Below are 111331 nucleotides of genomic sequence, written 5' to 3'. Positions count from 1 at the left end.
TGAAACTCACTGACACCAAAGGACATGGTGATAGGTACCCGTTCTTTTTTGAAGTTGAACGGGCTGTTTTCGATTTTGGCGCGCAGCTTCTCGGCGGCAATCATCGCATCGGCGGTATTGGTTTCCGGCATCAGGATGACAAATTCTTCACCGCCGTAGCGGGCGATAAAATCGACATCGCGCAGGTTTTTACGCAATGAGCGGGCGATCAGCTGCAGCACTTTATCACCGGCCAGGTGGCCATAATTATCGTTGATGCGTTTGAAGTGATCGACATCACCCACCACCAAAGCCAGTGAGCCGCCATAGCGGTTGCGGCGCAGCAGTTCATCGGCCAGCCGCGCCTGATAGGCATCACGGTTGGGCAGGCCGGTGAGGTTGTCGTGGGTGGCACGGCGTTTCTGTTCTTCGATGGCAACCCGGCTTTCGGTGACTTCTTTTTCCATTTCGCTCAGTCGCGCCTGCAGCATTTCCAGCCGGGCGGCGAGGCGTTCTTCGCGCTCTTCTTCTTCCTTCTGATATTTTTCCATCGCCTGCACGATCATGGTCAGGTGATCACGCACACTGACGCCCAGCTCGCCCAGATCGCCGGAGCCGGTGACCACTGAGCGGATATCGGCAATCTGGTCGCGCACCATGCTGTCGAGATCAAGGCGGGCGCGCTTGCGTTCCAGTTGTCCCTGGCTGGCTTCACTGACCAGTACCTGAATGGCTTTCAGGCGCTGATCGAGGCTTTGCAGAAACTGCTCAAGTTCGGTCTGGCTGTTGCCCAGACATTCGAGCAGGAAGTCGGTAGTGTCTTCCAGCAGAGGTACCAGTTCGTACCAGTTCAGACCTTCCTGCAGACGGTTTTGCAGATTCAGGGCGGTATGGTTCAGACGGTCAGGAATCACCAGCTGTGACAGCAGGTTGAGCAGGGTTTCGGAAACTTCCTGAGCAATATGAGAAAAGCCCGGCTCAGCTTCCGGCTGGTCGTCATGTTCTGCACTGTCGTCCGCTGTCTCTTCATCGCTTTCGGTGTCGCTGGGCTTAAACCAGCGCTGCCACCACTTGCTGTTACGCTGTTCTTCAAAGCCTTCGAGGGTGGCAATTTCACCGAGGATCTGAATCCAGCTCTGTAGCTGGTTGATATAACCGGACCAGCTCAGCAGCTCGTTGGCGGCACCTTTGCGGATATCTTTAATGCGTTTCAGCAGAGGTTTGGGTAGTGGGCACAGGCTCAGTTTATCGGCGGTGTCACTCAGCTGCCCCAGCAGCACTTCGGCCTGGGCGGTGTTCTGTTCTTCAAAACGTTTGACGGCCCGCTCCAGCTCATCCATTACCCGGTTCATGCCGCTGGCGCCGGGTTTCAGGGCTTCGCGCAGATCGTTCAGGGATTTGTCGACACCGGCTGCCTGACCTTCAGCCAGCAGGGATACCATCACCAGACCACGGCGCATCTGGTCGTGCTGCAGTTCGGAAGAGTTTTTGAGTTTCTCGTGGCTGTCTAACAGGTCGAGATATTTGTCGCGCCAGCGCCGGGCGGAATCCGACCCTGTTCCCTCTGCCATGTTGCGTCCTCGGGTTACTTCTATTGGTGGGCTTTGAAAATAGTCAGGCTAAGTATAGGTAAGGCAACCGAAGTTGCCGCGCCGGATGGCGGAAAAATCATGATCGGCGTCAGCTTATCCGGGCAGGACAATTTCGGCAGCGACCGGCAGGTGGTCTGACTGCGGATGGTCGATGACAGCAATGCGCTTAAGCTCAATATTGTCGCTCAGCAGAATATGATCAAGCCCGCGGCTGGGCTGCCAGCTGGGGTAGGTCGGCAGGTGTTGCTCCAGCCGGTGCAGTGCCAGCTGCTTCAGCGGACTCTGATGCAGCAGGATTTCACTTTCCTGATTGAGGTCGCCCATGATCACCAGCCGTCGTGCATCAGCGACCAGATCGCAGAGAAAATCGAGCTGGCTGAACTGTGTGCGTTTGCCCAGCGCCAGATGAGTGATGGCAACCACCAGTTCATGCTCGCCTTCGCCAAAACGCAGCAGCATTACGCCACGGCCGGGCAGCAGGCCGGGCAGTGCATGTTGCTCCACCCGTGCCGCCGGCAGTCGTGTCAGTAAACCATTGCTGTGTTGCGCCAGCTTGCCCAGGTTGCGGTTGATCTGCTGATACCAGTGCGGGAAGCAGGCTTCCCGTGCCAGACGTTCGACCTGATTTTCCTGGCTGCTGCGCCAGCTGCCACCATCGGCTTCCTGCAGAGCAACAATATCGAAGGGGCTGATTAACTGTGCAATCTGGCTTAATGCCCAGTCGCGTTCACGGCAGGGTAATAAATGCTGCCAGCTGCGTAACAGATAGTGGTGATAGCCGCCGGTCTGAATGCCGACCTGCATATTGAAGGAGAGTAAACGAAGGGTATCAGCGGCACGGGGTGCCGCTGTGAATTCCTGCAGAGTGCAGAAATGGGTCATGTTACTTGCCGGACAGTGCTGCGCGCTCTTTGGCGATCAGGTAGTCAGCAACGTCGAGCATTTTGTCCTGACCGCCCGCTGAAGTGGCGTCGATGATGTATTTGCCCTGTACGATCAGTGCCGGTACGCCGGAGATCTGGAACGCGCGGATACGCTGATCACCCTGCTTCATACGGCTTTTCACGGTGAAAGACTCATAGGCTTTATCGAAATCAGCAGCTTTTACACCGGCTTTGGCAACCAGGAAGTCGCGCTGATCGTCACGATCCAGCAGACGTGCGCGTTCAACGTGAATGGCTTTGAAAATTTCGCCATGAACCTGATCGAGCACGCCCAGAACATCGGCTACATAATAGAACTGGGCGTGGGATACCCAGGCACGGCCAAACATGGCAGGAACGCCTTCAAAGGCTACGTCAGCCGGCAGGTTTTTCTTCCATGGAGTAATGATGTCTTCAAGGTGGAAGCAGTGCGGGCAGCCATACCAGAAGGCTTCTTCAACATGCACTTTGCCATCGGCCAGCACAGGTACCGGCTCGGCCAGCACTTTATATTCTTTGCCGGCTTCGTATTCTGCGGCCTGGGCGCTGGCGCTGATCAGCAATACAGCGGCCGCCATCCATTTTGTTACCTGTGACAACATGGGTTACTCCATTCTTATTAATCAGATTTTTGTTAGACGTATTTTTGCATAAAGGTTCGGTATCGCCCACCGCCAAAGTGCAAAGACGGGTCAAGTTGCAGGCATAAAAAAAGGTGGCCGAGGCCACCTTTTTTTATCTGCGGATTAACGCAGACCCTGAATGTACGAAGACACGGCTTCGATTTCAGTGGTGTGCAGACGATAGGCAATATCGCGCATCATGCGGCTGTCACCATCGTTGGTGCGCTGGTTCATGCTGAAGGCAGTCAGCTGAGCCTGAGTGTAGGCGTCATGCTGGCCAGCCAGGCGTGGGAAGCCAGCAGCTTCGATGCCTTTACCGTCAGGACCGTGGCATGCCAGACAAGCCGGAACGCCCTTGCTTTCGATACCGGCGCGGTAGATACGCTGACCCAGTTCAACCAGCTCTTCTTTAGCACCACCGTTGGTTGGCACCTGAGCACTGAAATAAGCAGCCAGATCGGCGACATCAGCATCACTCAGGCCGGCAACAAAAGGAGCCATTGCCGGAACCGGACGATTACCATCGCGAATGTCCTTGATCTGTTTGATCAGATAACGCTCACCCTGGCCTGCAATTTTCGGGAAAGTTGGTGCAAGACTGTTACCGTCGGCACCGTGACAGGCAGCACAGGTAGCAGATTTTGCTTTACCGGCTTCAGCATCACCGGCGTGAGCAACGGACATCAGTCCGGCAGAAACGATCAGGCTAATCAACAGGTTTTTCATCATCAGGTCCAGGTTATATGTGAATTCGTCTACTACTCAGGGCGCGTTTACTTGGGCGCAGCCATGTAGTTGATCAGTTGTTTGTACTGGTCAGCAGTACAGTCCATGCACAGGCCGCGTGGCGGCATGGCATTCAGGCCGTTGGTGACGCTGGCTACCAGAGCATCCATACCCTTGGCCAGACGAGGCTCCCAGGCGGCCTTATCAAAGGATTTCGGAGCACCGGCAACAGCCATGGCATGACATACGTTACAGGTCTGCTGGTACTTGGCAGCAACGTCGAAGGCCTGAACATTTGCACTCATTGCTGCAGTTACGGCAGCCATCACAGCTAATTTTTTCATCATAGGAGTCTCTCTCTGATTGCTTGTTTTAGATGGTTAAAACAGCTTAGCCCCGGACTCATCGCCCTGTGATAGAATGGGTGCGTCATCCAAAGGCTAAGCATTATATAACATTAATTTCCGGACGGTCATTACGTTTACCCCATGATAGAACAGGAATCATTGACCTATACCAACACTCACTTCGTTAAGAGCGCCGCGAAGCTGAGCCAGTGTCCGATGGATATTTTGCGGGAAGTAGCCTTTGCCGGCCGCTCCAACGCGGGAAAATCCAGTGCACTGAACAGGTTAACAGGTCACAAAAAACTGGCGCGTACGAGTAAAACTCCAGGCCGTACGCAGTTAATTAACTATTTCCAGATTGGTGAATTACCGCTGGCGCTGGTCGATCTGCCCGGTTACGGCTTCGCCAAAGTGCCGCTGGCGGTGAAAAACGAATGGCAGCGCGAGCTGGATAATTATCTGCAGAACCGCGATGCCTTAATTGGTCTGGTGCTGCTGATGGATATCCGCCATCCGCTGAAAGAATTCGACAACGCTATGATTCAGTGGGCTAAGCGTTCTGAAATGCCGCTGCATATTCTGCTGACCAAAGCCGATAAGCTGAAACGCGGCCCGGCGCAGAGTGCCTTACTGCAGGTGCGTAAAGCAGTTTCATCGCTGGGTAAGCTGGTCAGCGTGCAGACCTACTCATCGCTGAACGGTGAAGGAACAGACGAACTGCAAAAGCGCCTGAACAGCTGGTTGCTGCCGCCTGAAGATAGGGCTGCAGAAACAGAAGAAACACCAGAAGCCTGACTCTGGCCGGCGCTATGCCGGCCTCCTGCCTTTTTCTGAGGCCGTTTGCGGCGGCCACAGAGCAACAGATCATCCGGTCTTACCGTCATTGCTGATATTTATCGCACAGCAGTTATCCATAAGAAAATACAACTGAAAAGCGCAGCTGCGACCAGCAAATTACGAATCCGTGGCTATAGTTTAAATATTCCTTCGGGAAGGATGTTAAGACGCATGACATCTCTCCGGATGGTTCGCAGTAGTTCTTTTCAGGTAGATTTTTCTTCGGTACTTCCCCAATGATCCGAAGTTGACCCGGTCGTTTGCCCCCAATGGCGACCGGGTCTTTTTTTGTCCGTTATTTATGTTTGGTGCTGCTGTCAGGCAGGACGTCTGGCGTCGCGCAGACTCTGCAGCACCAGGCTGAACGCGAATAAAGCCGTTGCTGCCACGACCACGCTGGGGCCTGCCGGTGTGTCCCAGTGGAATGATGCCCACAAGCCTAACAGCACTGAGATAACACCGGTCGCACTGGCCAGAAACACCATCTGCTCCGGTGTGCGCGCCAGACTGCGCGCCGCCGCCGGCGGAATAATCAGCAGGGCGCTGACCAGTAAGATCCCCACCACCTTCATGGCCAGAGCGACCAGTAACGCCAGCAACAGAATCAGCATCAGGTTCAGGCGCTGCACCGGATGGCCATCGATCGCAGCCAGTTCCTGACTGACGGTAATGGCAAGCAAGGCGCGCCACTGCCAGAACAGCAGCACGGCAATGAGAATGGCCGCCAGCAGAATCCAGAGCACATCAATACGCTCTACCGCCAGCAGATCACCAAACAGATAACCCATCAGATCGACGCGGATGCCCTGGGCCAGACTCAGTGTCACCAGACCAATCGCCAGCGTACTGTGCGAGACAATGCCCAATAAGGTGTCGGACGATAAGCGCGAGCGGTTCTGCAGCGGCAGCAACAGCAGCGCCAGCAGCACCGAGCCGAGCACCAGTGCCAGCGTCAGGTTGATATCGGTGAGTACACCAAAGGTAATGCCCAGCAGAGCGCCGTGGGCCAGGGTGTCACCAAAAAAGGCCATGCGCCGCCACACTACAAAGCTGCCCAGCGGTCCGGCCACCAGAGCCAGCAGAATGCCCGCCATTAATGGCATCAGCCACCAGTAATCGAACAGATTCACAGAATCTCCTTGCCGGGTGCGTGGTGCTCAACATGGCCGTCGGCACAGTGCTGATGATCATGATGATGGGTGTAGTGAGCAAGAGGAGCCTGTTTTTGTCCTTGCTGCAGGCGGGCACCAAATAAGCGGATATACGCCGGATCAATGGACACTGTATCCGGATGTCCGGAACAGCAGACATGGCCATTCAGGCAGATCACTTCGTCGGTGGCCGCCATCACCAGATGCAGGTCGTGGGATACCATCAGTACCGCACAGCCGAGCTCGTCCCGCAGTTGCGGTATCAGGCTGTACAGCTCCAGCTGACCCTGCACATCGACGCCTTGCACCGGTTCGTCGAGCACCAGCAGATCGGGTTTGATCAGCAGCGCGCGGGCCAGTAAGACCCGCTGCCATTCGCCGCCGGACAAATCATGCACCGACTGTTGCGCCAGCGCAGAGATGCTCAGGCGGTCGAGCCAGTAGCCGATGCGCTCGTTACCGGCGCCGCGCGCCAGCCGCAGAAAACCGGTAACCGTTAACGGCATACGCTGATCAAGGCTCAGGCGCTGCGGCATATAGCCGATACGCAGTCCGGGACGGCGCGTGACTTTGCCGGAATCGGCGCTTTCCAGCCCCAGCAGCACTTTAATCAGCGTCGACTTGCCGCAGCCGTTAGGACCGATCAGGGTAATGATCTGACCGGTTTTAAGGTTCAGACTGATATTGTCCAGGACCGTTTTGTGCTGGCGTGTCAGGCGCAGCTGGCTGGCGCTGAGAATGGTGGCGGCACTGGTGCTGCTCATACGGTGTCCTGACATCTTGGGCACAGACCCATCAGTTCGGTCATTTGTTGTTCGACTTTCACACCCAGCATCTGTTCGGCCTGACGGGCGATTTTATTCACCTGCTCAGCGTCCAGCTCCTGTGCTTCACCACATTCGCGGCAGACAAAAAAGCAGCTGGGATGCGCTTCGCCCGGATGCGTACAGCCAATAAAGGCATTCAGGGAGCTGATGCGGTGCACCAGACCGAGATCGAGCAGGAAATCGAGGGCACGGTAGACGGTTGGTGGTGCAGAGTTAAAACCTTCTTCCGCCAGTTTCGGCAGCAGATCGTAGGCACCAACCGGTTTGTGATTGGCCCAGACCAGCTCCAGTACGCGCTGGCGTACCGGGGTCAGACGTGCGCCCTGTTCTTCGCACAGGGCGCGGGCGCGGGAGACTGCACTGTTGATGCAGGCGTGGTGATCATGGGCTTTATAGACGTTTTGAGCCATCGTCGCGCCTCTGAGATTAGGTTATAATGTTGCAATTCTACGACAGGAACGCCCCGATACAATGAAGAATTTGCCGTTGCTGCTGATTTCACTGTTGCTGAGTCTCAGTCTGAGCAGTCAGGCTGCTCCTATCAGCCATGAACCGCCATACAAAGTGCTGGCCACTGTTCACCCGCTGGCGCTGATGGCTGCCTCTCTGGTAGAGACGGAACAACTCAGCGTATTGCTGCCACCGGGAATGACGCCACACGATTTTTCCCTGCGCCCATCCGATATTGATGTTATCCAGAGCGCCGATGTCATTATCTGGTCTGGTGCTCAGGCTGAGCCTTACCTCAGCGGTTTTGCCCGCCGCTGGCCGGATAAAATCTGGATTGATGTTGCAAAACTGCGCGAAGAAGGCCAGCCGAACGATGGTCACTGGTGGTTTTCGCCGGCCATGATGGTACGCGCCCAGCAGCAGCTGGCCGATGCGCTGGAGCTGCCCGCCGGTAACTTCGCGGCGGATGTTGATGCTGCTTTACAGCGCGCCGAGCAGTTGCTGGCACCGCTGCGCAGCCGTGGTTTCTTTGTTTTCCACCGTGCTTATGATCACTGGGTGCAGGCCATGCAACTCAATCAGGTCGGTGCCTTCACCCTGTCACCGGAGCAGAAACCCGGTATGAAAACCCTGCAACGCATGCGCGACCAGCTGACCTCCGGCGAAGTGGTGTGCGTGTTCAGTGAGCCGGAATTCTCACCGGCGCTGGTGCAATCAGTGGTACGTGGTCTGGATGTTAAACAGGGCGAGCTGGACCCGGTGGCCAGTCATATTTCTGTGACAAAGAGTGGCTACCCTGACTTTATTCAGGATCTGGCCCAGCGTTTTGCCAGCTGTTTAAGTCCGGATTAATCACCCTGATCTGACACCAGGTCCCGATCAGGCCAATTACCGCAACGGACTTGCCATGGCTGACGCTTTGGGTCAGGTTAACACCTGACACCAGTTTGCCACGGAGGTACGGACATGGAGCTTTACCGGCAGGTCCGGACACAGACGCTCGCTCTGTGCCAGCCGCTGAATGCTGCCGATCACGAGTTACAGGCCGCCGAATTCACCAGTCCGCTGAAGTGGCATCTGGCCCACACCAGCTGGTTCTTCGAAACCTTTCTGCTTAAACCCCACCGCCCTGATTATCAGGAATTTCATCCGCTGTTCGGCCATCTGTTTAACAGCTATTACAACGGCATTGGTCAGCCTTATCCGCGTGCTCAGCGCGGTCTGTTATCCCGCCCCTCGCTGGATGAGGTACTGGCCTATCGCGCTCATATTGATCAGGCCATGCAGCCCCTGTTGAATGACGCCGGCCTGCAGCCACTGATTGAACTTGGGCTGAATCATGAACAGCAGCATCAGGAGTTGATGCTCACCGACCTGCTGTATTGCTGGGCAAAGAATCCGCTGGAACCTGTGTATCAGCAGGCTATACCGCATTCTGCAGAACAGACAACGCTGAGCTGGCTGGGCTTGCCGGAAGGCATTGCCGAGGTCGGCTACAGCGGCCCGGCCTTTGCCTTTGATAACGAAACCCCGCGTCACCGCCAGTGGCTGCAGGGTGGAGAAATCGCCAGCCACTTAGTCACCAATGCGGAATACCTGCAGTTTATTGAACAGGGCGGTTATCAGCAGCCGCAATGGTGGCTGGCCGATGGCTGGAGCTGGATCAGCAGTCTGCCGCCACAGGAGCGGCAGCCGCTGTACTGGCGCCGGCACAATAATGAATGGAGTACCTACGGCCTGGCCGGCCGCCAGCCGCTCGACCCGCAGGCGCCGCTTTGCCATGTCAGTTTTTACGAAGCCGATGCCTACGCCCGCTGGGCGGGTGCGCGCCTGCCGAGCGAAGCGGAATGGGAGAGCGCTGCACGGTTGTATCCGCAACAGTTGCAGCAGCTGTTTGGTTGCCGCTGGCAGTGGACTGCAAGCTCTTATCAGGCTTATCCGGGGTACCGTCCTGCTGCTGGCGCAGTGGGCGAATACAACGGCAAATTTATGTGTAATCAGATGGTATTGCGCGGCAGCTCCTGCGCCACACCCGAAGGTCACGGCCGTATTACTTACCGCAACTTTTTCTACCCCCATGAGCGCTGGCAGTTTACCGGCCTGCGTCTGGCCCGCGACACTCACTAACCCTGATCAATCCGGAACACTCACCGCAATAAACGGGAGATAAGGTATGAAACGACAGGCTCTGCAGGTTTTTGATCATCTGCCCGCACCACTGGATCTGCGCGAAGAAGTACTGAAAGGGCTGACGCAACGGCAGAAGACGCTGCCAGCCAAACTGTTTTACGACGAGCGCGGTTCACAGCTGTTCGAGGCCATTACTGCGCTGCCGGAATACTATCTGACCCGTACCGAAATCAGCCTGCTGCGTCAGCATAGTGGTGAGATCGCAGGCATCGTCGGGGCTGGCAGTGTGCTGCTGGAATACGGTGCGGGGGCCAGTCTTAAAATCCGTTTACTGCTCGAAGCGCTGCGCCCGGATTGTTATGTGCCTATGGATATCAGCCGTGAGTTTTTACTGGCCGCCGCCCAGCGTCTGCTGGATGACTACGACTGGCTGAGCATTTATGCCGCCTGTGTGGATTACAGCCAGCCGCTCAGCCTGCCGCGCCAGATTGAGCAGGCGGAACGCAAACTGGGATTTTTTCCCGGCTCCAGTCTGGGGAATTTCACGCCGCCGGAAGCCCGGCAGTTTTTACAGCGCGTACGTCAGACACTGGGGCGTGGCAGTTATTTTCTGCTCGGTGTTGATCTGGAAAAAGATGTTGCAGTGCTGGAAGCCGCTTATAACGATCAGCAGGGCGTCACCGCCGCCTTTAATAAAAACATTCTGCGTCACCTGAACCAGACCTTAAGTGCCGGATTTGACGAACAGCGTTTCCGCCACGAGGCACGTTATAACGCTGAACAATCCAGAATAGAAATGCACCTGATCAGTGAGGTTGACCAGATGATTAATGTCGCCGGTCAGCAGATAGCGCTGCGTAAAGGCGAAAGCATTCACACCGAAAACTCCTGCAAATACCGACCGGACACCCTGCAGAACATGGCCCGCAGCGCAGGATTTGAAACCCGCCAGCTGTGGACCGACGAGCGTGAATATTTCGCACTGCTGTTATTGCAGGCGGTTGGTTGAAACAGGTTGCGGCAATACATCCAACATTGAGTTAAAGCAGGCTTTTATGTTTTTTGTCAGCAAATTACGGACTCAGCCACTATTCTGATAAACAGCAGCGCACTGGCTGCTGTTTATCAGATGTTGATTGACTGTCGTTAAGTGGCAGCTGTTGAGTATTGAGAGAGCCGATGATTACTGTTTCTGATGAAGTAATGGAGCGTATTTCCCGTGGTTTTACCATACCGTCCAAGCCGCAGATCCTGATCGATATCCAGCGCATTATTGATGATCCTGAGGCAGATCTGATGCAGCTGGCGAACTTGTTGTCACGCGATATCGGCCTGTCCTCCCTGATTCTGAAAACCATCAACTCGCCACAATACGGCATGAGCCGCACGATCAGTGATATTCCTCAGGCGGTGATGCTGCTGGGCTCAAAGTCGGTAGGGACACTGGTCAGCGGATTATTACTGCGTAACAGTTTCAGTACGACAGGTGCGATCAGCCTTGAGCGTTTATGGGATAACGCCAGTATGGTGGCTGACACCATGGTGTATGTCGGCAAAACCATCAAAGACAAAATAGCCGCCGAAAACCTGTACGCTACCGGTCTGTTCCATGATTGCGGTATTGCTGCGATGAGCCAGCGTTTTCCGGATTACCGTCAGACTCTGGAACGCGCTAATAAAGATTACAGCCGTAACCCGTTGCTGTTCGAAGATGAGCTTTATCAGTGCAACCACGCCCAGGTTGGTTTTTTTATTGCCAGCGGCTGGTCACTGCCGAAAGACATTTGTCAGGTGGTGCTGAACCATCACGACGAACATTTTCTGAGCGACCACCTGCAGGATGAAATTGCACTGGTCTTCGCCACCCTGAAAATTGCCGACAATATTGTTAACCGCATCCGCCGTGGCCGTGATCTGACCGACTGGGCACCGGTCAGTGAACAATGTTTTGATGCGCTGGGTATTACCGAAATGGATTATCTGGATCTGCTGGAAGACAGCGAGCAGATGATGAGCTGAGCATCATCTGCTCCGGACCGTGATCATTAAAGCGTTTGTGCACTCAGCGCCTGGCGCTGATTTTTCCACTGCGCTTTCAGTGAATTAACGAATAATTTGTCGCGTTTATTATCATTGCTCACATACAGTACGAATTCTTTATCACTCTCAGTGACGATCGTAACCAGAGTATTTTCATCCCAGCGTTCTGAGTATTTAACGCGGATATCTTTAACGTCCGCAAGCTTGGCGCTGTGGAAGTAAAAGTTATCATCGCTGTCATCCTGCCAGTAAGAAAACACCCGCTCGCCGGTAAAGCCGTTACCGTCGGAACGGATGTCGAAGAATGCGTCACTGTAGAAATACAGCAGATTGTCATCCGCGGGTAACACGCCGCGCCGGTCCATAAAGCGGCGGTCGCTCTGACTGATGACATGACCCTCAACCACACCGCCGGCGGGAATCAGGTACATCTCCTGCGTGCAGATCAGAGCCAGCAACGGCAGCATGACAGTGGCCAGCAGCCAGTGGCGCCAGCGCAGCCGCGACGGAACCTGCCCGTTCTGATGATTGATCAGCAGCAGTACTGCCGCCAGCGGTAATATCGGCAGCAGGATATACAACAGGGTATAAGGCAGTGCGCGGTTATTCAGCAGCTCCTGCAGCAGCTGTTCGGAGAACATAGCCAACAGGTAAGTCAGGGCGGCAGCAGCGGCTATCAGAGGGGAGGCAAGCAGGCTGTTTCTGCCCATTGCGCTATAGTCTTTTGCCACCCGGTTGTAGAGCGGGAAAAACCAGATAACTGCAAACAGGCTTCTGAAGGCCGGCATAATGTCGGAATTATCCAGTGTCTTAATGTATTTCCAGTTACGGTAGGCCCAGAACAGGCTGTAGGTTCCCAGAGTAATCAGCATCAGGAAGACGAATTGCCAGAGCGGCAGCGGGTAATACTGCTGCGGTGTATTTTCTTCCCTGCGCATCGCCACAAACCAGCTGATCAGTACGATGCAGAGAACCGCTGCGCAGATACCGAGCAATGTCATCGTTAAGGTGTAGGCGTCGGGCCAGAATCCCTCTTCGCTGCTTGTTGTCGCGGTTTCTTTGTAACGGAAAATACCGTAATTGGTTTCTGCACGCGCCCGTTCAACAGCGGCGATGTAGTCGGCGGTGTCGGCGGCGGGCACGTGATCGGTCAGCGAGGTGTACTGCTGGGTAAGTGTCAGTCGTCGCTCACCTTTGTTGTAGACAACGTCGCGCTGGTAGTGAAAAAAGGCGTTTTGTTCTGCAAAAGCATGATTGTCGAAACTCCAGTCATCGCCTTCGAAGTGAATCGTCATGGTCTGAGACACGGTCACGGGGTGTATCAGAGCAAAAGGCGAAGTACGCTCCCGCTCCTCGGGTAGCACCAGATAGTTGCGGATGGTGCCCGGGTAGAAGGTTTGTTCCAGACGGTCACCGTCCTCTTCCCAGAAGTCAGCAATGCTGTACTGTTCGCGGGTTATCAGGTGCTGCCCTGCGCGTTCATAGCTGAAAGGAGAGCTGGCGCTGGTGCCATTGTAGTAACCCTGATAATAGTTCTGATAAGACTCGCCCAGCTCCTGCATGCTGCTGCGTTCAAGGCGGCTGAGGAAATTCTCAGCAAACCAGCCCTGCATGTCTGAAGAGGTGGTAAATGTTACTGGCTGTGCAGCGTCGGCGTTCAGATAAAAGTCATCGCGGATGGTCAGGTAGCTGTTGTGCTGCGGTTGCATCGGCGTCAGTGCGTTGCGCTGCATACCAACCACCAGAGCATGGCCATAGTCGGGCTGATAAACCCCCTCGATAATCTGTCCCTGATTGCGGCGTGTCGGGTCCAGCCAGTAGCTTTTGCCTGCGTTTTCCACGTAGGTGATCACGTGGTCAAACAGATTATGTGATGGCGGATAGTTGTGCAGATCTTTGCCCGTCTCTGTGCTTACCAGTGCCGGATAGGCGCTGATTCCCAGTCCGCGGAGAAGACTTATCAACAGTACGGTTTTGTCTTTGCAGTCGCCGTAGCGTAATTCCAGTGTTTCGCTTGCAGGGGTTGGCTGGTGGGAGTTGGTGCCCATTTCCAGTCCAAGGTAACGGATATTGTCCTGCACATAGGCAAGGGCCAGAGCAATCTGCCCGGTGCTGGTGGGTGCCTGACGGCGGATATCAGCGACTACTGCTGCAATGCCGTCGCTGCTGCCGATGGCCTGCTGATACATAGGTGCGGCCCAGTGCTCGACATCCTGCCATGCAGAAACCGTCGAGAGGAAAACATAGCCACTGGCATCCGCCCATGAAGGCTTTTCAGAATTGTCTTTGATGACATCGGTATTACGCAGGCGGATTTCATATTCAAAGCGGTCGCCAGTCTGCGCCGATGTTACGCCGACCTCTGTTCTGAGTGATCTGACGTTTAACGGGGCAGGTCCATCCCAGACAACGCGGTAGTAAACCTGCTCAACCGGTACGCCCCAGGAAACCTGCAGGCCGACGGAATAAAGCTGCTGGTAAACCGGATTGCTGCCGGTGGTGGTGTAGCTGTATTCCAGTTCATCGCCGATACGCAGATCATCAATTATCAGATGGGTACGGATAACACCGTCGTAGATCAGACTGCTGGCCCGGTCTTCCGAGCGGAAGCTGTTAATCACCAGTGAATCCAGCTTGTTGATAACCTGACCGTCGCGGATCACGTCGACCTGGTGCAGGGCCAGCTGCTGATATTCCTGATTGTGGTAAAGGTAAAGCTCGGAGGCTTTATCAAGGCCCGCCTGATTCAGAATGCGTTCACGGAAACGGCGGAAGGTTTGCCTTGGTTTGTCCGGGGTGCCGGCGCGCCGTTGTGATTCAACCAGCAGATAATCAATGCCGCCATGGGCGCCTTCACGCTCACTGCCGGGAGTATAGCGGTGCGGCTTTACCCACTCTGGTGCAGGCCCCTGCGAAAAGCCTCTGGCGGCTTCGGCAAAGGTCGGCGGCGAATAGAAAAGGAACAGTGAAATCAGGCCGGACGCCAGAATTGATAAGTAGTGAGAGCGCATATCCATCTGCTGAGCTGCGTATAAGAAAGCGGCCAAGAATAGCACTCTGATTGAATTCGTGTCATGAGGCCCTAGAATAGCCGGCATATTTTTCTCGGGACACACCGCTATGACACTGGCCGTCGTTACTCTGGCTGCGGGCAAAGGCTCGCGTATGAAATCGGACCTGCCGAAGGTACTGCATCGTCTGGCTGGCAAGCCGATGCTGGCGCATGTACTCAACAGCGCTGCAGCACTGCCACAGGCGAAGCAGCATGTGGTGATCGGGCACGGGGCTGATGTGGTCAAAGAACAGATCACGGACTTTCCGCTGACCTGGGCGCTGCAGACGGAGCAGAAAGGTACCGGTCATGCGGTGGCGATGGCGATGCCTGAGGTTGATCCGGCAGCGACCGTGCTGGTGCTGTACGGCGATGTGCCATTAATCCGCACAGAAACCCTGCAGAAGCTGCTCGACGAAACCCACGATGGCCAGGCTCTGGCCCTGCTCACTGTTGAGCTGGCGGACCCGACCGGTTATGGCCGTATTGTGCGTGACGATGCCGGCAATATTCTCTCCATTGTTGAACACAAAGATGCCAGCGACCTGCAGCGTAAAATCCGTGAGGTGAACACCGGCATTCTGGCGGTTTCGGCCGCGTTGCTGAATGAGTGGTTGCCAAAGCTGTCCGCCAATAATGCACAGGGCGAGTACTACCTGACTGATGTGATTGCCATGGCGGTGGAGCAGGGTGTGGCGGTGCGGGCGATTCATCCGCAGGACGAATACGAAGTGCAGGGTGTGAATGACCGTCTGCAACTGGCCGGTCTGGAACGCGTTTATCAGCGCCAGCTGGCGGATCAGCTGTTGCGCGATGGTGTGTCGCTGGCCGATCCGGCGCGTATCGACGTACGCGGTACCCTGACCGTTGGTAACGATGTGCGTATCGACGTGGGCTGTGTGTTTGAAGGTGATGTGGTACTGGAAGACGGCGTACAGATCGGCCCGTACTGCGTGATTAAAAACAGCCGCATCGGGCAGGGCTGCGAGATTGAATGTTATTCCATGATCGATCAGGCGCTGGTAGCCGCTGACTGCCATGTTGGCCCATACGCGCGTTTGCGTCCGGGCGCCGAGCTGCATAACGGCGCTAAGGTCGGTAACTTCTGTGAAGTAAAAAAATCGGTGATCGGCGAAGGTTCCAAGGTCAATCATCTGACCTATATCGGTGATGCTGAGATCGGTAAAGACGTGAACGTTGGCGCGGGCACCATCACCTGCAATTACGATGGCGTAAACAAGTTTAAAACCGAAATTGGCGATAACGCCTTTATCGGCTCCAACTCGTCGCTGGTGGCGCCGGCAAAAATTGGCGCAGGCGCAACGGTCGCCGCGGGTTCGGTGATCACTAAAGAAGTGGCTGAGGGCGAGCTTGCCGTGGCGCGGGGTAAGCAGCGCAACGTGACGGGCTGGGCGCGACCGGTTAAGCAGTAAATACAGACCGCAGGAGCCGTCCGGCTCCTGCTCTTTCAGCGTTTCTCAGCGCGGAACGCGGCGGATACGCCCGGTTTCGTCGATCGCAACATAGACAAACACTGCATCAACCACTTTACGGCGCTCAACCTCATTCGGATTTTGCGTCCACACCTCGATAGCGATGCGGATAGAGGAAGTGCCGATATCCAGCAGGCGGGTGTAAAAGCATACGGCGGCTCCCACGCGGATGGGCGACATAAACACCACCGACTCCAGTGCCACATTGGCAATGCGGCCCTGAGCCAGACGGCTGGCAACACTTTCGGCGGCGTGGTCCATCTGCGCGACGACCCAGCCACCACTGATATCACCGTGCACATTGGTCTCACTGCGGGTCGGAATCAGACGCAGGGTCAGCTCACCTTCCGGGGTGGGTTCACAGTCTTCGCGTGCTTCTTCGAGGGAGTCTCCGCGTGGATGATCGACGGCGTCCTCTTTCGGGTTCATGGGGTTCTACCTGGTTGGAATTATTTTGTGCGGAGTGTACTGGTTTTCTGCCTCCAGCACATCCGCTGCCAATACGACTTTAGCGGCAGGCCGGATCAGCCATAGAGCTGCTCCGGCAACCAGGTCGCCAGTTGTGGAAAGATGGCCAGCAACAGCAGGATCAACAGCTGGATGGCAATAAAAGGCATTACACCGCGATAAATGGTGCGGGTGGCAATTTCCTTCGGTGCCACACCGCGCAGGTAAAACAGGGCAAAGCCAAAGGGCGGCGTGAGGAATGAGGTCTGCAGGTTGATGGCAATCATAATGCCCAGCCAGACCGGATCGACCCCCATCATCAGCAGTACCGGTGCAACAATAGGCACCACCACAAAGGTGATCTCGATAAAGTCGAGAATAAAGCCGAGCAGGAAGATCACCAGCATCACAATCAGCATGGCGCTGAACACGCCGCCGGGCAGGCTGGTAAAGGCCGAATGCACCAGCTCTTCGCCACCAAAACCGCGGAATACCAGCGAGAACAGCGCAGCGCCGATAAAAATCAGGAACACCATACTGGTGACCTGCAGGGTGGCATCCATCACTTCTTTTAAGCGCGCAATATCAAACTCGCGGTAGGCTATGGCCAGCAGCAGGGCGCCACCGGCACCGATACCGGCGGCTTCGGTCGGCGTGGCAATACCGGTCAGAATCGAGCCCAGTACGGCGATGATCAGTGCTAATGGCGGCAGCAGGCCCTTGAGTAATTCGAGCACAAAAGCAGTATCCAGCGGTGGCCGGTCACTGACGGCCGGTGCAGCCTGTGGGCGGAACAGCGCCACCAGACCGATGTACAGCAGGTAAGCGGCAACCAGCATCAGTCCGGGAATCAGCGCACCAACAAACAGATCGGCCACAGAAATGGTTTCCGGGCTGAAAATCCCCATTTTCAGCTGTGCCTGCTGGTATGAGCTGGACAGCACATCGCCCAGAATAATCAGTGCAGTGGATGGCGGAATAATCTGCCCGAGGGTGCCGGTTGCGCAGATATTGCCGGTTGCCAGTGCCGGGCTGTAACCCTGACGCAACATGGTCGGCAGTGAGATCAGGCCCATGGTCACTACGGTGGCACCGATAATGCCGGTGCTGGCCGCCATCAGCATGCCAACAATCACCACCGAGAATCCCAGGCCGCCGCGTACCGGGCCGAACAACAGGCCCATGTTGCGCAGCAGACGTTCGGCGATACGCGATTTCTCCAGCATCACGCCCATAAACACAAACAGCGGTACGGCGATCAGAATCTGGTTGCTGAGAATGCCGAACATACGGTTCGGCAGCGCGTGCAGGAAGGCATCATCCAGCGTACCGGTTAATACACCAATGCCGGCAAACAGCAACGAGGTGCCGGCCAGGGTAAAGGCCACGGGGAAGCCACACATCAGCACGATGCAGACCAGCGCGAATAACAGCAGCGGCATTAACTCAGCCATAGTGTTTTTCCACCTCCGCGTTTTTATCGGCATCCGGATGCGGCACGAAGGTGTTGGCCAGCTCGGCCAGCGCCTGCAGAATAATCAGCAGCGGCAGGGCAACAATCAGGCTCTTGAGCAGGTAAACAAAGGGCAGGCCACCGGCTTCGGGTGACTTCTCGCCAATAGCCCAGGCGCTGGCCACGTAATCCCAGCTGACCCAGAGCATAAACAGACAGACCGGCAGTACCAGCAGCACAATGCCGAGACGGTCGACCCAGGCCTGACGCTGCGCGCTCCAGTTGCGGTAAAACACGTCCACCCGCACATGGCCGCCTTGCTGCCAGGTATAGGCGGCACCGAGCATAAAGAGTGAGGCGTGCAGGTACATCACCGCTTCCTGCAGGGCGATGGACGGAATGCTGAAGCTGTAGCGCAGAACCACCACCAGACAGGAAAAGATAACCATCAGTAGCGACAGCCAGCGTACGGATTCGCCGATAAGCCGGGTTAACCGGTTCAGCTGCAACAGGGAATTCAGCAACATTTGAGTCATCAGGGGCTCTTATTATTGGCGGCGGAACACGGGTCGGGATGACCCGGGCGGCGCATTATACCCACAGAACATGCGGCTTGCAGCCCGATTCCTGTGTCACACAACTGTCATGGTGTTGTAATAAATTGCCTGCATGTCATATTTCTGTAACATTGCGCTCCAATAATCACGTTCATCCAATAGCCAACGCTGTTCCCGGATTGGTAACAACCGGAATACAAAAGGAAGCAACGATGAAAAAAGCTCTGTTAGCCGGCGCCGCACTGCTGGCCTCCGTCGTAAGTGTTACGGCTCACGCTGAACGTGATTACATCAGCATTGTGGGTTCCTCCACTGTTTACCCGTTCTCTACCGTTGTGGCTGAGCGTTTTGGTAAGTCGACCAATTTCCGTACTCCAAAAGTTGAGTCCACCGGCTCTGGTGGTGGTCTGAAGCTGTTCTGTTCCGGTGTGGGTGATGCGACTCCGGATATCACCAACGCTTCCCGCGCGATCAAATCTTCTGAAATTGAACTGTGCGCCAAAAACGGTGTAACTGAGATTGTTGAAGTGATGATTGGCTATGACGGCATTGCATTTGCCAATGCGGCTGTGGCTCCACACATGGAACTGACCCGTAAGGATATGTTCCTGGCACTGGCGAAAATGGTTCCGGCTCAAGACGGCTCCGATACCCTGATTGAGAACCCATACAAAACCTGGAAAGACGTAAACCCTGCGCTGCCAGCGAAGAAAATCGAAGTTCTGGGACCACCACCAACATCCGGTACCCGTGATGCCTTCGTAGAACTGGCAATGGAAGGTGGCTGTAAAGCATTCCCGTTCATCAAAGCGATGAAAGATTCAGACAAGAACAAATACAAAGCGGTATGTCACGGTCTGCGTGAAGACGGCGCTTATGTAGAAGCCGGTGAAAACGATAACCTGATCGTACAGAAACTGGTCGCTAACCCGGACGCATTCGGCATCTTCGGTTTCAGCTTCCTGGAACAGAACGCAGACAAAGTGCAGGGCTCTACCGTTGACGGTAAACTGCCGACCTTTGATGCGATTTCTGATGGTTCTTACCCGGTCAGCCGCTCCCTGTTCTTCTATGTTAAGAAGGCACACGTTGGCGTAATCCCTGGTATTGAAGAGTATCTGGCTGAATTCACCTCTGAGCGTGCGATGGGTGAAGACGGATACCTGGCAGACAAAGGCATGATTCCGATGATGGATGAAGAGCGTGCCCGTATCCTGGACACTGTAAAAAATCTGACTCCGCTGGCCGCGAAGTAAGCAGCAGGCGCGGTCTGAAGACACGCGGCAAAAGCCGAGGCAAAGCCTCGGCTTTTGCATGTCACAACCACTTAAAGATCAATGACCCATGAATTACAGTAGCTTGATCATTGCGGTTCTTATTCTTCTCGGCGGAGCCTATCTGCTGGGACGGAACCGGGCCCGGGCAATTGCCAGCCAAGGTATGCGCCTGCACTCACTGCCAACTCACTACGGTGCATTAATGGCCCTGTGGACGGGCCTGCCGCCACTGTTACTGCTGCTGATCTGGAGTCTGGCGGAAGCGCCGGTTATTGATCATCTGCTGATCGCCCAGTTGCCGGAAGCGATTCAGCAGGGCAGTCCATCGGATATTCAGCTGGCCATCAGCAAGGTGCACAATCTGGCTATTGGTTCAGGTATCAGTGCGGCACCGGAGCTTGAGCCGGCGGTGCGTCATCTGATTGAGCTGCAGGAGCGTACCCTGCTGTTACACAGCGGCATGGTGTTAGCGCTGGCGCTGCTGGGTATTGCCTTAACCTGGCGCCGCATTAAAGCCGATATGCGTGCCCGTACCGAGGTTGAGAGCATTGTCCGCCGCCTGCTGTTTGCCAGCTCCGGTGTGGCAGTACTGACCACCCTCGGTATTCTTGCTTCTGTGCTGTATGAAGCCTGGCAGTTCTTCGGCAAAGTCAGCCCGTTTGAATTCCTGTTTGGCACCACCTGGTCTCCTCAGGTCGCCCTGCGCGCCGACCAGTCCGGCTCGTCCGGCAGTTTCGGTGCGGTACCGCTGTTTGCCGGTACTTTACTGATCTCCCTGATCGCCATGCTGATTGCGGTACCTGTTGGCCTGATGGCGGCGATTTATTTATCGGAATACGCCACTCCGGCTATCCGCCAGTACGCCAAACCGGCGCTGGAAATTCTGGCCGGTATTCCCACTGTGGTGTACGGCTTCTTTGCTGCCTTAACAGTGGCCCCCTTCATTCGCGATAACTGGCTGGTAGCAACCCTGGGGCTTGATGTGTCGTCAGAAAGTGCCCTGGCCGCGGGTCTGGTGATGGGCATTATGATTATTCCTTTTGTTTCCTCGTTGTCCGATGACGTTATCAACGCCGTGCCACAATCGCTGCGTGATGGCAGTTACGGACTGGGCGCAACCAAGAGCGAAACCGTTAAAGAGGTGGTTATTCCGGCAGCCCTGCCCGGTATTGTCGGCGCCATTATGCTGGCGGTATCGCGCGCCATTGGTGAAACCATGATTGTGGCGATGGCAGCCGGTCTGGCCGCTAACCTGACCGCGAATCCGCTGGATTCTGTGACGACGGTAACCGTGCAGATTGTGACCCTGCTGGTGGGTGACCAGGAATTCGATTCACCGAAAACATTGGCGGCCTTCGCGTTGGGACTGGTGCTGTTCCTGGTGACGCTGGCGCTCAACTTCGTTGCCCTGAAAGTAGTACAGAAATATCGGGAACAATATGACTAATACCTCTTTAAGTACCCGCGAAAAAGTTGAAAAAAGCATGGTGCGCCGCCGTGCGGCGGAAAAGCGTTTCCGCACGTACGGTATGGCATCGGTGTTGTTTGGTCTGCTGTGTCTGGTGGGATTGTTTGGCGACATCATCAATAAAGGTGCGTCGGCGTTCCGTCAGACGGTTATTCAGACCGAAATTCTGATCGATGCAGACTTTCTCGGTATTAACAAAAAAGCCGATGACCAGGAAATCCGTAATGCTGATTTCGAAGGTCTGATTAAGCAGCACTTCAAAGCTATGGTGCAGCCGCAGGGGCGCGGTGAGCGCCGCCAGCTGTACAGCATGATCAGTGCCGGTGCAGCCTGGCAGCTGCAGGAAGCGGTGATTGCAGACCCGTCGTTATTGGGCAAGAAGCTGAGTGTTAACCTGATTGCGGATGACGATGTTGATCAGTGGTTCAAACATGACCGTGGAACCGAGCTTCATAATAACCGTATGAGTGAAACTCAGGTGAAATGGCTTGAGCAGTGGATTGATCAGGACATGCTGAAGACCCAGTTCAACACCTTGTTCTTTGTTAACGGTGATTCGCGTGAGCCTGAGCTGGCCGGTATCCGTGGTGCTATTACCGGTACCTTCCTGACCTTGCTGGTTACCTTTCTGCTGTCGTTCCCGATTGGTGTGGCGGCGGCTATTTATCTGGAAGAATTTGCTCCGCGTAACAAAATTACCGAGTTTGTTGAAATTAATATCAATAACCTTGCAGCGGTGCCATCCATTACTTTTGGTCTGCTCGGTCTGGCTATTTTTATTAATATTTTCGGTGTGGCACGTTCCACCCCGCTGGTCGGTGGTCTGGTGCTGACGCTGATGACTTTGCCGACCATTATTATTTCCGGTCGTGCAGCGATTAAAGCCGTACCGCCATCCATCCGCGAAGCGGCCTTTGGTCTGGGTGCTTCGAAAATGCAGGTGGTCTTTCACCACGTATTGCCGCTGGCATTGCCGGGCATGCTGACCGGTACCATTATTGGTATGGCTCAGGCATTGGGTGAAACGGCACCGCTGCTGATGATCGGTATGGTGGCCTTTGTGGTTGATGTGCCAGGTTTTATTAATGACCCGTCCACCGTATTGCCGGTACAGATTTTCCTTTGGTCAGACAGTCCTGAGCGTGCCTTTATGGAGCGTACGTCCGGTGCCATTATGGTGCTGCTGGGCTTCCTGGTGACGATGAATACCGCCGCGGTGATGCTGCGCCGTCGTCTGGAACGCCGCTGGTAAGTGGTCTGACACATTAACGATTTGATTGGATTAAAGAGATTATGAGCATCATCGAAAACCACAAAACCAATGGCGCCGCTTTTTGTGAAAATCCGAAATTAAAGGCCCGTGATGTCGGCGTTTTTTACGGTGAAAAACAGGCCATTTTTGATGTCAGCCTGGATATCGGTGCCAACGAAGTGATTGCCCTGATCGGCCCGTCCGGTTGTGGTAAATCGACCTTCCTGCGTTGTCTGAACCGTATGAATGACACCATCGACATCTGCCGTATCAGTGGTGAAATTCTGCTCGACGGTGAAAATATTTACGATCCGAAAGTGGATGTCGTGCCTTTACGTGCGCGGGTTGGTATGGTGTTCCAGAAGCCAAACCCATTTCCTAAGTCGATTTATGACAACGTTGCTTACGGCCCACGCATTCATGGCCTGGCGCATTCGCGTGTTGATCTGGACGAGATTGTGGAAAAAAGTCTGCAGCGTGCCGGCTTATGGAATGAAGTAAAAGATCGTCTGCACTCACCCGGTACAGGTTTGTCCGGTGGTCAGCAGCAGCGTCTGTGTATCGCCCGCACTATTGCGGTCGATCCGGAAGTGATTCTGATGGATGAACCCTGCTCAGCGCTGGATCCGATTGCAACGGCTAAGATTGAAGAACTGATCGACGAACTGCGTGAGAATTACACCATCGCCATCGTTACCCACTCTATGCAGCAGGCTGCGCGGGTGTCACAGCGTACGGCGTATTTCCACCTTGGTCAGCTGATTGAAGTAAACCCGACCGATCAGGTGTTTACGACGCCTCAGCACACATTAACAGAAGCCTATATCACCGGCCGTTTCGGGTAAGGGGACGCGACAATGGAAATGAATTTTAACCAGCATATTTCCGGACAGTTTAACGCTGATCTGGAAGCGATCCGCAACCATATGATGGGTATGGGTGGTCTGGTCGAGCGTCAGGTAGCAAACGCCATCGAAGCAATCTGCAGTGGTGATACCCGTGTGGCCGATGATGTTATCCGCCGTGAAGACGAAGTGGATAAGATGGAAGTAAACATCGACCACGAGTGCACACAGATTCTGGTGCGTCGCCAGCCGGCCGCTTCTGACCTGCGCATGGTATTGGCCGTATCCCGCGTGGTACGTGATCTTGAGCGTATCGGTGATGAAGCCAGCAAAATTGCCATTCATACACTGGAAGTAGCCGATAACAGCAGCAACCAGCTGTGTCAGCAGGCCTTGCGTTATATGGGCGCCGAAGTTGTGAAAATGATTTCCGGTGCACTGGATGCCTTCGCCCGTCACGACGTGGACGGCGCCATTGACGTTGTGCGCAACGATAAACTGGTCGACCAGCAGTATGCTTCTGCTCTGCGTGAACTGATCACTTATATGATGGAAGATCCGCGCTCTATCGGTCAGGCAATCAACATCCTGTGGATTCTGCGTGCCATTGAACGTATTGGTGACCATGCGCGTAATATTTCAGAACAGGTGATTTATCTGGTGAAGGGTACTGACGTGCGTCACAGCTCGCTGACTGAAATAGAAGAGCAGGCGAACAAAGAGTGATCTTTGTGCGCTGATAAAATACCGAAGCCCGCCTCAGCGCGGGCTTTTTTGTGGGCCAAAGCCAGAATAGTGTGCACCTGAATAAAGCAAAGTGGCGTATCTGGGCTTAACTTAGACAGATAGCCGGGAGGTATATTCATAAAACATTCATGGAGTTGTCATCCGGCTGCAATAAATACTGCCGATGTCATAATTCTGTAATGTAACTGAAACAGAATTGTCACCTATCGGCCAGCCTGTTGCCTGATACGGCACTTACCGGTAATGGGCCATAACACTGTATGACATTATTCAGGTACTCATTATGAAAAAAATCGCCTTATCTCTCGCTATCGCCTCTCCGGTTCTGGTTCAGGCTGAAACCATTAATCTTGAAATTGAAAAGCCGGAGTTCTATGGCAAGCTCAATGTTACTCAGGAATTTGTGCAGCCAGAAAACGCCGGTAACTTCTCTCAGCTGAACTCCAATGCTTCCCGTCTGGGGTTAAAAGGCTCCATTGCGCTGGAGCACGGCCTGAAAGCGGTGTATCAGGTGGAATATGAAGTATTTGCTGATAGCGGTGCAAAAACCCTGAAAGGCGAAGACGATGCCGGGGACAAATATGAGTACGACTCTACGCTGTCTCAGCGCAATACCTTTATTGGTCTTGAGGGTGGCTTTGGTCGTATTCAGGCCGGTATGTTTGATACGCCTTTCAAGAGTGCACAGAACAAAGTCGATCTGTTTAACGATCTGCGTGGTGATATCAAAAACATCATTTCCAAGAGCGAAAACCGTTCAAAGAACAGCGTGCAGTACAGCTCGCCATCTTTCGCCGGTCTGGTGGCAACCGTTGATCACCTGAACTCCGAAGATGAAGATGTGAACAACGGCCTGTCAGCATCTTTGGCCTATACCCGTGGCGATATTTACGTAGCCTATGCCTATGACAACGAAGTGAACGGCGAGAAAGTCGACGCTCAGCGTTTTGTTGGTCAGTACAAAGTGGGCGCGGTGCAGCTGGGTGCCCTGTGGGAAACCCTGGACACCGATGGTAACTCCGAAGAAGGCTGGATGGCATCTGCAGCAATCAAGGCAACCTCTGCTGTGACGGTAAAAGCTCAGTACGGCGCGTCTGATATTAAGAAAGAAGGTGGTGTGAGCTACAGCCTGGGGGCAGATTACAAGCTGGCTAAAAATGCCAAGACTTTTGTTTATGCCACCAGTGAAGAGTCCGATGACGAAAGCGTAAACGCTCAGTACTACGGTGCTGGTCTGGAATACAAATTCTGATTGATAGCTGTATCAATACAGTAATCAGAAACAAAAAAAGCGCCGTTCAGGCGCTTTTTTTATGGTCGCTCTTCACTCAAAGTGAAAAGCATTAAACGCTCAGTCTTTTTCCATCACCCGGCTGCGGTCGGATGAAATAATAAAGCTGAACGTGCTGCCCTTACCCAGCGTTGATTCGATATCCAGCACGGTGTCGTGATGCTCCAGCGCGTGTTTAACGATGGCCAGTCCCAGACCGGAACCGCCAACGGTCGATTCACGCGAATCATCAATACGGTAAAAGCGTTCGGTCAGGCGGCTGATATGCTGTGCCGGGATCCCCGGGCCATGATCACTGATGCTGACTTTAACGCCGTCAAAGCCTGAGCGGATGGTAAATTCGATATTGTCATCACCACCGTATTTAATGGCATTGGTCAGCAGATTGGTCAGTACCGAACTCATCTCATCGCTGAAGCCCTGAATTTCAATCTTCTGCGGGCATTTAAAGACGATACGGTTATTACTGTAAGCCTGCAGCTGATCAACCACCGAGTAACCCAGCTGCTGCAGGTTAAACCAGTCACCCAGCTGTTCTGTGTTGGCGCTTTCCAGCTTGGACAGCTCAATCAGATCGTTGACCAGACTCTTCATCCGCTGGCCCTGACTGTTCATCTGCCCGATGGCTTTTTGCAGGCTGGGGGGCAGCTCCATATCCCCCAACATTTCCAGATAACCATTAATGACGGTTAACGGAGTGCGTAATTCATGTGAAACGTCGGCAATAAAATTCTGCCGCATGGTTTCTACCCGCTTACGTTCGGTGATGTCTTTCACCAGCATAACTTTCTGGTCGAGGCCAAACTGGGTGATCTGAATCTGCAGGCTGAATTGCTTACGATGACTGACATCAAACTGCAGAGAAGAGCTGTAATCGCCTTCGTTAAAATAACGGGTGAAACGTGGATTACGGATTAAGTTGGTGATGTGCTGGCCGCTGTCTTCTTTACGCAGACCGAGCAGGCGGGAAGCCGAACCGTTGAAGTTGGTGATGTAGCCTTCCTGACCGATGATCACAACACCATCATGCAGGGATTCAATACCCTGATTATACCGCTGCAGTTGCACGGCCTGTTGTGCCAGTTTGTTTTTCAGGTTTTTTTCGCGGCGGATCAGTTTATCCACGCTGTAACCAATCAGGCCGCTGTCCTGTGGCGGAGGCCCCTGGCGGTAACTCCAGCGATACAGACTGGCCATCGCGCGGAAGGCCATAACCTGCGCCGTTAACAGGCCGAGGATCAGTCCCCAGATGGCATGGCCCGATGACCAGCCAAGTGCGAAACCCAGTCCAACCACGACCAGAATGCGGAAAAATTCACGTTGCCATGCGGCTTGCTGCACACACTTCCCCTTAGCTTTTTACTTCATCGGACGGAGAAAAACGGTAACCGGCACCGCGTACGGTCTGAATCATCTGTTCCTGATCATCGATCGACAACGCTTTGCGCAGACGACGGATATGCACATCCACCGTGCGGTCATCGATATAGACATTGCCGCCCCAGACCCGATCGAGCAATTGGGCGCGGGAGTATACGCGATTGGGATGCAGCATGAAAAATTCCAGCAGCTTGAATTCCAGCGGTCCCAGAGAGATCGCCTGACCGCTGATGCTGGCATTCTGGGAAGAACGGTCAAGGCTGAGCTTGCCGGCTTTTACCGGTACATCATCAATCAGGGCGTTGGTGCGGCGCAGTACAGCACGGATGCGTGCGACCAGTTCGCGGGTTGAGAAGGGCTTGAGAATATAATCATCGGCGCCACTGTCGAGGCCGCTGATGCGGTCATCTTCATCGGCCCGGGCGGTCAGCATAATGACCGGAATATCGGCGGTCAGCTCATCACGCTTCAACCGGCGGGTCAGCTCAATACCTGACAGCATGGGCATCATCCAGTCGGCAATTACCAGATCCGGACGCTCATTGACGATCATCTGATGGGCCAGGTGGCCATTGGCAGAAAGCTTCACGCGGAAGCCGGCGAGTTCTAGGCAGGTACGGATCATATCGCAAATTGCAGGCTCGTCATCAACAACGAGAATATAGCCACCGCTCATAAAGGTCCCCGATTTTACGGCAAATTTCCGCCACAGATTGTGACAGTTTTATTAAGCGCTGTTCAGCCTAATTTCACATGCAATCGCAGCAGACAGGAGCATTATTTAATGATCCGGCAGCAGTTTCTGCCCTGGTGCCGCTCTTTCAGGGATAAAATGATAATTTTCAGGGGCTTAGCAAAAAAGCGGTTGACGCGGCAGGGTCGGAACATTAATATCCCCGCCCACTTAGCCGGTATAGCTCAGTCGGTAGAGCAACTGACTTGTAATCAGTAGGTCCCGAGTTCGACTCTTGGTGCCGGCACCAAATTAAAAAGCCCGTCCAATGGACGGGCTTTTTTTATGCCTTTCGGGCGTGGCGGAATTCAGAAGCGCATCGATAATTCCAGGCTGTAGCCTTTATTGTTGGTTTGGCTGACGTTATAACGCACTTCGCCGGGCACTGGTTCGCCCTGATAAATATCCCAGGCGGTCAGTGCGACAAACTTCATCAGATCAACCGATGACGAATGTTCAGTTACACGCTCATCATCAACCAGATCCCAGTGACTGGCTTCCAGCCAGTCGCTGCTGAACGCGGCTTCTTTATCTTCATCTGCCCAGGTCATCGAAAAGGGTGCGATCAGCGCAAAGCAGGCGGCGCAAGGCTTCAGCCAGCGCTGGCGACGTAAGACGTTGCGCAGGGTTCGTTCATCAATAAATCCCAGCTGAATTAACGCCTGACCAATCTGGCAGGGATTCTGTGCCTGATAACTCAGAGCCTGTTGCAGCTGTTGTTCTGTTATTTCCTGTCGCTGCAGCAGCAGCTGGCCCAGGCGATGCGGGGATTCATTCATGATCGCAGTTCCTTGTTGTTTCCTTTACTGCACATTTCCAGAATGGCACAACCGTGACAGAACACCATGCTGTTTAGTTAACGTTCAGTTTTTATTCGTAACAGAAATGGAACAGGCTGTTCTTCCGCGCTAAGGTCATGCCTGTCTGCTTTGCTTTCAGCAGACAGATTTATTCACCTGACGGAGAACCTGCATGACCCTGATTCAGACCCTCGCCAGCCATGTCCGGCCACACACGGACGATATCGCGTTGGCGCTGGTAGCAACCCTGTTGGTTATTTTTGGCGATACGATTAACGATCTGGTACGCCGGTTAGTGCGTCCACATCCCATCTGGGTGCGTGTCGGGGTCTTTATTGCGTTGTGTACCTTTGGCTATGGCGCATTGTCGGTGTGGCTGACGCCGGTGCTCGACAGCTATTTACGCACCCTGTCATCGGGGATGTTTCTGAGTGTGGTAGTGGGGGCTTTTGTCGGTGTTGGTTTACTGGCAGAGCGTTATCACAGCCGCTGACTGATAATGCAGAAGAAGTCTGCAATCGGGCTGTACCGGGGATGAGGGAGTGAAGCGGGTACCGCAAAATTTCGCGTGCCCCAAAAAAAATCGGGCGGTCAGGACATCCTGTCCTGACCGCCACAGCACCCTAGCGCCATCCTGGCGTCCTAGTCTTCGTTCATCCCTGCCGCTGTCCATTGCGGTTGCTCATCCCTGACCAGCGATCCTTCGCCGACAACTCTATCCGTGATTGCAATCCCTAGCGGTATCTTCCTGATCACTGCCATCCCGGCAGTGCGTTCGTCCTTGTGGAATTAAAGATAGCAGAATCGACCTTCTGGGATAGCCCAGGTTTTCTATACTGTGGTTAATCAGAGATAGCGTGTTTTTATAAAGTTCTTATAAATCAATGTCTTACATTTTTTCTGTGTCGTTTCTTCCGTCACATCCAGTGCTTTTTACCCAGATGTCGCACTGTCTTGTGAGATATATCGCACAAAGGGGTGGGCGTTTATCTGTCGACGGTTCTTCAGGAGTCATGCGTTTTTATGAGTAATGCTGTTCGTTTGCCGCCGGAACTGGTGTATCTGCCTTTAGGAGAAGAGGCGATTCCGTTGCTGAAGCGTGGATTTATTCCATTATTACCGGCGACAGCCAGTGGACTGCCCTGGTTATTGCCGCCGCCGGCACAGGCTGCACAGGTGCGTATTTCGGCGGAAGATTATCTGTCGCATATGCATGCCGAATATGAACGCCTGCCAGAGAACCTGCGCAGCCTGATCAGCCGCGATGACTTTCTGCGTCAGGCGGAGAGCAAGCGTGCAGATATAGAAGCAGCATTGGTTGCCCAGCGTAAAGCGCGGGCAGAAGAGGATATCGGCAAGCCTGAGGACTGGTTGCTGCAACGTTTTTTCAGTGATCCCTATTGCCCGCTGGCCTGGTCTTACGGAGCCGGTTTCAGTGGTATCTGGTTGGGGATCGACCCACAGTACTGGCCGGATACATTATTCCGCCCGGTCAGTTATCAGCTTCAGCGTGCCCCGCGACTGCCCGACAGTCTGTGCTGTGATCCGCCGCATCAGGCGATACTGGCGGAACAGCGTCTGATCTGCGCGCGCGAGTCTGTGGATAAGTCCATTCAGGTTGGTCAGCAGCGCCAGTGGCTGTTACGACTGCCACCCAAAGCACTGCGCATGGTTTTGCTGGGTGCACAGATTCCGCGCCGTTTTGAGCAGGGCCTGCTGCAGTTCTGGCAGCAGGATTTCCGCTATCAGCGCATCCCTTTGGCGCAGATGCGGTTCAATAACCGTGATCTGAACTGGGAGTATCAGCTGCGGCCGTTGACCAGAGCAGAAAATCCCTGAGGGTCCACCAGTTCTCCGTCCTCTCCCAGCTCCGGGTAGGGCAGCTTATATTTGTGGCAGAGCTTGGTGATAACCGGCTGGCACCATTCAAACAGCAGGCGCTGGTAGGTTTCTTCATCCAGACGGTTTTCGTCAAACAATCCGGCTGCCTGACGCTGGCGCTGGGCTTCGCTGAGGATGATTGCCGCAGCGACTGAAACATTAAAAGACTGCACCATGCCCTGCATCGGAATGATCAGATGCTCGTCGGCCAGTTCGGCGGCTTGTTCGCTTATCCCTTCTTTCTCATTACCGAGCATCAGTGCGGTTGGCCGGGTGAAGTCGTAATCGCGGAAGTCGACGGCGCGGTCGCTGAAGTGGGCGGCGCAGACGGTAAAGCCCTGCTCCTGCAGGTGTTCTATGGCGGTATCAATAGAAGGGTGGGTTTGTACATCGACCCAGGTGCCCGCTCCGGCGGTCTGATTGCGGCGCAGGCGGTACTGATCTCCGGGCCAGACACAATGGACTTCGGGTACCGCAAAGGCATCGCAGGTACGGACGATGGCCGACAGGTTGCGGTCTTTATGCACCTCGTCGGTCAGTACGGTTAAATCGGGTTGGCGCAGGCTCAGGGTTTGATGAATTCTCTCCAGACGTTGCGGCGTCACGGGCACGGTTCTCCGGGTAAATTGGCCGCTTTTAACAGTCAGCAGCACGGGTTGTTGGGTGGTTATTCAAAGGGATGCATTGTATAAAAGCGCCCGGATTGATGCACGGAGCTATCTATGAACGGCAACCCATTTCTTGGCTGGCATTACTTATGGCAGGGCTTCCTCTCGTTACGCGAGCCGGGTCTGCGCCGCTTTGTCGCCTTGCCATTACTGCTGAATATCGTCGTTATGAGTGCCGCCAGCTGGTGGGGCGGACAAAAACTGAATGGCTGGATTGAATCCCTGCTGGCCTGGCTGCCGGGTTGGCTGGAGTGGCTGGAGTGGCTGTACTGGTTACTGATGCCACTGGCACTGCTGACCATGCTGCTGGTGATGGCGTATTTCTTCAGCACTCTGCTGGTAACGCTGGGCAGCCCGCTGAATGGCTTGCTGAGTGAGCAGGTTGAGCGCCGTGCCGGTATCGTACTGCCGGAAGAGCCTGTGCTGAAGATGATCCGCCGCACCTTTGGCCGCGAGCTGACCAAGCTGGGTTATCTGTTGCCGCGTTACCTGCTGTTGCTGGTGCTGAGTTTTATTCCCGGCCTGAATCTGGCCAGCCCGTTACTGTGGTTCTGGTTCGGCAGCTGGGTGGTGGCGCTGCAGTACATCGATTATTCCTTTGATAATCATGGCCGCAGTTTTGCCGAGATGCGTAAAGCCATGGCTGGTGACAACCTCACCGTGCTGAGTTTTGGCGCGGTGGTGGCCTTTCTGATGATGATTCCGCTGGTGAACTGGTTTGTGATGCCGGCGGCGGTGATCGGTGCAACCCGCCTGCGTCTTGAGCGGTTGGGGCAGCCGGGCAATGTCGGCGGATTCGGCTATGCTGAAGGGGATACCCACAGGCAAAGGTTAGCCGATGGCAGCACTGAACATTCTGGTCGTTGATGACGCAGCATTTATCCGCGATCTGGTAAAAAAAGCAGTCCGTGACACTTACCCGGGCTGCGAATTGCATGAAGCTGTCGATGGCCGCAAGGCCATCAGCATCATGAACGGTAAAAGCATCAATCTGGTGTTATGCGACTGGGAAATGCCGGAAGTTTCCGGCATTGAGGTGCTGCAGTGGATGCGCGCCGATGAGCGCTACAAAAAAGTCCCCTTTATGATGATCACCAGCCGTGGCGAACGCGATCACGTGCTGAAAGCCGTGGAGGCCGGTGTATCGGAATATATCGGCAAGCCTTTCACGCGTGAAAATTTCGTCGGCAAGCTGGCCAAGCTGGTCTACAAACATCTGAAAATCCGCCCGAATCAGGGCGAAAGTAAAGCGGCTACCGGTAATGGCTCTGCTGATGTGCTGGGCGCTGCCAGCGTTGGTGGAGCAGCCAAAGTGGCGGGCGGAGATATGGGCGGCGCATCCGTGCTGATGGGCGCAACGCCTAAAGCCATGGCTGAACCGAAAACCGTTGCTGCTGCTGATCTGGGCGGCGCATCGGTATTAATGGGTGAGCAGGCTGCTCCGGCCCGTAAAAGTGCTGCCAAGGCCCGCGGTCTGGCCAGTGTACGTTTTGGCTCGGGTGGCAGCGCCAAGCTGGTGATTAAAGATATCAGCCTGCAGGAGCTGATCGGCGTCTTCCGTCGCGAGGGGCCGTTACCGGCTTTGCTGGAGCAGGTCGTGCTGGATATTGTTGATCAGGACAGCGGCGATGTTGCCCGTATTAACGGTTATGTGCGCATGATGCAGGCGCAGGAGCCGCACCCGGATGCACAGACCATTCAGATGCTGATCCGCTATGTTGATGACGACCCGGAAAAGCTGGCAACACTGTCCCGCTTTATCGCCAAAGTGCGCTGAGCCGTCGGCGTCCCGGTCAGGTCTGCGGGCTGTTTGGCTGGCTCGCAGCTAATCAGCTTTTGTGGTTTGAAATGGCAGGTAAAACAGCTGCCTTTACCCGGCTCGCTTTCGATCAGCAACTCCCCTTCATGGCGTAACAGCACATGTTTGACGATGGCCAGGCCCAGTCCGGTACCGCCGGTGGCTTTGTTGCGGCTTGGGTCGGCGCGATAAAAACGCTCGGTCAGGCGTGGTAAATGATGCGCCTCAATGCCGCTGCCATTATCGCGCACCGCAAAGAAGGCGCCGTCATTGTTGCAGTACCAGCTTAACTCCACTTTGCCGCCATCCGGCGTGTATTTCACCGCGTTGAACACCAGATTAGAGAAAGCACTGCGCAGTTCGTCGGCGTAGCCCAGTAACTGTGCCGGGCAGTCGATGCTGAGACGGATATCGTGGCCGCGCTCATGGCTCAGCGCCCGGGCATCAGCGGCAATGCTGGCCAGCAGCGGTTCAATCGCCACCGCCTGTGGCTGTTCCTGCTGGGTGGTTTCCAGCCGTGACAGCATCAGCAGATCTTTGATTAACGCCTCCATACGCGCGCTCTGCTCGCTCATCTGCGCCAGCATACGTCCCCAGCGTGGCGGCAGCTGATCGCTGACACTGGCCATGGTTTCGACGTAACCGGATACCACGGTCAGTGGCGTACGTAATTCGTGGCTGACGTTGGCAACAAAGTCTTTGCGCATCTGCTCCAGTTGCTTCAGGCGGGTAATGTCATGCACGACCAGCAGCCGGTCTTTACGGCCAAACTGGGTAATGTTGAATTGCAGATGAATGCGGCTGTTAACCGGTGACTTTATCTCCAGCGGCTCGTCATATTCGCCGTGATTAAAGTAGTCGTTAAAAGCCGGGTTGCGGATCAGGTTGGTAATGGGCTGGCCGACATCGACCGGCGCCCGCAGTCCGAGAAATTTGCTGGCGGCATGATTCCACCATTCCAGGTTGCCGTGGCTGTCGACCATCAGTACGGCATCCTGCAGGGCGGCAGTGGAATCCTGAATGCGGTTGATGATGGCCTGCAGTTTCTGCTGATGCTTGCTGCTGCGTTGCTGCAGCCTCTGGGTTTCGCTGAAAACCGCGCCCCAGACACCGACGGTGCGTGGCAGTGGCGTACTCTGGCCCTGTTGCAACCAGTGCTGCAGGCGTGACAGTTGCAGCCATTGCCAGGCGGTATAGCCGCCCAGTGCCAGAGCAATCGCCGCACCTGGCTGGTGAAGGCTGATACCAATGCTCAGTGCGAGCAGCAGCAGATAGCACAGACGGCGCAATTCCCTGCGCCAGACCGGGCTCATCGGCTTCAGGACGCTTTGGTCGAGAAGCGGTAGCCGGTTCCGCGAACGGTCTGAATCAGATGTTCGTGGGATTCACCCAAGGCTTTGCGCAGGCGGCGGATATGCACATCAACCGTACGTTCCTCGACATACACGTTGCCGCCCCACACCTGATCCAGCAGCTGAGCGCGAGAATAGGCACGCTCCTGATGGGTCATAAAGAACTGCAGCAGACGGTATTCAGTCGGGCCGATATCAATCGGGCTGCTGTGTGAGGTTACGCGGTGGCAGACCGGATCGAGCATCAGGCCACCGACATCGATAGGCTCTTCAATGCCCTGTGGTGTGGCGCGGCGCAGCACGGCTTTCAGGCGTGCGACCAGTTCACGCGGGGAAAAGGGTTTGGTGATGTAATCATCCGCACCGGCTTCCAGCCCCTGTACTTTGTTGTCTTCTTCGCCTTTGGCGGTGAGCATAATAATTGGCAGCTCGGCGGTCAGATCATCCCGTTTCAGGCGGCGCGCAAACTCCACGCCGCTGGTGCCGGGCAGCATCCAGTCGAGCAAAATCATATCTGGTTTATTATCGACGATATGAGCATGAGCCTCCTGAACGCTGGCGGCTTCCATACACTCGTAGCCTGCCATTTCCAGGGCGACCGCGATCATCTCGCGGATTGGCGCTTCATCATCGACGATTAATACCGTCTTGCCTGCTTTAGTCATAGTTGTCGTCACGCAAGTGTCACAATCCCGTATTGCGCTGGTATTACACTGGCGCAATGTTACAGGGATGTGACAACTGACTCAGTAACGACTGATTAGCGGAACTTTCTGCACATTCTGTGCGGAGGTGGCCGGAGAATGCCTGAGCAGAACGCGCTTCAGGCGAGCAGGTAATGGCCTGCGAAGCCGGCCCAGATAATCAGGCCAAACCAGTAACTCTGGCGGAAAGCCGTAAAGCAGACGTCACGGCCGCGTGAACGGATCTGCCATAACTGCGAAGCAAAAAATAGCGCCCCGCACAGCAGACCGACATAAAACGGCCAGCTCAGCGCCAGCTGATTTCCGGCCGCCAGCAGGCAGAACAGCGTCATGCCCTGCAGCAGACCGATCATCGCCAGATCCAGTTCGGCGAACAGCACCGCAGTAGATTTGATGCCGATCTTCAGGTCGTCATCGCGGTCGACCATGGCATACATAGTGTCGTAAGCCACGGTCCAGCACAGGTTGGCGATATACAACAGCCAGGCAACGGCCGGAATGTCGTTGCTCTGCGCGGCAAAGGCCATCGGAATGGCACAGGAATAAGCAGCACCGAGAAACACCTGCGGCAGGTGGGTGTAACGCTTCATAAAAGGGTAGAGCGACGCCAGCCCAAGGGCGGCAAACGACAGCATAATGGTGAAGGTATTGGTCAGCAGCACCAGCAGGAAAGCCAGCAGCACCAGTACCGCGAAGCCGGTCAGCGCCTGTTTGCTGGTCATGCGGCCGGTCGCCAGCGGCCGGTCGGCGGTGCGCTTTACGTGGCCGTCGACCTTGCGGTCGGCAAAGTCATTGATGATGCAGCCGGCGGAGCGCATCAGAAACACACCGGCGGTGAAAATCAGCAACAGATTCAGGTCGGGTACGCCAGCCGCGGCAATCCATAACGCCCACAGCGTTGGTCCGAGCAGCAGGTAAGAACCGATCGGGCGGTCGAGACGGGTAATGGCAATCCAGTCCTGCCAGCGTCCCCAGCGGGATGGCCAGTAACGATCAAGCTGTTGGGATAATGCGGACATAACAGTTCTTCTTCTTGCCGGGGGCAGTTCTGCCCTTCAGAGAAATTCGGTCAGGCGGCGGGAAAACGCTTCCGACACCATGAGTGGCTTACCGCGCAGGGTAAATACCGAGCGCCGCGACCATTCTAACCCCAGTGCATTGGCTTTGCAGTGGCTGACCTGCAGTGGCGTACGGCGCAGCGATGGCTGGCTGAACAGATAACTGCCCAGTGAGCGCGAGCCCAGATGCTGTAAGCGGCGCTCATTTCCCGACAATGTCGCTAATGGAATAGCGGTACGGGCGTAAACCAGAGGCACCTCGCCGAGGCGCAGAATCACTTCCCTGATCCATAACCGCTGGCTGCCGTAGAGTTTCAGTGCCTGACGCTCAACCGTGGTTGGTTCGCCGTAATACTGCGCCAGTACCTGTACATTGAAGGTGCCCGGGCGCAGGGCGCTGAGACGTGCCGTCAGCGATTGTTCGTTCAGCAACCAGTCGCGCCAGACGGGCGGCAGGGAGAACGCACGGCGCCGGTTACGGTTGGACCATGACGGAGCAGATGGATGCAGCACAGGTGCCAGAGACGGAATCGCCGGCGTATGCAGGGAGGACAATGCCTTCATGAATGGGCTCGGTGGAGACGCAGACATCCGGTAAACCGGGGATCATTTCAGGCGCGCAGGATGCGCTAAATCGGGGCGTCAGGCAAGTCCGGGCGGGCCTGGCTGGCCAAGCGCGGCTGGCAAATGCCCGGAATTGACCGTTGATTTTCCCCCGGCGGCTGAGTAGTTTTAGCGCCTTTCTGAAAATCGGTATTTTTTAAGGTAATAGTATGAAAAAGTGGCAATGTGTTGTTTGCGGCTGGATTTATGACGAAGAACTGGGCGCACCGGAAGAAGGTCTGGCACCGGGAACCCGCTGGGAAGATGTACCCGCAGACTTTATTTGTCCTGATTGCGGTGTGGGTAAAGAAGACTTTGAGATGGTAGAAATCTGATCCCCCCGTTCAATATCCGGGAAGTGCCTCCGCACTTCCTGTCCTTTTCTCACCTGTCTCCATCCGGATAAAAGTCTATGAATGAGAATACTGCCCCGATTGTAGTGATCGGAACCGGGCTGGCCGGTTATAACCTGGTCAAAGAACTGCGTAAGCTGGCGCCGCAGCAGGATATTCTGATGATTACCGCCGATGATGGCCGTAATTATTCCAAACCGATGTTATCCACAGGCTTCGGCAAGAACAAAACCGCCGATGAGCTGGCGATGGCCAGTGCCGCGGCGATGGCCGAACAGCTGAATATCGTTATCCGCCCGAATACCCGCGTTACCCATATCGACGCGGCGGCGCACAAAGTATTTATCGGCGAAGAGCCGGTTGAATACAGCAAGCTGGTGCTGGCCTGGGGTGCAGAAGTCATCCGTCCGCGCGTCGAAGGTGATGCCGGTGATCGTATTTACTCCATCAATGACCTCGAAGATTACGCCCGTTTCCGTGCCGCTGCCGATGGCAAAAAGCGGGTACTGATCATGGGTGCCGGCCTGATTGGCTGTGAATACGCCAATGACATGGCCAATGGTGGTTTTGATATCGACGTGGTGGCGCCGTGTGAGCAACTGCTGCCGTCACTGTTGCCAACGGAAGCTGCGAATGCCGTTCAGCAGGGTCTGGAAGGCATGGGTGTACGTTTCCATCTTGGCCCGCTGGTCAGCCGTATCGTGCACGATGGCGATGAGCTGAGCGCGACCCTGAGCAATGGCGAGACACTGAAAACCGACGTTGTGGTGTCTGCTATTGGTCTGCGTCCGCGTCTGGATCTGGCGATTAAAGCCGGCCTGCAGGTGAATCACGGTATCGTGGTTAACCGTCAGTTGCAGACCAGCGAGCCGGATATTTACGCGCTGGGCGACTGTGCTGAGGTCGAAGGCCGTGTGCTGCTGTATGTACTGCCGCTGATGGCTTCTGCCCGCGCGCTGGCGAAAACCCTGGCCGGCGAAGCAACCGATGTGAGCTATGGCGTGATGCCGGTCACGGTGAAAACCCCGGTCGTACCTGTGGTGGTTTCTCCGCCGGCTCCGGGCGTTTCCGGCATGTGGCAGGCAGAGTGTGACGGAGCCGATGTTCAGGCCGAGTTCCGCAACGAAAACGGCGAATTGCTCGGCTATGCTTTGACCGGAGCCAGGGTTATGAATAAAGTAGCACTCAACAAAGAGCTGCCGGCTATTCTGCCCTGACCTCTCGTTACTTCACGCTCCCCTGCTATTGGCAGGGGATAACGTACTCCCCGGGGAATCGGGGACCACTACAGCCCAATAAGGATAATCATCCATGCGTAAACCAGAACTGGCTGCGGCCATCGCTGAAAAAGCAGATCTGAGCAAAGAAAAAGCAGCAGAAGTGATCACCGTGATCACCGATCAGATTGCTAAAGCGTTGAGTGAAGGCGACTCTGTCAGCCTGATCGGTTTCGGTACTTTCGAAGTGCGTCAGCGCGCTGAACGTCAGGGTAAAAACCCTCAGACTGGTGCTCCAATCACCATCGCTGCTGCCAAAGTACCGGCATTCAAGCCTGGTAAAGGTCTGAAAGAGGCCGTGCAATAAGCACTGCAAAGCTGCTGACCCGGGAATGGGTTAAGCAGCTGGTTATCGGCGAGGGGCTCTGCCCCTTTGCCGCTCCTGTTTTTGATTCCCTGCGTATCGATGTCTGTGACAGCTCCGACCCGGAGCAGGCCACCCTGCAGTTTATGGAACTGCTGCGTGAGGTTGCCGAGGCCGATGCGGCGCAATTGCCCACCGCGTTATTTGTTGTACCTTCCTGCTTTGACGACTTTGACCTGTATTGGAACTGGCTGCTGATCTGCGACAATCTGCTGGCTCAGATGGGTTATGAAGGCGTACTGCAACTGGCCAGTTTTCATCCGCATTACCTGTTTGAAGGTGAGGATGAAGACGATATGAGCCACTTTACCAACCGCTCCCCCTACCCGATGCTGCATATTATCCGCGAGGCGGATATCGAGCAGGCGCTGGCCAGTGTCAGCCGTCCGGAACGTATTCCTGAACGTAATCGCCAGCATATGCGCCGCTTAGGCAAAGAAGGTCTTTTGCAATGTATGCCGGCTCTGGCACAATCGCGCCTCTTTCAGGATGCAGGCGACATCACCGAACAACCGGAATCCTGAGAGACTCTTTTTCTCTACCATTCCGAGGACGTGTCATGATCAAGTTCCAACTGCTGCTGTGGGCCCTGGGCCTGCTGATGAAAAAAGCGGCGCGTAAAAATCCTGATTTCCGTAAGCAACTTGAAGGCAAAGATTTTGCGTTTCAGCTTCAGACCGAAGATGGCGGTATCGTCCGTCACTATGTCGTTGCCGACAACAGCGTACGCAGCAAGCGTAAGACGCATAAAAATCCGGCCTTTACCATCAGCTTCAAAAACGCTGATACTGGTCTGCGTATCCTGACGTCGAAAGACAAAAATGCTTTTATGAAAGGCATTCAGGATAAAGACATTAAAATTGCCGGTGATCTGTCACTGGTCATGTGGTTCCAGGGTGTGAGCAAATACCTGAAACCGAAAAAAAAATAACAACATAAAAACCGCGGCACCGTCCGCGGTTTTGCTTTACCGTCCGGCTCCGGTCGCGGCGGCCCGGCCAATAGGATATCCGTATGAGCCTTACTCGTCAGATTCTGATAGCCATGACCGCTGCCATTCTGCTGGGCAGTCTGACCCAGCGTTTGCTGCTGATACCTGACCTGCTGAACGACCCTGTGTGGCAGGGGTATCTGCACTATTTCCTTGATGATTTTCTTACCCATGGGCTGTTTCTGCTGGGCGGCAAAATCTTTATTGCCAGCCTGAAGGTGCTGGTGGTGCCGCTGGTGTTTGTATCGCTGGTCTGTGGTGTCTGCCACCTGCGCGATCAGGGTTCTCTCGGTCGTCTGAGTCTGAAAACCATCGTGCTCTATCTGGCGACCACCGGTCTGGCGATTTCGCTGGCGCTGCTGCTGGCTAACTGGTGGCAACCCGGTGCCGGTGTCGATAAGAGCACAGGTGGTGATTATGTGCCGCCGGAGCCAATGGCGCTGATCGACGTGCTGGCCAATATTTTCCCCAGCAATCCGGTGCAGGCGATGGCCGAAGGTACCATGCTGCAGGTGATTGTCTTCGCCCTGCTGATCGGTGTGGCCATTGGCCGGGCCGGTGAATACGGTGAGCGCATTGGTGGGCACTTTAACGACTGGAACGAAGTGCTGATGAAGCTGGTTACGCTGCTGATGAGCTTCGCGCCCTACGGTGTGTTCTGTTTGCTGTTTACCCTGTTTGCCGAGCAGGGAATTGGTAAGGTCGGTGATCTGGCGCTTTATATGCTGACCGTCACCACTGTACTTCTGCTGCATGGCTTTGTGGTTTACCCCTTATTGCTGAAAGGCCTGTCTGGCCTGTCACCGAGAGTTTTTCTGCGTAAAATGCGCAATGTGCAGTTATTTGCCTTCAGCACCGCCTCCAGTACGGCTACGGTACCCGTTACCCTGCGTGCGGTTGAGCAACGGCTCGGGGTTAAAAATCGTGTGGCGGCGTTCTCTGTCCCGCTGGGGGCAACCATCAATATGGATGGCACGGCGATTATGCAGGGCGTGGCGACGGCCTTTATCGCCCAGGCCTATGGTTTTGATCTGACTCTGAGCCAGTATCTGCTGGTGGTACTGACCGCCATGCTGGCCTCAATCGGTACCGCCGGTGTGCCGGGGGTTGGCCTTGTTACTCTGGCGCTGGTGCTGGAACAGGTACAATTACCGGTCGAAGGGATCGCGCTGATTATCGGCGTTGACCGGATTCTCGATATGATGCGCACCGCCGTGAATGTTACCGGTGATGCTATGGTTTCGGTGGTGGTAGCCCGCAGTGAAGGGGCGCTTGACCATGACACTTACAACAACCCCAGAGCGGGAGAACAGAATTGAAGATGCAGCGTTCTATGCTGGCGGTGCTGCTGGCCAGCACAATAGCGATGCCGGCAATCAGTGCGGAGCAGGGTATTAGTGCCATCTCCATGCCGGTGGCAAACAATGCTGAAGCGGATGCTCAGCTGAGTGCCGAGGAGCTGGCAAGGCAACAGGCCGCCGAGCAGGCGCAGCAACAGCTCGAAGCCATTATCGGTGCTTCCGGTCTGCAGGGACTGGGGGAGCAGGCTCGTAATCTGGCGCAGCAGGTGCTGAATGAAACCCAGGCGCCGCTCGGTTTTCAGTACGATGTTGTCGACCGGCTGACGCCGCTGTGGGCGCCGGTTGCACTGCAGAATACTCTGGCCAGTGCACTGGCCTCTCTCGATGATCAGCAGCGTGAACTGCTGCAGAGCACGCTGAACAGCCGTCGTCTGCAGAATGCGCGCAACAAAGAACTCAGTGCCATTGCCGATCAGAACAGCCGTAACTATCAGGACTACATCAGCCGTCTGCGTCAGCAGCCGCCAGCACCTGCGCGGGTCGCGCTGATTAAACAGCTGGACGAAGCCATGCAGTTCTCGGCCTTGCTCAGCGTTACCCGCAGCAGTGTGTATCCGCAACTGCAGGCGGTGCTGCGTGACTGGCAGCCACCGGAAAACTGGCAGGCTGGCCTGCAGCGCGACGTGACGGAGTTTCTGCTTTACGTTCACCGCACCACCCCGAATGACGAACTGCAGCGACTGGCTCAGGCCTACCGTGAACCGGTACTGCAGCAATGGCTGGCGGGTGTGAAACAAAGTCTGAGCGGACAGGCTGGGTAACGCCTGCTTCTGAGCAAAAAAAAAGCCGCAATTGCGGCTTTTTTTTATACCCGGCGGCAGGCACTCAGTGATTCAGCATCTGCACCATTTCGCTCAGATCGTCCATACGTTCCAGCAGATTCACCGTTACTTCATCCACGCTGTCTGCACGCAGGTACAGCGTATCCAGCAGAAAGTCTTCCGGCTGCTCGAACGGGCCGTCACCAAAACCGTGACGGCGCAGGCTGCGGGTGGCGACATACAGCAGGCGGGCATAGTCGGCATGCTCGCCTTCGTAGTAAGGGTTGTGCTGCTGACGCATCGCCGTCACCAGTTCTTCCGGCATACGCCATTGTTGCAGCAGACAGGCGGAAATCTGTTCCCGGGTCAGGCCCAGCAAATGACGCTCAACGTAGAAGCGGTTGATATGCGGGTTCGCTTCGATATGGCGGTTAACCAGCGAAAACTGTGGCGGAAATACATGGCCCAGAATCAGGAAGCCAAAGTTATGCAGCAGGCCGCACAGGTACGCCAGCCCCTGGCTGGGACGATGACGGGCGGGCATCAGCTTGGCCAGCTCGCCGCACAGTGCCGCAGTTACCACCGCCTGCTGCCAGAAAGGAGCATAGCCATGCGGGCCCTCTTTAGGGACTGACAGGGTGCGGCCCAGTGCCAGACCCAGCGCCAGATTGATGACCAGATCGAAGCCCAGCACGCGGATCACCGCTTCTTCCACGGTTTTGATCTCGCCGCGCACGCCGTAATAAGGCGAACGCGCCCAGCTTACCACCTGTGCCGACATGCCCGGATCAAGCTCAACGGCCTGCGCCAGTGAAGTGGTATCGGCATTGGGATCAACCCGCAGTTCGATAATGCGCCGTGCGGTTTCCGGCAGCGGCGGCAGGTCGAGGGTTTCGGCCAGACGCTGTTTGATACGCAGCGGAGTGAACTGGCGGATGGCGGCATGCACATCTTCCAGATCCTGCTGCGGATCGTTGTAGTGAATGTCGGTCATCAGCGGTGCGGTATAGCTGCCGATGCGCGAGCTGGTGGTGAGGTTGCGGAATTGCTCCATCGGCACCTTCAGCCACTCGTGCCCGGCTCCTGAGACGATAAACAGCTCGTTCTGCAGTAACAGGGAATCATCGACCAGACTCTCCAGCTTGGTGACCTGTGGCAGGGCCGGAAACTCATCCAGACCGTGCTGTTTTTTCAGGCGTTCCAGCTCGGTGGCGGACAGCGCGGTAAATTGCCGGCCGAGCTGATGTGCCAGCTGATTCAGGTCGAGCATGCGGTTGCCGGGGATCACAACCTGCACCTTGCCCAGGTCGTCCTTAAGGAAGACAACATTGGCAACTTTGGCAGAGTAGGAGGCCGGTGGATTGCTTTGCATAAGGTGGAACAGCTCCTCGTCGTCGGTCAGGCTGTAATCAATGTGCCAGTCGTCCAGTACTTTCATTACGGTGGCAGGGATGGCCATGGTGAAATCCGTTTGCTGATCGTTTAGGGGTGGAGATAACTATAGACCAGCCTTCTGCATCTGCTGCGGCAGAGAGCGTGATTGAGGTCATGATTCCGACCAGTGGTAAAAGCCGAGAAATCAGACGTTGGCGAAACGTTCGGCGTCACCCAGCCAGCGCTGAATCAGGGGTTCGACCGTGTGCGGGTGCAGTGTCCACAGTTGCTGGGCCATATCGCGTACCTGTGGCAGCAGATCGCCATCGCGCTGCAGATCGGCGACGCGCAGCATCTGCAAGCCGGTCTGGCGTGTACCCAGCAGCTCGCCGGGGCCGCGGATCTGCAGATCCTGTTCGGCGATATAGAATCCGTCCTGGCTGTCGCGCATCACCTGCAGACGCTGTTTGCTGGTGAACGACAGCGGTGCTTTATACAGCAGCACGCAGTGACTCTTGGCACTGCCCCGCCCGACCCGGCCGCGCAACTGGTGCAGCTGTGCCAGACCCAGGCGTTCGGGGTTTTCGATAATCATCAGGCTGGCGTTGGGCACATCGACGCCAACCTCAATTACCGTGGTGGCAACCAGCAGATCGAGTTCGTGGGCTTTAAAGCGCGCCATGATGTCGGCTTTCTCGGCCGCTTTCATGCGCCCGTGTACCAGGCCGATACGCAGGTGCGGTAAGGCTTCGGCCAGTTCCTGTGCGGTGTTCTCCGCCGCCTGACACTGCAATGCCTCGCTCTCTTCAATCAGGGTGCAGACCCAGTAAGCCTGTGCACCTTCTGCACAGGCACCATTGACCCGCTCAATGACTTCCGGGCGGCGCTGCTCGCCGATAGCGACGGTGGTAATCGGGCTGCGGCCGGGAGGCAACTCGTCGATTACCGAGGTGTCCAGATCGGCGTAAGCGCTCATCGCCAGTGTGCGCGGAATCGGTGTGGCGGTCATGATCAGCTGGTGTGGCGATAACTTCTGCGCCACCCCTTTTTCCCGCAACGACAGGCGCTGATGCACGCCAAAGCGGTGCTGCTCGTCGATAATAATCAGCCCCAGCCGGGCGAAGTGTACATCGTCCTGAAACAGCGCGTGGGTGCCGACCACCAGTTGCGCTTCACCGCTGGCAATCTCCGCCAGCGAACGCTCGCGCGCCTTGCCTTTTACCTTGCCGGCCAGCCAGCCAAGCTTAATGCCCAGAGGTTCAAACCAGCCGGAGAGGTTGTTGAGGTGCTGTTCGGCGAGAATTTCGGTCGGTGCCATCAGCGCCACCTGAAAACCGGCCTGCAGCAGATCGCAGGCTGCGAGGGCGGCAACCAGGGTTTTGCCGGAGCCGACATCGCCCTGCACCAGACGCAGCATAGGGTAAGGCTGGGTCAGGTCCTGTTCGATTTCGCTCACCACCCGTTGCTGGGCGCCGGTCGGGGTAAAGGGCAGCTGCTGCAGTAACGCCCGTTGCAGGGTTTTATCGCTGTGGATGGCCGGAGCTTCGTCGGCCTGAACCTGTGCGCGCAGCTTATGCAACGACAGCTGGTGGGCGAGGAGTTCTTCCAGAATCAGACGCTTCTGTGCCGGATGCTGGCCGCTTTCGAGCAATGCCAGATTGGTTTCCCGTGGCGGCGTGTGCAAAAACAGCAGGGCGTCTTTCAGTGTTGGTAACTGCCATTGTTGCAGCCAGGTAACGGGCAGCAAATCGGTCAGATCGACCTGATCGGCTTTCAGCAGCTCCAGCGCCTGCTCATGCAGTAAACGCAGGCGCTGCTGGCTGATGCCATCGGTGGCCGGGTAAACCGGCGTCAGGCTTGGTTCCAGCGGTAAATCGAGGCCTTCTTCCAGCCGGGTGTATTCCGGGTGATACAGCTCCAGCCCGCTGGCGCCACGACGCGGTTCGCCGTAGCAGCGGATCGTGGTGCCGGTGCTGAACTGATTTTTCTGCGCGGCGCTGAAATGGTAAAAGCGCAGGCTGATGACACCGCTGTGGTCCTGCAGCTTCACCAGCAGGCTGCGGCGTTTGCCAAACAATACGGTGGCGCCACGCACTTCGCCCTGAATCACCGCCGGGCGCATCGGTTGCAGGGCGCCGATCGGGGTAATCTGGCTGCGGTCTTCGTAGCGGAAAGGCAGGTGGAAGAACAGATCCGCCAGACTGCGGATCTGTAGTTTATGCAGCTGTTCGGCCAGTTTCGGGCCGACGCCTTTCAGCTCGGTGATCTGGCTGAGTTTTGCCACGCGTTATCTGTCCTCAGGGTTCCAGACGGCACTGGCGGGCGGTGCTCAGCAACAGATCGATAGCCTGACCGCGCGGGAAGCTGGCACGCCAGGCCAGCGCCACGGTACGGAAAGGTGCCGGAGCCTTGAACGGACGCGTGGTGACCAGATTCTGGTCGAGATTGCTGACCGCTGATTCCGGCAGCACGGTAATGCCGAGCCCGGTGGCGACCATATGCTTCAGGGTTTCCAGTGAGCTGCCTTCGAGCACGCTGCCGAGGCGGGTGTGATGCTTACGCGCCAGCGCCGGGCAGTGTTCGAATACCTGATCACGGAAGCAATGGCCTTCGCCCAGCATCAGCAGATCTTCATCGGCCAGTTGTTCGGCCTCGATGCTTTTCTGTTTGCACCAGGGGTGGTTTTTCGGCAGCACCACGACGAAGTTTTCGTCGTACAGCGGCCGGGTCAGCACATCGGCTTCGGTAAAGGGCAGGGCGACGATGATGGCATCCAGTTCACCGTCACGCAGCTGGCGGCGCAGTACGCCGGTGTAGTTCTCTTCCAGATACAGCGGCATGGTTGGCGCCTGCTGGTGGATCTGCGGCACCAGATGCGGAAACAGGTAAGGCCCGATGGTGAAAATAGCGCCAAGCTTCAGCGGTGTGCTGAGCTGATCCTTGCCGGCACTGGCCAGTTCGCGGATGGTGCGGGCTTCTTCCAGCACTCTTTGCGCCTGGGTAACGATGCGCTCACCGAGCGGGGTAACGGTAACCGAGCTTTTGCTGCGTTCAAATATCGCAATGTCTAACTCGCTTTCCAGTTTTTTTATCGCTACGCTCAGCGTCGGCTGGCTGACAAAGCACTTTTCCGCTGCCCGGCCAAAATGACGTTCCTGGGCAAGAGTCACAATGTACTTGAGTTCGGTCAGCGTCATAAGGGTTCCTTAATTGTTACCTTGTATGGGTACCGGAAAATTGATTTAGCTTACCTATTAAATCCGGGTGAATAAAGCCCGTGGGGGCTGAATGCTGTCACTTGGCTAAAATAACAATGAACGCGCGGCCCAGAGGGCTGCACCAGACTGAGCGCAAGAGGAGAATTACATGGCTCGGATTCTGATTGTGGGGGCAGGAGATATTGGCGGTAATCTGGCGCAGCAGCTGCACGCTGACGGGCATCAGGTATGGGGTGTCCGCCGCTCCGATAAACCAATCGGTGACGGTATTGGCCTGATTCAGGCCGATGTGGCGGATGCAGAAACGCTGCAGGCGTTACCTGAGGATCTGGATATCCTGGTTTACAGCGTGGCTTCTCCGGTGTTCTCGAAAGAGGGCTACCACGATTATTACTACAAAGGATTGCGTAATGTGCTGCGGGCGCTGAAAGGCCAGAACCTGAAGCGTGCGTTCTTTGTTTCCAGTTCCAGTGTTTATCACCAGATGAACGCCGAATGGGTCGATGAAAGCAGTGAAACCAAACCGACAAGCTTCGCCGGTAAAGAAATGCTGGCCGCTGAGCAGGCGCTGCTGAACGATAAACTGCCCGGCACTGTTGTGCGCTTTACCGGCATTTATGGTCCCGGCCGCACCCGCATGATTGAGCAGGCACGGCAGGGCAGCCACTGTGATCCGGAACCACCGGTGTGGACCAACCGTATTCACCGTGATGATTGCCTGGGTGTATTGCAGTTGCTGATTGAACGGGCGCTGACGGATAAACCGCTGGATGATATTTATCTGGCCACCGACGATGAACCGGCCACGCTGTTTGATGTGCTGGAGTGGATGAAAGACCGTATCGGTGATGTGGAACCGGATCACGATCTGCCGGAAGCGTCACGCCGTGCTAACCGTCGCTGCTCTAATAAGCGTCTGCGTGAGCTGGGTTACGATTTTAAATTCAGCAATTATCGTGAAGGCTATGACCAGCTGCTGACCGAGATGGGGCTGATTTAGCCTGCGGTTAACAGCCATAAAAAAAGCGCTCAGTGAGCGCTTTTTTTATGCAGCAAAGAAACTCAGTCGAGTTCCAGTACGCCGTCCATTTCCACACCGGCATCGCGTGGCAGCTGTGCCACACCGACCGCAGCGCGGGCCGGGTATGGCTGCTCAAAGTATTCCGCCATCACTTTATTAACGGTGGCGAAGTTGCCCAGATCGGTGAGGAAAATATTCAGTTTGGCGATCTGCTGCAGAGAACCGCCAGCCGCTTCACACACTGCGCTCAGGTTTTTAAATACCTGATGAATGCGTGCTTCGATATCGCCTTCAACCATTTCCATGGTTTCCGGTACCAGCGGAATCTGCCCGGACAGGTAAACGGTTTTTCCGACTTTAACAGCCTGGGAATAAGTGCCGATAGCGGCCGGGGCTTTTTCTGTAGCGATGATTTCGCGGCTCATAACAATCCTTAATTTTTACTGCGGACAATTTTATTCACGCCGCGGATATTGCGCAGGCGGCGGATCGCGCGGGCCAGATGTTTGCGGCCATGCACGCTGAGACTCAGATGGGTAACGCTGAGGCGGGCATCGCGCTCTTCCACACTGATTTTTTCGATATTGGCTTCCGCCTGGGTAATGGCGCTGGCCAGTTCGGCGACGATGCCACGGCGGTTTTCCAGATAGACTTTAAGGTCGACGGTAAATTCGCTGTCGATGTCTTTATCCCAGCTGAGAATGACGCATTTTTCCGGGTTATCGCGGAATTCTTCGACGTTTTTACAACTTTCGGTATGAATCACCAGACCACGGCCGGAGCTGACGTAACCAATAATCGGGTCGCCGGGAATCGGGCTGCAGCACTTGGCAAAATTCACCACCAGACCTTCGGTGCCTTTAATCGCCAGCGGTGATTGTTCAACCGATTCCAGATCGATGTCGGATTCTTTATTGGCAACCAGCAGGCGGCGCGCCAGCAGCGGTGCCATACGGTTACCGGCACCAATGTCTTCGAGCAGATCGCCGAGTTCATCGAGACCAGTTTCACGCAGCACCAGATCAATATGCTGCTGGTCGATATCTTCCAGCGTTTTGCCCAGCGCATTCAGCGCTTTATTAAGCAAACGCTCACCCAGTGCCACCGATTCGGAGCGGCGCTGACTCTTGAGATAATTACGGATATTGGAGCGCGCTTTGCCGGTGACCACAAAGTTGAGCCAGGCCGGGTTCGGCTGGCCGCCCGGTGCGGTCACGATCTGCACGGTCTGACCGTTCTGCAGACGTGCACTCAGTGGCGCCAGCTGGCGGTTAATACGGCAGGCGATGCAGTGATTGCCCACATCGGTATGCACCGCGTAAGCAAAATCGATGGCCGTGGAGCCGGATGGTAATTCGAGAATTTTGCCCTTCGGCGTGAACACGTAAATCTCATCCGGGAACAGATCGACTTTAACGTGCTCAACAAACTCCAGCGGGCTGCCGGCGTTTTTCTGCAGCTCGAGCAGGTTCTGCACCCACTGCCGTGCACGCTGGGTGCCGCTGGCCTGATCGCTTTCCGATTTATACAGCCAGTGGGCGGCAATACCATGGTTGGCCATGGCTTCCATTTCTTCGGTGCGGATCTGGATTTCAATCGGCACACCACCGATACCGATCAGCGTGGTGTGCAGCGATTGGTAACCGTTGGTTTTGGGAATGGCGATATAGTCTTTGAAGCGCCCCGGAATCGGCTTATACAGACTGTGCATGGCGCCGAGGATGCGGTAACAGGAATCGACGGAGTCGGCGATGATGCGGAAACCGTAGACATCCATAATATCGGTCAGCGATTTACGCTGATCACGCATCTTGCTGTAAATGCTGAACAGATGCTTTTCACGGCCAACCACCCGGGCGCTGATACCCACCTCGGTCAGGCGGTTGCGCACGGCGGTGGCGATGTTATTCACAATCTCAGAACGGTGGCCGCGTGCCGCTTTTACCGCTTTGCGGATCATCTCCGAACGCATCGGATACATGGCTTCGAAACACAGCTCTTCCATCTCCACGCGGATACTGTTCAGACCCAGGCGGTTGGCGATAGGAGCGTAGATATCGAGGGTTTCTTTGGCGATGCGGCGGCGCTTTTCGGGCTTCAGCGAGCCCAGAGTACGCAGGTTGTGCAGGCGGTCGGCGAGTTTTACCAGAATGACGCGGATGTCTTTGGCCATGGCCATGGCCATCTTCTGGAAGTTTTCGGCCTGCTGGTGTTCTTTGCTTTCGAAGTGAATATTGGTGAGTTTGGACACACCATCGACCAGATCGGTGACCACGTCGCCGAACTGTTTTGCCAGAGCGGTTTTGGGTACGCCGGTGTCTTCAATCACATCGTGCAGCATGGCGGCCATCAGGCTCTGATGGTCGAGATGCATGTCCGCCAGGATATTGGCGACCGCTAACGGATGGATGATGTAAGGCTCGCCGCTGCGACGGCGCTGGCCATCGTGGGCTTGTTCGGCGTAGTAATAGGCGCGGCTGACCTGCTGAATCTGAGGGTTGCTCAGATAGTGGGAAAGCCGCTCCGATAAGGCATCAATGGTGGGCACTTAAGCAGAACCTCAGGCTGGGTCTGCTTAGTACTGTTCCGCTCGTGCGGCTTCTTCCTGGGCGGCCATGGTGGTTGGCGTTACCAGGTTTTCAGCGATTTCACGCAGAGCCAGTACGGTTGGCTTGTCGTTTTCTTCCGCAACCAGTGGCTCAGCACCCTGTACCGCGATCTGGCGGGCACGTTTGGTGGCCAGCATGACCAGTTCAAAGCGGTTATCAACGTTGGTTAAGCAGTCTTCTACGGTAACGCGTGCCATGGGATATCCTGTGGAATCAGATGAATTCGGTGGAACCGGGTATTGTAGCGGAATCCGCCGGCAAGGGAAGAGGCCAGCGGGCTCCGGACGTGATCAGCCGTTCAGTAATTCCTGCAGCACATCTTCGTGGCGCACCTGCTGGGCGCTCAGACGATGGCGGCGGGCAATCACGATGGCGCGCAGTTCTTCGACGGTGTTTTCAAAATTATCGTTAATAATCAGATAGTTGTATTCACCGTAGTGGCTCATCTCGTTACGCGCATCGCGCATGCGGCGTTCGATAATGTCTTCGCTGTCCTGGCCACGCTTCTGCAGGCGTTCACGCAACGCCGCAATAGACGGCGGTGCAATAAATACGCTGACGGCATCCGGCATCAGGTGACGCACCTGCTGCGCGCCCTGCCAGTCGATTTCCAGAATTACATCACGACCGGCGGAAAGCTCGGACTCCACCCATTCCTGTGAGGTGCCGTAGAAGTTATCAAACACCTGAGCGTGCTCAAGAAAGGCGCCACGGCTGACCATGTCCTGAAACTCGGCCACGGATACGAAGTGATAATCTTTGCCGTCCACCTCGCCCGGACGCGGGGCGCGGGTGGTGTGGGATACGGACACACCGATATAACCGGTGGATTGCAGCAGGGCTTTCACCAGGCTGGTTTTACCGGCACCGGACGGAGCGGAGAAAATAAACAGGGTACCAATCATAGGAAGCTCGCTGTTCTGGCCGGACGTTGGGGTTGGGTTATTCAATGTTCTGTACCTGCTCACGCATTTGTTCGATCAGCACTTTCAGGTCGACGGCGGCCTGGGTAATGCTGGTAGTCAGTGATTTAGAGGATAGCGTATTCGCCTCGCGATTCAGCTCCTGCATCATAAAATCGAGGCGGCGGCCGATGGGTTCGTCCTGGCTGAGAATACGGCCGACTTCCTGAATATGGGTGTTCAGGCGGTCGAGTTCTTCGGCGACATCGGCTTTCTGTGCCAGTAACACCATTTCGGTTTCCAGCCGGCTGCTGTCGAGGGTGATATTCAGCTCGGCGATTTTATCTTCCAGCTGCTGGCGCTGGGCGGCCAGTGCCTGGGGCATCGCTGCAGCAACGCTGGCAACAATCTGCTGCATTTTTTCCAGTCGCTGGCGGATTAATGCGGCCAGTTCTTCACCTTCCCGTGCCCGGGCATCGCAACTGCTGCGCAGGCAATCGTCGAACGCCTGCAGTGCCGCCTGCTGCAGTGCTTTACCGTCGGTTTCCGCACTGCTGATTACGCCGGGCCAGGCCAGCACTTCGAGCACATTCATGGCATTGCCGGGGCCGATGATGGCATGTACTTCATCGGCGGCGCGGTTCAGCTCGTGTACCAGTTCGTGGTTTACGCTGAGTCTGTTTTCGCCCTGTAACGGCTGAAAACGCAGGGCGCATTCGACTTTGCCGCGGCTGAGGGATTTTTTCAGGCGCTCGCGCAGGGCCGGTTCCAGATCGCGGAAAGCATCCGGCAGGCGGAAGTGCAGTTCCAGATAGCGGCTGTTCACCGAGCGGATTTCCCAGGTAAAACGTCCCTGCGGGCATTCGCTGCCGGCACGGGCAAAGGCCGTCATACTGAAAACCATAAGTCTCTCGCGTTAATAAATTCCCCTGCATTGTAAGGGCTGGGGCTTTTTGCCGCTATAATGCCGGCCTTTACTCAATATCAGATTCAAGGATTCCGCTTATGAGACCCAGTGGCCGTACAACCGATCAGCTGCGTGATGTGCGCATTACCCGCAATTTCACCAAACATGCCGAAGGTTCTGTACTGGTGGAATTCGGCGACACCAAAGTGATTTGTACCGCGTCAGTTGAAACCAGCGTGCCGCCGTTTCTGCGTGGCAAAGGTCAGGGCTGGGTGACGGCGGAATACGGCATGCTGCCGCGTTCGACCGGCTCGCGCATGATCCGTGAAGCGGCCAAAGGCAAACAACAGGGCCGTACCGTGGAAATTTCCCGCCTGATCGGCCGCAGCCTGCGCGCCGCTATTGATCTGACAGCGCTGGGCGAAAACACCATCACCATCGACTGTGATGTGATTCAGGCCGACGGCGGCACCCGTACCGCCTCGATTACCGGTGCCTGTGTGGCGCTGGTCGATGCCATTAACTGGCTGAAAGCCAAAGGCAAAGTAAAAGGTGAGCCGCTGAAGCAGATGATTGCAGCAGTCTCTGTGGGCATCTACAACGGTGAAGCGGTGCTGGATCTGGATTATGCCGAAGACTCCACCGCCGAGACCGATCTGAATGTGATCATGACCGAGAACGGTGGTTTCGTGGAGATTCAGGGTACCGCCGAAGGCGAAGCCTTCACACCGGATGAGCTGAACGCCATGCTGGCACTGGCACAGAAAGCCATCGGTGAACTGAGCGCGAAACAGAAAGAAGCGCTGGCGGGCTGATAGAACAGGCGTCTGACGTCCGGCGTCAGACGCTGTTCTTCGTTAATCTTCGTCGAACTCGTATTCCACCATGACCGCGGCGTGATCACCAAAGCGCAGGTTGGTATCGAGCTTGGCTTCCACCACAAACTGGCGGATACCCGGCGTACAGATCTGATAATCCTTACGCCAGCCGTGCTGATTGCGGCGCGCGCTTTCTGCATCCGGCCACCAGGTAAACTGGTTTTCGCCGAAATTGGCTTCGCGGAAGGCATCGACATAACCGGCGGGGCCAAACATCTGATCGAACCAGGCGCGTTCTTCCGGCAGGAAGCCCGGAGTGTCCTGATTGCTCTGCCAGTCGGCCAGATCAACGGTTTTATGCGCCGCTTCAAAGTTGCCGCAGAAAATAAACTCGCGGCGTTTGCGCCGGGTTTTGTTCAGATGCTCCAGGAAGGATTTCTGGAAGGCCAGTTTATCTTCCAGAGTGTTGTGCTCATCGATCGTCGGGAACAGGATGGAGCCAACGCTGACATGATCGAAATCCGCCTGAATAAAGCGCCCCTGCATATCGCACTGCGGGAATGCCAGACCGGTCATAATGGCTTTCGGCACTTCACGGGTGAGGATGGCCACACCGGAATAGTTATCAGCTTCGGCATCGAAGAAATAGGCGTTGTAACCATCGGGATACACGACGGAGTCAGGCAGCTGATACTCTTTGGCAAGCAGCCCCTGAATAGCAACCACATCAGCCTGCGCGGTTTGCAGCCAGGTATACAGCCCTTTTTCGACCGCTTGTTGCAGGCCGTTGACGTGTAAACTGATAATCCTCATACATGGTTCCCAACTGGTGAAGCGTGTATCATACCGCATCCTTTGGAAAGCGGGTAAATATGGGCGAGAATGTTGTGCTTCTGGTCACGCATTGCCGGTATTTCTCCCTTCCGTCCGAACTATTTTGCCGGCCTGTGCTGGCGGTTGAATCTCAGGTTTCGTATGCAGACGTATCAGAAAGAATTTATCGAATTCGCCATCGCTCAGGGTGTACTCAAATTTGGCGAATTTACCCTGAAATCCGGCCGGGTCAGTCCTTATTTTTTTAATGCCGGCCTGTTTAACAGCGGTGCCGCGCTGGCCAAGCTTGGACGTTTTTATGCGGCAGCACTGGAAGCGTCCGGTGTTGACTACGATGTGGTCTTTGGCCCGGCTTATAAGGGCATACCACTGGCCGCGACCCTGTCCGTGGCGCTGGCTGACCACTACAACAAAGACATGCCTTACGTTTTTAACCGCAAAGAAGCCAAAACCCACGGCGAAGGCGGTAACCTTGTCGGCGCACCACTGACCGGCCGTGTACTTATCGTAGACGATGTTATTACCGCCGGTACGGCTATCCGTGAAGTCATGGCTATGATTAACGCTGCAGAAGGCGCCACACCAGCGGCTGCCCTGATTGCTCTGGACCGTCAGGAGAAAGGTCAGGGTGAATTGTCTGCGATTCAGGAAGTAGAGCGCGATTTCGGCATGAAAGTAATCAGCATCGTGAGCCTGAACCAGGTGCTGGACTATGTGTCTGAAAAACCAGAGCTTGAGCAGTATGCTGCTGCTATCAGTGCTTACCGGGATCGCTACGGGGTTAAGTAAAAGGCGTATGCCGAACGGCACGCGAAAAGGAGTGTTGTAACAATGAAGCCACTGGTTGGGCTGTTTACTGTTATTTGCCTGTTGGCCTCAGCTCCGAGCTTTGCCAACAAACTGTATCGTTTTACCGTCGATGGCCGTGTGGTGGTTAAAGACCATATTCCCACAGAGTACAGCCATCTGGGGTACGAGATACTGAACAGCAATGGCATGGTGGTGAAAACCGTTGCTCCGGCTCCTACGGCCGAAGAGCTGGCACAGCGTCGCGCTGAAGAAGCCGCGAAAAAAGCCCGTCAGGATGCTATTGCTGCGCAGCGCAAACTGGATCTCGACTTACTGCGTCTGTATGCCAAGCCTTCGGATGTGGAGCGTGCACGGCAGCGTAAAGCCGACGAAATTGACTCCTACATTCAGCTGCAGCGCCGGCGCATTATCGATCTGGGACAAAAGCTGGAAAAGGCTGAGGCGCAGGCGGCTAATATTGAGCGTCGTGGTCAGGAGGTTCCGGCCGATATGCGTCTTGAGATTGTGCAGTTGCAGAACGGTATCCGTGACAGCGAAGGCAATATCAAAGCGCGTCAGCAGGAAATGAAGGACAGTACCCGCGATTTTGCTGAGCAATACGAGCGCGTGCGGATTCTGCAGGTCTATCCGGCCGGTACGCTGGATGCCGATGTCGATCTGGACAAGGTCGACCGCGAGCTGGAAGGCAAAGCCGATTAAAAAAATCCCGGGCATGTCCCGGGATTTTTTTGCCTGTGATTTACACCGGCAGGCTGGTGAGGTTTTTCTCGCGCAGTAACAACGGCTGCAGCAGCTGCCACTGTTCGTCCCAGTACTGGGTCGGACGGGTATCAAACTCGGTGCGCACATACTGGCGGATACGACCTTCCAGTACGGCGGTGAGCAGATTGGCAGCGGCACTGATGGTCTGCAGCGGCACTTTGCCTTCGCGCATTTCGGCCTCGCGCAGGATCTGTTTGAACTGCATTTCAATACGTTCAAAGAACTGCTGAATGCGCTGGCGCAGGCGTTCGGTTTCACCGGACAGTGCATCGCCGGATAACAGGCGGCACATGCCCGGATTCTTCTCGGCGAAGGTCAGTACCAGTGTCAGGGTGCGTTCGCAGCGCTGATCGGCCTGCTCGAAATCCTGCAGGATACGGCTGACCCGGGAGAACACCGCTTCTTCGATAAAGCTGATCAGGCCTTCGAACATCTTGGCCTTGGACGGGAAGTGGCGATACAGCGCCGCTTCCGAAACGCCCACGGCTTTCGCCAGGCTGGCGGTGGTAATGCGGGCACCGGGATTGGTTTCCAGCATATGCGCCAGCGCCTGCAGAATCTGATCGCGTCGTGACAGCTTGTCGGCGGTCTCAGTCATGTAACCTTCCTCAGCTGCGGCGGTTGGTGATCAGGGTACCAACACCTTCGTCGGTGAACAGTTCGAGTAAGGTTGAGTGAGCAACCCGGCCGTCGATGATATGGGCGCTGGTTACGCCGGCGTGTACGGCATCCAGAGCGCACTGAATTTTCGGCAGCATGCCGCCATAGATGGTGCCGTCGGCGATCAGGTCATCGACCTGTTTGGTGGACAGACCGGTCAGTACTTTGCCTTCTTTATCCATCAGGCCGGCAATATTGGTCAGCAGGATCAGCTTTTCAGCGCGTAATACTTCTGCCACTTTACCGGCGACCAGGTCGGCGTTGATATTGTAAGACGCACCGTCTTCGCCAACACCGATTGGTGCAATCACCGGAATAAAGTCACTGTTGGTCAGCATATCCAGCACCTGAGTGTTGATACGTGAAACTTCGCCCACATGACCGATATCGATGATTTCAGGTTTTTCCAGCTCCGGCGAGCTCTTGGTGACGTGCAGTTTTTTCGCGTGCAGCAGCTGGCCGTCTTTACCGGTCAGGCCGATTGCTTTGCCGCCGTTCTGGTTGATCAGGTTGACGATGTCTTTGTTCACCAGACCGCCGAGCACCATCTCCACCACGTCCATGGTTTCGCCGGTGGTCACGCGCATGCCATTCACAAACTTACTTTCGATATTCAGTTTGTTGAGCAGGTCGCCGATCTGCGGGCCGCCGCCATGCACCACAATCGGGTTAATGCCGATCAGTTTCAGCATCACCATATCGCGCGCAAAGCTGTTCTTCAGGTCTTCGTCGATCATGGCGTTGCCGCCGTATTTAACGACGATGGTTTTGCCGACGAAACGCTGCAGATAGGGCAGGGCTTCACTGAGAACTTTGGCGGTATTCATGGCGCTGTCACGCGACAATGGCATGGTCTGGCTCCTTGATGAGCGGATAAATAAGAAACGGTCGGGCAGGCTGCGGCATCGCTCCGCAGCCTGATGTACCGCGCCGCATTATAACGTTATACGGCGCGCCCCTGCCAACGGGAATTGACGTCTTTCTCAGAACGGAACCTTGAGTTCCGGCGCGTGGCGGGTAAGTGCCTGCTTCATTCGTTGCTGAATCCGGGCAATGGCCTCGGCATTGTTGCCGGCAAAGCGCAGGGTCAGCTTGGGCGTGGTATTGGACGGCCGGATCAGGCCCCAGCCCTCGGCAAATTCGATGCGCAGACCATCGGTGCTGAATACCCGTGCGCCGGCGGTCAGTTCGCTGTCGGCGGAGAGTTCCTGCAGCAGACTGAATTTGCGCACATCATCGCAGTCGATGGTGATTTCCGGGGTGCTGACATCTTCCGGCAGGGCGGCAAACAGCTGATCCGCCGGCAGGTTTCTCTGGCTGATAATCTCCAGCAGACGGGCGGCGGTGTACAGACCATCGTCAAAGCCGTACCAGCGATCCTGAATATAGAAGTGGCCACTGAACTCGCCGCCTACGACGGCGTTCAGTTCCTGCATTTTACGCTTCATCAGCGAGTGGCCGGTTTTCCACATGGTCGGACGGCCACCATGACGGCTGATCAGTGAAGCCAGATGGCGTGAAGACTTAACGTCGTAGATGACATCGCGGCCAGGATTGCGCGGCAGGATATCGTCAACCAGCAACATCAGCAGGCGGTCCGGCCAGATAATCTTGCCGTTATTATCAATCAGTGCGACACGGTCGCCATCACCGTCAAATGCCAGGCCCAGATCGGCGTTATGTGTTTTAACCGCATCCTGCAGCGCCTGCAGATTTTTTGGCTGGCTTGGGTCCGGGTGATGATTCGGGAAGCGGCCGTCGACGTCGCAGAACAGGCATTCGGCCTCCAGTCCGATCATGGCCATCAGTTTCTCGGCCAGTGGGCCGGCGATACCATTGCCGGCATCAATTACAATTTTCATGCTGCGGGCGAGCTGCACATCGCCCTCAATGCGCTGCAGATAGGCCTCCGCCAGCTCGCGTTCTTCGCTCTGGCCTGAGCCCTGTGGCAGGTCGCGGCGCATGATGCGGTGATACAGCGCCATCAGTTCTTCCTGCGCCAGGGTATGCTGGTCGATAACGATTTTCAGGCCGTTAAACTCAGATGGATTGTGGCTGCCGGTTACGACTACGCCGCATGGCGTATCCAGTTCATGGGTGGCGAAATAGAGCAGGCCGGTTGGTTGTGCGCCAAGGCGGATCACATGACAGCCGCTGTCATTCAGGCCGCGCTGCAGTTGTGCTGCCAGCTGTGGGCTGGATTCGCGGCCATCCCAGGCGAGGCTGATCTTGCTGAAGCCGCGTTCCTGTACTTCAGCCCCCAGTGCGCGGCCAATCCAGTAGCAGGTGTCTTCAGTCAGATCCTGACCGACGATGCCGCGGATGTCGTAAGCGCGGAAAATACCCTGTGCGACTTCGATCGGGTGCTCCTGTTCAACCTCTTCGACCATCAGTTCCGGCAGTGCCTGACGTTTGGCGTTGCTGACGGTGGTGATCTTTTTGGGCTGCTCCAGGGCTATGTCCTGACGCTCGCGGCTGTTGCCATTCGCTTTGCCATTATCGGTGACATCAGGGCGTACGGTATTGATCAGGTGTTGCATGCTGACGGCAAGGTCGTGGAACAGCGCGAGGGTAAATACCGGCTGTTCATCAATGCCTTTGCGGCTGAGATTGCGCACATAGGTCAGCAGCTTCAGCTGGTTACGCAGAATGTCGCGTTTCTGCATGCCGACCAGAATAAACAGGCCGACAAAGGTCGCGATCAGCACGATAATCCAGGGCGTTGCCAGTGGCATCAGTTCCAGCTGCGGGCGCTCGTCAGAAGGGATATAGGTCAGATACCAGTAATCATTGATTGGTTTGGTGACGATAGTTCCGGCGCGTTTGACTTCCTGACCGATGCGGAAAATTTCCAGGCCACGGCTGCGGTCGTTATCGACAAACTGGTTAACAACGATCTGTCCCATGGTCTGGCTGGTGCCGGACTGAAACTGTGACAGCCAGCCAGAGCCGTATTCGGCCAGCAATACGCCGGCGATCTGGTTTTGTTCATTGCGGATAGGTGATGCCCAGTAGAAATGCAGGCTGCCATTGCGCTGTACGGCCTCAAGGCGCATATCAGCACCGCTGAGGGTACGGCTGACCAGCTCCTGTACGGCATAACCGTGGCTGCTCTGCAGGCCCATCGCATCTTCCCGGCGGATCAGCTGCAATGAGGATACACCGGATAAAAACTGGCGCAGGGTTGCTTTCCAGGCCGGGTCGTTTTCTTCCAGTGCACGCACTGTCATCGGGTGGCGGCTGGCCGCAGTCTGCAGGCGGCGGGTGTCCTGCAAGCGGGTGCTGAGTGAATGCGCCATCTGCTCGGCCATGGCATCAGCAAAAGCATGATCAACATCGGACTGGGTAATGAGGTTGACCTGAATGCTCTGAAACGAAAGCCCGCCGGCAATAAACAGCAGCGCCAGCCAGATGGTGAGGCGGCTGTAAAAGACGATGGTGCGCTTGGGCGGACGGGCTTTCGTTCTCATAGTGCTTCCTTTCAGCAGGGGCTGTGCCCCGGAGTTATTGTTGTATTAAAGCCAGAGCATTGTGCCGGAATTCAGCTGCGTCCGGAGTGGCCGAAACCGCCGCTGCCACGCTCGGTGGATTCAAACTGCTCCACAATCTCGAACTCGGCCTGCACAACAGGCACCAGCACCAGTTGTGCCAGACGTTCGCCGACATCAATGGTGAAGCTGTCTTTGCCGCGGTTCCAGCAGCTGACCATCAGCTCGCCCTGATAATCAGAATCGATCAGACCAACCAGATTGCCAAGTACAATGCCGTGTTTATGGCCAAGACCGGAGCGTGGCAGGATCATGGCCGCGAGGCCCGGATCTTCAATATAGATCGCCAGACCGGTACGGATAAGCTGGGTTTCACCCGGATGCAGGGTCAGGGGCGCATCCAGGCAGGCACGCAGATCCAGACCGGCGGAGCCGGAGGTGGCGTATTCCGGCAGTGGGATGCTGTTGCCCAGACGTTCATCCAGTACTTTTACCTGTAACTTTTGCATTGTCATTCTGTCCGCATTAAGAGGTTTTTTGTGTCTGGGTCTGCTGATAGCGGTGTGCAATCAGCCCGACCAGTTCGCGCGCCAGTGCCTGCTTGCTCATCTGGGCAAAGCTCTGCTGGTTTTCTGCCCAGAAAACAGTGACGGCATTCTGATCGCTGTTAAAGCCGATTTCGCTCAGGGAAACGTCATTGGCGACAATCATATCGAGATTCTTGCGCACCAGTTTGTCACGGGCGTAGACATCCACATCCTGAGTTTCCGCTGCAAAACCCACGGTAAAGGGGCGCAGTTCATGGGCAGCCACAGTCGCGACCACATCGGGGTTTTTCACCAGCGTCAGCTCCATGCTGTCAGCTGATTTTTTGATCTTCTGGTGTGCGGCGGTCATTGGCCGGTAGTCGGCGACCGCGGCTGCAGCGATAAAAATATCGCAGCGGCCAAGCAGGGCCAGTGAGGCATCCAGCATATCGCGCGCGCTTTCGGTGCGTACGCAGTTAACGCGTTCCGGTGCCGGGATAATCACCGGACCACTGATCAGCGTTACTCTGGCGCCGGCATCACGGGCGGCGGCGGCAATGGCATAGCCCATCTTGCCGGAGCTGTGATTGGAGATATAACGCACCGGGTCGATGGCTTCGCGGGTTGGACCGGCGGTGATAACGACTTCCAGCCCGGCCAGCAGGCCGGTTTCAAACAGATTGGCGGCGTGGGCGGCAATCTGTTCCGGCTCCAGCATGCGCCCAGGGCCAACATCGCCACAGGCCTGCACGCCTTCGGCCGGACCAAACATATGCAGCTTGCTGCCTTTAAGGTCGGTCAGGCGGGCGATATTGGCCTGGGTGATGGGCTCACGCCACATCGCCTGATTCATCGCCGGAGCCAGCGCTATCGGTGCTTCGGTCGCCAGACAGATAGTTGTCAGCAGATCATCGCCGGAGCCCTGGGTCAGGCGGGCAATAAAGTTGGCCGATGCCGGGGCTACCAGCAGCAGATCTGCCCACTTGGCCAGCTCGATATGGCCCATGCCGGCTTCGGCTTCCGGGTCGAGCAGGGCGTGATGTACCGGGTTACCGGACAGCGCCTGCAGGGTCAGTGGGGTAATAAATTCCATGGCACCGGCGGTCATTACAACCCGCACTTCGGCACCGGCTTTCTTCAGAATCCGCACCAGTTCGGCGGCTTTATAGGCGGCAATACCACCGGTGATTCCGAGCAAAATACGCTTATTACAGAGTTGTTGCATGGCTGGTTTCACGCTGACTAGAATGAATCTGAGTATATAAGGAAGCGTATGACAAGTCTGCAGCGCAGCGGAGTGCGGTTGTCAGACTTACGACTCAATAAATCACAGACCTGCAGGGAGGTAGGTATGGCGATATGTGACTGGCCCAGTGCTGAGCGGCCAAGGGAAAAACTGTTGGCGCAGGGCGCCGGCAGCTTGTCGGATGCTGAGCTGTTGGCAATTTTTCTGCGTACCGGGGTAAAAGGCAAAAGTGCCGTCGATCTTGCGCGTGAGCTGCTGCAGGAGTTCGGCAGTCTGCGCGCCCTGCTGACCGCCGATTTAACTGCATTCTGTAAGCCGCTGGGCCTTGGCAGTGCCAAATACGCCCAGTTGCAGGCAGTGCTGGAAATGGCGCGGCGACATCTGGCGGAGCAACTGGCCCGTGGTGATGCCTTAACCAGCCCTGACCTGACCCGGCAGTATCTGCTGGCCCAGTTGCGTGACCGCGATCATGAAGTATTTGCCTGTCTGTTGCTGGATAATCAGCACCGGGTACTGAAATACCACGAGCTGTTCCGCGGCACTATCGACGGTGCGGCGGTGTATCCGCGGGAAGTGGTCAAGCTGGCGCTGAGTCATGGCGCCGCCGCCGTGATACTGGCGCACAATCATCCGTCCGGCGTGGCCGAACCCAGTCATGCAGACCGGGCACTGACCGACCGCTTACAACAGGCGCTGGGGCTGGTGGATATCCGGGTACTGGATCATCTGGTGGTAGGCGATGGCCACTGTGTTTCCTTTGCTGAGCGAGGCTGGATGTGATTTTTCCAGTCACCTGCCATTCGTATAAAAAATAAGCTTTCGCTTGCGGCGGCCGGGGCGTTTTGGTATAAAGCGCAACTCTTTTCAGCCAGGGCCGTCGCGAATCAAGATTTTGATGACGAACGCCCACGGTTGGTAACGAATTTCCAATTTGTTCGATACAGTTAAAAATCGGGGCGAGATCAATGTCTAAGGTTTGCCAAGTTACAGGTAAAGGTCCTGTAACCGGGAATAACGTTTCCCACTCAAACATTAAAACCAAGCGCCGTTTTCTGCCTAACCTGCAACAGCACCGTTTCTGGGTAGAAAGCGAAAACCGTTTTGTGCGTCTGCGTATTTCTACCAAGGGTATGCGCATCATCGATAAGAAAGGTATCGATGCTGTTCTGGCAGAACTGCGTGCACGCGGCGAAAAAGTCTAAGGAGACCTGTTATGCCACGCGATAAGATCCGTTTAGTGTCTAGTGCCGGTACCGGTCACTTCTACACCACTGACAAAAACAAGCGCACCATGCCTGAGAAAATGGAGATCAAAAAATTTGATCCTGTTATCCGTCAGCACGTGATGTATAAAGAAGCCAAAATTAAGTAAGCTTCTTTCGCTTGAAAAGAACCCGGCCTGTGCCGGGTTTTTTTATGGCTGAATGTCAGCCGGATGCCGGATGCCGGATGCCGGATGCCGGATGCCGGATGCCGGATGCCGGACGCCGGACGCCGGACGCCGGACGCCGGACGCCGGATGCAGCACTGGCTTGTCATTCTCAGCTGATCCCTAATAATCCACGTCAGTCTTCATAGTCCAGAAACGGCGGATGTTATGCCTGAATTACCTGAAGTCGAAACCACCAAACGCGGTATTGAACCCTGGCTGCTGAATCAGCGTATTGAGCGTGTGCTGGTGCGCCAGCCGCAGTTACGCTGGCCGGTGGTGGAGGAATTAAAGCTGCTGGAAGGTCAGACCGTGCGTGGTCTGCGTCGCCGGGCGAAGTACATTCTGGTAGAGACCGATATCGGTACTGCGATCTGGCATCTGGGTATGTCGGGTTCGCTGCGTCTGGTTGAGCCCTCTGCGCCGGCGGGTAAGCACGATCATATCGACTGGCAGCTGGGTAACGGCAAGGTACTGCGTTACCACGATCCGCGCCGTTTCGGTGCATTGTTGTGGGTTGAACCGGGTGCGGACAGCGATCATCTGACTCATCTTGGCCCGGAACCGCTGTCAGATGACTTTACTGCCGAGTATCTGTTCCGCCGTTCCCGTGGCAAAAGCCAGGCGATCAAAACCTTTGTGATGGACGGTAAGGTGGTGGTCGGGGTCGGCAATATCTACGCTAATGAGAGCCTGTTTCTGGCCGGTATTCGTCCGGCGACGGCAGCCGGGAAGATCAGTCTGGCGCGCTATGAACGGCTGGTTGGTGAAATCAAACAGGTACTGGCGCGTGCCATTGAGCAGGGTGGTACAACATTACGTGATTTTGTCGGTGGCGATGGTAAGCCGGGGTATTTTGCTCAGCAGCTTTTCGTATACGGTCGCGGCGGACAGGAGTGCAAAGTCTGTGGCGGCATACTGAAAGAAATACGCCAGGGGCAGCGGGCGACGGTTTATTGCCCGGGTTGCCAGCGCTGAAGCGCTTAAAGCCCCTGCCTCCAGTCGTGACGAGGCGTGCAGGTGCTGATATAGTCAGGCCTATTCGCATCTGCATCAAAAGAGGAAGAACAATGCAACTGATGGCGACCTTACGGACTTCGGTAAATATTGCTGTGGCCACCGCATTGCTGGGCATGAGTTCTCTTGCCAGCGCTGAACGGATTGAAGAAAGCCCAAGCGCTGGTGCCATGGTGGCAGATGCAGTGATTGCCCGTCCGTTGTATTTCGTATTATCCCAGGCAGGTGCATTGGTTTACGGCGCTACGCTGCCATTTACCCTGCTGGGTGGCAATGCTGACGAAGCGGCCGAGACTCTGGTTGTCACACCGTTACAGGCCGCTTTTGTACGTTGTCTGGGCTGTGGCAAGGTTGAAAATTCAGTGGGCTCTCTGGACGAAGGCGAAGGCAAAATGATTCGTCACTTCGTTATGGTCAGCGGTGGTGTCTCGCAGGAAAAATCCTTTGTTGGCGAGAAATTTCTGAGCGGCGGTCTGTACCTCGGTACTCATTTTTCTTTGGTGGATGACAGCCGTTTCGATGTCATGCTGGGTGGACGTCAGCTGATGGCTTCCGAAAAAGATGTGGGTGATGAAAACCTTAGCTCGCTGGAAATCGTCAGCCGCTTTGGCAAAGCCGTGAATGGCTGGCTGGAGTTATCCGGTAAGCTGGGTCTGAGCCGCTGGAAATACAAAGTGGACTCCGATGTCGATATCACCGGTATCAGTGACATTAAAGCGAGCAGCTTTGACTTCTTCTGGGGCGTTGGTGCCGCTGCTCAGTTATCCGAGAACTGGCGTGTCGGCCTTGATTACACCCGCTATGACCTGACTGTAGAAGACAACATCACACTTTCCGGTGTGGCAGCAACCGATGCCGATGCGCTGGCCTTTCAGGCGCGCCTGGCCGATGGCATCGACACCAATCTTGAACTGCTGGATCTGAACATTACTTATATGTTCTGAGCGGCAGGCCGTGATAAAAAACGCCGGGCACTGCCCGGCGTTTTTGTTTCTGCTTTTTGTGCGGTTCAGATACTTTTCAGCCATTGCCAGAGCCGGCCAATGCCTTCGTACATGGCACGTTCGCTTTTCAGGGCTGCCCGCGCGTCAATCCGCCAGTCGCTGTTGCTGGTGCTCATGCGTACCGCCGGTGCTGCTATTGGCTGTAATCCCTGATGCTGAAAGAACACCAGTGCTCTTGGCAGGTGTGAGGCTTCGCTGATCAGAGCAAACTTCTGTCCTGCCAGTAGCGGCGCCATCAGTTGTGCCTCTTCTTCGGTGTCTCTGGCCCGTGGGAAGGTGCGGATGCGTTCTGCGGCCACACCCATGCTTAACGCAACCTCGCGCATCACGTCGGCATGGGGGCGGCTGTCGCTGCCGGCATAACCGGAGACAAACAGCTGCGCCTGCGGATTCGCAGCGAGAATGCGCAACCCTTCAGTCAGGCGGAACAATGAGCTGGAGCACAATTGTGCGGCCGGCGGGATATTGTTGTCGCTGGCATGACATCCGCCCAGTACTACGACGGTGCTGACTGGCTGATTAAGGTCGAAGGCGGGAAAGTCATCTTCAAAAGGTGCCAGCCAGCGGTCAGCAAATGGCTGCCAGCTGGTCAGGGCCAGCCACAGTGTGGCGGCCGCAATCAACCCTTTCCCCAGCGCCGGGCGACGATTCAGTAGCCACAGCCCGCTGAGCAACGCGATCAGCGTCAGCGGGATCGGCATCAACAGCATGCCGATCACCTTCTTCAGGAGAAATGCACTCATCGCCGCTTATTGCCTGATTATTTTCCGGCCGGGCTGACGCTGGCGCTGCCGATGCCCCGCGGATCGGAGGCCGCCGTCACCTGCTGCTTGCGCTTATCCCACAGAATCGCCTGCATATTGCCGTACTGGCGGCCAACCGCCTGCAGCCTGTGGCCCATACGGGTCAGGGCAACCTGTTGCTGATCGCTGAACGTGCCGGGTTCATGCTGAATCACGTCAGGCAGGTACTGATGGTGAAAACGCGGGCGGCTGACCCAGTCTTCCACCGCTTTACCCTGTAAGTGCTCCAGCGCACCGAGAAATACCATGCTGATAATACGGCTGCCGCCTGGGGTGCCGAGAATTGCACTCTGCTGCGGGCTGTTGATGATGGTCGGAGTCATGCTCGACAGCGGACGCTTGCCCGGAGCAATGGCATTGGCTTCATTACCGACCAGACCGTAGGCATTGGGCTCACCCGGTTTGGCGGAGAAATCATCCATCTCGTTATTCAGCAGAATACCGGTACCGGCGGCGGTAAAGGCAGAGCCAAAGGGCAGGTTAATGCTCAGCGTGGCCGAGACCATATTGCCGTCTTTATCCAATACCGACAGGTGGGTGGTGTGGAAGCCTTCATTGAGGTTTTTCGGCCCGGCCAGATCCAGACTCGGAGTGGCCTGTACCGGATCGATACTCTCTGCCCAGGCTTGTGCCCGGGCTTCGGATAACAGCTCAGATACCGGCACTTCAACAAAATCCGGGTCACCGAGGAACTCGGCACGGTCACGGTAGGCACGGCGCATCACTTCGGTCAGCAGGTGGGTCTGGTCGACAGCGTTCATGGTTTTCCAGTCGAAATGGCTGAGCATGTTCAGCATCTGCACGATGGCGATACCGCCGGAAGATGGTGGCGGCGCGCTGATGACTTCCAGTGCGCCGTAGCGTACATGCACAGGCTCGCGCTCGATCACGCGGTAACCGGCCAGATCGGCGGCAGTCCATTCGCCGCCGTTGCTGTTGACCGCCTGCAGTAAGCGCTCAGCGACCGAGCCGGTATAAAAGCCGTCAAAGCCATCGGCGGCCAGAGCGGAGAGGGTTTGCGCCAGCTCCGGCTGCTGCAGATTAAAACCGGCGGCCGGAATGTCGTTGTCATCGAGGAACAGTCGCGCACTTTCCGGAAAACGGCGGATAGCCTCAAGGCGATAGCCCATCAGGGTGCGGTAATGCTCGTCCACCGGGAAGCCGTCACGGGCCTGATGGATTGCAGCACGCAGTGTTTTCTTTAACGGCAGCTCGCCATAGTGTTCACTGATATGGGCAAATGCCGCCGCCTGACCGGGAATGCCGGCCGCGGTCGGGCCGTTAACCGCTTTGTCGCGGTTAACCGTGCCGTCGGCGTTGAGGTAGTAGTCGCGATGAGCCGCCGCCGGAGCCATCTCACGGGCATCAATAAAACGGTACTGCGCGGCTTTGGCGTCATACAGCAGCCAGAAACCACCACCGCCGATGCCGGCGCTGTAAGGCTCCACCACGCCGAGGCTGGCAGCCACGGCAATGGCGGCATCAAAGGCGTTACCGCCTTCTTCCAGCACCGCCATGCCTGCGGCGGTGGCCAGCGGATGAGCACTGGCAATCGCGGCCTGGCCGGGAGCGCTGTTGTGGCTGCTGGCTGCGCTGGTGGGCGCGTTGCTGCGTTCAGGGCTGGTGGTGTTCTGGGGTGTACTGCAGGCGCTGAGTAACAGGGCAAACAGCAGTGGAATCAGGGTCAGTGGACGCGACGCAGTATGTAACATCGGGCGCATAAAAAAGGCCTCCTTGTGGGAGGCCTTAGTGTGTGGGAGGTCAGTCTGAGGTGCAACCTGACTCCGGGCTGATCAGGCGATTTTTTTGCCGGTCAGCCGTTCGTATTTCGCTTCCAGTTCTTCCTGGGTTTCCATACGGTTTTCGTCCTGTGGAATACAATCCACCGGGCAAACTAACTGGCACTGTGGCTCGTCGTAGTGACCGACACATTCGGTGCACTTGGACGGGTCAATCTCGTAAATTTCTTCGCCGGCAGAAATAGCTTCGTTCGGACATTCCGGTTCGCATACATCACAGTTGATGCATTCGTCAGTGATAATCAGGGCCATGACTTACCTCCGTCAGGGGCGGGTTAATTCACACATTTCTTCAGGGCTTTGGCTACCTGAGGATTTACAAAATTGCTGACATCTCCGCCCAGTGAGGCGATTTCTCTGACCAGCGTAGATGAAATGTAAGAGAAGTGCTCAGCCGGAGTCAGGAACAGACTTTCCACGTTCGGCGCCAGTACACGGTTCATATTGGCGAGCTGGAATTCGTATTCAAAATCAGACACCGCACGCAGGCCGCGCAGGATGATGTTGGCGTTTTTTTCTTTCACGAAATCAGCCAGCAGGTTGCTGAAACCTACGACTTCAACGTTAGCCAGGTGGCCGAGTACGCTGCGCGCCAGATCAACGCGGGTTTCGAGATCGAGCATCGGCTTTTTCTTCGGATTGTCGGCCACGGCAAGAATGATGTGGTCAAACATACGCGCCGCCCGTTCGACCAGATCGGTATGACCGTTGGTGATCGGATCGAACGTGCCAGGGTAGACAGCAATATTCATAAACAGGCCTTCTGCGTGCGCTGGAAATGCGCCGCATAGTAAACAAAAGCTGCACGGCAAACAATAAAACGCTAATGGCCGTCGTGCACAGGAACGGATAACGCGGGGGAGTTTGCCGTGGATCAAAAGATCCACGGCGGGCTGACAGCAATGCCGTCAGGCACTGGCTTTGATGGTTTCCAGCAGTTTATTAGCCTGCTTACAGGCCATACCGTAGATCGACAGCTGCGGGTTGGCGCCGATACTGGTCGGGAAGGCCGAACCGTCAAACACATAGAGGTTATCGAGGTGATGGTACTTACCATGACTGTCGACCAGACAACGGCTCTGGTCTTCACCCATGGTCAGGCCACCCATGCAGTGGGCAGAACCGGCGGTAAAGGCATTGGAGCGGAACTCCAGCTTGCTGATACCGGCTTTGGCCTCTTCCCAGCTGCGGAACCACGGCGAATCAACGTGCGAGGCGCGTACCGCTTTGGCACCGGCAGCAAACTGAATTTCAGCCATGGTCAGCCAGGAACGCACAACGCCATCCCACAGGTAGTCGTTGATTTCGTAGTCGATAATCGGCGTGCCATCGGAAGCCAGTTCAATGCTGCCGCCTTCGCTGTCGGCGTGGAAACCATCGCGCAGCAGGGCAATCATGGCGTGCAGATTCGGCAGCTTGCTGATGTCTTCAAAGTGCTGAGCACCATGACCCAACAGCAGTACCGAGGTCAGCCCCGGCTGCAGTGGTGGCACTTCGAGTTTGTAGCCCACTTTGCCGCTGACTTCGAGCCACTGGAAGTGGTCGGAGTAAATCGACTGTGGCGCGCCATAGTAAGGATCGATCACCTGTTCGAATTCGGCAAAGCAGAAGGTGGTCGGATGGAAGAAGGTACGCTTACCGATACGCTTGTGCGGGTCCGGTGCTTTGGAACGCAGCAATAATGCCGGGCCGTTGATCGCACCGCAGGCCATTACCACATGCGGCGCTTTGGCGACGAAGCTTTTACCGCTTGGCTGATTATTACGGCCCAGTGCAGTGACTTCCACGCCCAGTACTTTGCGGCCTTCCATAATCAGGCGTTCGGCACGGGCGCTGTACACCAGCTCCGAATGGTTATCCAGCGCCGCCGGAATGGTGGTGACCAGCATCGATTGCTTGGCGTTGGTCGGACAGCCGGTACCGCAGTAACCGAGGTTCCAGCAGCCGGAAACGTTGCGTGGAATCACATGCCAGTCGATACCCAGCTGAGTGGCGCCGCGGGCCAGTACCGAGTTATTTTCGTTGGGCTGCACCTGCCACGGAGCAACGTTCAGGCGCTGTTCCATTTTTTCGAACCAGGGGTCCATCTCGGCGCGGCTGAAACCTTCCACGCCAAACTCCTGCTGCCAGTAGTCGAGGGTTGGTTCCGGGGTGCGGAAACTGGAGGTCCAGTTGATGACGGTTGTGCCGCCAACGCAGCGACCCTGCAGGATCGACATCGCGCCGTCTTTGCTCATGCGCCCGGCGCTTTCCTGATACAGGTCGCGGTAGGCTTCACGCTCGTCCATGCGGAAATCGTTGGTGCTTTTCAGTGGGCCTTCTTCCAGCATCAGCACTTTCAGTCCGGCCTTGGCCAGAATTTCGGCGGTGGTGCCGCCACCGGCGCCGGTACCGATAATGATAACGTCTGCTTCGATGACGCTGCCGTCGGTCACTTCGGTCGACTCACGTACTTTCCAGCCGTTGGCGATACCGTCAAGAATTGGGTCGGGAATACCGGCAACCACCGGGATATCGGGCTGGCGTTGATTATTATTCTGCATTGCCTTGTCTCTTTTTATTCTGTGTTATCAGGCCGGGATTTTCTTTGGTGCGCCCGGGTAGCCGCTGCTGACAAAGGTTTCTGGCTGAGAGTACCAGCACATGGTCAGAAGCTTACACAGCGAGCCATAGCCCATGCGCTTCAGCTGGATGCTGCTGGTTTTCCAGTCCTGTAAAAAGGCTTCAATTTCCTCCGCGCTGGCTTCACTCCAGCTGCCCCATTGTGCGCCCATGGCGGCACGGATCGGAGCAACCTGCATCACGTCCAGCAGCTGTACCAGCTGGCTTCTGGAATAGTCTTCGAGGGTGCCGATCAGGGTGTCCAGCGCTTTGGTCAGGCGCACCGGAGCCTCGGCGGCCAGTGTGCCGGGATAGCTTTTGTTCAGAATCACCGGCGCCAGCGCGCTGAGAAATTCAATATCGCCGGCGCGCAGCAGCTTGTAGCCTTCGGCCGCGGGCACCTTGCTGCAGCCGGTCAGACCGGCCAGTGAGGCGCCCACGGTCAGTGCCGCGGCAGAGCTGGCACTGAGTTGTAAAAATCCACGACGGGAGGTGTTGAACATAAAACGCCTCCTCAGCGGATAAACAGCTTGCGGATCAGACCCTGAATCGCGCCGCCGTACGGTGGGTAGATAAACTGCCCGCTGTTAAAGCGGCCTTTGCGGTGTACCGCTTTGGCTTTCGACAGGGCGATAAAACCTTCTTTACCGTGGTAATGACCCATACCGGACGGGCCAACACCACCAAACGGCATATCATCCTGGGCGATGTGCATCAGCGTATCGTTGATGGTGACGCCACCGGCGTGGGTGCGTTCCAGCACTTTTTTCTGCAGTGCTTTGTCGTAGCTGAACAGGTACAGCGCCAGCGGACGGTCACGGTCGTTAACGTAGTCAATGGCATCATCCAGTGAGCGGTAAGGCACCACCGGCATCACCGGGCCAAACAGCTCTTCCTGCAGCACTTTCATCTCGGCGCTGCCGTTTTCGACAATGTGCAGTGGCATCTTGCGGGTGCCGCTGAAGTCTTCGTTGGCCGGATTGACCACGGTAATTTTCGCGCCTTTTTCTTTCGCATCGGCGACCCAGGCCTGCAGGCGCTGGTGCTGACGTTCGTTCACCACCGCGGTGTAATCGCTGTTGTCGCGGATGGTCGGATACATACGGGCGAAGGTGGCCTGGTAGGTGTCGATAAATTCCTGTTCCTGACCAGCCGGCAGCAGCACGTAATCGGGTGCGATACAGGTCTGACCGGCGTTCAGGGATTTACCGAAACAGATGCGCTCAACGGCATCCTTCATGCTGGCACCCGGTGCGATAATGGCTGGTGACTTACCGCCCAGCTCCAGGGTAACCGGTGTCAGGTTTTTCGCCGCGGCGGCCATGACGATGCGGCCAACGGCGGTAGAGCCGGTGAACACCAGATGGTCCCATGGTACTTCGGCAAAGGCGGAGGACACCTCCACTTCACCTTCGATCAGGGCTACCTGATTCTCGTTGAAGACTTCCGCCAGCAGTTTTTTCAGCACCTTGTTGGTCACCGGCGTGAACTCAGACATCTTGATCATGGCGCGGTTACCGGCGGCCAGTGCGGTCATCAGCGGCAGCAGGGCCAGCTGAATCGGGTAGTTCCAGGGCACCATAATGCCGATCACGCCCAGTGGCTGGTACATCACATGGTTGTGTGACGGCGCAAACAGCATGCTGACGTGGCGCTTGGACGGTTTCATCCAGCCGCGCAGACGTTTGCAGGCGTAGTTGATGCCTTCAACGCTGGTCATGATCTCGGCGATCATGGTTTCGTCGGTTGAACGGCAGCTGAAATCCTGGTTCACCGCAGCAGCCAGTTCATCCTGATACTTCAGGATGGCAGCCTTCAGACGCTTCAGATCGGCAATGCGCTCGTCGGCGGACGGCATCGGGTTGTTACGGAACGCCTGTTGCTGTTGTTTGAACAGGCTGTGCATGCGCTCGAGCTCTTCATTGGGAGAGTGGAGACTGGTAACCGTCGCGACCATACTGGGCTCCTGCGGGATAGTTATTATTGGTTTGCTTTCGTCGGTTGGTATTATTAGAGTCATTACTCTAAAAGGTCAACACTGTAAAAGAATGATGGCGAAGATCAACCTTCTGCGCATGGCATTTGCGGCCAATCTGTGTGAGCCTGCGCCTGACAACATGACGCCCGGCGTTTTATCAGTAATACGGGCAGCGACAGCGGAAACGGCATGAGTACTAAAGAACGAATTCTCGACGCCAGCCTGCAGCTCTTTAATGAGCAGGGTGAGCGCAAGGTAACAACCAATCATATTGCCGCCCATCTGGCGATTTCGCCGGGCAATCTGTATTACCACTTCAAAAATAAGCAGGCGATTATCTTTGCCCTGTTTGAGCGCTATGAAAGCCGGGTGCTGGATATTCTGCAGGTGCCGGAAGAACGCGCGCTGCAACCACTGGATAAACTGCGTTATCTGCAGGACATCTTCAGCGGTCTGTGGGATTACCGCTTTATGCACCGCGATATGGAGCATCTGCTGCTGGCCGACGCTGAACTGCATGCCCGTTACCGCGCGTTTTTCCGCCTGTGTCTGCAACGGGTGCAGCAGATTTTCCGTGGGCTGGCCGAGGCTGGCATTATCCGCATCAGCGAAGCTGACATCGCCAGTCTGGCGCTGAATACCTGGATTGTGGTGACGTCCTGGTTTTCTTTCCTGCGCTGCAATCTGCTCAATGCTGACGTTGATGCGATTTCGCCGGAGCTGTTGCGCGGCGGTATTTATCAGGTGTTTACGCTGGAGCGGCCCTATCTGACCGACGAATACCGCGAGGCGATGAATCAGCTGCAACAGCAGTTTATTCCGCGTCCGAGCTGGCTGGAGGCCGACGAAGAAACCGTCGGTTAACGTGGTTTCCGGCCCGTTAGCGGGCCGGAAGTACGATGGCGGTAATCAGAAATTACGCAGGTAGGCGTTAACAAAATCAGACTGGTTGGCGGCGTCTTTTGCCGTCATAAAGGTCACTTCGTTGCCCTGACGGCGCAGCTTCAGAACCTCACCAAACTTGCATTGCACCGTCTGCAGTGCCGCCAGATCGGCCTTGAATTGTGGGTGATAGCCACAGATACGGGCCATTTCGCCGGCGACCTGTGAACAGTAAGCGCCGATGCTGACATCCTTCAGCAGCTCGTCATTCACGCTGGTCCAGTCAATACGGGTCTTGATGGTGCTGCCGCAGGCCTGGCTGGCTTCGCTGTCTTTTTCGCTGAGCATGGCTTCGGTGTTCTTAACGTGTTTATCACGGTTAAACTGAGCCAGCTTTTTCTGGATACCTTCGCTGTTCTGCAGGCCGTAGCGCTCAACCAGGGCTTCACGGGTAGGGTCGGTTTCGCTTTGCTCAACGGTGCCAACGTTTACCCCGTCACGGCCAGTATCTGGCAGGAATACCTGAAAGTACTCATTACCCCAGTTCATGCCTTTTAAAATCAGGGTTCTTGGCTGGCCATCGTAGGCGATGCGGTAGGCAACAGAGCTCTGGCCGCGGTTTTGTAATTCAGCCAGAAATACCACCCGGTCGACGGCGTGGTTAACTCCGGAAACCTGTACCAGTGCTTTGCTGTTGTCGTTTTTCAGCGGCAGGATAACGGCCTTCAGTGACTGTGCGCCGCCGAGGTAAATCGGGTAGTCAACGACTTCAATCGCCTGGGCGCGGAATGCGGTTAACAGGCAAAGGGTAAGAAAAGAAAGGGTCTTCAGCATGGAATGTCCTTATTGATTGCTGATTGAGCAGAATTGAGCTGCCGCTAAGTGGCAGGCGGCGCTACTCTATCATCGCCTGCCGGGGAATTCTTCAGCCCTTTTGATAACTCAATCAAAAAACAATAAAAATCAGGGCTCCGGGTCCGCCATTACTTCAAACAGGCGGAAACAGAACTCTTTGGTTTCCTTATGTTTGATTTCCTGCCAGTTAGCCGGAAACAGTGGCTGCAGGCGAACTTCATGCTCGATATACACCAGTGCTCCGGGCAGCAGGCGCAGGGCATCGATGGCCGGTTGCAGCAGGTCTTTGCCAAACGGCGGATCGAGAAACACCAGATCAAAAGGCTCCGGATTCTGTTGCAGCCACAGCAGGGCATCGCCGGCCCAGACCTGAGCGTTGCGTGCCTGCAGAATTTCCAGATTTTCGCGCAGCTGCAGGGCCGCATTGGGATGCTTCTCCAGAAAAATCACTTCCTTCGCGCCACGCGACAATGCTTCGAAGCCCAGCGCGCCGGAACCGGCAAAGGCATCCAGTGTGCGTGCGCCTTCGACATCGTACTGCAGCCAGTTAAAGACGGTCTCACGTACCCGGTCCATGGTCGGACGCAGGCCATCGACGGCAGGAAAACGCAGGCGGCGGGAGCGCCACTGACCACCAATAATACGCAGTTGCTGGGATTGGATTTTGCTCATGAGTTCTTCAGTGCTGGCTGGGTTCGCGCTGCGGCTGAGCTGCCGACAGACAGTGCAGCAATTCAGCGGGAGCGGTTTTCTGGCTCTGGCCGAGCTGGGTGTACAGCTGGCGGTAGAGGTCTTCCGGCAGGCGATAGTAGGCAAGATCGGCCTGAATGTCGATCTGATCACGATCATCCTGCCAGCGTTGGCGCAGCGAACGGCTCTGTTCCGTGCGCCAGTTATCCCAGTCACTGCGCTGCGGCAGTGGTGGCATATATGAAGGCGATGTGCTGGCCAGTGTGCCGGGCAAGGCTGCCAGAACCTGCCACTCCAGTCCGAGTTTCTGTCCCAGCCACAGTGCACCAGCCAGGTGCTCCTGAATACAGACCGGCAGCCGCCCGCTGAGAGGTTGCAGCGGCTGCAGATTCAGGCTGCGGATGGCGTAAGCGGCCATGGTTTTCTGACTGAGTTCATCCCATGGCCCGGCAATCAGCAGCAGCGCCGGGCCTCCTGTCAGGTTGCCGGGCAGTTGCTGTTTCAGGCTTTCGGCCCAGTCTGTGGCGGGCAGCTTCAGTGTGTACACAGCGCTGGTGGTGCGCAGTGCCAGATAGCCACCATTCACATCGCCGGCACTGCGCAGATAAACACCGACACCTTCCAGACTCTGCCAGAACTGCCAGCCAGTAGCGGCCAGCGGCGGTTGCTGCAGCACCGGTAATGGCTGTTGTTCTTCATCTTTCAGGCCGAGATTAATCCAGCTGATCAGCAGCAGACAGATGATAATCAGAGCGCTCAGAGTGGTACGGCTGAAGCCATGCAGCATAGGGTGATTATCCCGGTTTGATGGAGGTTGCCGGTTTCAGGCGCAAACATGCCCTGAATGCGGGGTGAAATTTATCCGCTGCCGATTACATACGGCGGAATGATGGTAGGATAGCGCCCTGACGCCGGGTGCGGAAATAACGTGATGGGCTTTGGCCTGATTGCACTGTTTCGCTAAACCTCACAGCTTCGCAGCATTCTGCAACGCCGGCGCCTGACGAACATCCATTATTGTCCCTGATGTCTGAGTACCCCGATGTTTGATTTTTTTAAGCGCAAAAAGAATACCCCGGAAGCTGCCAAAGAAACCCCGGCGGAATCTGAATCCCCAGAACAATCTGCTGAACCGTCTCCTGAACAGGTGCAGGCTGACGGTTCGGAAGCCGTAACCGCAGCACCAGCCGCCGAAGTGGTGGTGCCGGAGGCTGCAGAAAGCCCTGTTGCTGAAGATGAAGCAGTTGCTGAAGACGAACCAGTTGAAGCTCCGGTTGCTGAAGTTCCGGCTCCGGCCCAGCCGCAGACTCAGGATAAACCGCTGGATAATCAGGGCACGAAAAAGCCGGGCTTTTTCAGCCGTATCCGTCAGGGCCTGAGCAAAACCCGCAGCGGCCTGAGCGATGGCCTGGCCAATCTGTTGCTGGGCAAAAAAGAAATCGACGATGACCTGCTGGAAGAACTGGAAACCCAGCTGATCATGGCCGACGTGGGTGTCGAAGCCACGCAGGACATCATGAGTCGCCTGACCGCCCGCGTCAGCCGCAAGGAACTGAGTGATTCCGATGCCCTCTATAACGCCTTAATTGGCGAGCTGCAGGATACCCTGGGGAGTGTGCAGGCCCCGCTGGTGATCGACAGCAGCAAAAAGCCTTATGTGATTCTGATGGTTGGTATTAACGGTGTGGGGAAAACCACCACCATCGGTAAGCTGGCCAAGCAATTCCAGAGCGATGGCAAAAACGTCATGCTGGCGGCCGGTGATACCTTCCGTGCCGCAGCGGTTGAACAACTGCAGGTCTGGGGTGAACGCAACAATGTACCGGTGATTGCCCAGCACACCGGCGCCGATTCAGCTTCGGTTCTGTACGATGCACTGGAAGCGGCCAAAGCGCGCAAGGTCGATGTTCTGATTGCCGATACCGCCGGTCGTCTGCACACCAAAGACAACCTGATGCAGGAACTGGAAAAAGTCGTGCGGGTGATGAAAAAACTCGACGACAGCGCACCGCACGAAGTGATGCTGGTGCTGGATGCGGGAACCGGCCAGAACGCCATTAACCAGGCGCGTCAGTTCCAGCAGGCGGTCGGCGTGACCGGCCTGACCCTGACCAAGCTCGATGGCACTGCCAAGGGCGGTATTATTTTCGCGCTGGCCCGCCACTTTGGCCTGCCGGTACGTTATATCGGTGTGGGCGAGGGCATCGACGACCTGCGTCCTTTTAATGCTGAAGAATTTACCCGTGCACTGTTCCAGCGCGAGCAAAAAGAAACCGACTGACATAAAAACAGGAGCCGGATATGACCATGGTGCAGTTTGACCGGGTCGGTAAACGTTACCCCGGAGGCAAAGAAGCCCTCAGTGGCATCAGCTTTGAGCTGGCCCGTGGCGAATTTGCCTTTCTTACCGGGCACAGCGGTGCCGGCAAAAGTACGTTGCTGAAGCTGATGATGCTGATGGAGCGTCCTTCCCGTGGTCAGGTGTTTGTCGATGGTCAGAACCTCGGGCGCCTGCGCGCCGGGCAGATCCCTTACCTGCGCCGCAAAGTCGGTGTGGTGTTCCAGAATCACCAACTGCTGTTTGACCGCAGCGTCTTTGATAACGTCGCCCTCCCTCTGCAGATTGCCGGTTATACCCCGGCCGAAGCCGGACGCCGTGTGCGTGCGGCCCTCGACTCGGTTGGCCTGCTGGGCATGGAAAAACGTAACCCGATTGAATTGTCCGGTGGTGAGCAACAGCGCGTTGGTATTGCCCGTGCGGTGGTGAACAAGCCGGCACTGCTGTTGGCGGATGAGCCAACCGGTAACCTCGACCCTGAATTGTCGGCCGAGATTATGAATCTGTTTCTGCGCTTCCAGCAGGTGGGTGTTACCGTGCTGATTGCCAGCCACGATATTGCCCTGATTGAACGCATGGGGCACCGCCGCCTGATCCTCGATCATGGTCATCTGCACGAAGGTCAGATCGCCGGTGCCGGAGGTATTTATGGCTGAGCCGAAGCATACGGTTAAAACTCAGGCCGGAGCGTCGTTACAGGAAATTGGCGTACGCAAACGGCTGAATGCCTGGGCGGCTAACCATCAGCTGGTGGCGGTGGAAACCCTGATGCGCCTGCTGAGCAAACCGCTGGGCAGCCTGCTGACCTGGATGGTGATTGCCATTGCCCTGACCTTACCGGGCGCGCTGTGGATGGCGCTGGATAATATGGAGCAGCTCAGCGGCCGCTTTCAGGCATCGGGGCGGATTACGCTGTATCTGACACCAAAGGCGACCGAGCAGCAGGGCCAGCAGCTGAGTGACCGTATTGCCGCCCTCGACAGCGTGGCCAATACCGAATTTATCGATGCCGATACCGCACTGGATGATTTCCGCGATAACAGTGGCCTGCAGGCGGCACTGGATTTTCTGCCGGATAACCCGCTGCCAGCGGTGATTCTGGTCGAGCCGCCGCTGGGCATTGAACAGGCCGCGTTGTTACGCCTGATTGAGCAACTTAAATCCTACCAGCTGGTCGATAGTGTGCAGCTGGATATGGCCTGGGTGGAACGTCTGCAGGCGATGCTGGCACTGGCCGAGCGTTTAATCGGCGTGCTGGGTGTGTTGCTGGCGCTGGCGATTCTGCTGGTGGTGGGTAATACCATCCGCCTGGCGATTGCCGCACGGGTGGACGAAATCCGTGTGGTGAAGCTGGTCGGTGGTACCAATGCTTACGTGCGCCGCCCGTTCCTGTATACCGGGTTATGGTATGGCATGGTGGGAGGCCTGCTGGCCTGGTTGTTGCTGATTCTGTGCTGGGCGTTGCTGAACGGCCCGGTGGCGGATCTGGCCGAGCTTTATGGTTCTGGCTTTGAACTGAAACCACTGTCGGCCGGAGCGGCGATGATACTGCTGCTGGCGGCAATGTTGCTGGGCTGGCTAGGCGCCTGGTGGTCGGTCAGCCGGCATTTGGATCATATAGAACCCTGATCCTGTAAAAACCGAATGTATTGTTCCGTAAAGGAACTTAATGGCGTATTGGCTGTCCGAGTTTGCAAGTGCTAAACTCATCGCCAACATACTTCGCAGAGGCTGCAAAACGCACCTCACAGAGGCATAAAGAGGAAGGTTCAATGAACAAAGGTATGCAAGCCGTTAACGCTTTGTCCCCTGGTGCAAACCTGGAGTCGTACATTGCCACGGTTAATGCGATTCCTGTGCTCACCCCGGAAGAAGAGAAGCATCTGGCGGAACAACTTCATTATCACGCCGATCTCGAAGCCGCACGCCGTCTGGTTATGGCGCACATGCGTTTTGTTGTCCATATCGCCCGCAGCTACTCCGGCTATGGTTTGAATCAGGCTGACCTGATTCAGGAAGGTAACGTTGGCCTGATGAAGGCAGTTAAGCGTTTTAACCCGGAAGTGGGTGTGCGTCTGGTGTCCTTCGCTGTGCACTGGATCAAGGCCGAAATTCACGAATTTATTCTGCGCAACTGGCGCATCGTTAAAGTGGCCACCACCAAGGCCCAGCGTAAGCTGTTCTTTAACCTGCGCAGCCAGAAGAAGCGTCTGGGCTGGCTGAGCCAGGCAGAAGCCAAATCCATTGCCGAAGATCTCGGTGTGGAAACCAAAACCGTATTTGAGATGGAAGGCCGTCTGAATGCTTACGACGCGGCGTTTGATGCCGGTGTCGATGACGATGACGAAACCGCCTATCAGGCTCCGGCTCATTATCTGGAAGATCACAGTGCCGACCCGGCGCTGATGGTTGAGTCGGATAACTTCGAGCAGGATTCCAACGACCGTCTGCATATGGCGCTGGATCAGCTGGATGAGCGCAGCCGTGCGATTCTGCAGCAGCGCTGGCTGAGTGAAGAAAAAGCCACTCTGCACGATCTGGCGGCGGTTTATCAGGTATCTGCTGAGCGTATCCGTCAGCTGGAAAAGAACGCGATGAAGAAACTGAAAGAAGCCATGGGCGGGGCATTACTGCCAGCCTGATGCCGATGCGGTTTTCTGCTTAAACCGCCTCTCTTATAAAACCGCCTGCGGGCGGTTTTTTTATGCGTGCTGTTTGTATGTTTGCGTTTCCTGCAGACACAAAAAAGCCTCCGCAAGGGAGGCTTTCTGCTAACGTGGTCAGGCTTATTTGCCTGAGCCACCGCGCATGGAGTCGAAGAAGTCGTCATTGGTTTTGGTCTGGCGCAGCTTATCGAGCAGGAACTCGATGGCCTGAACATCTTCCATCTCGGTCAGCAGGCGACGCAGAATCCACAGACGCTGCAGCGACATTTCATCAAACATCATATCTTCACGGCGGGTGCCGGAACGACGGATGTTGATGGCCGGGTAGATACGCTTCTCGGCCACTTTACGGTCGAGGTGCAGTTCCTGGTTACCGGTACCTTTAAATTCTTCGTAGATCACTTCGTCCATCTTCGAACCGGTATCAACCAGCGTGGTGGCGATAATGGTCAGCGAGCCGCCTTCTTCAACATTACGGGCAGCACCAAAGAAGCGCTTTGGTTTTTCCAGCGCGTTGGCATCCACACCACCGGTCAGTACCTTGCCTGAGCTTGGCACAACGGTGTTGTAAGCACGGGCCAGACGGGTAATGGAGTCGAGCAGAATCACCACGTCGCGTTTGTGTTCAACCAGACGCTTGGCTTTTTCGATTACCATTTCGGCAACCTGAACGTGACGTGCCGGTGGCTCATCGAACGTCGAGGCAACCACTTCACCGCGTACCGAACGTTTCATCTCGGTTACTTCTTCCGGACGTTCGTCGATCAGCAGAACGATCAGGTCGCACTCAGGATTATTGCGGGTAATTGACTGTGCAATGGTCTGCAGCAGCATGGTTTTACCGGCTTTTGGCGGTGCCACGATCAGACCACGCTGGCCTTTACCGATTGGCGCCACCAGGTCGAGTACACGGGAGGATAAATCTTCGGTAGAGCCGTTACCCTGTTCGAGGACAAAACGCTCTTGTGGGAACAGTGGGGTAAGGTTTTCGAACAGGACTTTGGATTTGGTGTTTTCCGGCTTATCGCCGTTAATCTGGTTAACCTTCAGTAACGCGAAGTAGCGTTCGCCTTCTTTAGGTGGGCGGATTTTACCGGCAACCTCATCACCTTTACGCAGGTTAAAACGACGGATCTGACTCGGTGACACATAGATATCGTCGGGGCCTGCAAGGTAGGAGCTGTTGGCACTGCGCAGGAAGCCAAAACCATCCTGAAGAATTTCCAGTACGCCATCACCGTAGATGTCTTCACCGCTTTTCGCGTGGTGTTTCAGGATGGCAAAGATAATGTCCTGTTTGCGGGTGCGGCTGACGTTCTCAAGATTCATCTCCTTGGCTATTTCCAGGAGCTGAGGAACGGACTTCAGTTTCAGATCAGAAAGATTCATAAAGGGCTGGTGTTTATTGCAGTTATTGAAGGATTTTTGATGATTCATCAAGAGAGGAATGCGTGGGGGAACCCCGAACATCAACAGACTATAGACACATTGTTTTTGGGTGTCTACAGAAAAAGGCGCCTGTGGCGCCTTTTTATAAACAAGCTGCTACCAAGGTAGGCAATGGCTTATCAGAGAGCCTGCTCGATGAAAGCAGCCAGTTCAGATTTGCTCATCGCACCGATTTTGGTGGCTTCAGCCTGACCATTTTTGAACAGGATCAGGGTAGGGATAGAGCGGATACCGAACTTAGGCGCAGTGGCTTCGTTCTGGTCGATGTTCAGTTTGGCGATTTTCAGTTTGCCTGCATATTCTTCGGCAATCTCTTCCAGCACCGGTGCAATCATCTTGCACGGACCACACCATTCAGCCCAGAAATCAACCAGTACAGGTACGTCAGAGCCCAGTACATCGGCATCGAAGGAGTCGTCGGTTACGGTCAGGATGTTGTCGCTCATGTGTTTCCCCTGTGGAATTTAAGTTTCGCAGTCCCGCATTGTACGCCGGCTTTGTCTGGAATCAATTACCGATTCTCTGCTGGACGTAGGATGTTGCTGGCTGCATATTCAGTCTTATTCTCTAAATGGGGTCGGCAGGCACGCTTTTAAAGCCCGCTTGCGGCCGGGCAGAAACCCGTATCCGCTATCTCCGTGGTGCAGGGTTTCCAGTATTCAGGAAAGTAGTTATGACAGATAGCACTGGCGCGATAAACGATCTGATCGCAGCGGTGGACCTGGGTTCCAACAGTTTTCATATGGTGATTGCGCAGGAGTTTCAGGGCGAAATACGTACCCTTGAACGTCGTGGTCAGAAGGTTCAGCTGGCTGCCGGTCTGGACGAGCGCAGCATTCTGTCGGAAGAAGCGCAACAGCGCGGACTTGAGTGCCTGCGCGAGTTTGCGCAGTTTATGCAGGGTATGGAACCTAAGCGTGTCAGTGTGCTGGCCACCAATGCTTTGCGTGCTGCACGTAACCGCCAGCAGTTTATTGAGCGCGCGGAAGAGATTCTGGGTTACCCGATTGAAGTCATTGCCGGGCGGGAAGAAGCGCGTCTTATTTATCTCGGTGTGGCGCACACGCTGGCTGACGATGCCGGTCGCCGTCTGGTGGTGGATATCGGCGGCGGCAGCACCGAATTTATTATCGGCGAACGCTTTGAACCCAGGGCGCTGGAAAGCCTGCACATGGGCTGCGTTTCCTATACGAAACAGTTTTTCCCGGATGGCGTGATAACCGAAGCGCGTTTTGATGACGCCGTTGATGCGGCGCGTCAGGAACTGCTGAATATCGAAACCCATTACAAACAGCTGGGCTGGCACAGCGCGGTGGGTTCCTCCGGTACGATTCGTGCGGCGGAACAGGCACTGGTGGAAAACGGCTGGGAAGCGGAAGGCATCACCCCTGCCGGGCTGAAAAAACTGCGCAAACAGATGCTGCAATACGCCACTACCGATGATGTCAGTCTGCCGGGGGTGAAGCCGGAGCGGCGTCAGGTATTTATCGGCGGACTGGCGATTCTGCAGGCGGTGTTCGATACCTTCGGCCTGGAACGCATGATTTATTCCGATGGTGCGCTGCGCGAAGGTGCATTGTGGGATCTGGTCGGCCGTTCTGCCCATGAGAATGTCCGCGAACGTACGGTGCAGGCCATGGCCGAGCGCTTTTATGTCGATACCGCGCAGGCGCAGCGGGTGAAAGAAATGGCGCGTGCGCTGTTTGCTCAGGTGCATAAAGAGTGGCAGCTGGATAACGGCTGGGGCTACTGGCTCGACTGGGCGTCACAGTTACATGAAATCGGTCTGAGCATTGCCCACAGCGGCTTCCATAAACACGGTGCTTACTTAGTGCAGCATGCGGATTTATTAGGATTCACCCGTCAGGGGCAGGCTAAACTGGCGGCCATGGTGCGCAGCCACCGGCGTAAATTCCTGCCTGAGTGTTTCTCCGAAATTGCTCCGGCCAGCCGCACGGCGATGATTCAGATTACGCGCTTATTGCGTCTGGCGGTGGTGCTCAATCACAGCCGTGGCGCGCATCCGGTTCCCTGTCCGCTGTTGCGCAGTGATGGCGAGCGTCTGCAGTTAATACTGCCGGAAGGCTGGCTGGCAGAGCATCCGCTGACCGCCCGCGATCTGGCGGCGGAAGTCAGTCAGCAGAAGAGTGCGGGCTTCAGCCTCGAAATTCTCTGAGGCTGAATCTGAGGGGGCAGAGCAGGGCGCAGGTAGCGGGATTCAGGATGAACTCGCTGCCAGTGTCTCCAGCAGAATGCCCTGCGCTTTAACCATCTCTTCGCCTTTTGCCGGTTGTGCTCTGATATAGCTGCCGTCGGGCTGTAAATCCCAGGCCTGACAGTTATCGAGCATGTACACTTCCAGCTCGCTTTTCATCCGTTCTTTCAGTTTGCTGGTTTCAACCGGGAAAGCGGTTTCGACCCGGCGTAATAAATTACGCTCCATCAGGTCGGCGCTGGCGGCGTAGATTTCATCTTTGCCATTATTCAGAAAATAATACACGCGCGAATGTTCAAGAAAGCGGCCGATAATGGAACGCACACGGATATTTTCCGATACCCCTTCCACGCCCGGACGCAAACAGCACATACCACGGATAATCAGCTCTACTTTCACACCGGCCTGCGAGGCTTTATACAGTGCGCGGATTAATTTCGGTTCGGTCAGGCCGTTGGCCTTCATGCGGATTAACGCTGGCTTTCCGGCTTCAGCATGAGAGCGTTCGCGGTCGATCAGTTCAATCAGTTTTTTGTGCAGGGTAAAAGGCGCATGGAATAATTTTTTAATACGCAGTGCTTCGCCCATACCAGTCAGTTGCTGGAAAACTTTATGCACATCTTCGCCGATGGAATCATCGCCGGTAAGAAAGCTGTAGTCGGTATAAGCACGGGCATTACCGGCGTGATAGTTACCGGTACCCAAATGCACATAGCGTTTAAACTTATCGCCTTCTTTACGCACAATCAGCATCATCTTGGCGTGGGTTTTATATCCCACTACACCGTACACCACGACCGCGCCGGCTTCCTGTAAGCGGTTGGCAAGGTAGAGATTTTCTTCTTCGTCGAAGCGCGCACGCAGCTCAATGACCACGGTCACTTCTTTACCACTGCGTGCGGCATCGACCAGTGCGTTGACGATTTCAGATTTGGCGCCGGTCCGGTACAGCGTCTGCTTAATTGCGCGCACGTTCGGATCTTTGGCCGCTTCACGCAGCATATCGACCACCGGCGTGAAGGATTCAAACGGGTGCAGCAACAGCGTGTCTTTATCGCGGATGCTTTCGAAAATACTTTTCTTGAAATTAATATTTTTCGGCAGGCCCGGAGTAAAGGTTGTGTATTGCAGATCGGGGCGTGAAATCTGGCCGATGACCTCAATCAGGCGACCAAGGTTTACCGGGCCGTTAACACGGTACAGGTCGGTGTTATCGAGATTAAATTGCTTGAGCAGGAAATGCGCCAGCTCTTCCGGGCAGTTATCTGCTACTTCCAGACGCATTTCTTCGCCAAAATTACGCGAGTGCAGTTCATCTTCCAGAGCCGTTGCCAGGTCGGCGGTATCGTCATGGTCGATCTCAAGGTCAGCGTTACGGGTTACGCGGAACTGATAGCAACCTTTTACCGTCATGCCGGGGAATAATTCGTCGGCGTATTCGTGAATCATCGACGACAGGAAAATAAAATTATCACCGCCTTTGGTCAGATTATCCGGCACGCGGATAATTCGTGGCAAAGAACGCGGCGCAGGAATAATGGCCAGACCGGTTTCACGGCCAAAAGCGTCCTTACCTTCGAGGGCAACAATAAAGTTCAGGCTTTTATTAACCAGTCGCGGGAAAGGGTGTGACGGATCGAGACCAATCGGACTGATTAATGGCTGAATACTTTCTTCAAAATAAGCCCGCACCCAGCTGCGCTGATCTTCGCTCCAGTCAGCACGGCGCAGGAAATGAATATTTTCCTGTTCCAGTGCCGGCAGCAGCGTATCGTTCAGAATCGCGTACTGGCGTTCAACGGTAGCGCTGCACAGTGCATGAATGCTGCTTAATACCTGCTGCGGATGCATACCATCAGCACCGGTCTGCTCGCGCGCGAAGGTCAACTGCTGGGTCAGGTTGGCGACGCGGACCTCGTAAAATTCATCGAGGTTTTTGCTGAAAATACACAGAAAAAACAGCCGGTCGAGCAGTGGATGGTTTTCATCCAGCGCCTGTTCGAGTACACGGATATTAAACTGCAAATGGCTTAATTCGCGGTTTATGTAATATTCGCTGCTGCTTAAATCGATGGCTTTTCCTGCTGCGTCACTCATGTTCAGTCCTTATTTATTAATCCACTCTGCATATTGCTTGGCAAAATAGGTGAGGATGCCATCGGCACCGGCACGCTTGATACACAGCAGTGACTCGGCCATAACGGCGTTATCATCCAGCCAGCCATTCTGTACGGCAGCTTTGTGCATGGCGTATTCACCACTCACCTGATACACAAAGGTAGGTGCCTGAAATTCATCTTTTACCCGGCGCACAATATCCAGATACGGCATACCCGGTTTAATCATCACCATGTCGGCGCCTTCGGCCAGATCCATCGCCACTTCGTGCAGGGCTTCGTTGCTGTTGGCCGGGTCCATCTGGTAGGTTTTTTTATCGGCTTTGCCAAGGTTAGCGGCTGAACCGACGGCATCACGGAACGGACCGTAATAGGCTGAGGCGTATTTGGCTGAGTACGCCATGATGCGGGTATTTACAAAGCTTTCTTCTTCCAGCGCCTGACGGATATCACCGATGCGGCCGTCCATCATGTCGGACGGGGCAACGATATCGGCACCAGCTTCGGCGTGAGACAGTGCCTGCTGTACCAGGGTTTCAACCGTACGGTCATTCAGCACATAACCGTCGTGATCAATGATGCCGTCCTGGCCATGGGTGGTGAACGGGTCGAGAGCAACGTCGGTAATCACACCCATTTCCGGTACCGCATCTTTAATCGCGCGCACCGCACGCTGAGCCAGACCGTTAGGGTTAAAGGCTTCTTCAGCAAATTCGGATTTGGCACTGGCCGGCGTCACCGGAAACAGGGCAACCGCCGGAATACCCAGCTTATACAGGTGCTTAACTTCGGCCACCATCAGGTCGATGGACAGGCGGCTGATGCCTGGCATGGAGCTAATCGCTTCGCGCTCCTGATGACCTTCCAGCACAAACATCGGGTAGATCAGGCTGTCGACAGTCAGCTGAGTTTCACGCATCAGGCGGCGGGAAAAGTTGTCACGACGGTTACGGCGCAGACGGGTTTCCGGAAAAAAGCGTTGAGCATCGCTGAAAGCCATGGGGAATCTCCTGATCGGGAAGGGAAGTGAAAAGTATGACGATTGTAGCTGAATCGGCGCTGATATAGCGCAACTTTATTGAGCTGCGGCTCATAAACACTGAGTTGCCACGGGGTTTGTCAGCCTGATTTGTTTGTCTTGCCGCCCTTAGCTGCCGTCCGTTAATCAGGAGCGCAGTATGCCGGATGATTATGAAACTTTTATGCACAAAGTTGGCGCGGCCGAACCTGCATCCTGCAGCGGGTTATTTGTTACTTTGCGCCGACCTTCTGAGCGGGCCCGCCCGATAAAATAACAATTGCAGGAGTTGCCATGACAGCCAGCACTCACATTATTCAGTCGGGCCCTGTGCGCCTGCACGCCCTGACCCGTGGCGACTCCGCCAATCCGGCGCTGGTGCTGGTGCATGGTTACCCCGATAACCACAGCGTCTGGGATGGCGTGGCCGAGCGTCTGGCGCAGCAGTTTTATGTGATTGCCTACGATGTGCGCGGCGCCGGTCAGTCAGATAAACCGGCAACAACCGCCGATTACCGTATGCCATTGCTGGCACAGGATCTTCAGGCGGTGGTGGATACGCTGATTCCCGGCCGCAGGTTTCATCTGGCGGCGCACGACTGGGGTTCCATTCAGAGCTGGGAATCGGTAACCACCGACGCTTTAAAAGGGCGGATTGCTTCATTTTCCAGTGTGTCGGGGCCTTGTCTTGACCATATGGGTTTCTGGATGCGTAAGCACCTGTTCTCCACGTCATTCAGCAACCTCAGCAAAGCCGTGCGTCAGTTGTTCAGCAGCTGGTACATCGTGTTTTTCCAGTTACCGCTGCTGGCGCCATTGATGTGGCGCGCCGGTCTCGCCAAAGCATGGCCGACTTACCTGCGCCTGCGTGAAGGGGTTAAAGAGCCGGAAGCCAACCCAACCCAGCGTGATGACGGTGCCATTGGTGTGCGCCTGTACCGCGCGAATTTTATGAACAAAATGTTCCGCCCCGAACAGCGTGTGGCACATTGCCCGGTGCAGCTGATTGTACCGACCGGTGACAACTATGTTGGCACGCAGTTGTTCAGCGAATTAACCGACTGGGTTGAGCATTTGTACCGCCGCGATATCGACGCCACACACTGGGTGCTGCTTACCCATGCGCCACAGGTGGCGCAATGGATCGCTGATTTTGCCCACACCATCGACAGCAATCAGGAAGACAGCGCATTGCGCGCCGTGCGTGTATCTCCGCCTTCAGCAACACCGCTGGCTGCGACTGCTCAGCAGAGCCTGCCTGAAGGTCAGGCGTGACACTTAAGGAGCCGGCAATGAACACCGCAACCACACAACAAACCGGGCGCCACGAACTGAAAGCGCGCAAAGTGCGCTTTGATCTGGAACAGACGCCGCTGCACTGGATTCCCGGTGACGCGCTGGCCTCGTATATGACCAACGCCATCCACCTGCTGCTGCCGGAAGGTGAGCTGTGGTTCTGCCGCGTTTATAACAAGGCGCTGCCACTGGTAAATGACGCCGAACTGCGTGCCGATGTTGAAGGTTTTATTCGTCAGGAAGCGGTGCATTCGCGCGTCCACAGCGCCGCACAAAAGTATCTGAACCGGCACGAGATAGACTGCGAACCTTTTCTTGAGCGGGTGCGCTTTCTGTTTAAAACCCTGCTGGGTGATGAGCCGCTGGGACAGAAATTTCTGCAGCTGAAGATGTTCGAGCGCTCCTGGCTGATAACCCGCGTGGGCATTATCGGTGCGGTAGAACACTTCACCGGAATTCTTGGCCAGTGGGCGATGGATAACACCAGCTGGAATAAAGCCGACCCGGTGATGGCCGACCTGTTTAAATGGCATCTGGCCGAAGAGGTTGAACACCGCACGGTGGCCTACGACCTGCACCGCCATCTGTGCAAAACCCGTATCGGTTTTTACCTCAGCCGCCAGTTGCTGATGGCCTTTGTATTTCCGCTGTTCGTGTATTTTGTCTTTACCGGTACGCGCTTTCTCGCCGCACAGGATAAAGATGCAGAAGTGCGGAAAATCGGCCGCTGGGGCTGGCTGAAAATGACCCGGAAAATGGAGCGCTGTGGCCGCAACACCGACCACGTACCGAGCTTCAGCTTTCTGGTAAAGGCCACGCTGCGCTGGTTATCACCACGCTTCCACCCGATCACCGAAGGTGATACCGCTCAGGCTCTGGCTTATATCGCCCGCTCTCCGGCGGCACAGCGTGCCGAAGCAGAAGCCGGCGTCTGAATAACCGGCTGAGTCTGCTGAGCGGATGGGGCAGACTCACCGTCTGATATCTGCAGATCAGGGACGTTTAAAGTCCTTGCGTGCCTGCTCCACTTTCTTCCGGATTATGCAGCCGCCGGAATGGTCATTAACAAGTCCCATGGCCTGCATAAATGCATACACCGTTGTCGGGCCTACAAACTTCCAACCCTGTTTTTTCAGTGCTTTGGAAAGCGCAGCAGAAGCCTCAGAGGCCGAGACCGTCTGAGGCTTTGGCAGGCTGTTTTTATCGGATTCGAAATGCCAGAAATACGCAGCAAGCGAACCGTATTCCGCAACGATGTCGCGGGCTTTGGCAGCATTATTAATAACAGCTTCGATTTTTCCGCGATGACGGACAATACCTTCATCCGCTAATAAGCGCTTAACGTCAGACTCATCAAACAGCGCGACTTTGTTGAAATCGAAACCGGCAAAGGCTGCGCGAAAGTTATCCCGCTTGGCCAGAATAGTGCGCCAGCTCAGTCCGGACTGAAAACTTTCCAGGCAAAGTTTTTCAAACAGGCGGATATCGTTGTCGACCGGGAAACCCCATTCTTCGTCGTGGTAGGCAAAAAACTCCGGGGCGGCAGCACACCAGCGACAGCGCGGTTTACCATCCGGGCCTTTAATTTCCGTATTCATAATGTGCTCCGGTATTCAGGGTTTAACTCAGCAGAAAACTCAGGCGCTCATCGGCCTTTTTCGGATCAATTTCCAGTATTTCTGCACTGACGATATTTTCCGCTACAAAGGGGTCCTGATTTACCCGGGCCTCAAGAGCATCACGTGTAATACCGTGAGCGATAAGCGCGCCGCCAAGGCCCGGTTGCAGGCTGCCTGCCAGCAGAAAAGCTCCATCAGCAAAGCCTTGTCTGAGCCACTCATTGTGAGCATCCATAAAGGCAGCGGCCTGTGCCTTATTCTGTGAAAAACGTAACAGCACGATAAACATTAAAGCGACTCCTGTTGCTCTGTTGTTGTGATGGACGTTAACCAGTGTTCAAGACGGTTAACCTCGTTGTGAAGAAATTGTTCATCCTGAAATGCGCTGGCCAGTGTTGCTACGCCCTGACTGCAGGCCAGCAAATGCATTGCCAGTTCATCGGCATCGGCATGGCGGCCAAGCTGCTCAAATTGTCGCCGCAGCCAGCTGCGGAATAAGGTGAACAGCTCATTGGCGTTATCTCTGGCCGGATGATCAAGCTTGCCCAGCTCTGTGCAGAGCGTGCCGACCGGGCAGCCGTAACGTGTAATTTTGGCCTGATTGGTCAGCAGGATATGGATAAAGCTGCGGATTCTGTCGGTGGGGGTTTCCCCTTCCAGCTCCCAGTGACTGAGCATCGAATCTGTGCGGGCAAGGCGATGGCTGATGACCGCGTGCAGAATGTCGTCTTTGGTTTTGAAGTGGTAATAGAAATTCCCCCGCGAAATCCCCAGCACTTCTGCGATTTGCGCAAACGAGGTGTGCTCAAAACCCTGCTGGTAAAACAGCTGATCGGCCTCGGCAACGATGCGTTCTCTGGTTGGTTGATTGGCCACAGGTTTGTGCTCCACTGGGTATTTATGATCTAGGTCATACGTCCTAATGTTAAATTTAGGACGGCCGACCTAATGAGTCAATGGGCCATGGCAAAAAAGCGGAACCCCTGAATCCCGCTGCCGGCAGCAGATTTTGCCAGCGTTTTCTTTGACTCCACCCTGTCCCCTGTGAACAATGCCCTGCCCGCCGTTTTACCAGAGCGGGCCAGAGTCATAACAATAAAGACAAAGGGGCATTTCATGACCGCAGAGGGCATGACCACACAAGCTGAAGGCTTCAGCAAAACCGAGCTGACACTGGCGATGAACTTTCTCGACCAGATTCCGTTTAACAAACTGCTCGGCCTTAAACCCAAACTGCTCAGCGATACCCGCTGTGAATTCAGCATGAATATGCGCGACGATCTGGTTGGTAACTGGCTGCAGGGCATTCTGCATGGCGGCGCGATTTCTACCGCGCTTGATGTAACCGGCGGGGCGATGGCGTTAATCGCCACCTGGCAGCGCATGCACAAAAATGAAATCCCGAAAGAAGACCGGCCCAAACAACTGGCTAAACTCGGCACCATTGATATGCGTGTGGATTTTCTCCATCCCGGTAAAGGCAAAGAATTTATTGCCAGTGCAACCCTGTTGCGTATCGGCAATAAAGTGGCCGTAACGCGCATGGAATTTCATAATGAAGACGGGCTGTTAATTGCGGTGGGTACCGGCACCTATCTGTGCGGCTGATATCGTTGATATTCGGCTGACAGCGTGCTGATTCCGGTCTTACTGCCTGATTAACATCAGGCAGTATTCAACCCACAGGATATAACTCATGGATGAACTGCTCAGAATTATTTTCCTCACCGCCGGTGCCTTACCCTTGCTGGCGTATCCTTTTGTGGCAGTAGCCAGCCTGATGGGCCTGGCCAGTAAGCCCGGCATAAAAATTCCCCTGTTTAACCGCCTGATGAACAAATTCTTCTTATGGGGAACGCTGCTGTATCCGCTGGTGTTTTTTGGCTGTTATAAATTGAGTAAAGCGGATGCTGTAATCAGCGGTGAATATTCGCTGCTGGTGGACGTTTTCCCGGAGATTTTCCCGGTGATTTTTTTGTGCTTATTGTGGGTGAGTTTTAAGTTTATGGATGCGCCGGGTAAAGGCAGAGAGTAGCCGTTGGACGGGTCAGATCAGAAAAATCATCGCTCGCTGCGGCGGCCTGTAAGCGCATAATTCAGGCGCAACGACGCGTGGTAAATCAGACGCTGTATTGTAGGAGTGGATTTTATCCACGACAGACCAGAGCACTTTATTCGCATTGAAATGTTGTAGGGTGGGCACTGCCCACCAACAGATACGAATAGCAACTGTCTTCAGGTGGCCGCTATGTGTTCGTGCTTGCCCGCTTTGCCGGAGGGTAGTAAGTTAAAGGTTAAATGCATCAACAACCTGAAGATATGGTTTAAAAGCTTACAGCTCGAAGGAAACTGGGTTAACAGGTGTGCGCGTTTCCGGAAGAGATTTTTGAGTTATGGATGATTTCTCAGCGTGGTCAATAGATTACACGGGGCTTCCCGAAAGAGTCGCCCGGAATAAATGTGCACGCACACTAATACACTGTTAGCTATTAAGGAACTATCTATGGAAGACTATCTGCCACATATTTTAATTGCTATTGGAACAGCAATCATTGCTTCTCTTTCTTACATTGCTGTAAGGGCCGTAAAAAGCAGGAGCTGGAAGAAAACGTCCGGATTTCTGTTAAAGAAAGGGACTCGTTTGAATATCTCAAAGGATATTCAGACAAATGTAGTCGACTGGAAGAGCGTGCATATTGATGTTGAGTATGAATATGAAGTCGATGGAGTAAAGTATGTATCGAAAAGAGCTACTTTCTCTGACATGGTTAACAAACCTATGTCTTCCCTGAATAAAATCTTAAAAGAGTACCTTTCAACGGAGAGTATTGAGGTTTACTACAACCCCAAGAATCATAGTGATAGCGTATTATTGCCCGGAGCCAGAATATGGAATTTCACTCCGATGATCACAGGGTGTTTATTCATCGCTGCAGGGATCTTTTTCCTGAATCAATAAATGGTTGGCAAAGTCAGACACAATCACCCCTTCGGACAGACCTCCGGCCTGTGTTTGCAAGCACAGGCCTGATTATCAGCCCTGCCCGGATTTACCAAACATTACACCTTTAGCCCTATTGTTTATTGCCTCCGATTCCGCGCCTTGCTACCTTCGCCGGCCAATGTGGTGCTATACCGCCTTACTGTCCATATCTGAGTGAATATTTCATGTTAAAGCTGTTCAGGATCTCAAGCCTGCTGGAAGGCATTTCGTATCTGGTTATTCTGTGTGTCACGCTGGGCGTTATCAGCCGGGATTTCGTTTATGTGCTTGGGATGACGCACGGTGTGCTGTTTATGCTGTATTTTGTTCTTTCGCTGGCGGCGTCGCATAAGCAGGGTTGGTCGGTAATGACCTGGCTGCTGGTGTTGCTGGCGTCGCTGGTTCCTTTCGCCTTTATTCCGGTTGAGCTGTTTGTGCGCAAAGAGCTGTTAAAGAATGAGCAGGCTGCCGCTACCAATCTGGCGCAGGGCTCCTGATAGTCTTTCCGGGGCTGTGTCCGCCGATAGCAAGACTCTGTCAGGGTCTGGGAGGGGTGTTGGAAGAGGTGCTGGCTGGCAGGTCTGTGTGCTGATGAAAATAGCGCGCAGGCCGATTGAGTCGCCAACCCGCCTTGTCTACAATGGGGCACTTTTTCTGATATCAGGTTATAAACATGAGCGACACTAACGCCAAGCCGGCTTTGCCGGATCATCTCTCCGGTAATCCACGCAGCCCACATCATGTCGCTGAGTGCTTTGAACACGATATCGGTATCCGCCTGAATGGTAAGGAACGCAACGATGTTGAAGAGTATTGCATCAGTGAAGGTTGGGTAAAAATCCCTTCGCCTAAAGCGAAAGACCGTTTTGGCCGTCCTATTCTGATTAAACTGAAAGGCGAAGTAGAAGCTTTTTATAAGTAAAGATTTCGCCCAAGGCAATGCACAGATGACTGTTTCTGTGCGTTGCATCCTGCCTTAAAAATCCCGCTGAATTTATCTGAAAAAATCCCTCTGAATAAATAACGGATTTTTTACTGGTATTTGTTTTCCAGCCGACTGATTACGTCCTGTGTTACGCGCAGGCTTTCGAGAAAATCGAGCAGGTTATAATCAAGATTCACATTCAGGTGTGTTGCCTGACCACCAAAGAAATCCGGATTTTTTCCCTGAAACTGCAGGCCTAAATTGAGCGCACCGTCGGGTTGGTACTGAATATTGGATTGCAGTTTGTCGTAGTTAAAATTCTGCAGTAGTTGCATGGCCAGCCCCACGGTCTGATCGGATTGTTGCAGCGCTTCTGAGGTGGCGTTCTGGTAGCGGATAACGCCACCCGGGTCACGGGCAAATAAACTGCCACCGGGAATCTGTGGACCTTCTTTGGTTAACACAATAGGTAAGACGCCATCGAGAGTACCGCTTGCCTGAACCTCGGCCTTGGCTTCCAGCGCGGCGATCTGTGCCAGCTGAATATGCTCCAGCTCGATACCAAAGGCGTTTATGTCTTTACGTGTATCAAAGCGGATTAATGGCGTATGGATGCGTCCACCGAGTACGTCGGTGTGCATTTCATAAATCTCAGCCAGTGCATAAGAAAAGTCGGCCGGTATGCGCGTCTGGCTGCGTGCCAGTATGTCTTTTAATTCGATACCCGGGTTCAGGCTTTTGCCGCTGATTTGTGCGTCGAGTAAATAATCGCCGCTGAATGGCCGGCGCAGGGCAATTAACGCATTCCATTGTTCAAAGCCGATGCTGTTATCGTAGATCGCGCTGATATTGTCGCTGCGCAGCATCAGGTCGGGTTTTATTTGCCAGACATTATTAACCTGTTGCCAGTCGACCCAGCCTTGTCCGGCCAATGCGCCGTTTAAAAATTCGAGTTTGGTTAAGGCTGTCATTTCCGGCAGGTTGAGTTTGTCCCAGTGAAGCGCCAGATCATCGAGGTGCCACTGCATACTGCCACGCTGTTGCCGCAGGTCGTGCTGCAGTTGCAGGCGTAAATGCAGTTGGTTGCCGGCGCCACTGAGCTGCAGTTCGCCGTTGAGTTGTTGTTGGCTGTTTTGCTGATCATCCTGCAATGAATACAGCAGTTTCAGCGGGCCGCTGGCGCTGAGTTCAGGAACCGGCCAGCCCTGCCAGCGCGACTTGGCCAGTTGCAGGCTGATATCACACTGGCCGCTGAACACCGTTTGCAATGCAACCAGCAACGAGCTGCCCGGAGCTGGCTGGCAGCTGAACTCGCTGGTCTGTAATTGCAGGAAGCTGTCTGCCCCGTGTTGTATATGCCAGGGCTTAATGGTCAGCCGCAGCGGGTCGCTGTGCAGGCGGTTGCTGTTATTGCCGTTTTCGTTGCTGTGCAGGTTGCCGTTGATATACAGCGTGGGCAGCAGCTGAAATTCCAGTGGCGGTAGCTGCCAGCCCTCAGGCGAGGTTAATTGCAGGCTGTTGCTGATGCCGGGAATGCTGCTCAGTTGCCAGTCGCCGCTGGCGTCGAGCAGGGCGATCAGCTCGCCCTGGCTGTGCAGGCTTTGCAGTGGCAGATCCGGGGTCTGCGCACTGATATTCATATCCAGCGGCAGTACCAGACTGAGGGCGTTGCCCTGTTGCCAGTTCAGCGCCGGGGTCAGATTAAACTGTGCCAGCAGTTGTTTGCCGTCTGCGCTTTGCAGGCGGTTCTGCAGCTGGCCTTCGGCTTCGCAGGTGGTGAGTGCTGCGTTGCAGTGGCCACTGAGTTGCTGCCCGCTGCTGAGCGTGAGCGGCTGTTTGCTGTTGGGCAGAACATCACTCAGCTGCAGCTGTTGTTGTTCGCTGCGCAGCTGCCACTGCCAGTCGGCAGCTGCGTCTTCTTTATTCAGGGCAAAATGCCAGCGGCCGCTGTGCCAGCGCATAGTGTCAGCCAGTTGTTGCTGGCGGGTGTCGAGTTCGGCGCTGAGGCTGAGGCTCAGATCCTGTGGCAGATAGGCGCGGTTCGGTAATTGCAGCTGAGCATTCAGTTGCAGCTGGCGCAGGGGGAGAGGCAACCCGCTGAGCTGAGGTAAGCGTTCACTCAGGGCGGCAAAGTCGAGGCGCTGATCGAGGGTCAGGCGGGTATTGTCGGCGTCCTGTTCAATATGGCCATACTGCTGCAACAGTAATTGGCTCTGCTCGGCAACCAGCAGCAGCCAGTCGCCGCTGTGTTGTAACTGCAGTTCGATCTGCCACGGCAGTGGCAGGTTATCAAGCTGGGTGCTGCCATGAATGCGCCACTGTTCCTGCGTCAGGCTGGCGCTGAGTTCGGCCACTGCGGCGGGGTGTTGCAACACAATATGGTCAATGCTGACCTGTTCCAGCGGCAGTTGCAGCCACTGGCTGAGTTGCGGGATTTCCAGCAACTGGTGCAACTGCTCACGGGCGGCATTGCCGGCATTCTGAGCGGCCACGGCTGCAACTTTGCGCGCACTTTCGTCCGGCAGGCTGAGTTGCAGTTCGGCGATATTGAGGGTTTGCAGCTGCCCCCGCAGTAATTGCGACGGACGGTAGCGCAGATCCAGATCGGTAAGCTGAATCAGACTGCCATCGGCTAATGGCAACTGCAGTTTACTCAGCTGAAAACGCTGCCAGCTGAAGGTGTCGATCTGCACCACCACGCTGCTGCCGGGGGCGGCGGCATCGGCCAGCAGGTCCGGCAGCCAGCGGTTGAGGGCGGGTTTGAGCAGGGACGGCAAGGCTGCCAGCAGCGCAATAATAAGCACAACGGCAGCCAGCAGAATAAGCAGCAGGCGCAACAGCAGCTTCGGCAGGCGGACAGACGTCAGCCGTGCCTGAACGGCGTGCAGCAATCCTTTGCCGGACTCAGGCACGGGTTTTATTCAGCCTTGATGGTCTGAACGCCATTCTGGGTGCCGAGCAGCAGTACGTCGGCCGGACGCAGGGCAAACAGACCGTTGGTGACTACACCGGTAATCTGGTTGATTTTGCTTTCCAGTTCGATGGCGGAAGCGATAAACAGGTTGTGCACATCCAGAATGCAGTTACCGTTGTCGGTAATCACACCTTCGCGGTAAACCGGGTCACCGCCCAGTTTGACCAGTTCACGGGCGACATAAGAACGCGCCATCGGAATCACTTCTACCGGCAGCGGGAAAGCGCCCAGACGCCCAACCAGCTTGGTTTCATCGGCGATGCAGATAAATTCTCTGGCCACCGCGGCGACGATTTTTTCGCGGGTTAAGGCGGCGCCACCACCTTTGATCATTTCCAGGTGTTTATTGATTTCGTCGGCACCGTCGATATAGAAGTCGAGGTTGCTGACGTTATTCAGATCGTATACCGGAATTCCATGATCACGCAGACGCTGGGCTGAGGCTTCAGAACTGGCCACCGCGCCATCAAACAGGTTCTTGTGTTCGGCCAGAGCATCAATAAAGCAGTTGGCGGTAGAGCCTGTGCCGACACCGATGATGCTTTTATCGTCGAGGTGAGGGCGGATATAGTCGGCGGCGGCGATGCCTGTGGCGCGTTTCAGTTCGTCTTGTGTCATGATGGCAGCTCGGGCTTATGTGTGTCAGATGCAGCGAATTATATGCGCTGATGCGTTACAATGCTCACCCCTGAGTGCTTCCCGCACCGATTTTTTCAGTCTGTTTGGAATTCCCGGCATGCTTAACGATTACCTGAAGAAAATTCTCGCTGCCCGCGTTTACGATGTTGCTATCGAATCGCCGCTGCATATTGCCCCCTTTCTGAGCGAACGGCTGGGCAACCGGATTTGGGTAAAGCGTGAAGACCAGCAGGCGGTGTACTCATTTAAGCTGCGCGGCGCTTACAACAAGGTGGTGCAGCTGACCGAAGAAGAAAAAGCCAAGGGCGTGGTGGCGGCTTCCGCCGGTAACCACGCGCAGGGGCTGGCGCTGGCGGCACAGAAGCTGGGCATTAAAGCCACCATCGTTATGCCGCGCACCACGCCCGATATTAAAGTGAAATCGGTTAAAGCCCGTGGTGCCAAAGTGGTACTGCAGGGCGATGCCTTTGACGATGCCTTTGCCTATTCGCAGAAGCTGGTTGAAGAAAAAGGCATGACCTATATCCATCCCTACGATGACCCGGAAGTGATTGCCGGACAGGGCACCATCGGCATGGAAATCCTGCGTCAGCTCAGTGGCCCGGTCGATGCTGTGTTTATTCCGGTCGGTGGCGGCGGTCTGGCGGCCGGGGTGGCGGCTTATATCAAAGCGCTGCGTCCGGAAATAAAAGTGATTGGTGTAGAGAGTACCGAGTCGGCGTGTCTGGCAGCGGCACTGGCTGTGAAAAAGCGCGTTATCCTGCCGCAGGTTGGCATTTTTGCTGACGGCGTGGCGGTGGCCCAGATCGGTAAAAATACCTGGGAAATCTGCAAAGATCATATCGACGAAGTGATCACCTGTACGCCGGATGAAATCTGTGCGGCCATTAAAGACGTGTTCGACGATACCCGTGCGGTGTGTGAGCCGGCCGGTGCTTTAAGTATTGCCGGGGTGAAAAAGTACGTTGAACGCGAAGGTTGCGAAAATCAGAATCTGGTAGCCATTTTAAGTGGCGCCAACGTTAACTTCGATCGGCTGCGTTATATCTCAGAAGTTGCCGAAATCGGCGAAGGCCGGGAAATTATTCTGGCGGTAACCATTCCGGAACAACCGGGCAGCTTCCAGAAATTCTGCAGCTTAATCGGCAAACGTCCGATTACTGAATTTAATTATCGCTACAGCGATGATCATCAGGCGCAGATTTATGTCGGCGTTAAAGTTGCTGCAGAGCCGGGTTCACGTCAGGCGTTGCTGGATGAGCTGCACGGTGAGAATTATCCGGTGCTGGATATTACCGACGATGAAATGGCCAAATACCATATCCGCCATATGGTCGGCGGACATGCTCCGGCAACAGTGAATGACGAGCGGGTTTACCGTTTTGAATTTCCGGAGCGTCCGGGAGCGCTGCTGAATTTTCTGCGCAAGCTGGGTAAGCACTTTAATATTTCGCTGTTCCATTACCGTAACCACGGTGCAGCTTACGGCCGTGTTCTGGTTGGTTTGCAGGTTGCCGATGACCGTCAGCAACAGTTGCACAGCTTTCTGGAAGAGCTGGGCTACGGTTATTGGGATGAAACCGATAACACCGCTTACCAGCTGTTTCTGCGTTAATAATACAGGTATTAATGCCAGACGTTCACAGGATAATGGCAGGCCGGCACCTTGCTGCCGGTCTGCCCTGTCATAACAATAGCGCTTCTGATGTATGCGCCGCCCGGAGATGGAGTTCAGCGGCATATATAAACAATAATAAGAGACTTCATCATGCTGTTTGCTTTCCGTGCTGTCGTATTAACCAGCTATTTTCTGTTCGGCTGCATACTGGGTCTGATGCTGTGCATCGTGCGCCCTTTTCACCGTAATAACACCCGCGACTGTGCCAAAATATTTTCCCTCGGACGCTGGTTGCTGAACATTAAAATGACGGCGCTTAATCAATCACCGGTCGGAGATGGGCAGGCGATTTATGTCGGAAATCATCAGGACACACTGGACGTATTTATTTACCCGGGCATGTTGCCGGGTAACATCGCCATTTTAGGCAAGAGCAGTCTGCGTTTTATTCCTGTTTTTGGTTTGCTGTTCTGGCTGGCCGGCAATATTTTTATTAACCGCGCCAATAAAGCCAAAGCCTGGGAAACCATGGCCGCAGTAGCCCGTACGGTCAAAAAACGCGGGTGTGCGGTTTATATTTTTCCGGAAGGTACCCGTTCGCGCGGTAAGGGACTGTTGCCGTTTAAAAGCGGTGCCTTTGCCCTGGCGATTGAGGCCGGACTGCCCGTCGTACCTGTGGTTTACAGCAGCACCCATAAAAACATCAATCTGCATCGCTTCCGTAGTGGTAAGGTTTTGTCCCGTTATCTGGAACCAATCAGCACCGAAGGTATGGGTGAGGGTGATGTGAAGCGTCTGGCTGAGATGACCCGAGAACGGATGCAGCAGGCCATTGATGAACTGGATGTAAAACTGGCGGCAAAGTAACCGGTAATTATTTATAGTCAGCCTATACTGAAGCCTGTCCCGGATTATTGTGTTGGGGTCTGTTCGCCATGAAACAGATAGTCGTGTTCTGGCTGGTAATGATTACCGCCATACCTGCCAGTGCAGAACAGGATGCCTGCCGTATTTTCAGCGCCAGTGGTAATGCCGAGTATCCGCCTTACCTCTGGCGTTCTCCACAGAAGCCTGAAGTGTTAACGGGTGCAATTGCGGCTTTTTTACAGAAAGTTGCAAAGGAGCTCGATCTCGTTATTGATCTGCAGTACAGCGGCCCGTGGGGCAGAACTCAGGAAGAAGTCGCCGCCGGACGGATTGATTTTATTGCCGGTGCTTTTTATACCGCTGCCCGCTCAGAACGTATGGATTACCTGCGCCCTGCTTTTCAGCTGACCCGCACGGTCGTCTGGGTGAATAACGAACGGCCTTTTGAATTTAACCGCTGGGAAGACCTGATCGGCCGTCAGGGGGTGACCGTTATTCATAACAGTTTCGGTCAGGAATTTGATGAATTCTCGCGCAAACATCTCACGGTGCATCAGGTCGGCAGTCTGGAACAGGGGCTGAGAATGCTGAACGGTCAGCGCGTCGACTATATGTTGTACGAAGAAAATCCGGCCCGCGCCTACGCCGCCCGTAACCGTTACCGTAATATTCATCCGCTTGAACAGAATATCAGCAGCGAGCCGCTGTACCTCACGCTGTCGAAAAAGTCGGCCTGTAATACGCCGGAGCTGCGTGCGCGCATTGAGAGAGTGCTGGTAAAAGCAGGTGAAGAAAACTGGATGCAACCCTTGCTGCAGCAGGCGCAATACCTGTGGAGTGAGCACCACCTGCAAACAGCGGATGACTGAACATCTCAGGAAACTTTACGTACCGGTTCCTGGTTGTCGCTGATGGTGTCCTGATAGGCACTGGTGGTGAGTGTCAGACGCTGCCCCTGATTCAGATGTGTTGTGCAGGCGACACGCAGTAAAGAAGTAAAGTTACCGGTCTCGCCACGGCGCTCCAGCACTTCACGATAAATACGGGTAATAAAAGTACCCAGTGTCAGCCCGGCATCGGCAGCAATCTGCTCCAGCAATTGCCAGAAAACAGCCTCCAGACGAATACTGGTGACGACGCCATCGATACGGATGGAACGGGTCTTCAGTTCAAACAGTTCCGGTTCGGCACCTGAATAAATTTCACACATGGAAAGCTTCCTGAGGCAATCAGTCCGGTGCCCATTATGTCGCGCAAAGGAAAGGGATTGCACCCTCCTTTACGCGCACTCAGCATCATGCCGATTCTGACAGGTACTGATTACTGCAACAGGGCATTAAACTGCGCCAGCCACTGTGGGTGGGCAGGCCAGGCCGGAGCGGTAACGATATTGCCGTCGGTCACGGCCTGATCGACGGCGATGTCGGCATAGATGCCGCCGGCCATGGTGACTTCCGGTGCACAGGCCGGGTAGGCCGAAATTTTGCGTTCGCGGATAACATCAGCAGCGGTCAGCAGCTGCGCGCCATGGCAAACCGCAGCAATGGGTTTGCCAGCACTGGCGAAGTGTTTCACCAGTTCCAGCACGCGGCTGTTCAGGCGCAGGTATTCCGGTGCACGGCCACCGGGCAGCAGCAGGGCGTCGAATTCCTGTTCGTTAATGCCGGCGAAATCTGCATTCAGTACAAAATTATGGCCGGGCTTTTCGCTGTAGGTCTGGTCGCCTTCGAAGTCGTGGATCGCGGTACGGACACTGTCGCCGGACGCTTTATCCGGACAGACCACGCTGACGCTGTGACCGACCATCTGCAATGCCTGAAACGGCACCATCAGTTCGTAATCTTCGACGTAATCGCCGGCAATAATGAGGATATTCGCCATGAGCGCTGCTCCGTATTGTTGTTGTGGAACAGCGAGTCTGGCGGATTGTGAGGCGTGACTGGTAACAGCGGATTACTACAGCCGCAAGCGAGTGATCAGAGGCGGCCTTTACTGAACTGTTCGCGCGCGGCCTGTTTTTTCCGCTCGCTTTTACGCAGCAGTACGTAAAAGGCTCCGGCGCCGCCATGATGGGGCTGGGCGGTGTGGTAGGCCTGAACGTCGTCCAGCTCTTCGAGCCAGTGCACCAGATAACTTTTTAATACCGCCGGGTCATTGATATTGCGGTCGCCTTTACCGGGCAGTATCAGCACGCTGCGGATATCGTGCGCCATACAATCCTGAATAAAGCGGTAAAGTTCGCGCCGTGCTTCGTCGATGGTGCGGCGGTGCAGATCGAGGCGGGCTTCGGTTTCGTATTTACCCAGCCGCAGTTTGCGGAATACCCCATCCTGAATACCGGGACGTTTATAGCCAATCACATCGTGCGGGCCAACGCGTTTTACTTCGCTGGTCTGCAGGCGGTTACCATCCTGCTCTTCGGGCTTTTGTTGTGCGGCCAGACGGCGTGCCGCAGCGCTGGCCTGTGACACATCACCTTTACGCAGCTCTACCCGCTCTTTTGTTTGCAGTGGTTTAACGCCCTGCATTTCCTGCAGAAACAGCTGCTCTTCGGGATCGTTGTTGGTATCGCTCATGGTCTTCGTCGTACAGCACAGATGCCCTATGATAACGAACATTTACGGCGTCCGTCTCGCAGAACACAATGGAATATATCCATGGATTTCCTGTGACAATTCTTTGCAATGGCGGACACAACTTTGTGTGGTAATCCGTACACTGATCAGCGTAAACATAGCCCGGCAAAGCCTGAGGAACGAATAATGAGACAGACCCTAATCAAAGCCGCTGGCGCCGCCTTGATCCTGTTACTGGCCGGCCAGAGTCTGGCCTTTGGTGGCAAGCATCGCGAAATAGACTGGGATGATGAACTGGAATTAACCGATGCTCAGGAAGAACGCATCGAGGAAATTGAACATAAGTACGAAAAGCAGATCTGCGAATTGCGCAAAGCGGCCGGCGGGAAAGGTGAAAACCGCGGCAAAGTGCACGGTTTAGTACAGACTATGCGGGCGGAAATTCAGCAGGTGCTGACAGAGGAGCAGCGTCAGCAGGCGCAGAGTCTGATGCGCGAGCAGCACGCGAAAATGCAGAAAAAACACGCCAAAGAGCTGGCGCGTAAACTGGATCTGAGCGACGAGCAGAGAAGTGCGCTGTTAAAAGGCGTTAAAGAACTCAGGGACAACTATCAGTGGCCGCTGGATCAGCTTCAGCGTGAGGCTGCGCGTCAGCAGTTTGAGCAACTGGTGCAGAGCGTGCTGACTGCCGAACAGCAGGAAAAGTGGGCGGCGATGAAAGAAAAACAAGTGCGTAAGTGGCATCATCCTGACGAAGAAGGTCTGGATGCTCACCATGGCCGTTATAAAGAAAAAGACTGCGATTAATAATCCGGTTTATCGGATACAAAAAGCCCGCGTAATAACGCGGGCTTTTTGTTATCTGCGGTGGCAGAACAATCCGATCAGAAGCTGTACACCAGAGTGACACCAAACTCGGTATCGGTGTTTTCGCTGTCTGCCGGCACCTTATCAACGTACTTCACTTTGTACGTCAGTTTGGTCGCCAGGCTGCCGTTGATCTGGCTTTTAAGGCCGGTTTCCGATTTATAAATGCTGTTGCTTTCACCCAGCTCGGCACTGAATTCTTCAATAAACTCGACGCCTTTCTGAATGGTCCAGTGATATTTGACCGCCAGACGGGCAATAGCCTCTTCGTCGATTTCACCGCTTTCTTTCAGTTTGTCGCGACGGTAACCGGGGCCGGCTTCGAGATCGAGTTCCATATTCTGCTGGTGGATCGCACGGTAACCATAACCGGCAGCGAACGTTGACTGATATTCAAAACCGCTGAAACGGTCGCGTTCCTGATCGCCGACAATGGCAAGGTAGGAATATTCACTGAAATTACGGTCAAGCTGAATCGTACCGCCGTATTTTTCCTTGGAGGTTACACCATCTTCCTTACTGGTCAGGGCATCCAGCTTGAGAGCGGAGTCCCACAGTTCACCGTCACGCTTAACCGCAAATTTACCGTTAATGCTGGAAGTATCGGTGTTGCCTGAAGTACGGATGGTACCCAGCTCTGCGGAACCACCCCAGATCGGAAATTCCGCTGCAGTGGCTGCATCGGCCGCTGCTTCTTCTGCGCTTGCGTGCGCAGCCGGCAGTAACAGAGACAATACAGAAAGTGATGAAATAATCAGGGTCTGGTGACGCATAGCATCCTCTTTGAGCAAAAATCTTGCCGCAGGGTAGCGAGCGGGTGTGCTCAGTGCAAGTTCAGGCGGGGAGTTACAGGCCTGTCATGACAGCGTTTTAGTGTAGAGTGAGCGCAGAAAAATAATTCATAAGGAGGCCACTGTGCGCCAAGCCATTCTCAGCGGCCCGGTCAACCGCACACTCTACAGCCTGACCCAGCCGATGGTGCTGGGCATTATGGCTGTCTTCTTTTTCAACATGGTGGATACCTGGTTTATCAGCTTGCTCGGAACCGAAAGTCTGGCAGCAGTGGGCTTTACTATGCCGGTCACCATGCTGGTGATGAATCTGGCGATTGGTCTGGGCATTGCCATGTCCGCTTTAATTGCGCGCGCGGTGGGTGCTGATGACAACCTGCAGGCACAGCGTGCCGCGATGGCGGGCTTGCTGCTCAGTTTATTGCTGGGCGTGGTGATTGCCGTGGCGGGTTGGCTGAGCAATGACGCGTTGTTCCGCCTGCTGGGCGCCGGAGATGAACTGCTGCCGGAGATCCGCCGCTATATGGTGTTCTGGTGGCCCGGCGCCATCGTACTGCTGCTGATGATGATGCAGAACAGCGCCATGCGGGCGACCGGTAATACCAGGCTGCCGTCACAGATGATGATGGTGGCAGCGGTGCTGAATGCGTTACTCGATCCGCTGCTGATTTTTGGCTGGGGGCCATTGCCGGGTATGGGGATTGGTGGCGCGGCGCTGGCCAGTGCGCTGTGCTGGATTCTGGTGCTGCTGGTGATTATGACCCGCCAGCGCCGTGAAGGTTATATCAGCCGTCATGGCATGGGCTGGCACGAAGTACGGGTGTTGTGGAAACGAATGCTGCAGCTGGGTGTTCCGGCGATGGTGACCAATATGATGGTGCCGGTGGCCGGTGCCATTCTGCTGGTGATGGTGGCGCCGCTGGGGCCGGAAGCCGTGGCTGGTTTTGGTGTCGGCATGCGTCTGGAGCCGTTCGCCATCGTGGTGATTCTGGCGCTGACTTCAACTCTGCCGGTATTTGTCGCGCAGAATCATGCGGCGGCTCAGTACGACCGTATCTGGCAGGCCCTGTACAGCAGCTTCCGTTTTCTGGCCTTGTGGCAGGGAGCAGTGTGTTTGATTTTCTGGGTTACGGGCCATTGGTTGGCGCAGCTGTTCTCCGCTGAGCCTGCCGTACAGCAAAGCATTGTTGAGTACATACGCTGGCTGCCGCTGGGCTATGCCGGCATGGGTATTGTGCTGTGTGTGAATTCTGCGCTGAATTCCCTGCAGCGCACCCAGACCTCGATGGTGATTAACTTTGTCCGCCTGTTTGCCTTTTATGTGCCGGGTGCCTTTATCGGTGCGGAGATGGGCGGCTACCCGGGCCTGCTGATAGGTGCGGCGGCAGGTAATCTGCTGATGGGCGCGCTGTTGCTGTGGCGGGTGCGGCATTACCAGTTACAGATGGCAACGGCCGAAGTGAACTGAAGTTGGTTGTCAGGCGGCAGGTGCCGTTTTTGACTGCTAGTCTGAAAGGATGATTTTTTTCCCTTCAGGAGTCCTTCATGACCATCCGCCAGAAATTACTGCTTACTATGGGCGGTGCTTTGTTGCTGAGTGTGGCACTGGTTGTCGGTGTCGGTATCTGGCAAAACCGCCAACAACTTGAGACCTACTGGCTGGGCTCTGCCCTGCCGGCGAACATCCGCTCCATTGCCCATGAAATTGAAAAAGATCTGGTTGGTGGTATCACCGCTTCTGAGCTTATCGCCAGCAACACTCTGATGCAGGACTGGATTGAGCGTGGTGAGCCACAGGATGAGTGGGCGCTGAATCAGGAGTTTCTCGGCAATATTGCCCGCCGGCAAAAGGCCGACAGCGCTCATTTTGTGTCGGCGCTGACCCGCAACTACTACACCCAGCAAGGCCTCAGCCGTACGGTTACCACAGAAAATGACGGCTGGTTTTTCGGTTTCCTCGATAAAGGCCTTAAACGCGCGCTGCAGCTGGATGTGGATAAAAGCACAGGTAAGCCGACTTTATTCATTAATATCCGTATTGAGCGCAATGGCAAAGCGCTTGGCATCAGTGGCTTAGGCATTGGTCTTGAGGAAATGGCGGAACGTATCCGCAAATTCCGCTTCGCTGAAACCGGCATTGTGTATCTGACCGACAATGCCGGAAAAATCCTCATTCATCCCGATCTTAAATTGTCCGGTATCGATCTGGCTCAGCATGTTCCTGCAACTGCAGCACAAGCCCTGCTGGCAGCCAAAGCCGGTGATCTGACCGAGTTTGAACGCGATGGCGAAGCCGTCATTGCTTCCGCCATGCAGCTGGACACTGTCGACTGGCATCTGGTGGTCGAGGTGCCGCGCGATGAGATTTACGGGGTATTACACAAGGCGACGCTGCTGTCGCTGACCGTTGGTATTGTCACTGCTCTGGTATTTCTCGGCCTGATTGCCGTGCTGGCCGACCGCATGACATTGCCTTTGCGCCGTATCACTCAGGCACTGGTCAGTATTGGTCAGGGGGGAGGCGACCTGACCCAGACCCTGAAGGCGGACAGTAAAGATGAACTGGGTCAGCTGGCGCGTGGCTTTAACGACTTTATGGAATCGCAGCGGCAGATGATCCGCGGCATTCTCGATACCGCTCAGCAGGTAAAAACCTATACCGAGCAGATTGAAGAAGTGGTCACCACCAATCACAGCTGGGCGTCTGAGCAGAGCAAACTGACCGATTCGGTTGCGACCGCAATTTACGAAATGGAAGCGACGGTACAGGAAGTGGCGCGCAACGCCACGGAAACCGCTACCAAGCTGGAAAGCGTTAGTGGCGATGCCGGTCGTATCCGTGGCGATATGGAGCGCTCGGTTACTCAGGTAAACAGCATGTCCGGGGATATCCGCGAGTCAGCAGAAGCCATTGGCCAGCTGGCGCAGCAGGTGAACGATATTGGTCAGGTGATTCAGGTCATCAGCGCGATTTCTGAGCAGACCAACCTGCTGGCACTGAATGCCGCCATCGAAGCGGCCCGTGCCGGCGAACATGGCCGTGGTTTTGCGGTAGTGGCCGATGAAGTGCGTAATCTGGCGCGCCGTACCCAGGAATCAACCAGTGAGATTGAAGCCATTATCGAACGTCTGCAGCAGGGCTCGCAGCGTGCGGTTAAGGCAATGGAGGCTGGTGAAGGGGCGACCTCTGAAACGGTATCGGCAGCCAAGCGTATGGGCGAAGCGCTGAGCAATATCAGCGAAAACGTCGGTGATGTGGTGGGTCTGAGTCATCAGGTTGCCACGGCAACGGAAGAGCAGAGTTCGGTAACGGAAGATATCAGCCGTAACGTGCAGAATATTGCGGAGTTGAGCAGCCGTTCCAGTGACGGCCTGACCACTTGCCAGCAGGAAGTGAAAGAGCTGGCCAAGCTGGCGCAACAACTGGCGCAGCAAATGATGCAGTTCCGGCTGTAGTGTCAGATGCGGGCGCAGTGCCCGTATTTGGTCCGGAATGTTATGAATTGCTGCAGCTACCGCCTTATGGCTGACGTTTTGGCTACCGCAGTCCGGGTAGAATGGCTATTTAGCGGTTCCTTAGCATCTTTGCCCCTTAAGTCTGTCATATGAACAGGGTACAAAGAGCCCTTTCATTATGATGGAGCGGGGCATGAAGCCTGCCTTAAAAATTTTTGCCGGACGTGAAGCATTGGCGCATATCCGCGCCAATGGTCTGCAATCATCAGATATAGACATGATACTGGGCGCTTCCGGCGGTCCTAAATGGCTGACGCTGGCGGCAATGGATCGTTATCTGCTGAGCGAGTGGGTACGCGACCGCCGGCAGCCACTGCATGTAATGGGCACTTCCGCCGGTGCCTGGCGCATGGCCTGTTACGCTCAGAAAGACCCGCTGGCGGCTCATGCCCGCCTGCAGGAAGCCTATATCAGTCAGCAGTACGCCTCGGCCAAACCGACAGCGCAGGAAGTGGCAGCGGTTTGTCGCCATATTCTGGATGTGATTCTTGGCGAAACCGGTACACAGGAAATTATCAATAACCCGCTGGTGCGTTACCACACGATGGTGGCGCGCTGCCGTGGTCTGGCTGCTGCCGATCATAAAATAACGCAGAGTTTAGGTCTGGCCGGCGCCATGGCGGCCAATCTGATCGCCCGCAGCGCCATGCGCCCGTGGATTGAGCGGGTGGTGTTTCATCATCCGCAGCGGGCGCCGATTGATCATTACCCGCATCTGCCTGCCCGTCATGTAACCCTGACTGAAGATAATCTGCGTCCGGCGATTCTGGCCAGTGGCGCGATTCCGCTGGTGATTGCCGGGGTGCGTAATATTCCCGGTGCTCCGCCCGGAACCTACCGCGATGGTGGTATTACCGATTACCAGTTTGATCTGCCGGTGCTGCCGGAAAAAGGCTTTGTGCTGTATCCGCACTATTTTGCCAAAGCCCCGAAAGGCGGCTGGTTTGATAAGAAACTGCGCTGGCGTACGGCCTCGCGGGAGAACTATCGCCGCACCATCATCATCGCTCCGTCATGGGAGTTTGCAGCGACATTGCCGGGTGGACGTATTCCCGATCTTGAAGATTTTTACGATTACCCGGATTACAGCGCGCGTCGCCGGCGCTGGGATATTGCGCTGGCCGCCTGTGAACGGCTGGGGGATGAGCTGGCGGATATTGATCAGCAGCAGCGCTGGGCGGAAGTGGCAGAGCCGCTGCCCTGGTGAGGTAGCGGCTGCCATGCCTGTCTGAGCTGGCAGACTGGCATGGCAGGCATGTATCAGAGCTTGAAGTCGTAGCTGACTTTAAACTTCAGCCCGGACGCTGCCAGTCCGGCTGGCAGCGGCGGAAAGGGTGCGCTCTGTTTGACGGCATTGATTAATGCCTGGGTCAGTTCGCGGTGACGGTTGTTGCTGAGTTCTTTAATTTCGCCCAGTTTGCCGTCGCGCAGAATTTCCACCTGCAGCTCAATCAGGCCTCTTTTCTTCAGAATCTGTGCGGCTTTCGGGTATTCCACCGCACTCAGAATACGTTCGCGCTGCACTTCTTCGTAGCTCTGGCTCAGCTGTTCCTGTTGTGCTGGTGGCGCCTTCTTCACCTGTAAGGATTTCGGCGGTTGCGGCATGGTCAGCGGCTGTTGTTCTGCGCCCTGCAGTGAGAACAGGTAGCGTACGCTGAGCGGCCACTGCTGACCTTCGAGATCATCACTGATGCGGATTTTGCCGGCGGCACTCTGCACCGCACGCTGCACTTCGGTGATTAATAACTTGGCAACACTTTCGTCACGGGGGCGCAGGTTAAAGGCTTCTCCGGTGCGGTTCAGCTCCAGATCCATTTCCACCAGACCTTCCTGAGCAAACTGTTTGGCCCAGGCCGGGTAGCTGACTTCGGCTTCCAGCTGGCGCTGTAACTGCCACTGCAGCTGCTGCAGGTAGTAGTCCTGCTCGGCGGCAAGAACCGCTGCGCTCTTGCTGCCGGTGTTGTTCGCGCTGGCGGCGTTTTTGTTGCTGGCCGGTTGCCGGGACGCTTTTGCCAGACGCTCAGCCTGAGCCTTGATCGCGGTGGCCTGGGCCAGGCGCAGTTGCTCGGCACGTTGTCTGGCGAGCTTTTCAGCGGCTTCACGGGCGGCGCGTTCTTCGGCCAGACGGCGGGCTTCAGCCTGGCGCTGCTGTTCAGCCTGTTGAGCGGCTTTTTCGGCTTCCTGCTCGGCTTTAAGCGCCATCTGCTGCTCGCGTTCGCGCTTGGCCCGTTCGGCATTCAGCCAGCCGGAATACAGCTGTTTGCGTGCGGCCGGAATTTCGTGGGTCAGCAGCAGGCGGCGGTTTTTCTCGGCGGCGGCGGAGTTGTCCTGCTGCAGGATCTGCTGGCGGAATTCACGTGATGGCGGCAGCTTGCCGATCCAGGTATTGAGCAGGTAGTTAAACAGTTCGACGCCGCTGCTTTCGATCACCGCTTCGCGGTTAAGCAGAACGCGGGTGTTACCGCCGGGCTGGTATTCAATGCTGATTTCATCATCGCGCTGCAGGTCATCGCGCGGAAACTGGGTAAATTCCATCACTGCCTGCTGCAGCTGGGTATCGCCGCTGAGATCGTTATTGATGGAGATGTTGTTCTGCCACTGCTGCGCCCATTTGCGCGGTGACCAGCGTTCGGTGCTGACAATCAGCTGCATGCGCTTGGCGGTGGAAGGGGAAAGAATGGCATCCGGATTTTGTTCCGGAGCGGGCAGATATAATCCGGCGACATAGTATTCGCGGGTCAGGTAGTAATAGGACGCGCTGCCGTTGAGTACCAGTTCTGCTGCCTGTAGCTGTGAAAATGGCAGGGGTCCGGCCAGCAGAGCGATCATCAGTAATGCTCGGATCATATTTCGCATCCTTGTTGCTATGGGGCGGGCAAGAGTAAGACGGATTGCTGTGATAAAAACAGCCCCGGACGCATGCGTCCGGGGCCCGGCTCAGTCTTTGATGGTGTAGAGCACGGCCACACTCGGATCAACGGCATAGGCGTTGATATAACCGATGGCGTGTGGGTCGGCGGCAACCGCAGCCTTCATGGCATCGGCATTGCTGACTTCACGTGGTGGCTGTTTCTTACCGGCGAAGATTGAACGCGACCAGAACGCGTGCAGCTGGGATGGCGTTTTGTTCAGTATTTTGACACCGAACTGTTCGCGCACACTGTCGCCTTTGGCCAGATCGTAAGGCACGGCCGCCGTCCCATCAGGAAACTTGCTGGCCTTACCCAGATAGATACGCTCAATCAGGTCGGCATCGATACCTGTGTAAGTATTATTATTTTTCAGATTGACGATCACTGCGATGTCGGCCCAGCTGGCGGCGCTCAGGCTCAGCAGAGTGGTCATTCCCAGGGCTTTGATAAATTTCATGTGTCAGCTCCTCAGAATACCAGCTGTAATGCGGCGCGATAGAGAGTTCCGGAGGCGCCTGGCAGGCCCTGGTTGGTTTCCTCTATGTGGTGGGTCGCTTCCAGTTTGAAGGCGGTTGCTTCATCCAGGTCGTAGCGCATACCGAGGGTGATACTTTCGTCTTCACCGCGTGTGCCCATGGCTTTCTGCACGTCACCCACTTCACCACCGTCAAGACGGTCACGGGAGGTCGAGTAGGTGGTATGGATGGTCAGAGCGTCAAAACGCTTGGCCAGCGACGCCAGCCAGGCGAAGTTATCGATATACAGACCGGAGTCGAAGTTGATAACCGCGGTTTCGGCGATAAAGCTCCAGTCGCCGTTATCCCAGGTCGTTGCCAGGTTGTAGTAGCGGGCTTTTTTGTCGTCGAAGTTGAAGGTCTTCTGTGTTTCTTCACTCATACCGTCTGTCAGCAGGGTGGCGGCGGTCTGGGCGATATCGATACGGCGGGCACCGCTGGCGGCCAGGTCGTAAAGCGCGATATCCGGGTTTTTACCGCCGGCGACGTCGATCAGGGTCTGCATATCCGCGGCAGTATCCAGCGTCATCTGCGTCTGTTGCATACCAAAGCGCAGACCGAAGTTGCCCATATACAGATTCAGGGTGGCACCGGCGAAGTTGTTCAGCTCAGCCTCATAGGCTTCGTTAAACAGCATGAGTTCTTTGTCACGGCGACCGTAGTTCAGCTGAATCTGGCCGTCGAAGCTGTCAAAGCTGAAGCGTTTGATGATGTCAGCACCGTTGTAATCAGAGAACGGGATACCGTAAGCATCACCGGTCGGGCGGATCCAGTTGTAGGCGTAACCAACATCAAGGAATTCTGAGTAATAGAAGAACGGAATACGCAGACGACCAAAACGGATGTCGGTGCTGTCATTCAGTGCGTGGCTGATAAAGGCCAGTGAGGTGCGTACCGCGAAGTCTTCTTCACCTTTGGCGGTCAGCTGGATAGTGGCGTTAGTGCGCTCACTGATCTCTTTACTGATCTGCAGGCCCATCATGGTGTCGCGGTTGAAAAATTGCGGGTCGCCTGATTCGTAGGCCTCGATGGTGATGTCATCCTCATCAAGGTAATAAGCACCGGCATTAAGGAAGCCGTATACGTTAAGGCCGTTGTCGGCGATCGCCTGACTGGTTGCGCACAGTAACAGCGCGCCTGGCAGCAGGCTTTTGGTCGTGGATAGAATTCGGGTTCGCATAGAGTCCTCCGTGAATGACGGCGCGGATTCTAGCTTAAATGGTACTTTAGTTGTGTATTTGCGGCGGATATTTTGCGGGATGTGCGTCACAAAAACGCATACGGCTGCATCCCGGGACAAACTGAACGGGCCGGGCGCTTTTGGCCCGGCCATGCTGTCCGTCAGGGAGTGTGTTCTTCAGGCCACGGCGACCTGGCGGCGGTCGCGACGTAACACCGCAATGGTAAACAGGCTGGCACTGATAAACATGATCAGGCTGTAAACGCTCGGGGCGATCGACATTTCGGCGCTCTGCAGGATGCTGGTGGTGATCAGCAGGGCCAGGGTTCCGTTCTGTAAACCGACTTCAAGACTGATGGCGCGTGCCTGCGCTTCGCTGTGCAGGAACCAGCGTCCGGCCAGATAGCCAAGGCCCATGGTGCTGA

The 111331-nt window shown here is 55.4% G+C and carries 113 protein-coding genes and 1 tRNA gene (2 of these 114 only partly in view); 53 read left to right on the top strand and 61 right to left on the bottom strand.

Going from position 1 to position 111331, the window contains the following annotated elements; genetic code table 11:
• From HUF19_RS17890 to HUF19_RS17870, 5 genes are all read right to left on the bottom strand, one after another.
• Nucleotides 1–1550: the 5' portion of a GGDEF domain-containing protein gene (locus tag HUF19_RS17890; protein ID WP_260997846.1), read on the bottom strand. Its footprint begins 94 nt before the window's first position; 1550 of the gene's 1644 nt are visible here — the first part of the coding sequence; it begins with the start codon at nucleotides 1548–1550; the stop codon falls past the left edge of the window.
• A 114-nt stretch (nucleotides 1551–1664) separates the two neighbouring features.
• Complete coding sequence (locus HUF19_RS17885; protein WP_260997845.1) at nucleotides 1665–2453, bottom strand: endonuclease/exonuclease/phosphatase family protein; 789 nt, start codon at nucleotides 2451–2453, stop codon at nucleotides 1665–1667.
• Nucleotide 2454: 1 nt separating this feature from the next.
• Nucleotides 2455–3096 carry a thiol:disulfide interchange protein DsbA/DsbL gene (locus HUF19_RS17880; protein ID WP_260997844.1) on the bottom strand — a complete coding sequence of 214 codons (642 nt, stop codon included), beginning with the start codon at nucleotides 3094–3096 and terminating at the stop codon, nucleotides 2455–2457.
• Nucleotides 3097–3240: 144 nt separating this feature from the next.
• Nucleotides 3241–3846 (bottom strand): c-type cytochrome, encoded by a 606-nt coding sequence (locus HUF19_RS17875; protein WP_436317730.1) that lies wholly within the window; start codon nucleotides 3844–3846, stop codon nucleotides 3241–3243.
• Nucleotides 3847–3890: 44 nt separating this feature from the next.
• Nucleotides 3891–4190 (bottom strand): c-type cytochrome, encoded by a 300-nt coding sequence (locus HUF19_RS17870; protein ID WP_366516520.1) that lies wholly within the window; start codon nucleotides 4188–4190, stop codon nucleotides 3891–3893.
• A gap of 141 nt (nucleotides 4191–4331) precedes the next feature.
• On the opposite strand from HUF19_RS17870, the gene yihA reads away from it, so the two are divergent.
• Nucleotides 4332–4985 carry a ribosome biogenesis GTP-binding protein YihA/YsxC gene (gene yihA / locus HUF19_RS17865; RefSeq protein WP_260997843.1) on the top strand — a complete coding sequence of 218 codons (654 nt, stop codon included), beginning with the start codon at nucleotides 4332–4334 and terminating at the stop codon, nucleotides 4983–4985.
• A gap of 359 nt (nucleotides 4986–5344) precedes the next feature.
• Here the strand turns inward: yihA and znuB are convergent, their stop codons facing one another.
• From znuB to HUF19_RS17850, 3 genes are read right to left on the bottom strand one after another with little or no spacing between them, the layout of a single operon-like run.
• A complete protein-coding gene (znuB, locus tag HUF19_RS17860) occupies nucleotides 5345–6151 on the bottom strand; it encodes a zinc ABC transporter permease subunit ZnuB (protein WP_436317772.1) in 807 nt (268 codons plus the stop codon).
• Between the two features lie 2 nt (nucleotides 6152–6153).
• Nucleotides 6154–6942 carry a zinc ABC transporter ATP-binding protein ZnuC gene (gene znuC / locus HUF19_RS17855; protein WP_260997842.1) on the bottom strand — a complete coding sequence of 263 codons (789 nt, stop codon included), beginning with the start codon at nucleotides 6940–6942 and terminating at the stop codon, nucleotides 6154–6156.
• A complete protein-coding gene (locus HUF19_RS17850) occupies nucleotides 6939–7415 on the bottom strand; it encodes a Fur family transcriptional regulator (protein ID WP_260997841.1) in 477 nt (158 codons plus the stop codon). Before HUF19_RS17850 ends, znuC begins: the two co-directional genes overlap by 4 nt.
• A 61-nt stretch (nucleotides 7416–7476) precedes the next feature.
• On the opposite strand from HUF19_RS17850, the gene HUF19_RS17845 reads away from it, so the two are divergent.
• The 4 genes from HUF19_RS17845 to HUF19_RS17830 all read left to right on the top strand — a co-directional run bounded on the left by HUF19_RS17845 (nucleotide 7477) and on the right by HUF19_RS17830 (nucleotide 11604).
• Nucleotides 7477–8307, top strand: a complete 831-nt coding sequence (locus HUF19_RS17845) for a metal ABC transporter solute-binding protein, Zn/Mn family (RefSeq protein ID WP_260997840.1) — start codon at nucleotides 7477–7479, stop codon at nucleotides 8305–8307.
• A 114-nt stretch (nucleotides 8308–8421) separates the two neighbouring features.
• Nucleotides 8422–9582 carry an ergothioneine biosynthesis protein EgtB gene (gene egtB / locus HUF19_RS17840; protein WP_260997839.1) on the top strand — a complete coding sequence of 387 codons (1161 nt, stop codon included), beginning with the start codon at nucleotides 8422–8424 and terminating at the stop codon, nucleotides 9580–9582.
• 46 nt (nucleotides 9583–9628) lie between these two features.
• On the top strand, nucleotides 9629–10594 hold the full coding sequence (egtD, locus tag HUF19_RS17835) for an L-histidine N(alpha)-methyltransferase (RefSeq protein WP_260997838.1): 966 nt from the start codon (nucleotides 9629–9631) through the stop codon (nucleotides 10592–10594).
• Nucleotides 10595–10764: 170 nt separating this feature from the next.
• Complete coding sequence (locus tag HUF19_RS17830; RefSeq protein ID WP_260997837.1) at nucleotides 10765–11604, top strand: HDOD domain-containing protein; 840 nt, start codon at nucleotides 10765–10767, stop codon at nucleotides 11602–11604.
• 26 nt (nucleotides 11605–11630) lie between these two features.
• Here HUF19_RS17830 and HUF19_RS17825 read toward each other — a convergent pair whose 3' ends face one another.
• Nucleotides 11631–14636 (bottom strand): DUF3857 domain-containing transglutaminase family protein, encoded by a 3006-nt coding sequence (locus HUF19_RS17825; RefSeq protein WP_260997836.1) that lies wholly within the window; start codon nucleotides 14634–14636, stop codon nucleotides 11631–11633.
• 109 nt (nucleotides 14637–14745) lie between these two features.
• On the opposite strand from HUF19_RS17825, the gene glmU reads away from it, so the two are divergent.
• On the top strand, nucleotides 14746–16110 hold the full coding sequence (gene glmU, locus HUF19_RS17820; RefSeq protein WP_260997835.1) for a bifunctional UDP-N-acetylglucosamine diphosphorylase/glucosamine-1-phosphate N-acetyltransferase GlmU: 1365 nt from the start codon (nucleotides 14746–14748) through the stop codon (nucleotides 16108–16110).
• Between the two features lie 45 nt (nucleotides 16111–16155).
• Here the strand turns inward: glmU and HUF19_RS17815 are convergent, their stop codons facing one another.
• From HUF19_RS17815 to HUF19_RS17805, 3 genes are all read right to left on the bottom strand, one after another.
• Entirely contained in the window at nucleotides 16156–16599 is a 444-nt protein-coding gene (locus HUF19_RS17815; RefSeq protein WP_260997834.1) for an acyl-CoA thioesterase, read from the bottom strand.
• Between the two features lie 95 nt (nucleotides 16600–16694).
• Complete coding sequence (locus tag HUF19_RS17810) at nucleotides 16695–18071, bottom strand: TRAP transporter large permease (protein WP_260997833.1); 1377 nt, start codon at nucleotides 18069–18071, stop codon at nucleotides 16695–16697.
• Nucleotides 18064–18606, bottom strand: a complete 543-nt coding sequence (locus HUF19_RS17805; RefSeq protein WP_260997832.1) for a TRAP transporter small permease subunit — start codon at nucleotides 18604–18606, stop codon at nucleotides 18064–18066. Before HUF19_RS17805 ends, HUF19_RS17810 begins: the two co-directional genes overlap by 8 nt.
• A 233-nt stretch (nucleotides 18607–18839) precedes the next feature.
• On the opposite strand from HUF19_RS17805, the gene HUF19_RS17800 reads away from it, so the two are divergent.
• The 6 genes from HUF19_RS17800 (at nucleotide 18840) to HUF19_RS17775 (ending at nucleotide 25468) form a co-directional block, all read left to right on the top strand.
• Nucleotides 18840–19883: a PstS family phosphate ABC transporter substrate-binding protein gene (locus tag HUF19_RS17800; protein ID WP_260997831.1), complete on the top strand. Its 1044-nt coding sequence runs from the start codon at nucleotides 18840–18842 to the stop codon at nucleotides 19881–19883.
• An 88-nt stretch (nucleotides 19884–19971) separates the two neighbouring features.
• Entirely contained in the window at nucleotides 19972–21351 is a 1380-nt protein-coding gene (gene pstC / locus HUF19_RS17795) for a phosphate ABC transporter permease subunit PstC (RefSeq protein WP_260997830.1), read from the top strand.
• A complete protein-coding gene (gene pstA / locus HUF19_RS17790; RefSeq protein WP_230332196.1) occupies nucleotides 21344–22624 on the top strand; it encodes a phosphate ABC transporter permease PstA in 1281 nt (426 codons plus the stop codon). Before pstC ends, pstA begins: the two co-directional genes overlap by 8 nt.
• A 41-nt stretch (nucleotides 22625–22665) precedes the next feature.
• The gene (gene pstB / locus HUF19_RS17785) at nucleotides 22666–23469 is read left to right on the top strand and encodes a phosphate ABC transporter ATP-binding protein PstB (protein ID WP_145467507.1); all 804 of its coding nucleotides are present in this window, start codon (nucleotides 22666–22668) and stop codon (nucleotides 23467–23469) included.
• A 12-nt stretch (nucleotides 23470–23481) separates the two neighbouring features.
• Entirely contained in the window at nucleotides 23482–24195 is a 714-nt protein-coding gene (gene phoU / locus HUF19_RS17780) for a phosphate signaling complex protein PhoU (protein ID WP_260997829.1), read from the top strand.
• A gap of 304 nt (nucleotides 24196–24499) precedes the next feature.
• A complete protein-coding gene (locus tag HUF19_RS17775) occupies nucleotides 24500–25468 on the top strand; it encodes a porin (RefSeq protein ID WP_260997828.1) in 969 nt (322 codons plus the stop codon).
• 99 nt (nucleotides 25469–25567) lie between these two features.
• Here HUF19_RS17775 and phoR (HUF19_RS17770) read toward each other — a convergent pair whose 3' ends face one another.
• Both phoR (HUF19_RS17770) and phoB (HUF19_RS17765) read right to left on the bottom strand, forming a co-directional pair.
• On the bottom strand, nucleotides 25568–26848 hold the full coding sequence (phoR, locus tag HUF19_RS17770) for a phosphate regulon sensor histidine kinase PhoR (protein ID WP_260997827.1): 1281 nt from the start codon (nucleotides 26846–26848) through the stop codon (nucleotides 25568–25570).
• A gap of 10 nt (nucleotides 26849–26858) precedes the next feature.
• Nucleotides 26859–27563 (bottom strand): phosphate regulon transcriptional regulator PhoB, encoded by a 705-nt coding sequence (gene phoB / locus HUF19_RS17765; RefSeq protein WP_260997826.1) that lies wholly within the window; start codon nucleotides 27561–27563, stop codon nucleotides 26859–26861.
• A 231-nt stretch (nucleotides 27564–27794) separates the two neighbouring features.
• Here phoB (HUF19_RS17765) and HUF19_RS17760 point away from each other — a divergent pair.
• Nucleotides 27795–27870, top strand: a tRNA-Thr gene (locus tag HUF19_RS17760).
• A 58-nt stretch (nucleotides 27871–27928) separates the two neighbouring features.
• On the opposite strand, the gene HUF19_RS17755 is transcribed toward HUF19_RS17760, so the two are convergent.
• Complete coding sequence (locus HUF19_RS17755) at nucleotides 27929–28399, bottom strand: cyclic di-GMP-binding domain-containing protein, MshE-related (RefSeq protein WP_260997825.1); 471 nt, start codon at nucleotides 28397–28399, stop codon at nucleotides 27929–27931.
• Between the two features lie 193 nt (nucleotides 28400–28592).
• Between HUF19_RS17755 and HUF19_RS17750 the strand changes: the two genes are divergently transcribed.
• Both HUF19_RS17750 and HUF19_RS17745 read left to right on the top strand, forming a co-directional pair.
• A complete protein-coding gene (locus tag HUF19_RS17750) occupies nucleotides 28593–28913 on the top strand; it encodes a DUF3392 family protein (protein ID WP_225691213.1) in 321 nt (106 codons plus the stop codon).
• 530 nt (nucleotides 28914–29443) lie between these two features.
• On the top strand, nucleotides 29444–30259 hold the full coding sequence (locus tag HUF19_RS17745) for a hypothetical protein (protein WP_260997824.1): 816 nt from the start codon (nucleotides 29444–29446) through the stop codon (nucleotides 30257–30259).
• Here the strand turns inward: HUF19_RS17745 and trmH are convergent.
• Nucleotides 30223–30906, bottom strand: a complete 684-nt coding sequence (trmH, locus tag HUF19_RS17740) for a tRNA (guanosine(18)-2'-O)-methyltransferase TrmH (RefSeq protein WP_260997823.1) — start codon at nucleotides 30904–30906, stop codon at nucleotides 30223–30225. The genes HUF19_RS17745 and trmH overlap by 37 nt on opposite strands.
• A 117-nt stretch (nucleotides 30907–31023) precedes the next feature.
• On the opposite strand from trmH, the gene cysZ reads away from it, so the two are divergent.
• Together cysZ and HUF19_RS17730 are read left to right on the top strand one after the other, a co-directional pair.
• A complete protein-coding gene (gene cysZ, locus HUF19_RS17735) occupies nucleotides 31024–31836 on the top strand; it encodes a sulfate transporter CysZ (protein ID WP_260997822.1) in 813 nt (270 codons plus the stop codon).
• Nucleotides 31808–32746: a response regulator gene (locus HUF19_RS17730; RefSeq protein ID WP_260997821.1), complete on the top strand. Its 939-nt coding sequence runs from the start codon at nucleotides 31808–31810 to the stop codon at nucleotides 32744–32746. The genes cysZ and HUF19_RS17730 overlap by 29 nt, the downstream gene beginning before the upstream one ends.
• Here the strand turns inward: HUF19_RS17730 and phoR (HUF19_RS17725) are convergent.
• The 4 genes from phoR (HUF19_RS17725) to HUF19_RS17710 form a co-directional block, all read right to left on the bottom strand.
• Entirely contained in the window at nucleotides 32683–34080 is a 1398-nt protein-coding gene (gene phoR / locus HUF19_RS17725) for a phosphate regulon sensor histidine kinase PhoR (RefSeq protein ID WP_260997820.1), read from the bottom strand. The two genes, HUF19_RS17730 and phoR (HUF19_RS17725), sit on opposite strands and share 64 nt — an antisense overlap.
• A 5-nt stretch (nucleotides 34081–34085) precedes the next feature.
• Nucleotides 34086–34784 carry a phosphate regulon transcriptional regulator PhoB gene (gene phoB / locus HUF19_RS17720; protein ID WP_260997819.1) on the bottom strand — a complete coding sequence of 233 codons (699 nt, stop codon included), beginning with the start codon at nucleotides 34782–34784 and terminating at the stop codon, nucleotides 34086–34088.
• A 158-nt stretch (nucleotides 34785–34942) separates the two neighbouring features.
• Nucleotides 34943–35842 (bottom strand): 4-hydroxybenzoate octaprenyltransferase, encoded by a 900-nt coding sequence (gene ubiA, locus HUF19_RS17715; protein WP_260997818.1) that lies wholly within the window; start codon nucleotides 35840–35842, stop codon nucleotides 34943–34945.
• Between the two features lie 36 nt (nucleotides 35843–35878).
• Nucleotides 35879–36445, bottom strand: coding sequence for a chorismate--pyruvate lyase family protein (locus tag HUF19_RS17710; protein WP_260997817.1), 567 nt, complete (start codon nucleotides 36443–36445; stop codon nucleotides 35879–35881).
• A 209-nt stretch (nucleotides 36446–36654) separates the two neighbouring features.
• On the opposite strand from HUF19_RS17710, the gene HUF19_RS17705 reads away from it, so the two are divergent.
• From HUF19_RS17705 to HUF19_RS17675, 7 genes are all read left to right on the top strand, one after another.
• A complete protein-coding gene (locus tag HUF19_RS17705; protein WP_145467535.1) occupies nucleotides 36655–36819 on the top strand; it encodes a rubredoxin in 165 nt (54 codons plus the stop codon).
• A gap of 77 nt (nucleotides 36820–36896) precedes the next feature.
• Nucleotides 36897–38054 carry an FAD-dependent oxidoreductase gene (locus HUF19_RS17700; RefSeq protein WP_260997816.1) on the top strand — a complete coding sequence of 386 codons (1158 nt, stop codon included), beginning with the start codon at nucleotides 36897–36899 and terminating at the stop codon, nucleotides 38052–38054.
• A 94-nt stretch (nucleotides 38055–38148) separates the two neighbouring features.
• A complete protein-coding gene (locus HUF19_RS17695) occupies nucleotides 38149–38421 on the top strand; it encodes an HU family DNA-binding protein (protein WP_145467539.1) in 273 nt (90 codons plus the stop codon).
• On the top strand, nucleotides 38418–39002 hold the full coding sequence (locus HUF19_RS17690) for a DUF1415 domain-containing protein (RefSeq protein WP_366516562.1): 585 nt from the start codon (nucleotides 38418–38420) through the stop codon (nucleotides 39000–39002). Before HUF19_RS17695 ends, HUF19_RS17690 begins: the two co-directional genes overlap by 4 nt.
• 35 nt (nucleotides 39003–39037) lie before the next feature.
• On the top strand, nucleotides 39038–39409 hold the full coding sequence (locus HUF19_RS17685) for an SCP2 sterol-binding domain-containing protein (RefSeq protein ID WP_260997815.1): 372 nt from the start codon (nucleotides 39038–39040) through the stop codon (nucleotides 39407–39409).
• A gap of 83 nt (nucleotides 39410–39492) precedes the next feature.
• Nucleotides 39493–40788, top strand: a complete 1296-nt coding sequence (locus tag HUF19_RS17680; protein ID WP_260997814.1) for a dicarboxylate/amino acid:cation symporter — start codon at nucleotides 39493–39495, stop codon at nucleotides 40786–40788.
• Nucleotides 40789–40790: 2 nt separating this feature from the next.
• Nucleotides 40791–41591: a hypothetical protein gene (locus HUF19_RS17675; RefSeq protein WP_260997813.1), complete on the top strand. Its 801-nt coding sequence runs from the start codon at nucleotides 40791–40793 to the stop codon at nucleotides 41589–41591.
• Between the two features lie 64 nt (nucleotides 41592–41655).
• On the opposite strand, the gene HUF19_RS17670 is transcribed toward HUF19_RS17675, so the two are convergent.
• From HUF19_RS17670 to HUF19_RS17660, 3 genes are all read right to left on the bottom strand, one after another.
• Nucleotides 41656–43050: an HDOD domain-containing protein gene (locus tag HUF19_RS17670; RefSeq protein ID WP_145467549.1), complete on the bottom strand. Its 1395-nt coding sequence runs from the start codon at nucleotides 43048–43050 to the stop codon at nucleotides 41656–41658.
• A 120-nt stretch (nucleotides 43051–43170) separates the two neighbouring features.
• On the bottom strand, nucleotides 43171–45249 hold the full coding sequence (recG, locus tag HUF19_RS17665) for an ATP-dependent DNA helicase RecG (RefSeq protein ID WP_260997812.1): 2079 nt from the start codon (nucleotides 45247–45249) through the stop codon (nucleotides 43171–43173).
• Nucleotides 45250–45262: 13 nt separating this feature from the next.
• The gene (locus HUF19_RS17660; protein WP_145467553.1) at nucleotides 45263–46162 is read right to left on the bottom strand and encodes a hydrogen peroxide-inducible genes activator; all 900 of its coding nucleotides are present in this window, start codon (nucleotides 46160–46162) and stop codon (nucleotides 45263–45265) included.
• A gap of 169 nt (nucleotides 46163–46331) precedes the next feature.
• Between HUF19_RS17660 and HUF19_RS17655 the strand changes: the two genes are divergently transcribed.
• The gene (locus HUF19_RS17655; protein WP_260997811.1) at nucleotides 46332–47183 is read left to right on the top strand and encodes an SDR family oxidoreductase; all 852 of its coding nucleotides are present in this window, start codon (nucleotides 46332–46334) and stop codon (nucleotides 47181–47183) included.
• Nucleotides 47184–47245: 62 nt separating this feature from the next.
• Here HUF19_RS17655 and HUF19_RS17650 read toward each other — a convergent pair whose 3' ends face one another.
• The 5 genes from HUF19_RS17650 to HUF19_RS17630 form a co-directional block, all read right to left on the bottom strand.
• Entirely contained in the window at nucleotides 47246–47629 is a 384-nt protein-coding gene (locus tag HUF19_RS17650) for a RidA family protein (protein ID WP_145467558.1), read from the bottom strand.
• Between the two features lie 8 nt (nucleotides 47630–47637).
• Nucleotides 47638–49752 carry a bifunctional GTP diphosphokinase/guanosine-3',5'-bis pyrophosphate 3'-pyrophosphohydrolase gene (spoT, locus tag HUF19_RS17645; RefSeq protein ID WP_145467560.1) on the bottom strand — a complete coding sequence of 705 codons (2115 nt, stop codon included), beginning with the start codon at nucleotides 49750–49752 and terminating at the stop codon, nucleotides 47638–47640.
• A 27-nt stretch (nucleotides 49753–49779) separates the two neighbouring features.
• Nucleotides 49780–50010, bottom strand: coding sequence for a DNA-directed RNA polymerase subunit omega (rpoZ, locus tag HUF19_RS17640; RefSeq protein WP_145467562.1), 231 nt, complete (start codon nucleotides 50008–50010; stop codon nucleotides 49780–49782).
• Between the two features lie 93 nt (nucleotides 50011–50103).
• Complete coding sequence (gene gmk, locus HUF19_RS17635; RefSeq protein WP_260999520.1) at nucleotides 50104–50718, bottom strand: guanylate kinase; 615 nt, start codon at nucleotides 50716–50718, stop codon at nucleotides 50104–50106.
• A gap of 37 nt (nucleotides 50719–50755) precedes the next feature.
• Nucleotides 50756–51619: a YicC/YloC family endoribonuclease gene (locus tag HUF19_RS17630; RefSeq protein ID WP_260997810.1), complete on the bottom strand. Its 864-nt coding sequence runs from the start codon at nucleotides 51617–51619 to the stop codon at nucleotides 50756–50758.
• A gap of 101 nt (nucleotides 51620–51720) precedes the next feature.
• Between HUF19_RS17630 and rph the strand changes: the two genes are divergently transcribed.
• The gene (gene rph, locus HUF19_RS17625; RefSeq protein WP_145467566.1) at nucleotides 51721–52437 is read left to right on the top strand and encodes a ribonuclease PH; all 717 of its coding nucleotides are present in this window, start codon (nucleotides 51721–51723) and stop codon (nucleotides 52435–52437) included.
• 42 nt (nucleotides 52438–52479) lie between these two features.
• On the opposite strand, the gene HUF19_RS17620 is transcribed toward rph, so the two are convergent.
• Entirely contained in the window at nucleotides 52480–53253 is a 774-nt protein-coding gene (locus HUF19_RS17620; RefSeq protein WP_260997809.1) for an exodeoxyribonuclease III, read from the bottom strand.
• Nucleotides 53254–53415: 162 nt separating this feature from the next.
• Here HUF19_RS17620 and pyrE point away from each other — a divergent pair, with 162 nt between their 5' ends.
• On the top strand, nucleotides 53416–54063 hold the full coding sequence (gene pyrE, locus HUF19_RS17615; RefSeq protein ID WP_260997808.1) for an orotate phosphoribosyltransferase: 648 nt from the start codon (nucleotides 53416–53418) through the stop codon (nucleotides 54061–54063).
• A gap of 42 nt (nucleotides 54064–54105) precedes the next feature.
• Nucleotides 54106–54783 (top strand): hypothetical protein, encoded by a 678-nt coding sequence (locus tag HUF19_RS17610; protein WP_260997807.1) that lies wholly within the window; start codon nucleotides 54106–54108, stop codon nucleotides 54781–54783.
• A gap of 40 nt (nucleotides 54784–54823) precedes the next feature.
• On the opposite strand, the gene slmA is transcribed toward HUF19_RS17610, so the two are convergent.
• From slmA to coaBC, 5 genes are all read right to left on the bottom strand, one after another.
• Entirely contained in the window at nucleotides 54824–55444 is a 621-nt protein-coding gene (gene slmA, locus HUF19_RS17605; RefSeq protein ID WP_260997806.1) for a nucleoid occlusion factor SlmA, read from the bottom strand.
• A 10-nt stretch (nucleotides 55445–55454) separates the two neighbouring features.
• A complete protein-coding gene (argB, locus tag HUF19_RS17600) occupies nucleotides 55455–56357 on the bottom strand; it encodes an acetylglutamate kinase (RefSeq protein ID WP_145467576.1) in 903 nt (300 codons plus the stop codon).
• Between the two features lie 132 nt (nucleotides 56358–56489).
• Nucleotides 56490–58976, bottom strand: a complete 2487-nt coding sequence (locus HUF19_RS18380; protein ID WP_270049430.1) for a phosphomannomutase/phosphoglucomutase — start codon at nucleotides 58974–58976, stop codon at nucleotides 56490–56492.
• Between the two features lie 71 nt (nucleotides 58977–59047).
• Nucleotides 59048–59503: a dUTP diphosphatase gene (gene dut / locus HUF19_RS17590; RefSeq protein ID WP_260997805.1), complete on the bottom strand. Its 456-nt coding sequence runs from the start codon at nucleotides 59501–59503 to the stop codon at nucleotides 59048–59050.
• Nucleotides 59504–59519: 16 nt separating this feature from the next.
• A complete protein-coding gene (gene coaBC, locus HUF19_RS17585; protein WP_260997804.1) occupies nucleotides 59520–60746 on the bottom strand; it encodes a bifunctional phosphopantothenoylcysteine decarboxylase/phosphopantothenate--cysteine ligase CoaBC in 1227 nt (408 codons plus the stop codon).
• A 126-nt stretch (nucleotides 60747–60872) separates the two neighbouring features.
• On the opposite strand from coaBC, the gene radC reads away from it, so the two are divergent.
• From radC to HUF19_RS17560, 5 genes are all read left to right on the top strand, one after another.
• Nucleotides 60873–61547, top strand: a complete 675-nt coding sequence (gene radC, locus HUF19_RS17580) for a RadC family protein (RefSeq protein ID WP_260997803.1) — start codon at nucleotides 60873–60875, stop codon at nucleotides 61545–61547.
• A 185-nt stretch (nucleotides 61548–61732) separates the two neighbouring features.
• Nucleotides 61733–61969, top strand: coding sequence for a 50S ribosomal protein L28 (gene rpmB, locus HUF19_RS17575; RefSeq protein ID WP_145467587.1), 237 nt, complete (start codon nucleotides 61733–61735; stop codon nucleotides 61967–61969).
• A gap of 11 nt (nucleotides 61970–61980) precedes the next feature.
• Nucleotides 61981–62139 carry a 50S ribosomal protein L33 gene (gene rpmG, locus HUF19_RS17570; RefSeq protein WP_145467589.1) on the top strand — a complete coding sequence of 53 codons (159 nt, stop codon included), beginning with the start codon at nucleotides 61981–61983 and terminating at the stop codon, nucleotides 62137–62139.
• 225 nt (nucleotides 62140–62364) lie between these two features.
• Complete coding sequence (gene mutM / locus HUF19_RS17565; protein WP_260997802.1) at nucleotides 62365–63174, top strand: bifunctional DNA-formamidopyrimidine glycosylase/DNA-(apurinic or apyrimidinic site) lyase; 810 nt, start codon at nucleotides 62365–62367, stop codon at nucleotides 63172–63174.
• A gap of 92 nt (nucleotides 63175–63266) precedes the next feature.
• Nucleotides 63267–64157 carry an outer membrane protein gene (locus HUF19_RS17560; RefSeq protein WP_260997801.1) on the top strand — a complete coding sequence of 297 codons (891 nt, stop codon included), beginning with the start codon at nucleotides 63267–63269 and terminating at the stop codon, nucleotides 64155–64157.
• Between the two features lie 65 nt (nucleotides 64158–64222).
• Here the strand turns inward: HUF19_RS17560 and elyC are convergent, their stop codons facing one another.
• The 7 genes from elyC to HUF19_RS17525 all read right to left on the bottom strand — a co-directional run bounded on the left by elyC (nucleotide 64223) and on the right by HUF19_RS17525 (nucleotide 71377).
• Entirely contained in the window at nucleotides 64223–64960 is a 738-nt protein-coding gene (gene elyC / locus HUF19_RS17555) for an envelope biogenesis factor ElyC (RefSeq protein ID WP_260997800.1), read from the bottom strand.
• 17 nt (nucleotides 64961–64977) lie between these two features.
• Nucleotides 64978–66741, bottom strand: coding sequence for a gamma-glutamyltransferase (gene ggt / locus HUF19_RS17550; protein WP_260997799.1), 1764 nt, complete (start codon nucleotides 66739–66741; stop codon nucleotides 64978–64980).
• A 72-nt stretch (nucleotides 66742–66813) separates the two neighbouring features.
• Nucleotides 66814–67071, bottom strand: coding sequence for a YfhL family 4Fe-4S dicluster ferredoxin (locus tag HUF19_RS17545; protein WP_260997798.1), 258 nt, complete (start codon nucleotides 67069–67071; stop codon nucleotides 66814–66816).
• 23 nt (nucleotides 67072–67094) lie between these two features.
• On the bottom strand, nucleotides 67095–67571 hold the full coding sequence (gene coaD, locus HUF19_RS17540; protein WP_145467599.1) for a pantetheine-phosphate adenylyltransferase: 477 nt from the start codon (nucleotides 67569–67571) through the stop codon (nucleotides 67095–67097).
• Between the two features lie 156 nt (nucleotides 67572–67727).
• A complete protein-coding gene (locus tag HUF19_RS17535) occupies nucleotides 67728–69362 on the bottom strand; it encodes a GMC family oxidoreductase (protein ID WP_260997797.1) in 1635 nt (544 codons plus the stop codon).
• A gap of 27 nt (nucleotides 69363–69389) precedes the next feature.
• The gene (locus HUF19_RS17530; protein WP_260997796.1) at nucleotides 69390–69923 is read right to left on the bottom strand and encodes a twin-arginine translocation signal domain-containing protein; all 534 of its coding nucleotides are present in this window, start codon (nucleotides 69921–69923) and stop codon (nucleotides 69390–69392) included.
• Between the two features lie 11 nt (nucleotides 69924–69934).
• Nucleotides 69935–71377 (bottom strand): coniferyl aldehyde dehydrogenase, encoded by a 1443-nt coding sequence (locus tag HUF19_RS17525; RefSeq protein ID WP_260997795.1) that lies wholly within the window; start codon nucleotides 71375–71377, stop codon nucleotides 69935–69937.
• A 210-nt stretch (nucleotides 71378–71587) separates the two neighbouring features.
• Between HUF19_RS17525 and HUF19_RS17520 the strand changes: the two genes are divergently transcribed.
• On the top strand, nucleotides 71588–72262 hold the full coding sequence (locus HUF19_RS17520; RefSeq protein WP_260997794.1) for a TetR/AcrR family transcriptional regulator: 675 nt from the start codon (nucleotides 71588–71590) through the stop codon (nucleotides 72260–72262).
• 45 nt (nucleotides 72263–72307) lie between these two features.
• Here the strand turns inward: HUF19_RS17520 and HUF19_RS17515 are convergent, their stop codons facing one another.
• The 3 genes from HUF19_RS17515 to HUF19_RS17505 form a co-directional block, all read right to left on the bottom strand.
• Nucleotides 72308–73114, bottom strand: coding sequence for a hypothetical protein (locus tag HUF19_RS17515; RefSeq protein ID WP_260997793.1), 807 nt, complete (start codon nucleotides 73112–73114; stop codon nucleotides 72308–72310).
• A gap of 129 nt (nucleotides 73115–73243) precedes the next feature.
• Complete coding sequence (gene rsmD / locus HUF19_RS17510) at nucleotides 73244–73807, bottom strand: 16S rRNA (guanine(966)-N(2))-methyltransferase RsmD (RefSeq protein ID WP_225691190.1); 564 nt, start codon at nucleotides 73805–73807, stop codon at nucleotides 73244–73246.
• Nucleotides 73808–73814: 7 nt separating this feature from the next.
• On the bottom strand, nucleotides 73815–74612 hold the full coding sequence (locus HUF19_RS17505) for a hypothetical protein (protein WP_260997792.1): 798 nt from the start codon (nucleotides 74610–74612) through the stop codon (nucleotides 73815–73817).
• 255 nt (nucleotides 74613–74867) lie between these two features.
• Here HUF19_RS17505 and ftsY point away from each other — a divergent pair, with 255 nt between their 5' ends.
• From ftsY to rpoH, 4 genes are all read left to right on the top strand, one after another.
• Nucleotides 74868–76106: a signal recognition particle-docking protein FtsY gene (ftsY, locus tag HUF19_RS17500; protein ID WP_260997791.1), complete on the top strand. Its 1239-nt coding sequence runs from the start codon at nucleotides 74868–74870 to the stop codon at nucleotides 76104–76106.
• Nucleotides 76107–76132: 26 nt separating this feature from the next.
• The gene (ftsE, locus tag HUF19_RS17495; protein ID WP_145468118.1) at nucleotides 76133–76819 is read left to right on the top strand and encodes a cell division ATP-binding protein FtsE; all 687 of its coding nucleotides are present in this window, start codon (nucleotides 76133–76135) and stop codon (nucleotides 76817–76819) included.
• On the top strand, nucleotides 76812–77792 hold the full coding sequence (gene ftsX, locus HUF19_RS17490; protein ID WP_260997790.1) for a permease-like cell division protein FtsX: 981 nt from the start codon (nucleotides 76812–76814) through the stop codon (nucleotides 77790–77792). The genes ftsE and ftsX overlap by 8 nt, the downstream gene beginning before the upstream one ends.
• 143 nt (nucleotides 77793–77935) lie before the next feature.
• Entirely contained in the window at nucleotides 77936–78805 is an 870-nt protein-coding gene (gene rpoH / locus HUF19_RS17485) for an RNA polymerase sigma factor RpoH (RefSeq protein WP_145467614.1), read from the top strand.
• A gap of 144 nt (nucleotides 78806–78949) precedes the next feature.
• On the opposite strand, the gene rho is transcribed toward rpoH, so the two are convergent.
• Together rho and trxA are read right to left on the bottom strand one after the other, a co-directional pair.
• The gene (gene rho, locus HUF19_RS17480; RefSeq protein ID WP_145467616.1) at nucleotides 78950–80218 is read right to left on the bottom strand and encodes a transcription termination factor Rho; all 1269 of its coding nucleotides are present in this window, start codon (nucleotides 80216–80218) and stop codon (nucleotides 78950–78952) included.
• Between the two features lie 179 nt (nucleotides 80219–80397).
• Nucleotides 80398–80724, bottom strand: a complete 327-nt coding sequence (trxA, locus tag HUF19_RS17475; RefSeq protein ID WP_260975932.1) for a thioredoxin TrxA — start codon at nucleotides 80722–80724, stop codon at nucleotides 80398–80400.
• Nucleotides 80725–80951: 227 nt separating this feature from the next.
• On the opposite strand from trxA, the gene ppx reads away from it, so the two are divergent.
• Nucleotides 80952–82454 carry an exopolyphosphatase gene (gene ppx, locus HUF19_RS17470; RefSeq protein ID WP_260997789.1) on the top strand — a complete coding sequence of 501 codons (1503 nt, stop codon included), beginning with the start codon at nucleotides 80952–80954 and terminating at the stop codon, nucleotides 82452–82454.
• Between the two features lie 42 nt (nucleotides 82455–82496).
• On the opposite strand, the gene ppk1 is transcribed toward ppx, so the two are convergent.
• Nucleotides 82497–84590, bottom strand: coding sequence for a polyphosphate kinase 1 (ppk1, locus tag HUF19_RS17465; RefSeq protein WP_260997788.1), 2094 nt, complete (start codon nucleotides 84588–84590; stop codon nucleotides 82497–82499).
• A 9-nt stretch (nucleotides 84591–84599) separates the two neighbouring features.
• Nucleotides 84600–85610: a porphobilinogen synthase gene (hemB, locus tag HUF19_RS17460; protein WP_260997787.1), complete on the bottom strand. Its 1011-nt coding sequence runs from the start codon at nucleotides 85608–85610 to the stop codon at nucleotides 84600–84602.
• Nucleotides 85611–85922: 312 nt separating this feature from the next.
• On the opposite strand from hemB, the gene HUF19_RS17455 reads away from it, so the two are divergent.
• Together HUF19_RS17455 and HUF19_RS17450 are read left to right on the top strand one after the other, a co-directional pair.
• Nucleotides 85923–86903, top strand: coding sequence for an alpha/beta fold hydrolase (locus tag HUF19_RS17455; RefSeq protein WP_260997786.1), 981 nt, complete (start codon nucleotides 85923–85925; stop codon nucleotides 86901–86903).
• 17 nt (nucleotides 86904–86920) lie between these two features.
• Nucleotides 86921–87859 carry a metal-dependent hydrolase gene (locus tag HUF19_RS17450; protein WP_260997785.1) on the top strand — a complete coding sequence of 313 codons (939 nt, stop codon included), beginning with the start codon at nucleotides 86921–86923 and terminating at the stop codon, nucleotides 87857–87859.
• 57 nt (nucleotides 87860–87916) lie between these two features.
• On the opposite strand, the gene HUF19_RS17445 is transcribed toward HUF19_RS17450, so the two are convergent.
• The 3 genes from HUF19_RS17445 to HUF19_RS17435 are packed head-to-tail and all read right to left on the bottom strand — an operon-like array spanning nucleotide 87917 to nucleotide 89419.
• Nucleotides 87917–88522 carry a DNA-3-methyladenine glycosylase I gene (locus HUF19_RS17445; RefSeq protein ID WP_260997784.1) on the bottom strand — a complete coding sequence of 202 codons (606 nt, stop codon included), beginning with the start codon at nucleotides 88520–88522 and terminating at the stop codon, nucleotides 87917–87919.
• Between the two features lie 22 nt (nucleotides 88523–88544).
• Nucleotides 88545–88832, bottom strand: coding sequence for a YciI family protein (locus tag HUF19_RS17440; RefSeq protein ID WP_260997783.1), 288 nt, complete (start codon nucleotides 88830–88832; stop codon nucleotides 88545–88547).
• Nucleotides 88832–89419: a TetR/AcrR family transcriptional regulator gene (locus tag HUF19_RS17435; RefSeq protein ID WP_260997782.1), complete on the bottom strand. Its 588-nt coding sequence runs from the start codon at nucleotides 89417–89419 to the stop codon at nucleotides 88832–88834. The genes HUF19_RS17440 and HUF19_RS17435 overlap by 1 nt, the downstream gene beginning before the upstream one ends.
• 255 nt (nucleotides 89420–89674) lie before the next feature.
• Between HUF19_RS17435 and HUF19_RS17430 the strand changes: the two genes are divergently transcribed.
• From HUF19_RS17430 to HUF19_RS17410, 5 genes are all read left to right on the top strand, one after another.
• On the top strand, nucleotides 89675–90151 hold the full coding sequence (locus tag HUF19_RS17430) for a thioesterase family protein (protein ID WP_260997781.1): 477 nt from the start codon (nucleotides 89675–89677) through the stop codon (nucleotides 90149–90151).
• Nucleotides 90152–90239: 88 nt separating this feature from the next.
• Nucleotides 90240–90578 (top strand): hypothetical protein, encoded by a 339-nt coding sequence (locus HUF19_RS17425; protein ID WP_260997780.1) that lies wholly within the window; start codon nucleotides 90240–90242, stop codon nucleotides 90576–90578.
• Nucleotides 90579–91046: 468 nt separating this feature from the next.
• The gene (locus tag HUF19_RS17420) at nucleotides 91047–91502 is read left to right on the top strand and encodes a DUF3592 domain-containing protein (RefSeq protein WP_260997779.1); all 456 of its coding nucleotides are present in this window, start codon (nucleotides 91047–91049) and stop codon (nucleotides 91500–91502) included.
• Between the two features lie 209 nt (nucleotides 91503–91711).
• A complete protein-coding gene (locus HUF19_RS17415) occupies nucleotides 91712–92023 on the top strand; it encodes a DUF3817 domain-containing protein (RefSeq protein ID WP_260997778.1) in 312 nt (103 codons plus the stop codon).
• Between the two features lie 176 nt (nucleotides 92024–92199).
• The gene (locus tag HUF19_RS17410; RefSeq protein ID WP_260997777.1) at nucleotides 92200–92448 is read left to right on the top strand and encodes a DUF3297 family protein; all 249 of its coding nucleotides are present in this window, start codon (nucleotides 92200–92202) and stop codon (nucleotides 92446–92448) included.
• A 110-nt stretch (nucleotides 92449–92558) separates the two neighbouring features.
• Here HUF19_RS17410 and HUF19_RS17405 read toward each other — a convergent pair whose 3' ends face one another.
• The gene (locus HUF19_RS17405) at nucleotides 92559–95363 is read right to left on the bottom strand and encodes an intermembrane phospholipid transport YdbH family protein (protein ID WP_260997776.1); all 2805 of its coding nucleotides are present in this window, start codon (nucleotides 95361–95363) and stop codon (nucleotides 92559–92561) included.
• A 5-nt stretch (nucleotides 95364–95368) separates the two neighbouring features.
• Nucleotides 95369–96043: a ribose-5-phosphate isomerase RpiA gene (rpiA, locus tag HUF19_RS17400; protein ID WP_260997775.1), complete on the bottom strand. Its 675-nt coding sequence runs from the start codon at nucleotides 96041–96043 to the stop codon at nucleotides 95369–95371.
• Between the two features lie 118 nt (nucleotides 96044–96161).
• Between rpiA and ilvA the strand changes: the two genes are divergently transcribed.
• From ilvA to HUF19_RS17385, 3 genes are all read left to right on the top strand, one after another.
• Complete coding sequence (gene ilvA, locus HUF19_RS17395; RefSeq protein WP_260997774.1) at nucleotides 96162–97679, top strand: threonine ammonia-lyase, biosynthetic; 1518 nt, start codon at nucleotides 96162–96164, stop codon at nucleotides 97677–97679.
• Between the two features lie 153 nt (nucleotides 97680–97832).
• Entirely contained in the window at nucleotides 97833–98549 is a 717-nt protein-coding gene (locus tag HUF19_RS17390; protein WP_260997773.1) for a 1-acylglycerol-3-phosphate O-acyltransferase, read from the top strand.
• 68 nt (nucleotides 98550–98617) lie between these two features.
• On the top strand, nucleotides 98618–99418 hold the full coding sequence (locus HUF19_RS17385) for a substrate-binding periplasmic protein (RefSeq protein ID WP_260997772.1): 801 nt from the start codon (nucleotides 98618–98620) through the stop codon (nucleotides 99416–99418).
• Between the two features lie 5 nt (nucleotides 99419–99423).
• On the opposite strand, the gene HUF19_RS17380 is transcribed toward HUF19_RS17385, so the two are convergent.
• From HUF19_RS17380 to smrA, 3 genes are all read right to left on the bottom strand, one after another.
• Nucleotides 99424–99759 (bottom strand): ribbon-helix-helix domain-containing protein, encoded by a 336-nt coding sequence (locus HUF19_RS17380; protein ID WP_260997771.1) that lies wholly within the window; start codon nucleotides 99757–99759, stop codon nucleotides 99424–99426.
• A 110-nt stretch (nucleotides 99760–99869) separates the two neighbouring features.
• On the bottom strand, nucleotides 99870–100430 hold the full coding sequence (locus tag HUF19_RS17375; protein WP_260997770.1) for a DJ-1/PfpI family protein: 561 nt from the start codon (nucleotides 100428–100430) through the stop codon (nucleotides 99870–99872).
• 95 nt (nucleotides 100431–100525) lie between these two features.
• Nucleotides 100526–101125, bottom strand: coding sequence for a DNA endonuclease SmrA (smrA, locus tag HUF19_RS17370; protein WP_260997769.1), 600 nt, complete (start codon nucleotides 101123–101125; stop codon nucleotides 100526–100528).
• Nucleotides 101126–101311: 186 nt separating this feature from the next.
• Between smrA and HUF19_RS17365 the strand changes: the two genes are divergently transcribed.
• Complete coding sequence (locus HUF19_RS17365) at nucleotides 101312–101932, top strand: type 2 periplasmic-binding domain-containing protein (RefSeq protein ID WP_260997768.1); 621 nt, start codon at nucleotides 101312–101314, stop codon at nucleotides 101930–101932.
• A 77-nt stretch (nucleotides 101933–102009) separates the two neighbouring features.
• Here the strand turns inward: HUF19_RS17365 and HUF19_RS17360 are convergent, their stop codons facing one another.
• Complete coding sequence (locus HUF19_RS17360; protein ID WP_260997767.1) at nucleotides 102010–102765, bottom strand: DUF481 domain-containing protein; 756 nt, start codon at nucleotides 102763–102765, stop codon at nucleotides 102010–102012.
• A gap of 142 nt (nucleotides 102766–102907) precedes the next feature.
• Between HUF19_RS17360 and HUF19_RS17355 the strand changes: the two genes are divergently transcribed.
• The 3 genes from HUF19_RS17355 (at nucleotide 102908) to HUF19_RS17345 (ending at nucleotide 107506) form a co-directional block, all read left to right on the top strand.
• Nucleotides 102908–104251 carry an MATE family efflux transporter gene (locus HUF19_RS17355; protein ID WP_260997766.1) on the top strand — a complete coding sequence of 448 codons (1344 nt, stop codon included), beginning with the start codon at nucleotides 102908–102910 and terminating at the stop codon, nucleotides 104249–104251.
• Nucleotides 104252–104328: 77 nt separating this feature from the next.
• Nucleotides 104329–106239 (top strand): methyl-accepting chemotaxis protein, encoded by a 1911-nt coding sequence (locus tag HUF19_RS17350; RefSeq protein WP_260997765.1) that lies wholly within the window; start codon nucleotides 104329–104331, stop codon nucleotides 106237–106239.
• Between the two features lie 193 nt (nucleotides 106240–106432).
• Complete coding sequence (locus HUF19_RS17345; protein WP_260997764.1) at nucleotides 106433–107506, top strand: patatin-like phospholipase family protein; 1074 nt, start codon at nucleotides 106433–106435, stop codon at nucleotides 107504–107506.
• Nucleotides 107507–107559: 53 nt separating this feature from the next.
• Here the strand turns inward: HUF19_RS17345 and HUF19_RS17340 are convergent, their stop codons facing one another.
• From HUF19_RS17340 to HUF19_RS17325, 4 genes are all read right to left on the bottom strand, one after another.
• Nucleotides 107560–109146 carry a TonB family protein gene (locus tag HUF19_RS17340; RefSeq protein WP_260997763.1) on the bottom strand — a complete coding sequence of 529 codons (1587 nt, stop codon included), beginning with the start codon at nucleotides 109144–109146 and terminating at the stop codon, nucleotides 107560–107562.
• A 90-nt stretch (nucleotides 109147–109236) separates the two neighbouring features.
• Nucleotides 109237–109668: a phosphate ABC transporter substrate-binding protein gene (locus tag HUF19_RS17335; protein ID WP_260997762.1), complete on the bottom strand. Its 432-nt coding sequence runs from the start codon at nucleotides 109666–109668 to the stop codon at nucleotides 109237–109239.
• 11 nt (nucleotides 109669–109679) lie between these two features.
• Complete coding sequence (locus tag HUF19_RS17330; protein WP_260997761.1) at nucleotides 109680–110906, bottom strand: porin; 1227 nt, start codon at nucleotides 110904–110906, stop codon at nucleotides 109680–109682.
• Nucleotides 110907–111083: 177 nt separating this feature from the next.
• Nucleotides 111084–111331: the end of a bile acid:sodium symporter family protein gene (locus HUF19_RS17325; RefSeq protein WP_260997760.1), read on the bottom strand. It continues 628 nt past the right edge of the window; only the last 248 of its 876 coding nucleotides appear in the window; its start codon lies off the right edge, out of view; its stop codon occupies nucleotides 111084–111086.

Origin of the sequence: Thalassolituus hydrocarboniclasticus (assembly GCF_025345565.1) — a bacterium.
Lineage (GTDB): Bacteria > Pseudomonadota > Gammaproteobacteria > Pseudomonadales > Oceanobacteraceae > Venatoribacter > Venatoribacter hydrocarboniclasticus.
The sequence above is the reverse complement of the archived record's forward strand: the minus strand, read 5'-3'. Positions and strand labels throughout refer to the sequence as shown.

Excerpts from the sequence above, each read along its gene's own strand:
- HUF19_RS17885 (WP_260997845.1), bottom strand. The coding sequence starts at position 2,453 with ATGACCCATTTCTGCACTCTGCAGGAATTCACAGCGGCACCCCGTGCC.
- HUF19_RS17880 (WP_260997844.1), bottom strand. The coding sequence starts at position 3,096 with ATGTTGTCACAGGTAACAAAATGGATGGCGGCCGCTGTATTGCTGATC.
- HUF19_RS17875 (WP_436317730.1), bottom strand. The coding sequence starts at position 3,846 with ATGATGAAAAACCTGTTGATTAGCCTGATCGTTTCTGCCGGACTGATG.
- HUF19_RS17870 (WP_366516520.1), bottom strand. The coding sequence starts at position 4,190 with ATGATGAAAAAATTAGCTGTGATGGCTGCCGTAACTGCAGCAATGAGT.
- yihA (WP_260997843.1), top strand. The coding sequence starts at position 4,332 with ATGATAGAACAGGAATCATTGACCTATACCAACACTCACTTCGTTAAG.
- znuC (WP_260997842.1), bottom strand. The coding sequence starts at position 6,942 with ATGAGCAGCACCAGTGCCGCCACCATTCTCAGCGCCAGCCAGCTGCGC.
- HUF19_RS17850 (WP_260997841.1), bottom strand. The coding sequence starts at position 7,415 with ATGGCTCAAAACGTCTATAAAGCCCATGATCACCACGCCTGCATCAAC.
- HUF19_RS17845 (WP_260997840.1), top strand. The coding sequence starts at position 7,477 with ATGAAGAATTTGCCGTTGCTGCTGATTTCACTGTTGCTGAGTCTCAGT.
- egtB (WP_260997839.1), top strand. The coding sequence starts at position 8,422 with ATGGAGCTTTACCGGCAGGTCCGGACACAGACGCTCGCTCTGTGCCAG.
- egtD (WP_260997838.1), top strand. The coding sequence starts at position 9,629 with ATGAAACGACAGGCTCTGCAGGTTTTTGATCATCTGCCCGCACCACTG.
- HUF19_RS17830 (WP_260997837.1), top strand. The coding sequence starts at position 10,765 with ATGATTACTGTTTCTGATGAAGTAATGGAGCGTATTTCCCGTGGTTTT.
- HUF19_RS17825 (WP_260997836.1), bottom strand. The coding sequence starts at position 14,636 with ATGCGCTCTCACTACTTATCAATTCTGGCGTCCGGCCTGATTTCACTG.
- glmU (WP_260997835.1), top strand. The coding sequence starts at position 14,746 with ATGACACTGGCCGTCGTTACTCTGGCTGCGGGCAAAGGCTCGCGTATG.
- HUF19_RS17815 (WP_260997834.1), bottom strand. The coding sequence starts at position 16,599 with ATGAACCCGAAAGAGGACGCCGTCGATCATCCACGCGGAGACTCCCTC.
- HUF19_RS17810 (WP_260997833.1), bottom strand. The coding sequence starts at position 18,071 with ATGGCTGAGTTAATGCCGCTGCTGTTATTCGCGCTGGTCTGCATCGTG.
- HUF19_RS17805 (WP_260997832.1), bottom strand. The coding sequence starts at position 18,606 with ATGACTCAAATGTTGCTGAATTCCCTGTTGCAGCTGAACCGGTTAACC.
- HUF19_RS17800 (WP_260997831.1), top strand. The coding sequence starts at position 18,840 with ATGAAAAAAGCTCTGTTAGCCGGCGCCGCACTGCTGGCCTCCGTCGTA.
- pstC (WP_260997830.1), top strand. The coding sequence starts at position 19,972 with ATGAATTACAGTAGCTTGATCATTGCGGTTCTTATTCTTCTCGGCGGA.
- pstA (WP_230332196.1), top strand. The coding sequence starts at position 21,344 with ATGACTAATACCTCTTTAAGTACCCGCGAAAAAGTTGAAAAAAGCATG.
- pstB (WP_145467507.1), top strand. The coding sequence starts at position 22,666 with ATGAGCATCATCGAAAACCACAAAACCAATGGCGCCGCTTTTTGTGAA.
- phoU (WP_260997829.1), top strand. The coding sequence starts at position 23,482 with ATGGAAATGAATTTTAACCAGCATATTTCCGGACAGTTTAACGCTGAT.
- HUF19_RS17775 (WP_260997828.1), top strand. The coding sequence starts at position 24,500 with ATGAAAAAAATCGCCTTATCTCTCGCTATCGCCTCTCCGGTTCTGGTT.
- phoB (WP_260997826.1), bottom strand. The coding sequence starts at position 27,563 with ATGAGCGGTGGCTATATTCTCGTTGTTGATGACGAGCCTGCAATTTGC.
- HUF19_RS17755 (WP_260997825.1), bottom strand. The coding sequence starts at position 28,399 with ATGAATGAATCCCCGCATCGCCTGGGCCAGCTGCTGCTGCAGCGACAG.
- HUF19_RS17750 (WP_225691213.1), top strand. The coding sequence starts at position 28,593 with ATGACCCTGATTCAGACCCTCGCCAGCCATGTCCGGCCACACACGGAC.
- HUF19_RS17745 (WP_260997824.1), top strand. The coding sequence starts at position 29,444 with ATGAGTAATGCTGTTCGTTTGCCGCCGGAACTGGTGTATCTGCCTTTA.
- cysZ (WP_260997822.1), top strand. The coding sequence starts at position 31,024 with ATGAACGGCAACCCATTTCTTGGCTGGCATTACTTATGGCAGGGCTTC.
- HUF19_RS17730 (WP_260997821.1), top strand. The coding sequence starts at position 31,808 with ATGGCAGCACTGAACATTCTGGTCGTTGATGACGCAGCATTTATCCGC.
- phoR (WP_260997820.1), bottom strand. The coding sequence starts at position 34,080 with ATGAGCCCGGTCTGGCGCAGGGAATTGCGCCGTCTGTGCTATCTGCTG.
- phoB (WP_260997819.1), bottom strand. The coding sequence starts at position 34,784 with ATGACTAAAGCAGGCAAGACGGTATTAATCGTCGATGATGAAGCGCCA.
- ubiA (WP_260997818.1), bottom strand. The coding sequence starts at position 35,842 with ATGTCCGCATTATCCCAACAGCTTGATCGTTACTGGCCATCCCGCTGG.
- HUF19_RS17710 (WP_260997817.1), bottom strand. The coding sequence starts at position 36,445 with ATGAAGGCATTGTCCTCCCTGCATACGCCGGCGATTCCGTCTCTGGCA.
- HUF19_RS17705 (WP_145467535.1), top strand. The coding sequence starts at position 36,655 with ATGAAAAAGTGGCAATGTGTTGTTTGCGGCTGGATTTATGACGAAGAA.
- HUF19_RS17700 (WP_260997816.1), top strand. The coding sequence starts at position 36,897 with ATGAATGAGAATACTGCCCCGATTGTAGTGATCGGAACCGGGCTGGCC.
- HUF19_RS17695 (WP_145467539.1), top strand. The coding sequence starts at position 38,149 with ATGCGTAAACCAGAACTGGCTGCGGCCATCGCTGAAAAAGCAGATCTG.
- HUF19_RS17685 (WP_260997815.1), top strand. The coding sequence starts at position 39,038 with ATGATCAAGTTCCAACTGCTGCTGTGGGCCCTGGGCCTGCTGATGAAA.
- HUF19_RS17680 (WP_260997814.1), top strand. The coding sequence starts at position 39,493 with ATGAGCCTTACTCGTCAGATTCTGATAGCCATGACCGCTGCCATTCTG.
- HUF19_RS17675 (WP_260997813.1), top strand. The coding sequence starts at position 40,791 with ATGCAGCGTTCTATGCTGGCGGTGCTGCTGGCCAGCACAATAGCGATG.
- HUF19_RS17670 (WP_145467549.1), bottom strand. The coding sequence starts at position 43,050 with ATGGCCATCCCTGCCACCGTAATGAAAGTACTGGACGACTGGCACATT.
- HUF19_RS17660 (WP_145467553.1), bottom strand. The coding sequence starts at position 46,162 with ATGACGCTGACCGAACTCAAGTACATTGTGACTCTTGCCCAGGAACGT.
- HUF19_RS17655 (WP_260997811.1), top strand. The coding sequence starts at position 46,332 with ATGGCTCGGATTCTGATTGTGGGGGCAGGAGATATTGGCGGTAATCTG.
- HUF19_RS17650 (WP_145467558.1), bottom strand. The coding sequence starts at position 47,629 with ATGAGCCGCGAAATCATCGCTACAGAAAAAGCCCCGGCCGCTATCGGC.
- rpoZ (WP_145467562.1), bottom strand. The coding sequence starts at position 50,010 with ATGGCACGCGTTACCGTAGAAGACTGCTTAACCAACGTTGATAACCGC.
- gmk (WP_260999520.1), bottom strand. The coding sequence starts at position 50,718 with ATGATTGGTACCCTGTTTATTTTCTCCGCTCCGTCCGGTGCCGGTAAA.
- HUF19_RS17630 (WP_260997810.1), bottom strand. The coding sequence starts at position 51,619 with ATGGTTTTCAGTATGACGGCCTTTGCCCGTGCCGGCAGCGAATGCCCG.
- rph (WP_145467566.1), top strand. The coding sequence starts at position 51,721 with ATGAGACCCAGTGGCCGTACAACCGATCAGCTGCGTGATGTGCGCATT.
- HUF19_RS17620 (WP_260997809.1), bottom strand. The coding sequence starts at position 53,253 with ATGAGGATTATCAGTTTACACGTCAACGGCCTGCAACAAGCGGTCGAA.
- pyrE (WP_260997808.1), top strand. The coding sequence starts at position 53,416 with ATGCAGACGTATCAGAAAGAATTTATCGAATTCGCCATCGCTCAGGGT.
- HUF19_RS17610 (WP_260997807.1), top strand. The coding sequence starts at position 54,106 with ATGAAGCCACTGGTTGGGCTGTTTACTGTTATTTGCCTGTTGGCCTCA.
- slmA (WP_260997806.1), bottom strand. The coding sequence starts at position 55,444 with ATGACTGAGACCGCCGACAAGCTGTCACGACGCGATCAGATTCTGCAG.
- argB (WP_145467576.1), bottom strand. The coding sequence starts at position 56,357 with ATGCCATTGTCGCGTGACAGCGCCATGAATACCGCCAAAGTTCTCAGT.
- HUF19_RS18380 (WP_270049430.1), bottom strand. The coding sequence starts at position 58,976 with ATGAGAACGAAAGCCCGTCCGCCCAAGCGCACCATCGTCTTTTACAGC.
- dut (WP_260997805.1), bottom strand. The coding sequence starts at position 59,503 with ATGCAAAAGTTACAGGTAAAAGTACTGGATGAACGTCTGGGCAACAGC.
- coaBC (WP_260997804.1), bottom strand. The coding sequence starts at position 60,746 with ATGCAACAACTCTGTAATAAGCGTATTTTGCTCGGAATCACCGGTGGT.
- radC (WP_260997803.1), top strand. The coding sequence starts at position 60,873 with ATGGCGATATGTGACTGGCCCAGTGCTGAGCGGCCAAGGGAAAAACTG.
- rpmB (WP_145467587.1), top strand. The coding sequence starts at position 61,733 with ATGTCTAAGGTTTGCCAAGTTACAGGTAAAGGTCCTGTAACCGGGAAT.
- rpmG (WP_145467589.1), top strand. The coding sequence starts at position 61,981 with ATGCCACGCGATAAGATCCGTTTAGTGTCTAGTGCCGGTACCGGTCAC.
- mutM (WP_260997802.1), top strand. The coding sequence starts at position 62,365 with ATGCCTGAATTACCTGAAGTCGAAACCACCAAACGCGGTATTGAACCC.
- HUF19_RS17560 (WP_260997801.1), top strand. The coding sequence starts at position 63,267 with ATGCAACTGATGGCGACCTTACGGACTTCGGTAAATATTGCTGTGGCC.
- elyC (WP_260997800.1), bottom strand. The coding sequence starts at position 64,960 with ATGAGTGCATTTCTCCTGAAGAAGGTGATCGGCATGCTGTTGATGCCG.
- ggt (WP_260997799.1), bottom strand. The coding sequence starts at position 66,741 with ATGCGCCCGATGTTACATACTGCGTCGCGTCCACTGACCCTGATTCCA.
- HUF19_RS17545 (WP_260997798.1), bottom strand. The coding sequence starts at position 67,071 with ATGGCCCTGATTATCACTGACGAATGCATCAACTGTGATGTATGCGAA.
- coaD (WP_145467599.1), bottom strand. The coding sequence starts at position 67,571 with ATGAATATTGCTGTCTACCCTGGCACGTTCGATCCGATCACCAACGGT.
- HUF19_RS17535 (WP_260997797.1), bottom strand. The coding sequence starts at position 69,362 with ATGCAGAATAATAATCAACGCCAGCCCGATATCCCGGTGGTTGCCGGT.
- HUF19_RS17530 (WP_260997796.1), bottom strand. The coding sequence starts at position 69,923 with ATGTTCAACACCTCCCGTCGTGGATTTTTACAACTCAGTGCCAGCTCT.
- HUF19_RS17525 (WP_260997795.1), bottom strand. The coding sequence starts at position 71,377 with ATGGTCGCGACGGTTACCAGTCTCCACTCTCCCAATGAAGAGCTCGAG.
- HUF19_RS17520 (WP_260997794.1), top strand. The coding sequence starts at position 71,588 with ATGAGTACTAAAGAACGAATTCTCGACGCCAGCCTGCAGCTCTTTAAT.
- HUF19_RS17515 (WP_260997793.1), bottom strand. The coding sequence starts at position 73,114 with ATGCTGAAGACCCTTTCTTTTCTTACCCTTTGCCTGTTAACCGCATTC.
- rsmD (WP_225691190.1), bottom strand. The coding sequence starts at position 73,807 with ATGAGCAAAATCCAATCCCAGCAACTGCGTATTATTGGTGGTCAGTGG.
- HUF19_RS17505 (WP_260997792.1), bottom strand. The coding sequence starts at position 74,612 with ATGCTGCATGGCTTCAGCCGTACCACTCTGAGCGCTCTGATTATCATC.
- ftsY (WP_260997791.1), top strand. The coding sequence starts at position 74,868 with ATGTTTGATTTTTTTAAGCGCAAAAAGAATACCCCGGAAGCTGCCAAA.
- ftsE (WP_145468118.1), top strand. The coding sequence starts at position 76,133 with ATGGTGCAGTTTGACCGGGTCGGTAAACGTTACCCCGGAGGCAAAGAA.
- ftsX (WP_260997790.1), top strand. The coding sequence starts at position 76,812 with ATGGCTGAGCCGAAGCATACGGTTAAAACTCAGGCCGGAGCGTCGTTA.
- rpoH (WP_145467614.1), top strand. The coding sequence starts at position 77,936 with ATGAACAAAGGTATGCAAGCCGTTAACGCTTTGTCCCCTGGTGCAAAC.
- rho (WP_145467616.1), bottom strand. The coding sequence starts at position 80,218 with ATGAATCTTTCTGATCTGAAACTGAAGTCCGTTCCTCAGCTCCTGGAA.
- trxA (WP_260975932.1), bottom strand. The coding sequence starts at position 80,724 with ATGAGCGACAACATCCTGACCGTAACCGACGACTCCTTCGATGCCGAT.
- ppx (WP_260997789.1), top strand. The coding sequence starts at position 80,952 with ATGACAGATAGCACTGGCGCGATAAACGATCTGATCGCAGCGGTGGAC.
- ppk1 (WP_260997788.1), bottom strand. The coding sequence starts at position 84,590 with ATGAGTGACGCAGCAGGAAAAGCCATCGATTTAAGCAGCAGCGAATAT.
- hemB (WP_260997787.1), bottom strand. The coding sequence starts at position 85,610 with ATGGCTTTCAGCGATGCTCAACGCTTTTTTCCGGAAACCCGTCTGCGC.
- HUF19_RS17455 (WP_260997786.1), top strand. The coding sequence starts at position 85,923 with ATGACAGCCAGCACTCACATTATTCAGTCGGGCCCTGTGCGCCTGCAC.
- HUF19_RS17450 (WP_260997785.1), top strand. The coding sequence starts at position 86,921 with ATGAACACCGCAACCACACAACAAACCGGGCGCCACGAACTGAAAGCG.
- HUF19_RS17445 (WP_260997784.1), bottom strand. The coding sequence starts at position 88,522 with ATGAATACGGAAATTAAAGGCCCGGATGGTAAACCGCGCTGTCGCTGG.
- HUF19_RS17440 (WP_260997783.1), bottom strand. The coding sequence starts at position 88,832 with ATGTTTATCGTGCTGTTACGTTTTTCACAGAATAAGGCACAGGCCGCT.
- HUF19_RS17430 (WP_260997781.1), top strand. The coding sequence starts at position 89,675 with ATGACCACACAAGCTGAAGGCTTCAGCAAAACCGAGCTGACACTGGCG.
- HUF19_RS17425 (WP_260997780.1), top strand. The coding sequence starts at position 90,240 with ATGGATGAACTGCTCAGAATTATTTTCCTCACCGCCGGTGCCTTACCC.
- HUF19_RS17420 (WP_260997779.1), top strand. The coding sequence starts at position 91,047 with ATGGAAGACTATCTGCCACATATTTTAATTGCTATTGGAACAGCAATC.
- HUF19_RS17415 (WP_260997778.1), top strand. The coding sequence starts at position 91,712 with ATGTTAAAGCTGTTCAGGATCTCAAGCCTGCTGGAAGGCATTTCGTAT.
- HUF19_RS17410 (WP_260997777.1), top strand. The coding sequence starts at position 92,200 with ATGAGCGACACTAACGCCAAGCCGGCTTTGCCGGATCATCTCTCCGGT.
- rpiA (WP_260997775.1), bottom strand. The coding sequence starts at position 96,043 with ATGACACAAGACGAACTGAAACGCGCCACAGGCATCGCCGCCGCCGAC.
- ilvA (WP_260997774.1), top strand. The coding sequence starts at position 96,162 with ATGCTTAACGATTACCTGAAGAAAATTCTCGCTGCCCGCGTTTACGAT.
- HUF19_RS17390 (WP_260997773.1), top strand. The coding sequence starts at position 97,833 with ATGCTGTTTGCTTTCCGTGCTGTCGTATTAACCAGCTATTTTCTGTTC.
- HUF19_RS17385 (WP_260997772.1), top strand. The coding sequence starts at position 98,618 with ATGAAACAGATAGTCGTGTTCTGGCTGGTAATGATTACCGCCATACCT.
- HUF19_RS17380 (WP_260997771.1), bottom strand. The coding sequence starts at position 99,759 with ATGTGTGAAATTTATTCAGGTGCCGAACCGGAACTGTTTGAACTGAAG.
- HUF19_RS17375 (WP_260997770.1), bottom strand. The coding sequence starts at position 100,430 with ATGGCGAATATCCTCATTATTGCCGGCGATTACGTCGAAGATTACGAA.
- smrA (WP_260997769.1), bottom strand. The coding sequence starts at position 101,125 with ATGAGCGATACCAACAACGATCCCGAAGAGCAGCTGTTTCTGCAGGAA.
- HUF19_RS17365 (WP_260997768.1), top strand. The coding sequence starts at position 101,312 with ATGAGACAGACCCTAATCAAAGCCGCTGGCGCCGCCTTGATCCTGTTA.
- HUF19_RS17360 (WP_260997767.1), bottom strand. The coding sequence starts at position 102,765 with ATGCGTCACCAGACCCTGATTATTTCATCACTTTCTGTATTGTCTCTG.
- HUF19_RS17350 (WP_260997765.1), top strand. The coding sequence starts at position 104,329 with ATGACCATCCGCCAGAAATTACTGCTTACTATGGGCGGTGCTTTGTTG.
- HUF19_RS17345 (WP_260997764.1), top strand. The coding sequence starts at position 106,433 with ATGAAGCCTGCCTTAAAAATTTTTGCCGGACGTGAAGCATTGGCGCAT.
- HUF19_RS17340 (WP_260997763.1), bottom strand. The coding sequence starts at position 109,146 with ATGATCCGAGCATTACTGATGATCGCTCTGCTGGCCGGACCCCTGCCA.
- HUF19_RS17335 (WP_260997762.1), bottom strand. The coding sequence starts at position 109,668 with ATGAAATTTATCAAAGCCCTGGGAATGACCACTCTGCTGAGCCTGAGC.
- HUF19_RS17330 (WP_260997761.1), bottom strand. The coding sequence starts at position 110,906 with ATGCGAACCCGAATTCTATCCACGACCAAAAGCCTGCTGCCAGGCGCG.